The sequence below is a fragment of the Algibacter ulvanivorans genome, assembly GCF_048381495.1.
GTDB lineage: Bacteria > Bacteroidota > Bacteroidia > Flavobacteriales > Flavobacteriaceae > Algibacter_B > Algibacter_B ulvanivorans.
On record NZ_JBLWGD010000006.1, the window covers coordinates 57672 to 173014 of the forward strand.

At 32.4% G+C, this 115343-nt stretch carries 93 protein-coding genes and 2 tRNA genes (2 of these 95 cut by a window edge); 35 read left to right on the top strand and 60 right to left on the bottom strand.

Annotated elements, in window-relative coordinates:
* A protein-coding gene (gene leuB, locus ACNG5D_RS13875) for a 3-isopropylmalate dehydrogenase (RefSeq protein ID WP_418184128.1) crosses the window boundary here: on the top strand, positions 1–106 show its final stretch. It extends 1013 nt beyond the left edge of the window; only the last 106 of its 1119 coding nucleotides appear in the window; its start codon lies off the left edge, out of view; it ends in the stop codon at positions 104–106.
* A gap of 555 nt (positions 107–661) precedes the next feature.
* On the opposite strand, the gene ACNG5D_RS13880 is transcribed toward leuB, so the two are convergent.
* The 20 genes from ACNG5D_RS13880 to ilvD all read right to left on the bottom strand — a co-directional run bounded on the left by ACNG5D_RS13880 (position 662) and on the right by ilvD (position 24606).
* Positions 662–2095: a sulfatase family protein gene (locus tag ACNG5D_RS13880; protein ID WP_418184129.1), complete on the bottom strand. Its 1434-nt coding sequence runs from the start codon at positions 2093–2095 to the stop codon at positions 662–664.
* A 14-nt stretch (positions 2096–2109) separates the two neighbouring features.
* Entirely contained in the window at positions 2110–3489 is a 1380-nt protein-coding gene (locus ACNG5D_RS13885; RefSeq protein ID WP_418184130.1) for a sulfatase, read from the bottom strand.
* 303 nt (positions 3490–3792) lie between these two features.
* Positions 3793–5067 (bottom strand): argininosuccinate lyase, encoded by a 1275-nt coding sequence (gene argH / locus ACNG5D_RS13890; RefSeq protein ID WP_418184131.1) that lies wholly within the window; start codon positions 5065–5067, stop codon positions 3793–3795.
* Between the two features lie 49 nt (positions 5068–5116).
* The gene (locus tag ACNG5D_RS13895; RefSeq protein ID WP_418184132.1) at positions 5117–6184 is read right to left on the bottom strand and encodes a M20 family metallo-hydrolase; all 1068 of its coding nucleotides are present in this window, start codon (positions 6182–6184) and stop codon (positions 5117–5119) included.
* A 3-nt stretch (positions 6185–6187) separates the two neighbouring features.
* Positions 6188–6964: an acetylglutamate kinase gene (argB, locus tag ACNG5D_RS13900; protein ID WP_418184133.1), complete on the bottom strand. Its 777-nt coding sequence runs from the start codon at positions 6962–6964 to the stop codon at positions 6188–6190.
* 72 nt (positions 6965–7036) lie between these two features.
* The gene (locus ACNG5D_RS13905; RefSeq protein WP_418184134.1) at positions 7037–7975 is read right to left on the bottom strand and encodes an N-acetylornithine carbamoyltransferase; all 939 of its coding nucleotides are present in this window, start codon (positions 7973–7975) and stop codon (positions 7037–7039) included.
* A gap of 5 nt (positions 7976–7980) precedes the next feature.
* Positions 7981–8745, bottom strand: a complete 765-nt coding sequence (proB, locus tag ACNG5D_RS13910; protein ID WP_418184135.1) for a glutamate 5-kinase — start codon at positions 8743–8745, stop codon at positions 7981–7983.
* 2 nt (positions 8746–8747) lie between these two features.
* On the bottom strand, positions 8748–9941 hold the full coding sequence (locus ACNG5D_RS13915; RefSeq protein ID WP_418184136.1) for a glutamate-5-semialdehyde dehydrogenase: 1194 nt from the start codon (positions 9939–9941) through the stop codon (positions 8748–8750).
* A gap of 1 nt (position 9942) precedes the next feature.
* A complete protein-coding gene (locus ACNG5D_RS13920) occupies positions 9943–11091 on the bottom strand; it encodes an aspartate aminotransferase family protein (RefSeq protein WP_418184137.1) in 1149 nt (382 codons plus the stop codon).
* Between the two features lies 1 nt (position 11092).
* Positions 11093–11887 (bottom strand): pyrroline-5-carboxylate reductase, encoded by a 795-nt coding sequence (gene proC, locus ACNG5D_RS13925; protein ID WP_418184138.1) that lies wholly within the window; start codon positions 11885–11887, stop codon positions 11093–11095.
* 115 nt (positions 11888–12002) lie between these two features.
* Positions 12003–12980 (bottom strand): N-acetyl-gamma-glutamyl-phosphate reductase, encoded by a 978-nt coding sequence (gene argC, locus ACNG5D_RS13930; protein ID WP_418184139.1) that lies wholly within the window; start codon positions 12978–12980, stop codon positions 12003–12005.
* 3 nt (positions 12981–12983) lie between these two features.
* Complete coding sequence (locus ACNG5D_RS13935; RefSeq protein ID WP_418184140.1) at positions 12984–14159, bottom strand: argininosuccinate synthase; 1176 nt, start codon at positions 14157–14159, stop codon at positions 12984–12986.
* Positions 14160–14200: 41 nt separating this feature from the next.
* Positions 14201–14821 (bottom strand): GNAT family N-acetyltransferase, encoded by a 621-nt coding sequence (locus tag ACNG5D_RS13940; RefSeq protein WP_418184141.1) that lies wholly within the window; start codon positions 14819–14821, stop codon positions 14201–14203.
* Positions 14822–15377: 556 nt separating this feature from the next.
* Entirely contained in the window at positions 15378–15884 is a 507-nt protein-coding gene (gene azu / locus ACNG5D_RS13945; RefSeq protein ID WP_418184142.1) for an azurin, read from the bottom strand.
* A 40-nt stretch (positions 15885–15924) separates the two neighbouring features.
* Entirely contained in the window at positions 15925–17517 is a 1593-nt protein-coding gene (locus ACNG5D_RS13950) for an NADP-dependent glyceraldehyde-3-phosphate dehydrogenase (protein WP_418184143.1), read from the bottom strand.
* 187 nt (positions 17518–17704) lie between these two features.
* Positions 17705–18970 (bottom strand): threonine ammonia-lyase IlvA, encoded by a 1266-nt coding sequence (gene ilvA / locus ACNG5D_RS13955; protein ID WP_418184144.1) that lies wholly within the window; start codon positions 18968–18970, stop codon positions 17705–17707.
* Positions 18971–19097: 127 nt separating this feature from the next.
* Positions 19098–20573, bottom strand: a complete 1476-nt coding sequence (gene ilvC, locus ACNG5D_RS13960; protein WP_418184145.1) for a ketol-acid reductoisomerase — start codon at positions 20571–20573, stop codon at positions 19098–19100.
* 17 nt (positions 20574–20590) lie between these two features.
* On the bottom strand, positions 20591–21124 hold the full coding sequence (ilvN, locus tag ACNG5D_RS13965; protein WP_418184146.1) for an acetolactate synthase small subunit: 534 nt from the start codon (positions 21122–21124) through the stop codon (positions 20591–20593).
* 12 nt (positions 21125–21136) lie between these two features.
* Positions 21137–22870, bottom strand: coding sequence for a biosynthetic-type acetolactate synthase large subunit (gene ilvB / locus ACNG5D_RS13970; protein WP_418184147.1), 1734 nt, complete (start codon positions 22868–22870; stop codon positions 21137–21139).
* A 53-nt stretch (positions 22871–22923) separates the two neighbouring features.
* The gene (gene ilvD / locus ACNG5D_RS13975; protein WP_418184148.1) at positions 22924–24606 is read right to left on the bottom strand and encodes a dihydroxy-acid dehydratase; all 1683 of its coding nucleotides are present in this window, start codon (positions 24604–24606) and stop codon (positions 22924–22926) included.
* A 676-nt stretch (positions 24607–25282) separates the two neighbouring features.
* Here ilvD and metK point away from each other — a divergent pair.
* From metK to ACNG5D_RS13990, 3 genes are all read left to right on the top strand, one after another.
* Entirely contained in the window at positions 25283–26536 is a 1254-nt protein-coding gene (metK, locus tag ACNG5D_RS13980) for a methionine adenosyltransferase (protein ID WP_418184149.1), read from the top strand.
* Between the two features lie 169 nt (positions 26537–26705).
* Entirely contained in the window at positions 26706–27644 is a 939-nt protein-coding gene (locus tag ACNG5D_RS13985; protein ID WP_418184150.1) for a HamA C-terminal domain-containing protein, read from the top strand.
* On the top strand, positions 27641–29821 hold the full coding sequence (locus ACNG5D_RS13990) for a DEAD/DEAH box helicase (RefSeq protein WP_418184151.1): 2181 nt from the start codon (positions 27641–27643) through the stop codon (positions 29819–29821). Before ACNG5D_RS13985 ends, ACNG5D_RS13990 begins: the two co-directional genes overlap by 4 nt.
* Before the next feature lie 197 nt (positions 29822–30018).
* Here ACNG5D_RS13990 and ACNG5D_RS13995 read toward each other — a convergent pair whose 3' ends face one another.
* Both ACNG5D_RS13995 and ACNG5D_RS14000 read right to left on the bottom strand, forming a co-directional pair.
* Complete coding sequence (locus ACNG5D_RS13995) at positions 30019–32526, bottom strand: DUF5686 family protein (protein ID WP_418184152.1); 2508 nt, start codon at positions 32524–32526, stop codon at positions 30019–30021.
* A gap of 62 nt (positions 32527–32588) precedes the next feature.
* Positions 32589–33566, bottom strand: a complete 978-nt coding sequence (locus tag ACNG5D_RS14000; protein ID WP_418184153.1) for a pyruvate dehydrogenase complex E1 component subunit beta — start codon at positions 33564–33566, stop codon at positions 32589–32591.
* A 132-nt stretch (positions 33567–33698) separates the two neighbouring features.
* On the opposite strand from ACNG5D_RS14000, the gene ACNG5D_RS14005 reads away from it, so the two are divergent.
* From ACNG5D_RS14005 to ACNG5D_RS14030, 6 genes are all read left to right on the top strand, one after another.
* Complete coding sequence (locus ACNG5D_RS14005; protein WP_418184154.1) at positions 33699–34802, top strand: T9SS type A sorting domain-containing protein; 1104 nt, start codon at positions 33699–33701, stop codon at positions 34800–34802.
* A 124-nt stretch (positions 34803–34926) separates the two neighbouring features.
* On the top strand, positions 34927–35673 hold the full coding sequence (locus tag ACNG5D_RS14010; RefSeq protein ID WP_418184155.1) for an electron transfer flavoprotein subunit beta/FixA family protein: 747 nt from the start codon (positions 34927–34929) through the stop codon (positions 35671–35673).
* Between the two features lie 103 nt (positions 35674–35776).
* Entirely contained in the window at positions 35777–36736 is a 960-nt protein-coding gene (locus ACNG5D_RS14015; RefSeq protein ID WP_418184156.1) for an electron transfer flavoprotein subunit alpha/FixB family protein, read from the top strand.
* Between the two features lie 105 nt (positions 36737–36841).
* Complete coding sequence (locus ACNG5D_RS14020) at positions 36842–37462, top strand: bifunctional nuclease family protein (protein WP_418184157.1); 621 nt, start codon at positions 36842–36844, stop codon at positions 37460–37462.
* A gap of 14 nt (positions 37463–37476) precedes the next feature.
* Positions 37477–39006, top strand: coding sequence for a NupC/NupG family nucleoside CNT transporter (locus tag ACNG5D_RS14025; RefSeq protein WP_418184158.1), 1530 nt, complete (start codon positions 37477–37479; stop codon positions 39004–39006).
* A 196-nt stretch (positions 39007–39202) separates the two neighbouring features.
* A complete protein-coding gene (locus ACNG5D_RS14030) occupies positions 39203–40027 on the top strand; it encodes a thymidylate synthase (RefSeq protein WP_418184159.1) in 825 nt (274 codons plus the stop codon).
* Positions 40028–40234: 207 nt separating this feature from the next.
* Here ACNG5D_RS14030 and ACNG5D_RS14035 read toward each other — a convergent pair whose 3' ends face one another.
* Positions 40235–40531, bottom strand: a complete 297-nt coding sequence (locus tag ACNG5D_RS14035; RefSeq protein ID WP_418184160.1) for an isoamylase early set domain-containing protein — start codon at positions 40529–40531, stop codon at positions 40235–40237.
* A 315-nt stretch (positions 40532–40846) separates the two neighbouring features.
* On the opposite strand from ACNG5D_RS14035, the gene ACNG5D_RS14040 reads away from it, so the two are divergent.
* From ACNG5D_RS14040 to lspA, 4 genes are all read left to right on the top strand, one after another.
* Positions 40847–41770: a dihydrofolate reductase gene (locus ACNG5D_RS14040; protein ID WP_418184161.1), complete on the top strand. Its 924-nt coding sequence runs from the start codon at positions 40847–40849 to the stop codon at positions 41768–41770.
* A gap of 66 nt (positions 41771–41836) precedes the next feature.
* Positions 41837–43393 carry an NAD(P)/FAD-dependent oxidoreductase gene (locus tag ACNG5D_RS14045; protein ID WP_418184162.1) on the top strand — a complete coding sequence of 519 codons (1557 nt, stop codon included), beginning with the start codon at positions 41837–41839 and terminating at the stop codon, positions 43391–43393.
* Between the two features lie 44 nt (positions 43394–43437).
* The gene (gene fabD, locus ACNG5D_RS14050; protein WP_418184163.1) at positions 43438–44331 is read left to right on the top strand and encodes an ACP S-malonyltransferase; all 894 of its coding nucleotides are present in this window, start codon (positions 43438–43440) and stop codon (positions 44329–44331) included.
* Positions 44332–44838: a signal peptidase II gene (lspA, locus tag ACNG5D_RS14055; RefSeq protein WP_418184164.1), complete on the top strand. Its 507-nt coding sequence runs from the start codon at positions 44332–44334 to the stop codon at positions 44836–44838. It begins immediately after the preceding gene.
* Between the two features lie 72 nt (positions 44839–44910).
* On the opposite strand, the gene ACNG5D_RS14060 is transcribed toward lspA, so the two are convergent.
* The 7 genes from ACNG5D_RS14060 to ACNG5D_RS14090 all read right to left on the bottom strand — a co-directional run bounded on the left by ACNG5D_RS14060 (position 44911) and on the right by ACNG5D_RS14090 (position 54852).
* The gene (locus tag ACNG5D_RS14060; protein ID WP_418184165.1) at positions 44911–45408 is read right to left on the bottom strand and encodes a lipid-binding protein; all 498 of its coding nucleotides are present in this window, start codon (positions 45406–45408) and stop codon (positions 44911–44913) included.
* A gap of 19 nt (positions 45409–45427) precedes the next feature.
* Positions 45428–46075, bottom strand: coding sequence for an immunoglobulin-like domain-containing protein (locus ACNG5D_RS14065; RefSeq protein ID WP_418184166.1), 648 nt, complete (start codon positions 46073–46075; stop codon positions 45428–45430).
* Between the two features lie 27 nt (positions 46076–46102).
* Positions 46103–47560 (bottom strand): SusD/RagB family nutrient-binding outer membrane lipoprotein, encoded by a 1458-nt coding sequence (locus tag ACNG5D_RS14070; RefSeq protein ID WP_418184167.1) that lies wholly within the window; start codon positions 47558–47560, stop codon positions 46103–46105.
* An 18-nt stretch (positions 47561–47578) separates the two neighbouring features.
* On the bottom strand, positions 47579–50737 hold the full coding sequence (locus tag ACNG5D_RS14075) for a SusC/RagA family TonB-linked outer membrane protein (RefSeq protein WP_418184168.1): 3159 nt from the start codon (positions 50735–50737) through the stop codon (positions 47579–47581).
* 256 nt (positions 50738–50993) lie between these two features.
* The gene (locus tag ACNG5D_RS14080; RefSeq protein WP_418184169.1) at positions 50994–52502 is read right to left on the bottom strand and encodes a helix-turn-helix domain-containing protein; all 1509 of its coding nucleotides are present in this window, start codon (positions 52500–52502) and stop codon (positions 50994–50996) included.
* Positions 52503–52700: 198 nt separating this feature from the next.
* On the bottom strand, positions 52701–53726 hold the full coding sequence (gene galE, locus ACNG5D_RS14085; protein ID WP_418184170.1) for a UDP-glucose 4-epimerase GalE: 1026 nt from the start codon (positions 53724–53726) through the stop codon (positions 52701–52703).
* On the bottom strand, positions 53719–54852 hold the full coding sequence (locus ACNG5D_RS14090) for a DegT/DnrJ/EryC1/StrS family aminotransferase (protein WP_418184171.1): 1134 nt from the start codon (positions 54850–54852) through the stop codon (positions 53719–53721). The genes galE and ACNG5D_RS14090 overlap by 8 nt, the downstream gene beginning before the upstream one ends.
* A 158-nt stretch (positions 54853–55010) precedes the next feature.
* On the opposite strand from ACNG5D_RS14090, the gene ACNG5D_RS14095 reads away from it, so the two are divergent.
* The 3 genes from ACNG5D_RS14095 (at position 55011) to ACNG5D_RS14105 (ending at position 58228) form a co-directional block, all read left to right on the top strand.
* Complete coding sequence (locus ACNG5D_RS14095) at positions 55011–56246, top strand: 3-deoxy-D-manno-octulosonic acid transferase (RefSeq protein WP_418184172.1); 1236 nt, start codon at positions 55011–55013, stop codon at positions 56244–56246.
* Between the two features lie 97 nt (positions 56247–56343).
* A complete protein-coding gene (locus ACNG5D_RS14100; RefSeq protein ID WP_418184173.1) occupies positions 56344–56688 on the top strand; it encodes a hypothetical protein in 345 nt (114 codons plus the stop codon).
* Positions 56689–57013: 325 nt separating this feature from the next.
* The gene (locus tag ACNG5D_RS14105; protein ID WP_418184174.1) at positions 57014–58228 is read left to right on the top strand and encodes a phage integrase SAM-like domain-containing protein; all 1215 of its coding nucleotides are present in this window, start codon (positions 57014–57016) and stop codon (positions 58226–58228) included.
* 14 nt (positions 58229–58242) lie between these two features.
* Here the strand turns inward: ACNG5D_RS14105 and ACNG5D_RS14110 are convergent, their stop codons facing one another.
* Together ACNG5D_RS14110 and ACNG5D_RS14115 are read right to left on the bottom strand one after the other, a co-directional pair.
* Positions 58243–59136 (bottom strand): nucleotidyl transferase AbiEii/AbiGii toxin family protein, encoded by an 894-nt coding sequence (locus ACNG5D_RS14110; protein ID WP_418184175.1) that lies wholly within the window; start codon positions 59134–59136, stop codon positions 58243–58245.
* Positions 59129–59893: a type IV toxin-antitoxin system AbiEi family antitoxin domain-containing protein gene (locus tag ACNG5D_RS14115; RefSeq protein WP_418184176.1), complete on the bottom strand. Its 765-nt coding sequence runs from the start codon at positions 59891–59893 to the stop codon at positions 59129–59131. The genes ACNG5D_RS14110 and ACNG5D_RS14115 overlap by 8 nt, the downstream gene beginning before the upstream one ends.
* Before the next feature lie 90 nt (positions 59894–59983).
* On the opposite strand from ACNG5D_RS14115, the gene ACNG5D_RS14120 reads away from it, so the two are divergent.
* A complete protein-coding gene (locus ACNG5D_RS14120) occupies positions 59984–60115 on the top strand; it encodes a hypothetical protein (protein WP_418184177.1) in 132 nt (43 codons plus the stop codon).
* A gap of 46 nt (positions 60116–60161) precedes the next feature.
* On the opposite strand, the gene ACNG5D_RS14125 is transcribed toward ACNG5D_RS14120, so the two are convergent.
* The 18 genes from ACNG5D_RS14125 to mutS all read right to left on the bottom strand — a co-directional run bounded on the left by ACNG5D_RS14125 (position 60162) and on the right by mutS (position 85321).
* Positions 60162–61196 (bottom strand): glycoside hydrolase family 53 protein, encoded by a 1035-nt coding sequence (locus ACNG5D_RS14125; protein ID WP_418184178.1) that lies wholly within the window; start codon positions 61194–61196, stop codon positions 60162–60164.
* A gap of 42 nt (positions 61197–61238) precedes the next feature.
* Positions 61239–63701, bottom strand: coding sequence for a DUF4982 domain-containing protein (locus ACNG5D_RS14130; protein ID WP_418184179.1), 2463 nt, complete (start codon positions 63699–63701; stop codon positions 61239–61241).
* 17 nt (positions 63702–63718) lie between these two features.
* Positions 63719–64858 (bottom strand): glycoside hydrolase family 53 protein, encoded by a 1140-nt coding sequence (locus tag ACNG5D_RS14135; RefSeq protein ID WP_418184180.1) that lies wholly within the window; start codon positions 64856–64858, stop codon positions 63719–63721.
* Positions 64859–64862: 4 nt separating this feature from the next.
* Positions 64863–66524 carry a glycosyl hydrolase 53 family protein gene (locus ACNG5D_RS14140; RefSeq protein WP_418184181.1) on the bottom strand — a complete coding sequence of 554 codons (1662 nt, stop codon included), beginning with the start codon at positions 66522–66524 and terminating at the stop codon, positions 64863–64865.
* A 154-nt stretch (positions 66525–66678) separates the two neighbouring features.
* Positions 66679–67344: a T9SS type A sorting domain-containing protein gene (locus ACNG5D_RS14145; protein ID WP_418184182.1), complete on the bottom strand. Its 666-nt coding sequence runs from the start codon at positions 67342–67344 to the stop codon at positions 66679–66681.
* A gap of 94 nt (positions 67345–67438) precedes the next feature.
* Positions 67439–68596, bottom strand: coding sequence for a SusE domain-containing protein (locus ACNG5D_RS14150; protein WP_418184183.1), 1158 nt, complete (start codon positions 68594–68596; stop codon positions 67439–67441).
* A 41-nt stretch (positions 68597–68637) separates the two neighbouring features.
* Positions 68638–70242, bottom strand: coding sequence for a RagB/SusD family nutrient uptake outer membrane protein (locus tag ACNG5D_RS14155; RefSeq protein ID WP_418184184.1), 1605 nt, complete (start codon positions 70240–70242; stop codon positions 68638–68640).
* Positions 70243–70250: 8 nt separating this feature from the next.
* Positions 70251–73217: a SusC/RagA family TonB-linked outer membrane protein gene (locus tag ACNG5D_RS14160; RefSeq protein WP_418184185.1), complete on the bottom strand. Its 2967-nt coding sequence runs from the start codon at positions 73215–73217 to the stop codon at positions 70251–70253.
* 188 nt (positions 73218–73405) lie between these two features.
* Positions 73406–77440 (bottom strand): hybrid sensor histidine kinase/response regulator transcription factor, encoded by a 4035-nt coding sequence (locus ACNG5D_RS14165; RefSeq protein WP_418184186.1) that lies wholly within the window; start codon positions 77438–77440, stop codon positions 73406–73408.
* 208 nt (positions 77441–77648) lie between these two features.
* Complete coding sequence (locus tag ACNG5D_RS14170) at positions 77649–77963, bottom strand: DUF6730 family protein (RefSeq protein ID WP_418184187.1); 315 nt, start codon at positions 77961–77963, stop codon at positions 77649–77651.
* A 16-nt stretch (positions 77964–77979) separates the two neighbouring features.
* A complete protein-coding gene (locus tag ACNG5D_RS14175; RefSeq protein ID WP_418184188.1) occupies positions 77980–78837 on the bottom strand; it encodes a relaxase/mobilization nuclease domain-containing protein in 858 nt (285 codons plus the stop codon).
* Positions 78834–79349 carry a mobilization protein MbpA gene (gene mbpA / locus ACNG5D_RS14180; RefSeq protein WP_418184189.1) on the bottom strand — a complete coding sequence of 172 codons (516 nt, stop codon included), beginning with the start codon at positions 79347–79349 and terminating at the stop codon, positions 78834–78836. Before mbpA ends, ACNG5D_RS14175 begins: the two co-directional genes overlap by 4 nt.
* Positions 79327–80187 carry a toprim domain-containing protein gene (locus ACNG5D_RS14185; RefSeq protein ID WP_418184190.1) on the bottom strand — a complete coding sequence of 287 codons (861 nt, stop codon included), beginning with the start codon at positions 80185–80187 and terminating at the stop codon, positions 79327–79329. The genes mbpA and ACNG5D_RS14185 overlap by 23 nt, the downstream gene beginning before the upstream one ends.
* Before the next feature lie 208 nt (positions 80188–80395).
* Positions 80396–81601: a primase-helicase family protein gene (locus ACNG5D_RS14190; protein ID WP_418184191.1), complete on the bottom strand. Its 1206-nt coding sequence runs from the start codon at positions 81599–81601 to the stop codon at positions 80396–80398.
* A gap of 28 nt (positions 81602–81629) precedes the next feature.
* Positions 81630–81917: a helix-turn-helix domain-containing protein gene (locus ACNG5D_RS14195; protein WP_418184192.1), complete on the bottom strand. Its 288-nt coding sequence runs from the start codon at positions 81915–81917 to the stop codon at positions 81630–81632.
* 511 nt (positions 81918–82428) lie between these two features.
* A tRNA-Leu gene (locus tag ACNG5D_RS14200) sits at positions 82429–82512 on the bottom strand.
* Between the two features lie 26 nt (positions 82513–82538).
* Positions 82539–82610, bottom strand: a tRNA-Gly gene (locus ACNG5D_RS14205).
* 98 nt (positions 82611–82708) lie between these two features.
* Positions 82709–85321 (bottom strand): DNA mismatch repair protein MutS, encoded by a 2613-nt coding sequence (gene mutS, locus ACNG5D_RS14210; protein ID WP_418184193.1) that lies wholly within the window; start codon positions 85319–85321, stop codon positions 82709–82711.
* A gap of 164 nt (positions 85322–85485) precedes the next feature.
* Between mutS and ACNG5D_RS14215 the strand changes: the two genes are divergently transcribed.
* Positions 85486–86028, top strand: coding sequence for an RNA methyltransferase (locus ACNG5D_RS14215; RefSeq protein WP_418184194.1), 543 nt, complete (start codon positions 85486–85488; stop codon positions 86026–86028).
* A complete protein-coding gene (locus ACNG5D_RS14220; RefSeq protein ID WP_418184195.1) occupies positions 86021–86680 on the top strand; it encodes a class I SAM-dependent methyltransferase in 660 nt (219 codons plus the stop codon). The genes ACNG5D_RS14215 and ACNG5D_RS14220 overlap by 8 nt, the downstream gene beginning before the upstream one ends.
* A 2-nt stretch (positions 86681–86682) precedes the next feature.
* Here ACNG5D_RS14220 and folK read toward each other — a convergent pair whose 3' ends face one another.
* Positions 86683–87813 carry a 2-amino-4-hydroxy-6-hydroxymethyldihydropteridine diphosphokinase gene (folK, locus tag ACNG5D_RS14225; protein WP_418184196.1) on the bottom strand — a complete coding sequence of 377 codons (1131 nt, stop codon included), beginning with the start codon at positions 87811–87813 and terminating at the stop codon, positions 86683–86685.
* Between the two features lie 70 nt (positions 87814–87883).
* Between folK and ACNG5D_RS14230 the strand changes: the two genes are divergently transcribed.
* From ACNG5D_RS14230 to rpsU, 4 genes are all read left to right on the top strand, one after another.
* Entirely contained in the window at positions 87884–88588 is a 705-nt protein-coding gene (locus tag ACNG5D_RS14230; RefSeq protein ID WP_418184197.1) for a queuosine precursor transporter, read from the top strand.
* A 108-nt stretch (positions 88589–88696) separates the two neighbouring features.
* Positions 88697–91366, top strand: coding sequence for an AsmA-like C-terminal region-containing protein (locus ACNG5D_RS14235; RefSeq protein WP_418184198.1), 2670 nt, complete (start codon positions 88697–88699; stop codon positions 91364–91366).
* A 273-nt stretch (positions 91367–91639) separates the two neighbouring features.
* On the top strand, positions 91640–92503 hold the full coding sequence (locus tag ACNG5D_RS14240; RefSeq protein WP_418184199.1) for a sigma-70 family RNA polymerase sigma factor: 864 nt from the start codon (positions 91640–91642) through the stop codon (positions 92501–92503).
* Positions 92504–92603: 100 nt separating this feature from the next.
* The gene (gene rpsU / locus ACNG5D_RS14245; protein ID WP_418184200.1) at positions 92604–92798 is read left to right on the top strand and encodes a 30S ribosomal protein S21; all 195 of its coding nucleotides are present in this window, start codon (positions 92604–92606) and stop codon (positions 92796–92798) included.
* A gap of 60 nt (positions 92799–92858) precedes the next feature.
* Here rpsU and ACNG5D_RS14250 read toward each other — a convergent pair whose 3' ends face one another.
* Positions 92859–93653, bottom strand: a complete 795-nt coding sequence (locus ACNG5D_RS14250) for a DUF2797 domain-containing protein (RefSeq protein WP_418184201.1) — start codon at positions 93651–93653, stop codon at positions 92859–92861.
* A gap of 42 nt (positions 93654–93695) precedes the next feature.
* On the opposite strand from ACNG5D_RS14250, the gene ACNG5D_RS14255 reads away from it, so the two are divergent.
* Complete coding sequence (locus ACNG5D_RS14255; RefSeq protein ID WP_418184202.1) at positions 93696–95210, top strand: GH3 auxin-responsive promoter family protein; 1515 nt, start codon at positions 93696–93698, stop codon at positions 95208–95210.
* 271 nt (positions 95211–95481) lie between these two features.
* Here the strand turns inward: ACNG5D_RS14255 and clpX are convergent, their stop codons facing one another.
* From clpX to ACNG5D_RS14285, 6 genes are all read right to left on the bottom strand, one after another.
* Positions 95482–96714, bottom strand: coding sequence for an ATP-dependent Clp protease ATP-binding subunit ClpX (gene clpX / locus ACNG5D_RS14260; RefSeq protein ID WP_418184203.1), 1233 nt, complete (start codon positions 96712–96714; stop codon positions 95482–95484).
* 72 nt (positions 96715–96786) lie between these two features.
* A complete protein-coding gene (gene clpP, locus ACNG5D_RS14265) occupies positions 96787–97461 on the bottom strand; it encodes an ATP-dependent Clp endopeptidase proteolytic subunit ClpP (protein WP_418184204.1) in 675 nt (224 codons plus the stop codon).
* 143 nt (positions 97462–97604) lie between these two features.
* The gene (gene tig / locus ACNG5D_RS14270; protein ID WP_418184205.1) at positions 97605–98933 is read right to left on the bottom strand and encodes a trigger factor; all 1329 of its coding nucleotides are present in this window, start codon (positions 98931–98933) and stop codon (positions 97605–97607) included.
* 143 nt (positions 98934–99076) lie between these two features.
* On the bottom strand, positions 99077–99424 hold the full coding sequence (locus ACNG5D_RS14275) for a phage holin family protein (RefSeq protein ID WP_418184206.1): 348 nt from the start codon (positions 99422–99424) through the stop codon (positions 99077–99079).
* A gap of 15 nt (positions 99425–99439) precedes the next feature.
* On the bottom strand, positions 99440–100207 hold the full coding sequence (locus ACNG5D_RS14280; protein ID WP_418184207.1) for an alpha/beta fold hydrolase: 768 nt from the start codon (positions 100205–100207) through the stop codon (positions 99440–99442).
* Positions 100207–100920, bottom strand: a complete 714-nt coding sequence (locus tag ACNG5D_RS14285) for a pyridoxine 5'-phosphate synthase (RefSeq protein WP_418184208.1) — start codon at positions 100918–100920, stop codon at positions 100207–100209. Before ACNG5D_RS14285 ends, ACNG5D_RS14280 begins: the two co-directional genes overlap by 1 nt.
* Before the next feature lie 138 nt (positions 100921–101058).
* On the opposite strand from ACNG5D_RS14285, the gene ACNG5D_RS14290 reads away from it, so the two are divergent.
* From ACNG5D_RS14290 to murI, 8 genes are all read left to right on the top strand, one after another.
* Positions 101059–101718 carry a CBS domain-containing protein gene (locus ACNG5D_RS14290; RefSeq protein WP_418184209.1) on the top strand — a complete coding sequence of 220 codons (660 nt, stop codon included), beginning with the start codon at positions 101059–101061 and terminating at the stop codon, positions 101716–101718.
* Between the two features lie 9 nt (positions 101719–101727).
* Positions 101728–102615, top strand: coding sequence for an NAD kinase (locus ACNG5D_RS14295; protein ID WP_418184210.1), 888 nt, complete (start codon positions 101728–101730; stop codon positions 102613–102615).
* A gap of 167 nt (positions 102616–102782) precedes the next feature.
* A complete protein-coding gene (gene porG / locus ACNG5D_RS14300) occupies positions 102783–103469 on the top strand; it encodes a type IX secretion system protein PorG (protein WP_418184211.1) in 687 nt (228 codons plus the stop codon).
* A gap of 1 nt (position 103470) precedes the next feature.
* Complete coding sequence (locus ACNG5D_RS14305) at positions 103471–104211, top strand: isoprenyl transferase (protein WP_418184212.1); 741 nt, start codon at positions 103471–103473, stop codon at positions 104209–104211.
* Positions 104144–106825 (top strand): outer membrane protein assembly factor BamA, encoded by a 2682-nt coding sequence (bamA, locus tag ACNG5D_RS14310; RefSeq protein WP_418184213.1) that lies wholly within the window; start codon positions 104144–104146, stop codon positions 106823–106825. Before ACNG5D_RS14305 ends, bamA begins: the two co-directional genes overlap by 68 nt.
* A gap of 213 nt (positions 106826–107038) precedes the next feature.
* A complete protein-coding gene (locus ACNG5D_RS14315; RefSeq protein ID WP_418184214.1) occupies positions 107039–107989 on the top strand; it encodes an OmpH/Skp family outer membrane protein in 951 nt (316 codons plus the stop codon).
* A gap of 31 nt (positions 107990–108020) precedes the next feature.
* Positions 108021–108521, top strand: a complete 501-nt coding sequence (locus tag ACNG5D_RS14320) for an OmpH/Skp family outer membrane protein (protein ID WP_418184215.1) — start codon at positions 108021–108023, stop codon at positions 108519–108521.
* Between the two features lie 113 nt (positions 108522–108634).
* A complete protein-coding gene (murI, locus tag ACNG5D_RS14325) occupies positions 108635–109414 on the top strand; it encodes a glutamate racemase (protein WP_418184216.1) in 780 nt (259 codons plus the stop codon).
* Between the two features lie 29 nt (positions 109415–109443).
* On the opposite strand, the gene ACNG5D_RS14330 is transcribed toward murI, so the two are convergent.
* Entirely contained in the window at positions 109444–109959 is a 516-nt protein-coding gene (locus ACNG5D_RS14330; RefSeq protein ID WP_418184217.1) for a gamma carbonic anhydrase family protein, read from the bottom strand.
* A 66-nt stretch (positions 109960–110025) separates the two neighbouring features.
* Complete coding sequence (locus ACNG5D_RS14335; protein WP_418184218.1) at positions 110026–111033, bottom strand: PorP/SprF family type IX secretion system membrane protein; 1008 nt, start codon at positions 111031–111033, stop codon at positions 110026–110028.
* 175 nt (positions 111034–111208) lie between these two features.
* On the opposite strand from ACNG5D_RS14335, the gene ACNG5D_RS14340 reads away from it, so the two are divergent.
* Positions 111209–112111: a NifU family protein gene (locus ACNG5D_RS14340; protein WP_418184219.1), complete on the top strand. Its 903-nt coding sequence runs from the start codon at positions 111209–111211 to the stop codon at positions 112109–112111.
* A 354-nt stretch (positions 112112–112465) separates the two neighbouring features.
* On the top strand, positions 112466–115343 hold the 5' portion of the coding sequence (locus tag ACNG5D_RS14345) for a hybrid sensor histidine kinase/response regulator transcription factor (protein WP_418184220.1). 1286 nt of this gene lie beyond the right edge of the window; the window shows 2878 of its 4164 coding nt (coding positions 1–2878); the start codon lies at positions 112466–112468; the stop codon falls past the right edge of the window.

Here is a 115343-nt window from a genome sequence, read left to right on the forward strand (position 1 = left end):
AAGCACTACTAAAGTAGGCGATTTTATAGAAGATTTTATACAAAATCCAGACGAAACCAATCTAAACTTTACAAATATACATTTAGGGCAATCCACAATCATTTAATTATTTGAGTTAGTCACCAAAAATTTCATTCAGGATAAGTCCTTAAAAGCGCATCTAACTAATGCGCTTTTTTAATGTATAAATTTTATATTTTGGGCGTTACCCTAAAAGGGTCGGGCTATTCGTTACAAGTCCTCGCACCTCCTTCGTCGGGCTCTGGGCTTTACACTGCTATCCCTAACGCAGAAATTGAGGTTCGTTTAACGGTAAATTGTATGAGTAGTGGCAGATTGCGTGGTAGATTCCTGTCAAACCGCATGCAGTTTGAGCGGGTTACAAACCTTGATATTTACCACATTACCTGCCATTACTTATACAAAATGTTGCCTGCTGTTATTAATTTGCCCAGATAATCGGTTTTTATTATCCTTAAGTATTTTCTTTGAGCGTTGTGGTTGTTAACAAGAATGTATGATCTTTCAAATTCTTACGAAGACTCTCTTTTAAACATTAACGTTGCCAACACGATAGATCGAAATAAACATTCTGTTGATATATTGCTAGTAAAAAAGGCTGAATAGCCGTAAGGCATAAGTAGTACTTACTTATTAATAATTAGTAATCCAATATCAGGTAATCTTCTTTTTTAAGTGTATTTTGAAGGCGGTCGGGAACGGGCAAATTTTTCCTTGGCTGATCTAAAAGAAATTTTTTTGTCCAAATAAGTGGCATATATCCAGGTTCGCCAGTTAATATATCGCCTTGTTCCTTCATCCATTTTTTTAATTCAGAAGCCAGTTCTTGTTTTATGGAAAGATGGGCTTCATCTTGTGCTAAATTGTTCTGCTCAAAAGGGTCGTTAATAATATCGTACAACTCCTCGTAAGGTTTACTTTTGTACTTATTGGCTCCTATGGTAATAAAGGCATTTACATACTCATTATCGCCCATATTTTGTTCGGATACTTCTACTGCGTTAAAATTACGAATGTATTTATACCGGTTACTACGGATCATGCGTGCAGGAAATACAGATGCGGCAAGAATCCCTTGATTGGTCTGTACACCATAAACATACTCATGTATTTCAGCATTTTTATCTTTTAACACAGGGAAAATACTCTTTCCATCCATATCGGAAATTGCTTCTCCACCTGCCATTTCAATAAAAGTAGGGACTACATCTGTGTAATGTACCAAAGCTTTACTACGAGTACCCGGCTTTATCACTTTTGGCCAACGTGCAACAAAAGGTACATTCAATCCACGGTCGTATACCGTAAATTTGCCCGACACCCCATGATCGGCACTATAAATAAATAAGGTGTTGTCATCCAACTCCTCGTCGACATACTGAAGCACCTTTGCCAAGTGAATATTGTCTTCTTCCACACTTCTGTAATAGCCACTCATTCTCTTAAGTGCAACAGGATCGTTTATCTTATCCTCGTTAAACGGATAAAATTGCAAACTATCGGCTGGTTTAGCAGGCACGTCAAAATATTCTGCGTGAGGATAATACGAAGTAATAAACATACAAAATGGCTTCTCGCTATTCTTGAAATAAGCTTGAATGCTATCAAATGGAATATCTTTACGCGGGCCTCGGCCTTTTATCGAATGCCACTCTTTATCCCATTCGTACACCGATGCGGGTTGCACATGACTTTTGCCTGCAAGGATCACCTCATAACCTAAATCTCCCAAATAAGTAGTAACAGATTTAATATCGGGTTTTGTTCTAAAATGATTGAGGAAACATCCATTTTTACAAGGATAACTACCTGTGTAAAGTTGCGAACGGCTAGGGGCACAGATAGACTGAGCCGTAAAGGCGTTCTCAAATGTCATACCTTCACGCGACAGGCGATCAACAGCAGGCGTGTTTATCTTTTCATTACCATAACAACCATAATCATATACATCCTGGTCGTCGGCTAAATAAAAAATGATATTGGGTTTTGTTGCTTGTTTTTCTGGACTACGTACACAGCAACTCATCAACAACAAAAGGAATAATAATATGCTTGTTTTAAATAGGTTCTTCATTATTGCATTATTTATTATTTGTAACTATTTGCAAGATTCATCTTCTTGTCTAGGGTGCTTCGTAATTCTTTGAGCTTTTCGGTATAATCCGGGTCTGAAGCAAGGTTTGTGTTTTCTCCCGGATCAATTTCGAGATTGTACAGCATCTCTTCACCGTTTTCGTACAATGAATAATTGAATTTCTGCGTAATAACAGCGTCAGCCACTTTAAAACGTGCATAAACTGCCTCCTTAGTTGTTTCATTGGGATTATCAAGTACGGATGCAAAACTTTCCCCCATCACATAATCGGGCGGGGACAAGTCGGCCAAATCACAAAGCGTTGGATATATATCGACACTTTCAATTAAGGCTTGCGTTTGTTTGCCCCTTACTTTACCTGGCACCTTTACCAGCAACGGTATTTGAAGTGCATTGTGCATCGTATTATGTTTTCCCCAAAATTCGTGCTCGCCCAAATGCCAACCATGGTCGCCCCAAAGCACCACAATGGTATTCTCGGCTAGCCCCAGCGTTTCAAGTTCACTAATCACATCACCAACCAATTGATCTACATAGCTTACACATGCATAATAGCCATGGCGCATCATCTTATGGAATTCATCGGTTCCCGGGGTATATTCACCCCAGTCGTAGGTTTTAAATTCTCCACTTCCTCTTAACAACTTAGGAGCATTCTTGGGACGGTAACGATTATCGGCTAGGTCAATAGAATCCCTATCGTATAAATCCCAATATTTTTTTGGCGCATAAAAAGGCATGTGAGGACGAAAAAAACCACAAGCCATAAAGAAAGGTTCTTGGGATTCTTTAAAACGACGCAAGTCATTAATAGTTTTTTGTGCAATCTTAAAATCGGGATATACACTATCGGGAATTTCGGGCGCTTCGTAAATACGACCATTCCCTGATTTCTTGATTACTTTGCTAGAAGCAGGGTCGAAACTAACCCTATGCGACATATTGGGCATCCAAGGAGAGTTACTCCAACTTTTGTCTTTAGTATCTTTGTTATGATGAAACACTTTTCCATTAGAAATACAAGTATAACCAGCATCCCGAAAAACTCCAGGTAAAGTCTTCGCGTTAGGGACTTCTTTTTCGGCTTTCGCCAAATAATCGATAAAACGAGTTTTGGTAGGCAAAATACCAGTTAGCAAACTGGCTCTTGAGGCACCACAAACTGGGACATTACAATAGGCACGTTTAAATACGATACCTTCTTTGGCTAATTGATCTATATTTGGTGACTTAACCTGTGGAGCACCATAGCAACCTAGCTCTGTCCTTAAATCATCGATAGCTATAAAAAGTACATTTGGATGTTTTTCTTGTGCTTTACAGCTAAATAGTAGCCACACTGCAAAAAACACTAAGTAATTTGTCTTGTTCATTATTAAAATATTGATAAAGAATATACGACTTATCTTTACATTTAATTATTATTGTTTTGTTCTTGTAACCCACACTCTATACCTGTTCTATTAATTTGATATCATGTTTCAAAGCAGTTATAATCCATTATTTATATCACTAGCAGAAAAGTCCAATTAGTCTTTTATGTCTTATAATTCGTTCAGTCCTCAATTTTTAATGGCAGGCAATGCTTCGTGGATATGAAAACGTTTTAATGTTTTATATCCGACGTTAAACGAAGGTAGCTGAAAATTTTTACAAAATCAAGTTTTATAAAACCACTATTCAGGAAACTTAGCTCGAATTTTATCTAAGCTTAAGTTATGTATACTCCCAACGTGTGTATGGTGTTTCGAGGTATCTGGAACATAAGTACCATCTTGAACCTGACCACCTATTTTCTGGTAAGCCTCTCTAAAACTTTGCCCTTCAACCACTAAAGTATTAATATTATCAACAGTAAATAAATACTTATACTTATCGTCATGAATATCAATATCTTTCACAATTATTTGCTGTATGGAGTAATTAAAAATATCTAAAATATTTTTAAGTTCTTCAAAAGCTGCTATCATGTTTTCTTTTAATAACTGGAAATCTCTGTGGTAACCACTTGGCAAATTATTAGTTATTAAAATCATTTCAGTTTGTAAGGCTTGTATTTTATTACATTTACCTCTAATTAACTCAAAAACATCAGGGTTTTTTTTATGCGGCATAATACTGCTTCCTGTAGTTAACTCATCTGGAAAAGAAATAAAATTAAAATTCTGGCTCATATATAAACATGTATCCATAGCAAAACGCGATAACGTGTTTGCCAAACTTCCTAAAGCTGCAGCAATAGTACGCTCATTTTTTCCACGTCCCATTTGTGCTGCCACAACGTTGTACTTTAAAGTAGAAAAACCCATTTCTTTAGTTGTTAACTCTCTATCTATAGGAAACGAACTACCGTAGCCAGCCGCCGATCCCAACGGATTTTGATCTACAGTTTTAATGGCAGCATTTATTAAAAACACGTCGTCAATCATTAATTCGGCATAGGCAGAAAACCATAACCCGAAAGATGATGGCATTGCCACTTGCAAATGTGTATATCCTGGCAACACACTATCTTTATAGGTATTAGCCAACCCTAAAAGCGTATTAAAAAGCGTTTTAGTTTTAGTTTTTATTAAGCCTAAATTTTCTTTGTAATATAAGTGGCAGGCCACTAAAACTTGATCGTTTCTTGATCTTGCTGTGTGTATTTTTTTTCCAACGTCGCCAAGGCTTTTTGTTAATTCAAATTCTATTTTAGAGTGCACATCTTCAAACTGCTCATCAATAATAAAAGTGCCGTTTTCAATTTGCTCTTCTAAAACTTTTAACCCGCTTAACAAATCCACTAATTCTTCAACCGAAATAATGCCAATTTTTTGAAGCATTTTTGCATGTGCCTTAGATGCTATTACATCGTACTTTGCTATATGAATATCAATTTCTCTATCGTTTCCTACAGTAAATTGTTCTATTTTTTTATCGATTGATATGCCTTTGTCCCAGAGTTTCATTTCTTAAAATGTTTATTTGTTTACCTACTGTTTTTTTGGTTTTTGTTACTTAAACGATTACTCGCTTTAACAGTTCTACATAAATTTGTATACCTTCTTCAATTTCATTTACATAAATAAATTCGTTTGCCGAATGCGAACGTGTACTATCTCCTGGCCCTAATTTTAAACTTGGGCAAGAGAGTACCGCTTGGTCTGATAGTGTTGGCGATCCATAAGTGTTTCGTCCCATTGCCATTCCTGCCTTAACTAAATCATGCTCTACAGGAATAGATGATGAGTTTAACCGCAAACTACGAGGTGTTATTCTTGTAACAGGTGCGTTTTTTTGTAAATACTCTGCAATTTCGGCATTACTATATGCATCGTTTACTCGAACATCTATTACCAAATCTACGTGTGCCGGTACTACATTGTGCTGTTTTCCTGCATTAATTTGGGTTACAGTTAGCTTTACATCGCCTAAAGCTTCAGTACTTTTATCGAACTTTACATCTTTAAACCATTGCAATGCTTCAATAGTATTATAGATAGAATTATTATTATTTGGATGTGCCGCATGACTTGGTGTGCCTTCTATTACCGCATCAAAAACAACTAAGCCTTTTTCGGCAATTGCCAAATTCATTAAAGTTGGTTCGCCTACAATGGCTACATCTACTTTTGGAATTATAGGCAACATACTATTTAGCCCATTAGGCCCGCTACTCTCTTCTTCTGCTGAAGCAACAATTACTAAATTATATTTTAAATTTTCATGATTATAATAATGGGTAAACGTAGCTATTAAAGATACTAAACAGCCGCCAGCATCATTACTACCTAAGCCGTATAATTTACCATCTTCAATATGAGCGTTTAATGGATTTTTAGTGTAAGCCGAATTAGGTTTTACCGTATCGTGATGCGAGTTTAATAAAAGTGTTGGTTTACTTTCATCAAAATATTTATTAATTGCCCAAACGTTATTTTTGGTACGTTTAAAATCGATATTATGAGTTTTAAACCAATTTTCAATATGCGTAGCTGTTCTATCTTCTTCGGAAGAAAAAGATTGTGTTTCTATAAGTGTTTTTAAAAGCGTAATAGCATTTGAAGTTAATTTTTCTAGCTCCATAATTTACAATGTAATTTTAGTGAAATTATCATTTTCTTTTGTTAACATTGACGTGTTACCCATATTTATATTACTAACGCCTCCGCGAAGCGCATCAAAACAATTTTCTAGTTTAGGAAGCATACCATCTGCAATAATACCTTGAGTTAACAACTCTTGATAAATTTTAGAATCTATATGTTTTACAACAGAATTTTTATCGTTTATATCTTTTAAAACGCCGTTAAGCTCAAAACAATAATAAATAGAGGTGTCGTATAGATGGCTCATTGCAACTGCAACTTGCGAGGTAATGGTATCTGCATTGGTGTTTAATAACTGCCCATTTCCATCGTGTGTTATGGCACAAAAAACAGGTGTAAAATTGGCTTGTATTAGTTTATTTATCGAGTTATAACCTACCTCTTTTACATCGCCTACAAACCCAAAATCTATATCTTTTACTGGTCTTTTATCCGATTTAATGGCGTTAATATCTGCGCCTGTTAACCCAATAGCATTGGTTTTATTAGCTTGCAATTTTGCTACTACATTTTTATTTACCAAGCCACCGTAAACCATGGTTATAACCTCTAAGGTTTGGGCATCTGTAATACGCCTGCCATTTACCATTTGAGATTGTATACCTAATTTTGATGCCATGTAAGTGGCGCGTTTACCTCCGCCATGTACCAAAATTTTTTTCCCTTCTAAATTAGAAAATAATTTTAGAAATGTATTTAATGACGTGTCATCTTCAATGATATTACCTCCTATTTTTACTACGGATAGTTTTTCCATTTTTTAACTGTTAAACCTTAGCTTTTTTTAGCTTTTAGCAATAAACTGCCAATAGCTATAAACTAAACCCAATTATAAGTTTTCTAATATTTTTTTAAGTACCAATTGCGCGGCATAAGTTCTATTATTAGCCTGTTTAATAACTAAAGAACTGTCTGAATCTAAAACCTCATCTTCAACCACTACGTTTCTTCTAACTGGTAAACAATGCATAAACTTTGCCTTACCAATTTTAGCTTTTGTTATCATCCAATTAGGATCTGTATTATTTACTTTCCCATAATCTTCATAAGAACTCCAGTTTTTTGTATATACAAAATCGGCATCTTTAAACGCTTCTTCTTGGTTGTTATAAATTGGAGTATTGCCCGTAATTTCAGGGTTTAAATTATATCCTTCTGGATTTGTAATTACAAACTCGACATTCATTTTTTGCATGGCTTGAACAAAACTATTGGCAACAGCATGCGGCAACGCTTTAATATGCGGTGCCCAGCTTAAAACCACTTTAGGTTTTTTAACTTTAGCATGTTCTGAAATTGTAATTGCATCTGTTAATCCTTGTAGCGGATGCCCAGTTGCACTTTCCATATTTACTATAGGCACAGAAGCATATTTTTTAAATGCATTTAACACCTGTTCGCTATTATCCTTTTCTTTATCTGTTAATGTAGGGAATGCCCTAACTGCAATAATATTACAGTATTGAGATACAACAGCTGCAGCTTCTTTTATATGCTCGGCAGTAGTTCCGTTCATAACTGTCCCGTCACCAAACTCAATACCCCAAGCATCGCCAGAAACATTCATCACAATAGGATCCATTCCTAAATTTAATGCTGCTTTTTGTGTACTTAATCGTGTACGTAAGCTAGAATTAAAAAATAATAAACCTAAGGTTTTATTTTTTCCTAGTGTTTTATATTCAAGCGGATTTGCCTTTAATTGTTTAGCTTCTTCAATCCAATGGTTTATATTATCTATATCGTTTATGGATGTATAATTCTTCATTTAATTTATCTTATTTTGGTAAACGGCACCTTATTCTCCATAGCATTTACTATAAAATTATCTTCTAAACCGTTTACAATCCATGTTTCTATGTTTGCCTTTTTTGCTACAGATGCAGCTTCAATTTTAGATTTCATACCTCCGCTACCATGCGTTGATTTTGAATTTACAACCTGTTTTTCTAAGGTTTCTAAATTTTTGACCGTTTCAATTGTTTTAGGCGATTTATTTTCAATGGAATTTTTGGTGTAAATTCCATTGGTATTGGTTGCTATTATAAACAAATCGACATTTAAAAGCGATGCGGTTAGGGCTCCTAATTTATCGTTATCGCCAAACTTAATCTCATCGGTAGCAACCGTATCATTTTCATTAATAATAGGGATATAATTATTATTAACTAAAACATTTATTGTGTTTACAATATTGGTTTTACTTTCTTTTTTTTCGAAATCTGAATACGATAATAAACATTGAGAACTTAACAGGCCATACTCTCTAAAAATTTCTTGATAAATTCTTATTAAATGCGGCTGCCCAATAGATGCTAAGGCTTGTTTTACAAACACTTCTTTTTGCTTACTTTCTAGCTTTACAAATTGTTTTGCAACTGCAATGGCACCAGAACTTACAATAATAAACTCGTGCGTATCTTTAAGTTTTGCAATTTGGTTTGCTATATCCTCAATTTTACCTCTAGAAATATTATTGGTTTCTTTGGTTAGCGTATTAGAACCTAATTTAAGTAATATGCGTTTCTTTTTTTGCATGTTTATCTTATTTGTCCGCTTCCGTGAACATACCATTTATTTGTTACCAAATGCTGTAAACCTATTGGCCCGCGTTGGTGTAATTTATCTGTACTAATAGCTAATTCGCCCCCTAAACCTAATTGCCCACCATCTGTAAATCGGGTTGATGCGTTGTGATATACTGCTGCGGTATCTACATTTTCCATAAATAATTTTGCGGCATCGTTATTACTTGTAATTATTGATGAAGAATGCCCGCCAGAATACTTATTTATCATGGCGATTGTTTCTTCATTCGAACCAATTTCTCCAACAACAATTTTATAATCTAAAAACTCTTCGTACCAAATATCTTCAGACTTAAAAGCTGAAACATCATCAAAATGACACGTATTAGAATCTCCTAAAATAGAAATCTTAGACGCTTTTAATCTTGAAATTAATAGTTTTATAAACGCCTCTTTATTAGGAAGGTTTTTGTCAACCAACACCTTATCAACCGCATTGCAGGCCGATATTTTAGATTTCCCGTTCATAATTACATCCAAGGCAACATCGACATCAGCATCTTTATGAACATACACAAAATTGTTTCCACGTCCGCTAATAATTACTGGACAGGTTGCGTGTTGTTTTACAAATGCAATTAAACGTTCGCCACCACGAGGCACAATTAAATCTACTTTTTGTGTTGGTTTTTCTAAAAAGACTTGCGTTTCTGTTCTGTTAAATTTTAAATACTCAACCCAATCGGTAGAAGCACCAAATTCTTTTAAAGCTTCGTGCCACAACTCAACAATTTTTAAATTAGAGCGTAACGATTCTTTACCACCCTTTAGTAAAATTTTATTGCCCGATTTAAATGCAATTCCGGCTGCTTCAACAGTAACATCTGGCCTAGACTCGTAAATAATCATTACTGTACCAAACGATGCTGTTTTGTTATAAATTTGCATACCATTTTCATGTTTAAAGCTAAAACGCTCTACGCCTACAGGATCGTCTTGAGAGGCTAAATGCGTTACAGATTTAATCATTTCATCAACTTTAGAGTTGTCTACTTTTAAGCGATCAAACATTGAAATATCATCGCCGCTATAAGCCTCTAAATCTGTTTTATTAATATCAATAATGGCTTGACGTTCGCGTTCTAAAAGCGTCGCCATTTTTAGCAATACTGCGTTTCTTGTTTTTATAGATAGTAATGTATTCATGTTATGCTACAGGTGTTTCAACTTCATTCAATGCTTCAATTAAGGCTTCAAAAAACATATTAATATGTTCTTTTCTAACCGTTAATGGCGGTAATATTCTTAGTAATTTGTTGTTAGATGCACCTCCAGTAAAAATATGATGATTGTATATTAGTTTTTTTCTTAATTCGCCTACTTCAAAATCGAATTCTAGACCTAACATTAACCCACGGCCTTTAATTTTTTTTATCTGCGGAATAGTTTTTGCAATTTTTAAAAAGTATTCGGACATAGTGTTAGTATTATCAATAAGTTTCTGCTCTTCTATAACATTTAAAACCGATAACCCAGCCGCACACGCTAAATGATTACCTCCAAAAGTGGTTCCTAACATTCCAAATTTAGCTTCAATTTCTGGATGAATTAAAATTCCACCAATAGGAAAACCATTACCCATCCCTTTTGCTATAGCAATAATATCTGGCTCAACATTATAATGCTGATAGGCGAAAAATTTACCCGAACGCCCGTAACCCGACTGCACCTCGTCTGCAATAAACATAGTATTATTGGCTTTACAAAGGGCATTAACTTGCTCGAAAAAATCGCTAGAAGCCTGATCCAACCCGCCAACACCTTGAATAAATTCTATAATAACAGCACAAACATCGCCTTTTTCTAATTCGGCTTTAACACCATCAATATCATTTAAATCAAGAATAGTTACTTGCTGTTGCGCATTAATTGGAGCAATAATGTTTTTATTATCTGTAGCAGCAACAGCTGCCGATGTACGACCATGAAATCCATTTTTAAAAGCAACAACTCTAGACTTTCCTGTTTTAAACGAAGCTAATTTTAAAGCATTTTCGTTAGCCTCGGCTCCCGAATTACATAAAAACAACTCATAATCTTTACATCCCGAAAGCAATTCTAATTTATCTGCCAATTCTTTTTGTAAAGGGTTTTGTATGGCGTTTGAATAAAAACCAAGTTTAGAAACTTGCTCTGATACAGCATTAACATATTTAGGGTGCGCATGCCCAATAGAAATTACTGCGTGCCCTCCATATAAATCTAAATATTCGGTTCCTTTTTCGTCATAAACATATACACCTTTTCCTGAAGTTGGTGTTACATTATACAACGGGTATACATTAAATAATGGCATTTTACGTGGTTTTTATTTGGTTAATTTTTTCAAACGAAGCTGTTATTCCTTTAATAAGCGACGAGCTTAAACCTTGGTGTTCCATTTCGTTTAAACCCTCTATAGTACATCCGCTAGGTGTTGTTACACGGTCTATTTCTTCTTCTGGATGTTTACCCGATTCTTTCAATAAAGTGGCAGCCCCAAAACAGGTTTGCATAGCCAATTCATGCGCTTCATGAGCCTCGAAACCTAACTGAATAGCCCCTTGTGTTGTAGCACGAATTAAACGCATCCAAAATGCAATACCACTAGCACAAATTACAGTAGCCGCTTGCAATTGCTCTTCTGGAATTTCCATGGTGCGCCCCATACTATTAAAAATAGTTTTAGCTACACTCACTTTTTCCTTACCTTTTTGGTTGGCCGAAATACACGTCATAGATTGCCCTACCGAGGCCGCTGTATTTGGCATAGATCGGATAATAAAATTATCTTCACCAACAATAGCTTCTATTCTAGAAATTGCAAAACCAGTAATTACCGAAATTATTACATGGTTTTCATGCAACAACGGTTTAACCACTTTCAATACGGCTTCAAAATGTCTTGGCTGAACTGCGAAAATTAAAACATCGGCATTTTTAACCGCCAAAGCATTATCTGAAGTTAATTTAACATTCTTATAAGCTTCAAACCCTTTAATAGATTCGATATGTCTTTTTGTTAAATATAACGATGTTAAAGTATTTGTAGACACCAGCCCATTTGCTATAGACTGCCCTAAACTTCCTGCTCCAATAATTGCTACTCTCATAATATTTTATTTTTTTGGCGTTACCACAAGGGTCGGGCTTTACGTTACAAGTCCTCGCACTTCCTTTGTCAGGCTGTGGGCTTTTCTCTGCAATCCCTAACGCGCTACTGTTCTCCTAAAAATAGGTTGCTTTTAACCCTAATCCTGTTGTTTCTTTTAAACCAAACATTAAATTCATGTTTTGAATTGCTTGACCAGAAGCACCTTTTAATAAATTATCAATAATACTTGTAATTAATAACTTTCCATTATGTTTATGTACATGCACCAAACACTTATTTGTGTTTACTACCTGTTTCATGTGTAAAAAATCGTCTGATACAAATGTAAATTTAGCTTCTTTATAAAACGACTTATAGATGCTTTTTGCTTTTTCAACCGTTCCTTCAAAATCTGTATAAATAGTTGCAAAAATGCCTCTTGAAAAATTACCCCTATTTGGCATAAAAATAATTTCTGATGAAAAATTATTTTGTAATTGGTTTACAGATTGATTAATTTCTCCTAAATGCTGGTGTGTAAATGGTTTATAATATGAAAAATTATTATCTCTCCACGTATAATGTGTTGTAGCAGACAACGATGTTCCGGCACCTGTAGCTCCTGTAACCGCATTAATATGCACATCTTTATTTATCAATCTGGCATTAGCCAATGGCAATAAGCCTAACTGAATTGCTGTTGCAAAGCACCCTGGATTTGCTATATAATTTGCATTTACAATAGCTTCTTTATTTAATTCTGGTAAACCATAAACAAAGGTTTTGCCTTTAAATGTTTTATCGGCTTCCAGTCTAAAATCGTTTCCTAAATCGATAATTTTAGTGTTATCAGAAAACGTATTAGCTTCTAAAAACTTAACCGAATTTCCGTGTCCTAAACATAAAAACAACACATCTACGTTTGGGTTTACAGTATCAGTAAATTTCAAATCTAAACTTCCAACTAAATCTTGGTGCACCTTGCTAATATTGTTTCCTGCGTTACTTGTACTAAACACAAAATCAATTTCAGTTTCAGGATGATTAATTAATAATCTAATTAACTCACCAGCTGTATATCCAGCACCACCTATAATTCCAACCTTAATCATAACTTAAGAATTTACTTGTCTGTATATTTTATTTTGATTGCCTATAATTTTAATAAATCCTTTAGCATCATCTGCCGTCCAAGCTTTATTTTCTTCGCCATACGTACTAAACTTACTAGACATTAAATCGTGTTTAGAAACAATACCATCTAAAGAAAAATGATAAGGTTTTAAAGTAACCACAACATTACCAGAAACCATTTTTTGTGAGCTTTGTAAAAAGGCTTCGGTATCTCGCATTACAGGGTCTAAATATTGTCCTTCATGTAAATGCATACCGTAAAAACTAGACAAATACTCTTTGTGTTGTAATTGCCATTTGGTTAAAGTATGCTTTTCTAATAAATGATGCGCTTTTACGGTAATTAAAGCCGCTGCAGCTTCAAAACCAACACGCCCTTTTGTACCAACTATAGTATCGCCAACATGAATATCTCTACCTATAGCATAAGCCGATGCTATGTTATTTAAGTTTTCAATATTTACTTCTGGAGCGTTTTCTTGTCCGTTTAAGGCCACAAACTCGCCATTTTTAAAAGTAAGGGTTACTTTTTCTTCGCCATTTTTTTGTAATTGAGATGGGTAAGCCTCACTTGGTAAAGGTTTTTCAGACTCCAAAGTTTCAACACCACCCACACTTGTGCCCCAAAGCCCTTTATTAACCGAGTATTTAGATTTCTCCCAAGGCATATCAATACCTTCAGATTTTAAATAATCTATTTCTTCTTGTCTGGTTAGTTTTTGGTCTCTAATTGGTGTAATAATTTTAATTCCGGGTGCTAAGGTTTGAAAAATCATATCGAAACGTACTTGGTCGTTACCTGCCCCTGTGCTACCATGAGCTATATATTCGGCACCAATACTTTTTGCGTACTCTATAATTTCAATAGCTTGAATTATACGCTCTGCACTTACAGAAAGCGGATATGTACTATTTTTTAAAACATTTCCAAATATTAAATACTTTACTACTTTTTGGTAAAATGTAGCAACGGCATCAATATTTTTATATGTAGTAACCCCCATTTTATAAGCATTACTTTCAATATTATTAATTTCTTCTTTAGTGAAACCACCTGTGTTTACACTTACTGCGTGTACATCGTATTGCTTTGATAAACTAACTGCACAATACGAAGTATCTAATCCGCCACTATAAGCTATTACTAATTTTTTCATTTTTTGAAAATTATTTTTTATTCCCTAGTCTTAGGGAATTTCTATTTTTTGTTTTTATCTTTTTTAAGAAACAATGCTTCTTTTATTCTTTTAAGCCTTTGAAACGTTTTTTCTTTTATAGGCTTTACATTATCCTTTTTTGCATTAGGATCGTATAACATACCTGTACACAAACACATTTTTCTGTTAGTTCGTGTTAACACATCGTAATTTTTACAAGTTTGGCAACCATCCCAAAAGGTTTGGTCGTCTGTTAATTCTGAAAACGCAACAGGTTTATAGCCTAAATCGCTATTCATTTTCATAACTGCCGACCCTGTGGTTATACTAAATATTTTAGCGTTTGGAAATTTCTCTTTAGAATGTGCAAAAACTTTATGTTTAATTTGTTTAGCAAGCCCTTCTCCTCTATAATCTGGATGTACAATTAAACCCGAGTTTGCTACAAATTTACCATGCCCCCATTTTTCTATATAACAAAACCCTGCAAATTTATTGCCATCTATTGCAATTACTGCATTGCCATTTTCCATTTTTGTAGCTATATATTCGGGAGTTCTTCTCGCTATACCTGTACCTCTAATTGCTGCTGACTCTGCTATTGTTTCGCAAATTATTTCTGCAAATTTAATATGTGACTTATCGGCTATAACAACCTTCATTTCCTTTATTATTAATTGTAAATTATTCTTTATTTTCTTTAAAGCAGAACTGGACTCACCTAGTTCTAAAAATTATTGCATACCCTTACGGGCGACGAAGAAATTTACAGCGCATAATAGGACTATTGTTAATTATTAAATTAACTTTATTTTGAAATACTATGGGATTTTTTTTGAACACTTTTGAAAAATTAAAATAACGTTTGGTTTTTACTAATATTGAAGCAATTAGAAACGGCGGATATTGCGCAATGGCAACCCGGGTGTAGAACGACGTATTTTATTTTTTAAATTTTTCACTTTGTAAAACTAAAATTTATTTTTAATAAAGCCTCGCTTATACTGTTCTTTTTAAGAAAAATTATTGATATCTCTTTTTTTTTATGGTTTTACTTTAAATTATTCAAATTCATGCTTTTAATACTTGTTTTTATGAATATTATATTATGAGTTTAACGCCTAATTTTATATTGATTATGTTTACATAATATGAATAAATAAAAAAGGACGACTCTAAAACTGAATCGTCCTTTTTTTTATCTTAATAATAAAATTACTATTCTACTATAAACTCTCCTTTCATTAAAGCATAATGCCCAGGAAAACTACATAAAAATTGATATGTACCTACTTTTGGAGCATCAAACTCTATTACTGCTGTTTCTCCACCACCTAGCATTTTGGTATGTGCTATTACATTGTTAGTGTTTTTAGGTATATAACTATTATCACTTGCTGATGCTGCTAGATTACCAAATGCCGTTAAATTAACACCTTGTTTAAGCAAAACAAAATTATGCCCCATAACATTTTTACCCATTTTACCAATGTGCTTTAAAGTAACTTTTACCTTTTTACCTGCTTTAACACGAATTACTTTCTTGTTAAATTGCATAGCATCGTTACCTGTTATTACAATATTGTTTGGGTTGCTTTCAACTTGTTTTGAGGTTTCTGGTTTGTTTTCGTAACTAAATCCTTTATTTTTCTTTTCTGTTTTTTCTCCGCAAGCTATTAAAAAGATGGAAAAAACAATTAAAACTGTAATTTTTATTACTTTCATAAGTCAATATTAATTTTCAATAAAATTAACCTATTTCAATTTATAAAATATAATCTGTACTAATAAAGTTTGATGTTTTCTTTTCTAATAATTCCTCAAGAATAGCATTATTATACTCGTTATCTTTTGATGCTACAAAAGTTCTAATAGAAAAAGAACGTAAAGCATCATGAACACTTAAAGTTCCAAATGCAGAATCTTTTCGACCTGTAAACGGATATACATCTGGCCCACGTTGGCAAGAACTATTAAGGTTTACACGACAAACAAGGTTTACTAATGTATCGATTAAAGGAGATAATGTGTGTATGTTTTTACCAAATAAACTTACTTGTTGCCCGTAATTAGACTCTGCCATATCATCCAGAGGCTCTTCGATATCTGAAAATGAGACAATAGGTATAACTGGTCCAAACTGTTCTTCTTTAAACACACGCATATTTTTAGTTACTGGATATAAAACAGCTGGAAAAATAAAATTACTGGTAGTTTCTCCTCCTTTTTTGTTTAATACGTTAGCTCCTTTTTCTTTAGCATCATCAATTAATTCTTGTATGTAGGCTGGTTTGTCTTCTTCTGGAAGCGGTGTTAACTTTACATCTTTTTCCCAAGGGTTACCAAATTTTAATTGATCTACTTTAAAGGCAAACCTTCTATTAAATTCCTCGACAACAGACTCATGAACATACAACACTTTAAGTGCTGTACAACGTTGCCCATTAAAGGATAGTGTTCCGGCTATACATTCTTCTACAGCCAAATCTAAATCGGCATCTGGTAAAACAATAGCCGGGTTTTTAGCTTCTAAGCCTAAAACCATTCTAAGTCTATTTCCTTTTGGGTGCTGCGCCTGTAAAGCATTAGCCGATTTACTATTTCCTATTAAGGCTAAAACATCAATCTTACCAGATTGCATAATTGGCGTAGCCAAAACTCGCCCACGCCCATAAACAATATTTACAACGCCTTCTGGAAAACTGCTTTGAAAAGCTTCTAATAAAGGCGATATTAACAAAACACCTAATTTTGCGGGCTTAAATATTACAGGATTTCCCATAATTAATGCCGGAATTAACAAGGTAAACGTTTCGTTTAAAGGGTAGTTATAAGGCCCTAAACATAAAACAACTCCTAATGGCCCTCGGCGAATGTGTGCATATACCCCAGAATTTTTTTCAAACTTGGCAGAGTTTCTATCTATTTGTTTGTAAGCTTCAATAGTATCATAAATATAATCGACTGTTCTATCAAATTCTTTTTCCGAATCTGGAAGATTTTTACCTATTTCCCACATTAATAGTTTTACAACTTCCTCTCGTTTGGTTTTCATTTGCTCTACAAAAGTTTCCATACAAGCAATTCTATCGCCAACTTTCATTGTAGGCCATAAACCTTTACCATTATCGTAAGCTTGAGTAGCAGAATGAAGCGCCTCTAGAGCTTGCTTTTCTCCTAATTGCGGAATGGTTCCTAAAAGTGTTTGCGCATAATTTGAAGTAGAAGATATGGTTGAATATACCTCGGCAGTATCGCCTTCCCATTTTTTTAATTGACCATTTACAAGATATGTTTTTTGGTGTAAAAGTGTGTCTATTTTGTATGTATCTGGAATTTCTACAAAAGATTGTTTCATGAGATTCTATTTGTTTTATTTTAAAAGATAACTGTTAGATTTAGTTATCTATTTTAAAGTTTAACAACTAAGAGTCTTAAACTTTAAAAGTTTCTTTTACCTACATCAAAATAAACAAAAAATCTGCTAATTTTCATTCTGAAAATCAAATAAATACGATATTTACTACGCAAACGATTTCGAAACTCTAAACCAAAAACTGAAACAAATCGGGCTTATTATTTAAATAATCTCCGTAAAAATTTCGCTGTTTCATTTTAGTTATCAATGGCTCTAAATCTGAAGCCGATTTTAATTGCACTCCAACCACAGCAGATCCATTTTCACGATTGGTTTTTTTTGCATATTGAAAATAGGTAATATCATCATTTTCACCTAATATATCGACCACAAATTCTTTTAATGCTCCAGCGCGTTGCGGAAAATTTATAATAAAATAGTGTTTTAAATTGGCATATAATAATGCGCGTTCTTTAATTTCGGCCGTTCTAGTAATATCGTTATTACTTCCGCTTACAACACATACCACATTTTTTCCTTTAATTTTATTGGCATAAAAATCTAAAGCCGAAATACTTAAAGCCCCTGCAGGCTCAACCACAATGGCATCTTTATTATAAAGTTCTAAAATACTTTCGCAAACCTTGCCCTCTGGCACTAAAACTATATCGTCTAAATTTTGTTTACAAATAGTAAAGTTTAAATCGCCAACGCGTTTTACTGCGGCGCCATCAATAAATTTTTCTATAGTATCTAACTCGGTATTTTTGTTATTTTTTATTGAGGTTTTCATAGATGCGGCTCCAGCTGGCTCGACACCTATTATTTTTGTGTTTGGCGATAGGCTTTTAAATACTGTAGATAAACCTGCTGCTAAACCACCACCTCCAATTGCAATAAACACATAATCTACAGGTGTGCTTGATTGTTCTATTATTTCAAGGCCAATTGTAGCTTGTCCTTCAATTACTTTTTTATCGTTAAAAGGATGAATAAATGTTTTTCCTAGTTCGTTACACTCATGCATAGCTGCATGAAAAGAGTCATCAAAAGTATCACCTTCAAGTTTTATTTCTATAAAATCTTCACCAAACATTTTTACTTGTTCTACTTTTTGGTTTGGTGTTGGTGCTGGCATATAAATAGTCCCTTTAATTTTTAACAATTTACAAGACAAAGCAACACCTTGCGCATGATTACCTGCGCTTGCGCATACCACACCAGACTGAGACTCCTCTTTTGTTAACGAGCTAATTTTATTGTAAGCTCCTCTAATTTTATAGGAACGTACTTGTTGTAAATCTTCTCGCTTTAAAAAAACATTAGCGCCAAAATGTTTTGAATACCTTAAACTATGGCTTAAAGGTGTTACGGTTGAAACTTTGCTAATGGTTTTAGCTGCCGCATTTACATTATTTATACTAGGAAAATATGCTGATTCCTCCTTATTCATTTTTTACAATTTTATGTTTATGCTAATTACATAATTCACTTTTTTTATAATAAAAAACCTGCCTAAATGGTATAACATCCGACAGGTTTTTTTTTGAAAATATAGTTTAGTTTAGTTGTGCTTGTTACTATACTATTGGCTTCATAGCCGTCATTGAACCTCTTAAAAACTCTCCAATTTTTTCAACCGGATGATTTCTTAAAGCTGCATTTACTTCAATAAGTTTTGCATTATCAACACCTTTACCATTACTTGCTGCATAAGGTTTCCCTATAACATCGGTTTTAATATTTTTCATAAAGTCTGTTAATAAAGGCTTACATGCATGATCGAATAGGTAACATCCGTACTCTGCAGTATCAGATATTACAGAGTTCATTTCATATAATTTACGTCTTGCAATAGTGTTTGCAATAAGAGGTGTTTCGTGTAAAGATTCGTAGTATGCAGAAGCATCTATAATTCCAGAATCTGTCATGGCCTCGAAAGCTAACTCTACACCTGCTCTAACCATAGCTACCATTAACACTCCGTTATCGTAATATTCTTGCTCAGATATTTCTACATCTCCAGCTGGTGTTTTTTCAAAATTAGTTTCGGCTGTGGCAGCTCTCCAAGTTAACAAATCTTTATCATCGTTAGCCCAATCGGCCATCATTCCTGCAGAAAAACGTCCTTCAATAATATCGTCCATATGCTTTTGAAATAACGGACGCATGATATCTTTTAATTCTTCAGACAATTCGAATGCTTTAATTTTTGCAGGATTAGACAATCGATCCATCATGTTGGTTACACCACCATATTTAAGACCTTCTGTAATAGTTTCCCAACCATATTGAATTAATTTTGAAGCATATCCTGCATCAATACCCTCTTCAACCATTTTATCGAAACAAAGAATAGAACCTGTTTGTAATAAACCGCATAAAATAGTTTGCTCGCCCATTAAGTCTGACTTTACCTCTGCAATAAAAGACGATGCTAATACACCCGCTTTATCGCCTCCAGTTGCTACAGCATACGCTTTTGCTTGCGCCCAACCTTTTCCTTCTGGGTCGTTTTCTTCGTGTACAGCAATTAATGTAGGTACACCAAACCCTCTTTTATACTCTTCTCTAACTTCGGTACCTGGGCATTTTGGTGCCACCATAATTACGGTAAGATCTTCACGAATTTGTGTTCCTTCTTCTACAATATTAAAACCATGAGAATATGATAAAGTAGCGCCTTTTTTCATTAAAGGCATTACAGCTTTAACCACATTTGTATGTTGCTTATCTGGTGTTAAATTTAACACTAAATCTGCTGTTGGAATTAACTCTTGGTAGGTACCAACTGTAAATCCGTTTTCGGTTGCATTAACAAAAGACTGACGCTTTTCTGCTATGGCTGCATCACGTAATGCATAAGAGATGTCTAAACCAGAATCTCTCATGTTTAACCCTTGGTTTAACCCTTGAGCTCCACACCCAACAACTACTATTTTTTTTCCTTTTAATGCGGTTACTCCATCTGTAAACTCTGAAGCATCCATAAATCTACACTTCGATAATTGATCTAATTTATCTCTTAAAGATAGTGTGTTAAAATAATTTCCCATTTTATATTTAATTGTTATTATTGGTTATCGAATGCTGTAAGCAATTCGGTTATTTTCATTTCATCTTTTGTAACTGCAATACGGCCAGAACGCACAAATTGCATAATTCCAAACACGTTTAAATCGCGTCTTATAGACTCTATTTCGTTTCTTCTACCAGACTTTTCTAGTACAAAAAACTCTTTATTTACAGTTACTATTCTGGCATGACTTTCTTTTATAATATTTTGAATTTGAGGCTCATTAAACAACAAATCCGACTTTATTTTAAACATACAAGACTCTGTAAAAATAGTTTCATCTTCTGTATGGTAATATGCTTTTATTGTTTCAATTTGTTTTTCTATTTGTTTAACAATTTTACGTGCCGTATCCTCGCAAATATTTACAACGATTACAAAACGATTTACGCCATCAATTTCAGACTGCGATGTTGTTAAACTTTCAATATTTATATGTCTTCGCTGAAATATAGCTGAAATACGATTTAGTAAACCGATATTATTTTCGGTATAAACCGATATTGTGAATGATTTTATATCTTGTTTCATATCTCTATAATCTTAACTTAATCTTACATCTGAAACCGATGCTCCTGATGGAATCATTGGAAAAACATTATCTTCTTTCTCGACACAAACCTCAAGGAAATATGATTCTTTTGAAGCCATCATTTCTTTTACAGCTTCTGCTAATTCTTCTCGTTTTGTTACTTTTTTAGCTTTAATATAATACCCTTCTGCGATAGCAACAAAGTTAGGATTTGTCATTTCGGTTGATGCATAGCGTTTATCGAAAAATAGTTGTTGCCATTGACGTACCATACCTAAAAACTCATTGTTTAAGACAACAATTTTTACGGCTGCTTTTTGTTGAAAAATGGTGCCCAACTCTTGTATATTCATTTGATATCCTCCATCGCCAATAATAGCTACCACTTCGCGTTCTGGCGCTGCCATTTTAGCGCCAATAGCTGCTGGTAATGCAAAGCCCATAGTACCTAAACCGCCCGATGTAATATTACTTTTAGACACATTAAAATCGGCATAACGGCAAGCAATCATTTGGTGCTGTCCAACATCTGAAACTATGGCTGCTTTACCTTCGCTTTCTATGTTAATTTGCTTTAACACTTCGCCCATTGTAAGACCTTCTTTTGTTGGATTAATATCGTTATTTATAACTTTATCAAACTCTACAGCATATAAGTCTTTAAACTCCTGTAACCAAGATTCATGCGAGTTATTATTTAATGCGTCTAGAAGCATAGCTAAGCTTTCTTTAGAGTCTCCTAAAACAGGCACATCTACTTTAACATTTTTATTAATTTCTGCAGGATCTATATCAAAATGAATAATTTTAGCTTGCTTAGCATAAGCATCTAAGCGCCCAGTTACACGATCATCAAAACGCATACCAATAGCAATTAGCACATCACACTCATTAGTTAATTTATTAGGTGCATAATTACCGTGCATCCCAACCATACCAATATTTAAAGGGTGCGAAGTTGGTATTGCCGATGCTCCAAGAATGGTCCACGCCGATGGAATTCCTGCTTTTTCTATTACGGCTTTAAGCTCTGCTTCGGCCTTTCCTAAAATAACGCCTTGTCCCCAAACTATCATTGGTTTTTTTGCGTTATTAATTAATTCTGCGGCAGCATTAATAGATTCTTGATTTGTTTTTGGTACCGGTTTGTAACTCCTTACACCTTCACATTTTTTGTATATAAAATCCAGCTCCGATACTTGAGCATCTTTAGTAATATCGACTAAAACAGGTCCTGGTCTGCCACTTTTTGCAATATAAAATGCTTTAGCTATAGCCTCTGGAATATCCTCGGCTTTAGTTACTTGACAATTCCATTTGGTAACAGGCGTAGAAATACCAACAATATCTGTTTCTTGAAATGCATCGCTACCTAATAAGGACGAAAACACTTGTCCTGTAATGCAAACCATTGGTGTTGAATCTATTTGCGCATCTGCAATTCCTGTAATTAAATTTGTAGCTCCAGGTCCTGAAGTTGCCATAGCTACACCAACTTTTCCTGATATTCTGGCATATCCTTGCGCAGCATGTGCAGCCCCTTGCTCATGGCGTGTTAATACATGGTGTATTTTACCTTGATACTTATACAACTCGTCGTAAACAGGCATAATAGCTCCACCTGGGTATCCGTATAGAATATCGACACCTTCTGCGATTAAGCTTCTTACTACAGCTTCACTTCCTGTTATACGTTCTGTTTTTTCTACCACTTCTTGTGTATTATTAATTGTTTGTGTTTTCATAATTCTCGGTATTTTGAGATTTTCGCTTTCGCGGAAATGAAAAATGCTATATTTTACGCATCAGTTACACAGCCTTTTGAAGCTGAAGCTACTGATTTTGCATACTTATACAATATTCCTTTTTTGTGTTTAAGTTCTGGAGCAACCCATTGCGCCTTTCTTTCAGCTAACTCTTCATCTGAAATTAAAACATTAATAGAGTTATCTTCTGCACTAATTTTAATTTTATCGCCTGTTTTAAGTAATCCTATAGCTCCTCCTGTTTGAGCTTCTGGTGTAATATGCCCTACCACAAAGCCATGAGTTCCGCCAGAAAAACGTCCATCTGTAATTAACGCTACAGATTTTCCTAAACCTGCTCCCATAATTAATGAGGTTGGCTTTAACATTTCTGGCATACCTGGGCCACCTTTTGGACCAACATAGCGAATAACGACGACATCTCCTTTTTCTACTTCGCCATTTGAAATTCCTGTGTTTGCTGCTTGCTCTCCATCATATACTACCGCTTTGCCTTCAAACAACAAACCTTCGTTTCCTGATATTTTTGCTACAGCGCCTTCTGTTGCTAAGTTTCCATACAGAATTTGTAAGTTTCCTGATGATTTTAAGGCTTTATCTTTGGGGTAAACTACATCTTGATTGTCTTCAAAAGTAAGTGCTTCAACATTAGCTAAATTTTCTGCCAATGTTTTTCCTGTTACTGTTAAACAATCGCCATGTAAATAACCATTATCTAATAAGTACTTCATAACGGCTGGAGTTCCGCCAACACCATGCACATCTTCCATTAAATATTTCCCAGATGGTTTTAAATCTGCTATTAACGGCGTTCTATCACTTACTCGCTGAAAATCTTCAAGAGTAAAATCAATATCAGCAGCATGAGCTATAGCTAAAAAATGTAAAACTGCATTTGTAGAACCACCCAAGGCGTTTACTAATGCTATTGCATTTTCAATAGATTTTTTTGAAATAATATCTAATGGTTTTAAATCTAATTCTAAAAGATTTTTAATAGCTCGGGCTGTTCTTTCGCTTTCTGATAATTTATTTGGATTTTCTGCTGGAATAGAAGAGTTATAAGGCAATGCAAACCCCATACATTCTATAGCCGAAGCCATCGTGTTTGCTGTATACATACCGCCACAAGCTCCTGCTCCTGGAATAGCACTTTTTATAATATTTCTATATTCTTCTTCATCAATTTCGCCAGCTACTTTTTGTCCTAAAGCTTCGAAAGCAGAAACAATATTTAATTTTCTTCCTTTATATTTTCCTGAAGCAATGGTTCCGCCATACATCATAATAGAAGGACGGTTTAAACGTAACATAGCAATTACTGCTCCTGGCATATTTTTATCGCAGCCTACAACCGATACTAATGCATCGTAACTTTGTGCATTCATAACGGTTTCAATAGAGTCGGCTATAATATCTCGAGATGCTAATGAGTAATTCATTCCTGAGGTTCCCATAGAAATACCATCGCTAACACCAATAGTATTAAAACCTAAACCAACCATATTAGCTATTTTACATTCAATTTTCACCTCGGCAGCCAAACCATTTAAATGCATATTACAAGGATTACCATCGTAACCTGTACTTGCAATACCTACTTGAGGCTTGTTCATATCTTCATCGGTCAATCCAACAGCATATAACATGGCTTGCGAAGCTGGTTGCGACTCATCTTGCGTTAATCTTTTACTATGTTTATTAAGTTCTTTCATATTTAATGCAAACAATTTTACGTTTTGCTATGTTTCTATTTTATATTCTTACTTATTTAAGGTTTTTAATAAAAATTACACAATTCACCTTAATTAAGGTTTCGAAATTAATTTATTAGCTTATTATATTATTTAATCTTTACTTTTTTAGGTTAAACTCACAATCACAAATATTTACACAAACCATTAACAATGAGTTATTTAAGTCAATATTTTTATGATGTTCAATTCATAAAATTTTACACTTATTTTTTTATTTAGATTTAGAAATTTTAAAAATTGAAATATTCTGCGAAATCTAAAAAAATAGCATAAAAAAAACCTTCCGTTTTACAGGAAGGTTTTTTTAAAATTTATTTTTATTAAATACCCCTCCTTACCGCAGTAAAATAATTACAACGACAATAATAGAAATGATATTTAAAATTTGTTTTTTCATCTTGATCGTTACAAATATTTATAATTTAAATTTAACAACCAACTAATTATCGAAAAAAAGAAAAATAGATGCGCATATTCTATTATTTTTTTACTTTTGCAAAACAAATGACAGAGGAAAGATTTGACTGATTGCAACCTCTTTACATGAAACTAGATTTTAATGTAAATAAAAATGCTAAAGGCAGTGTAAACTTCCTTCGACGTTCTCGTCAAATCTTACCGTAAAATAAAAAATATGGCATATTTATTCACTTCAGAAAGTGTTTCTGAAGGACACCCAGACAAAGTAGCAGACCAAATTAGTGATGCTTTAATTGATAATTTTTTAGCTTTTGATACAGCATCGAAAGTAGCTTGCGAAACCCTTGTAACAACTGGACAAGTTATTCTTGCTGGCGAAGTAAAATCGACCACATACTTAGATGTACAAAAAATAGCTAGAGATACCATTAACAAAATTGGCTATACCAAAGGCGAATACATGTTTGATGGTAATTCTTGCGGAGTTTTATCGGCAATACACGAACAATCTAAAGAAATTAACCAAGGTGTAGATCGTGGTAGCAAAGAAGAACAGGGCGCAGGAGACCAAGGTATGATGTTTGGTTATGCAACCAACGAAACCGAAAATTTTATGCCACTTGCTCTTGATTTATCGCATAGAATTTTATTGGAACTTGCCGAATTACGTCGTGAAAATAAAGATATTTTATATTTAAGACCAGACTCTAAAAGCCAAGTTACCATTGAGTATAGCGATGACAATATACCACAACGCATTGATGCTATTGTAGTGTCTACACAGCATGACGAGTTTGATGCAGATGATGCTATGCTTGCTAAAATTAGAAAAGATATTATTGAAATTTTAATACCTCGTGTAATTGCCAAACTTCCTGAATCTATCCAAAAATTATTTAATGATGATATTACATACCATATAAACCCAACAGGCAAGTTTGTAATAGGCGGACCTCACGGAGATACTGGCTTAACGGGTCGTAAAATTATTGTAGATACTTATGGCGGAAAAGGTGCCCACGGTGGTGGTGCTTTTTCTGGAAAAGACCCAAGTAAAGTAGACAGAAGTGCTGCTTACGCTACAAGACATATAGCAAAAAATCTAGTCGCAGCAGGTGTTGCAGACGAAATTTTAGTACAAGTAAGTTACGCTATTGGCGTGGTTGAACCTATGGGGATTTTTATTGACACTTACGGCACTTGCCCTTTTAATTTAACTGATGGAGAAATTGCCGAAAAAGTTTCTGAAATTTTTGATATGCGACCATTTGCTATTGAAGAACGTTTAAAACTGCGCGCTCCAATATATAGCGAAACAGCTGCTTACGGGCACATGGGACGTAAAAACGAAACCGTAACAAAAACCTTTTCTCAACCTAATGGCGAAACTACAACACTAGATGTAGAGCTATTTACTTGGGAAAAACTAGACTATGTCGATAAAGTAAAAACAGCTTTTGGGTTGTAATAAAACCTTATACTTTTTAATTAATTTAAAAGACCACTTAAAAGTGGTCTTTTTTTTGCTTTTACATTGTTGACTTTGTAAAAAATTTCAACTAACTTCGTTTAACAATCGATAAAGTGCATTAAAACGGAACTTTATCTTTCTATTGGGTAACATTAAAAAAAAACTTATGAGTACACCATTTAACTCAGAAAAAATAATTACTCATAAAATAAATGATACTGAATTAAGTACTTTTTTAGTAGGTTTTGATATTGATGATAATGGAGATTCAAAATACCGAATCAAACCTTTAATTAATAAGCTTTCTGATGTAATCTATGAATTTGCTTTTGGATTTCACGATGGAGAAGAAACATCAAACAATGAAATCTTAAGTAAGCTAACCGAAGCTGCTCAATCAATTTATAAAATTGATGCTTTTCAAAAAGTAAAAGATATTTACAATAATGATGGTTCAATTACTGATGATATCAAAGACAAATATTTGAGAAGAGGTGAATTTGGAGAATTAATTTTACACTTATTACTTAGGGACTTTCATAACACAATCCCTCTTCTATCTAAAATATATTTTAAAGATTCTTTTGGAGCAACAGTTCACGGATTTGATGCTGTTCATATAGAACCGAATACAAAAACTTTATGGCTAGGAGAATCAAAATTGTATAAAGATGGGAAAGCAGGAATTAAGGCTTTAATACAAGATATTGATGAGCATTTTCAAAGCGATTATTTAAACAATGAGTTTTTGATTGTCTCAAAAAAACTAAAACATTTCGATAATATACCTGAAAAAGATTATTGGCTAAATCTAATGAGTAAATCAACAAAATTGATAGACCAATTAGACTCTATAAACATTCCTCTATTATGTACTTATGATTCTGATTTATTTACTAACCATTCTGACGAAAACAATCAAGCTTTCATCAATGAATATTTAGCTGAAATGAAAGAGTTAAAGCAATATTTTGATGACAACAACAATCATCCGTTAAAAACAAAATTGAACATAATTTTAGTTTTGTTTCCAGTTCAAAACAAGGTTGAATTAGTCAAAGGTTTACATAATAAACTTTCATTACTTCAAAAATTAGGAGAATGATAGAAGAATTACTTTTAGACATAGATAACGCAGAAGTTTTTGACTTTGAAAGCACTTTTTCACTATACAAAAGAGTTTCAGAAATTATTATTGAAAACGAAGTTATTGCACAAAGATTGATTGTTAATATTTTAGATAACAAAGAAAAATTTGACCAATCATTAAATATTGTTCTAACAGATTTAATTGAAGCTGTTGGATTCTACCCATATATTTCTAAAGAAAACTTAAAGCTAGACTCTACCGATTCACTTATTAGACAAGTTTATCATCATTCAGAGAATTTAGATAAATATCTTCACGAAGACCAAAGACACCTTTTATCACTTTTAAATTCAGATAAAAATGTAATTGTTAGTGCTCCAACAAGTTTTGGAAAAAGTTTATTAATAGAAGAATTTGTTGCTTCAAATAAATTTAGAAACATTATAATTATACAGCCTACTTTGGCTTTACTTGATGAAACTAGACGAAAGCTTAAAAAGTATGATGAATACTATAAATTAATTGTCAGAACATCTCAAGAATCTTCAACTGAAAAAGGAAATATTTATTTATTTACGGCTGAAAGAGTTAATGAATACAAAGAGTTCCCTCACGTAGATTTTATAATTATTGATGAGTTTTACAAACTAAGTTCAAAAAGAGATGATGAAAGAGCTGATTCTTTAAACAATGCACTTCATTACATTTTAAAAACATTTAGTAGTAAGTTTTATTTATTAGGACCAAATATAGATGGAATCTCAGAAGGTTTTGAAGAAAAATATAACGCAATATTTTACAAAACTAAGTCATCACTTGTAGATGTTAAAACAATTGACATTTATACTGAACATAAAGAGAAATTTGATAAGCCAAGAAAATTCAAAGAATACAAAGAAAATATTTTATTCGATTTACTAATTGATAATCAAAATCAACAGTCTATAATATATTGTTCATCTCCTTCAAGAGTAAGGTATTTATCTAGTAAATTCTGCTCATATTTATTAAGCAAAATTGAAAATTCAACAAATGTAAAACTTGATATTGTTGAATGGATAAATGAAAATATTTCAAAAGATTGGAGTTTAATAAAACTGTTACAAAACAGAATTGGAATTCACGATGGTGCTTTACAAAAACACATAACAACATCTGTAATTGACTATTTTAACAAAGGAGATTTAAATTATCTTTTTTGTACAACAACAATTATTGAAGGAGTAAATACAAGTGCCAAAAACATTATTTTCTTTGATAAGACAAAAGGAAGTAGAACACCTATTGATTTTTTTGATTATTCTAATATTAAAGGGCGAGCAGGTCGTTTAATGATTCATTATACAGGGACAATTTTCAACTTCAATCCTGTTCCTCCTAACAAACAAGTAATTGTTGACATACCATTTTTTGAACAAAACCCAATATCAAATGAAGTTCTGATAAATTTAGATGAGAATGAAATAAAAGATACCAATTCGGAACAATACAAAGCAATAAAAGACATTCCGAATGAAGAAAAAGAAGTAATAAAAAGCAATGGTGTACAAGTCTTTGGTCAAAGAAATATTATTAAAACTTTAAGAAATGATATTAATAATAAATATCATTTAATAGCCTGGAGTAATTACCCTACAAAAGAACAATTGTCCTATGTATTAGGATTAGCTTGGAATAATCTATTGAAACCAACAGAAACAGTTCGTCCAATGACATTAAATGGTTTAATTACTGTTACGCAAATTTATGGCTATAATCAAAGTATATGGAATTTAGTAAATAACACATTTGCATATTTAAAGACACTTAAACACAACCAAGATAAAGATGATTTAGAAATAATGGATGAAGCCATTAGACAAAGCTTCCAAACTCTAAAACATTGGTTTGAATACAAAGTTCCAAAATGGTTATCCGTAATTGATTCACTACAGAATTTCGTTTGCTTAGAAAACGGTTTGCGCTCTGGGAGTTATAGTTATTTTTCTAATTTAATAGAAAATGATTTTCTAAGAGAAAACCTGACAATTCTATCAGAGTTTGGAATTCCAAGTTCCGCAATTAGAAAGTTAGAGAAATTAATCCCCTCAAATATGCCACAAGATGATGTGATAAAATCCATTCGAGAAAATAAACTTTATGAAAATTCTAGTTTTATTGAATATGAAAGGAATAAACTAAAGGAAACGTAGCCTAACAAGGTATAAAAATAATAAGGGTTAAGTGCCAAACCCGAAGTTGGTGCATATTAATAAAGTCCGCCAAATTTACAATTTGACGGTTAAAAGAAAAATAACGGTAAAATTGTAAATTTGGCTAAGTGCTAAACTGAAAGTAAGCGCGTTTTTTAATCCCTTACTATCCTTGCATCAACCGTTAAACGAACTTCCTAAAAATAAAACCCAAAACTTCCTGTAACACCAAATTTTCTAGCATCAGGATACAGCTCGTTATCTTTATAATTACCTCTAAAGTTAAAGTCTATTCTAAACACTTTAAAAATATTACCAATGCCTAAACTATACTCGTAATACGGCTCGTTTGACGGCGCCACTAACTGAATATTATTGGGGTTACTTGGCACATGGTTTAATGCTACGTTATCATCAGTTATACTTCCCATTACACCACGCACACTAACAATTTCTCTTAAATTAAATTTTCGTAAAAAAGGAATTCTAGAAAATAATCGGCCGTTAAAATTATGTTCAAAATGAAATGAGGCATAAGTATCGGACACAAACTCGTAAAAGTCAAGCTGAGAAAAGGTATTATAAATTGAAAAGTAAGATTGATTTCCTGGAATTACACTTAATAACCCTAATGGTACTTCTCCAAAAGTTTTACCAGCCTCGATAGTGGTATTTAATCTTCCAAAACCTCCCATTTGCCATGGTTGCGTGTATGAAAACTGCACTTTTGTATAATCGAAATCGCTATTAAATATACTTTTATCGCCTCGCGTAACTTGTGCAAAAATGCGAGAGTAATAATCGTTAGCTATTCTGCGTTCTACCCCAAAACCTGTCATTTTACGACCTGGAAAATAAGATACCGATAAGTTGGTTTCAAACTGCTTTATTTCAGACTCGACACCTGTTGGGGTGTTATAGTCTAGACTAAAGGTTGGCGATGCCGACTCTAAAGTTCTATAATTTCCGCCCAATCTAAAAATAACGTTGCGCCATGGCTCGGCCTCTATAGCCAAGCTGGTTAAATTAATGCTTGTAAGCTTATCGTTTGCACTTGTTCCTACCACAGATGACGATGCTAAACTCCTCCCCAAAACATCGGTACTTGTTGTTAAACTCGCGCCTATTTGTTCTACATCGCGCCTATTACCTCCAGAAATAATTAAACGGCTTTTTTTGTCTAGTAACCACTTACCAGATATTCCATATTTAAATTTATCGTCTTTAAAACCATAGGCCAAAAACCCTTCTAATCGCCATAAATCGTTTGGTCCAAAATATGTTCGTCCGCCCGTTCTTAAACGTAAACCTTCAACCTCATTAAATCCAAAGGTTGAGAAAACGGGGCCGTAATCTAATGGCAATTCATTAAACTCGATATAACCTGAGGCTAAAATACTGCCTAGATTATACAGGCGCTTAAACTTTTTAACTGTTTTTAAGGTATCTAGCATTTTGTAAACACCTTTTTCATCTTTATTTAATGCTTCTAACCTATTGTTTTCCCAAAACTTATCGTCTCGGTGATATATATCTTTATCGTAATTATAAACTTCGGCTTCATAGAATTTTTTATCCTTTTCTACATCAAACTTATAGTTGTTGTATAGTGTAGTTCGTTTTCCGTATACACCACGAGACTTTTCCTTTTTATTAAAAGCAAAATCGGACAACATATAATCTCTAGTTACAAGAAACAGAGAGTCGTTTAACACCTCAAATTCTTGCTCTATATAAATCTCTTTTACCCAATTTATGTTTGCACTTTTCGAGGCTTGAAGGTTAATTTCTTTAATAGCATAAGTGGTATCTGCCACCCAAAAATCGCCTTTAAAAGTTAGTTCGTTTTTACGCCGTGGGTAATAAATAATATTGTAACACCATTTATTATCTATAAATGAGCTATCTGCCAATACATAATTATAGGTGCTAATTCCTGTTTTAGATAGCGGACTTACAAAGCTTTTATCGAAAAATTTCATATAATTATCGTAAACACTAAAATCGGAATACAAATCGTCTATAAAATCGATAATGATTTGATTATCACTAAAACCAGAATTTTTATTACCTAATAAATCTTCTTTGGTTTTGTTAATAACATTATCGCCGTATACTTTTGAAACGGCTTCGTTTATAAAAATAGGTAAATATGTTTTTCCTGTTACGTTTGATGTGTCGACCTCATTAAAAACAAACTCCATACCTCTAAACAATTTACTTTTAATAAGTGCGCTGTCTATAGTATTTAAATCGAATTCGACTTTCTCGTATTTATCGTATTCGTATTGTTTAAATTGCTTTAAACCGTTGCTTCGTTTATGCGCCCAAATTTTACGTAGTAAATCTATGGCCGGATTATTTTTTTTAGACTGTTTGCCCGACACAATAACAACAGTATTTAATTTGGCCGCTTCTTCTTTTAGAATAAATTTTAAATTGTAGTTTACTTTTTTATCTAAAGGTATGTTTAGTGTTTCGTAACCAATAAACGAAACGGTTAATGCGCTCCAAGTTTCGTCAGATTCTAAATAGAATTTTCCATTTTCATTAGTTATAGTGCCTTCCGTAGAGCCTTTAAATACAACATTTGCAAAAGATACAGGTTCGTTAAACTCATCATACACAAAACCACTTACTTTGGTTTGCGAAAATGCAGTATAAATTCCGAGGAAAAAAAGGGTAATAGTTAATCTTATATTCATAATACAAAAAACTTCATCAACAATCGTGCTAATGAAGTTTATATAACGTAAAAAAAATTATTTTATTTGTAAAGTACTTTTTTTACAGCTTTAATAACATCTTCATGGTTTGGCAACCACTCTGCTAACAAGGTAGGAGAATAAGGTGCTGGAGTATCGGCTGTATTTATTCTTTGAATTGGCGCATCTAAATAATCAAATGCTTCGCTTTGTACTAAATAAGTAATTTCGGTAGCTACATTTCCAAAAGGCCATGCTTCTTCTAAAATTACTAATCTGTTTGTTTTCTTTACAGACTCTACAATGGCTTTTCTATCCATAGGGCGTACTGTACGTAAATCGATAATCTCACACGATATACCTTCTTTCTCTAATTCGTCTGCAGCTTTATATGCTTCTTTAATAATTTTACCGAAAGATACTATAGTTACGTCTGTACCAACACGCTTTGTTTCGGCAACACCTAAAGGCAAAATGTATTCGCCTTCTGGCACTTCACCTTTATCACCATACATTTGCTCGCTTTCCATAAAAATTACTGGATCGTCATCACGTATAGCGGCTTTTAATAAACCTTTAGCATCATACGGGTTAGATGGCACAACAACTTTTAAACCAGGCGTGTTTGCAAACCAATTTTCGAAAGCTTGCGAGTGCGTTGCTCCTAATTGACCAGCAGAAGCTGTAGGGCCACGAAATACAATTGGACATTTAAACTGCCCACCAGACATTTGCCTAATTTTAGCAGCGTTATTTATAATTTGATCAATCCCTACTAAAGAGAAATTAAAAGTCATGTATTCTACAATTGGCCTATTACCCGTCATGGTAGAACCAATAGCAATACCAGCAAAACCTAGCTCGGCAATTGGCGTATCTATAACACGTTTTGCACCAAACTCATCTAGCATGCCTTTTGATGCTTTATAAGCACCATTATACTCTGCAACTTCCTCGCCCATTAAATATACGCTTTCGTCTCGGCGCATTTCTTCGCTCATTGCTTCGCAAATGGCTTCTCTAAATTGAATTGTCTTCATTGAATCTATTTTTTAATCGAAAACAAAAATAGAAATTATTCATAATAATATGATTATAATTTTAATGTAAAAACCAATGCATGCTTAAAAATTTCATTACTTTTAATAAATATTCACTTTATATTGAAAACTATGAAGAAATACTACCTTTTATTGTCATTCTTATTTAGTAGCTTTATATGTTTTTCTCAAAACCCTATTTTGTGCGAAGGCATTACTGCTTATTTAAAATTTGAAAGTGAAGCATATGTACCTACAGTAGCAGAAAACGAAAACGGAACCGTTACACTTGTTTTTTCTGAAGATTATATAACCAACATTTTTGCAAAATACAACATATATAAAATAAAACATGTATTCGCATCTAGCACCTATGAGGAACTCCAAAATATTTATGAAGTAAATTTCAACTCGCGAGATTTAATTATTGATGTTACAGAAAACATTCCAAATACTATTCTTCATTTTCAACAATATCCTGAAAGCATAAATATTGCTACTATTCCAGAACATATAATCTCTGCACTTAATGGGTATAGTTTTAATTTTACCAAATATAATTCTATAGATGAAAGCAACTATGGCTCACCAATGCAAGATGTGCCAGATAATTTTAATTTAAAAATTTCTTTTAATTATAATGCCAGTAAAGACGTTATTTATGTTAAAAGCGATAATATTACACCTTGCGGTAACGAATTTTTAATTGGTTTATATGGTGTAAATAAATCGGGAGTTTCAAATGAATTTGAAGGTTTTCAACTTTGGGAGACCATTTCAATAACCAATGGAGCTTCTAATTATTCGCAACCATGCCATGCTATTGAATCTTCATTATACTATGCATTAGGCTTTTGTTCTGGACCAGATTTTTCCTTTACCTCAAAAATAGAAATTGACAATAGCAACGAAACTAGTAAAATAACATTAAGACGAGGCACTCCTATTTTTGGTGAAGAGCTTATTGAATTATCGCAAGAATCACTATCATTAAAAAACAATAGTTTTAAGCATATAAACCTAATAACATCTAGAAAAAGTTCGTATCTTAAGTTTTCTAATTTAAATAACTCAAAATATTTTGTAGAAATATACTCTGTTTTAGGCGAAAAAATAATTAACAAAACTAGATTTAAAGAAAACGCAATACATTTAAATACGCTTAAAAGTGGCTTATACATTATTAAACTATCTAATCCTAACAACGAGTACAAAACCTTTAAACTCATTAAATAAAGCAACTTACACAAAAAAATTACTATTATTTTTAAAATTTATTATGCACGCATAGTAAATATTCAGAATTTTATATTTAACTTCGTAAACTGAAAAAAATAAGACATTTAAATACATAAAAATCATGAAAATATTAGTGTGTATAAGTCACGTACCAGACACCACATCTAAAATTAATTTTAGTGACAACGATACTAAATTTGATACTAGTGGTGTACAATTTGTTATAAACCCAAATGATGAATTTGGTTTAACAAGAGCTATGTGGTTTAAAGAAAAACAAGGTGCATCTGTTGCTGTAGTTAATGTTGGCGGTCCAGAAACCGAGCCTACTTTAAGAAAAGCCTTAGCTATTGGCGCAGACGAAGCCATACGTGTAAACACCGCTGCTACAGACGGGTTTTCGGTAGCTAAACAATTAGCAAATGTTATTAAAACAGGCGGCTACGACTTAGTAATTGCAGGTCGAGAATCTATAGATTACAATGGCGGTATGGTACCTGGCATGATTGCCGGATTAATAAATGCCAATTTTGTAAACAACTGTATTGGTTTAGAAATAGACGGTACTTCTGCAACTGCTACAAGAGAGATTGATGGCGGTAAGGAAACCGTATTAACCGCATTACCTTTAGTTTTAGGAGGTCAAAAAGGACTCGTTGAAGAAAGTGATTTACGCATACCAAACATGAGAGGTATTATGATGGCTCGTAAAAAACCTTTAAATGTTGTTGAACCTGTTGATACAAATGCTGAAACAGCTTCGGTTTCGTTTGAAAAACCATCTCCAAAAGGCGCCGTTACATTAGTTGCTCCAGATAATTTAGATGAATTAGTAAGCTTGCTTCACAATGAAGCTAAAGTGATTTAATTATAAACTAAAATAACCCAAACTTATTTTGGGTCACTTTAAAAGTTTACAGAACAATTAATAAAGTTTTCGCAAGTATGAAAACGAAAAAAAAGAATAAATTATGTCAGTTTTAGTATATACAGAATCAGAACAAGGGGCTTTTAAAAAGGCCGCTTTCGAGGTAGCTTCTTATGCAAAAGCGGTTGCCAATCAATTAGGTACTACAGTTACAGCCGTAGCCATAAACGTTAACGACACTTCTAGTTTAAGTAGTTATGGTGTCGATAAAGTTTTAAACATAACAAACGCTCAGCTTGATAGTTTTAATGCCAATGCTTACGCATCTGCCATTAAGCAAGCCGCAGAAAAAGAAGATGCAAAAGTTGTTGTTGTAAGCTCTACCGCAGACAGCAAATACTTAGCACCACTATTAGCCGTTGGATTAAATGCAGGCTATGCTTCAAACGTTGTTGCAGCACCATCAAGCACAAGTCCGTTTACTGTAAAACGATCTGCTTTTACAAATAAAGCTTTCGAAAACACACAAATTAACACCGAAGTAAAAATTGTTGGAGTTTCTAATAATGCATTTGGTTTAGTAGAAAATACAGGTAATGCTTCAGCAGAAGCGTTTTCGCCTTCAATTCCAGAATTAGGTGTTACAGTACAATCAGTAGATAAAGCTTCAGATAAAGTATCTATTGCAGATGCAGAAATTGTTGTTTCGGCCGGTCGTGGTTTAAAAGGCCCAGAAAACTGGGGTATGGTAGAAGACCTTGCCGAAGTTTTAGGCGCAGCTACAGCTTGCTCTAAACCTGTATCAGATTTAGGATGGAGACCGCATAGCGAGCACGTTGGGCAAACAGGAAAACCTGTAGCATCTAACTTATATATTGCAATTGGTATTTCTGGAGCCATCCAACATTTAGCTGGTATAAATGCATCAAAAGTAAAAGTTGTAATTAACACAGACCCAGAAGCACCTTTCTTTAAAGCTGCAGATTATGGTGTTGTTGGAGATGCTTTTGAAGTGGTTCCGCAACTTATAGAAAAACTAAAAGTATTCAAAGCACAGCAATAATTTTGTGTAGTACTTAAGAACTGCTTAAATTAGCACTTTAACTTAATATGCCTTGCGCAGTTGGTTAATTCCTAATTTAAGCAGTTCTTTGCGTTTTTATAAATTATGAGTTTAGTAAGATTAAATATAAAAGGCATTTCCTATAGCCAAACACAAAATGGCGCGTATGCCTTAATTTTAAATGAAGTAGATGGCGACCGTAAACTTCCAATTGTTATTGGTGCTTTTGAAGCCCAATCAATAGCCATTGCTTTAGAAAAAGAAATAAGTCCGCCAAGACCATTAACCCATGATTTATTTAAAAACTTTGCCGATAGATTTGATGTTGTTGTTAAACAAGTTATTATACATAAATTAGTTGACGGCGTATTTTACTCAAGCTTAATTTGCGAACGCGATAAAATTGAAGAAATTATAGATGCCAGAACTAGCGATGCCATTGCTTTAGCCCTCCGTTTTCAAGCACCTATATTTACATATAAAAACATACTTGATAAAGCTGGAATTTATTTAAAAGTAAACCCTAAAAAAGAGGAAGAAGACGAGCCTCAAGATAGTATTTTAATGGATGAACTTGTTGCCAACGAATTAGAACCTAACGAACCTCGAGAAAATTTTAAAGGAAAAACCTTAGAAGAACTTAAAAACATGCTTGAAGAAGCTGTTGTAAACGAGGATTATGAAAAGGCTGCACATATTCGTGATGAAATCTCTAAACGAGAATAACCTTATTTTTTATTATGAAAAACCTGTTTTTGCTAGTTATTGCTATATTTTTATGTTTTACATCTACAACTATAGCACAAGATTTAAATAAAACAGCTAAAATTGATGGCATTGAAACTGTTACCCAAACAGAAACTATTTTAGTTGATTCTACAAACATTAATTTTACTGAAACTGTAAAAACAGTTAACACAACACCTACTCACACAAAACAAAACCAAAATGTTGTTATACCAAGCCAAGGCTTCTCTATAAATAGTTTATGGCGCGGTATTATTGGTATGATAACTTTAGTTTTTGTAGCCTTTCTTTTTAGTAGTAACCGAAAAGCTATTAATTGGAAAATTGTAGGTATTGGGCTAGCGTTTCAGCTATTAATAGCCATTGGTGTTTTAAAAGTTGAACTAATTAAAACCATATTTGAGTTTATAGGCGGTTTATTTGTTAGCGTTTTAGACTTTACACGGGCAGGTAGCAAATTCCTTTTTGAAGGTTTAGTTGTAGACATGGATACCTTTGGGTTTATTTTTGCATTCCAAGTATTACCTACTATTATATTTTTCTCTGCACTTACTTCGGTTTTATTTTATCTAGGCATTATACAAAAAGTAGTAAAAGCTATGGCTTGGCTGCTCTCAAAAGCCTTAAAAATATCTGGAGCTGAAAGCTTAAGCGTAGCCGGAAATATATTTTTAGGACAAACAGAAGCCCCCTTATTAATTAAGGCTTATTTAGAAAAAATGAACAAGTCTGAAATGCTTCTAGTTATGATTGGTGGCATGGCAACCGTTGCAGGAGCTGTACTTGCTGCATATATTGGCTTTCTTGGCGGAGACGACCCAACTTTAAGGTTGTTTTATGCAAAACACCTACTAGCAGCTTCTGTTATGGCTGCACCAGGGGCTATTGTAATTTCTAAAATTTTATACCCGCAAACCGAAAATGTTAATACAGACGTGTCGGTTTCGCAAGAAAAAATAGGCGCAAATTTTTTAGATGCTATCGCTAACGGAACAACCGAAGGTTTAAAGCTTGCCGTAAACGTTGGTGCCATGCTTTTAGTATTTGTTGCTTTTATTGCTATGTTTAATGGTATTTTAGGCTGGATTGGAGATGTAACTTCTATAAACGGCTGGATAGCAACCAACACAACTTATGATAATTTATCGTTAGAACTTATTTTAGGATATGCATTTGCACCTTTAATGTGGCTTATTGGTGTTGCTAAAGAAGATATGGCTTTAATGGGGCAACTTTTAGGAATAAAACTAGCAGCTAGCGAGTTTATAGGCTACATCCAATTAAGAGATTTAAAAGACGTATCAAACGCCATTCATTTAAATTACGAAAAATCTATTATTATGGCAACCTATATGCTTTGCGGGTTTGCTAATTTTGCTTCAATTGGTATTCAAATAGGAGGCATTGGCTCTTTAGCACCAGGACAACGCAAAACACTTTCTAAATTTGGCATGAAAGCATTAATTGGAGGTACTATTGCCTCGTTAATTTCGGCTACTATTGCAGGAATGATAATTGGCTAATAAATACTTAACTGTAAACTATTTATTTTTTTTATATAGTAGCTTCTGGTTAATAACTTTTTAATATTATCTATTAGCAAATAAAAACTTGTTACCATCATTTTTTTAATTTTGCTGTAATAAATGATTATTACCTTATCGTAATCCAAATAACTTATTAATTAATAGATTTCTGTATTCTTTCAGAAAAATGCTTATGAAACAATATCACGACCTAGTAAAACACGTTTTAGAAAACGGTAACGAAAAAGGAGATCGAACAGGTACAGGAACTAAAAGTGTTTTTGGATACCAAATGCGTTTTAATTTAAGCGATGGTTTCCCTATGGTAACAACCAAAAAACTGCATTTAAAATCTATTATTTACGAATTGCTTTGGTTTTTAAAAGGCGATACAAACATAAAATACCTTACTGAAAATGGTGTACGTATTTGGAACGAATGGGCAGATGAAAATGGCAACTTAGGCCCTGTTTATGGGCACCAATGGCGTAACTGGAATAATGATGAAATAGACCAAATAAAAGAAGTTATTAACGCCCTAAAAAACAACCCAAATAGTAGACGCATGTTAGTTTCTGCATGGAATCCTTCGGTACTTCCAGACACATCAAAAAGTTTTAGTGAAAATGTAGCTAATGGCAAAGCTGCATTACCACCTTGCCATGCTTTTTTTCAATTTTACGTAGCTAATGGTAAACTGTCTTGCCAATTATACCAACGTAGTGCAGATATTTTTTTAGGTGTGCCTTTTAATATTGCTTCTTATGCTTTATTTACTATGATGATGGCACAAGTATGTGGCTATGAAGCTGGCGAATTTATTCATACTTTTGGCGATGCTCATATTTACAGCAACCATTTTGAGCAATTAGAGTTGCAACTTTCTAGAGATATTCGCCCGTTACCAAAAATGATACTTAATCCTGAAATTAAAGATATTTTTGATTTTGATTTTAATGATTTTACTTTGGTAGACTACAACCCGCATCCTCATATAAAAGGTGCTGTAGCTATATAAAACCATATATTTTTAATTAAAGTAAAACCATAGCCTAGCAGCTATTAAAGTTAAAATTCTATAGCCAAAGAAAGCGCGAAGATTTGTAACACACATTTATGGTTATAAATTCTTCAATTGAGTCGTCCTAAAATAGGTTGATAGATTTTTTTAAAATAAAAAAGCACCTCTAAACGAAGTGCTTTTTTATTTAGTATTTGTCAATAATTACAGATTTAACACTCCATTTTCTGCACCAGCATAATCATTCCAAGCATAAGCATCGGCAGCATCGTCGTTTATGTAAACACCATCAACAACATATTTAAACTCGTATGAGCTTCCTGCCTCTAAATCTACAGTACCTTTAAAGGTTCCGTTTTTTAATTTTTTTAGTGGTGCTTTTTTAGTGTTCCAATCGTTAAAAGATCCTACAACCGATACTTTTTTAGCATCTTCTGCAGGTACAGAAAAAGTAACTTTACAAACTGGTTTACTCTTTAAAAATTGTTTTTTAATAGCCATAGTTATATAATTTAATATTTTATTTAAAATCTAAATAATACTACAAATTTATAAACAAAATAAAACACGCAACTATTTAATACTCTTTAGTTTTAAAAATTATCAATTTAACAATATGTTTTTAACAAAAAGATAAAGTAAACAATAAATAGGCATGTAAATTATAATATTAACAACATAAAATTAGCGTTTCATACTGATTATCAGCATATTTTAAAACAATCTCATTTTTACTAAGTAATATTTATTAAGTATTTTAAAAAGCTAAATATAATTGCTAAAAAGAATTAACTTTACACACATTATATTACTAATATGTTCGGAAAAAAGAAAACCATACCTCAAATAGACAAAGACCAATTAGAACTTATAGAAAATGCGCAAAAACGTATTAAACAAAAAAAACGTTTATATATTCATTTCGTAATTTTTTTAATTGGAGCTATTTTTTTAATTCTTGCAAATACCGTTTTAGGTATTGGTAAAGATTTTAAACTTTTTGGTATTAATTGGTTTGTATTTGCTATTTTAATTTGGTTGTTTTTATTTATTTATCACCTTTTTAATGTATTTATTACTCATAAATTTATGGGTAAAGCTTGGGAAAAACAACAATTAGAAAAACTTGTTGCCAAACAACAACAACGTATTGATAAATTAAAAGCTGGCTTTATTAAAGAAGAAACTTTAATAGCTAAAAGTGAAGTTTTTAACCAAACCCAAACTAAACCACAAAAAACAGCTAAAACATCTAACCTTACTATTATTGTGGCCGCAGCCGAAAACGATGCCATTGGATTAGGTAACAAGTTAATTTGGCATTTAAGCAATGATTTAAAACGTTTTAAATCGTTAACAAACGGACATCATATCATTATGGGACGTAAAACTTTTGAAAGCTTCCCGAAGCCTTTACCAAATAGAACTCATGTTGTAATTACACGCCAAAAAGATTACAAAGCCCCAGAAGGTGTCATTATTGTACATAGTCTTGAAGACGCTATTGATGCTTCTAAAAACGATACCCAACCTTTTATTATTGGTGGCGGCCAAATTTACAAACAAGCTATGAGTATTGCCGATAAAATAGAACTAACTCGCGTACATGAAAATTTTGATGCCGACACATTTTTTCCGAAAATTGATAATACCCTTTGGAAAGAAACAGCTAATACATTTCATAAAAAAGATGATACGCATAAACATGAATTTTCGTTTATAACTTATGAAAGAAAGTAAGTTTCACTAAAAACTTTCTGTATATATTTAATTCGCTACTGTTTCAAATTTCAGTAATTTCGCCTTATGGTAAAAGAAATTCAGCTACGCATTACTTTAAAAGAAGAAGAAATTAATAACATTCTTGTTTTAAAATCTGCTATAAAATTAGATATTGACAAAGAAGATATTACTGGTGTTAAAATCCTTAGAAAATCTATTGATGCCAGAAAACCTAAAATAATATTTAACTACAAGGTTGCTGTTTATATACGTGAAGCTTTACCAAAAGACTCGGCATACACGTTTAATTATAAAGATGTTTCAAACGCAAATCCTATACACATTATTGGGTTTGGTCCAGCAGGTATGTATGCAGCCTTACGTTGTATAGAACTTGGTTTTAAACCTATTGTTTTAGAACGTGGTAAAAATGTAAAAGACCGTCGTAGAGATTTAAAGGCTATAAATCAAGATCATTTTGTAAACGAAGATTCTAACTATTGCTTTGGCGAAGGCGGAGCAGGCACTTATAGCGATGGCAAACTTTACACAAGAAGCTTAAAACGAGGTGATGTACGTAGAATTTTCGAAAATCTAGTTTATCATGGGGCAACCAATCAAATTTTAGTTGATGCGCACCCACATATTGGCACTAATAAACTACCAAAAGTGGTTCAAAATATTCGCGAAACCATTATAAAATATGGAGGCGAAGTACATTTTGAAACCCGAGTTACAGATTTTGTAATAAAAGAAGATAAAATTAAAGCCATTCAACTGCAAAACGGAAACGAACTTACAGTACAAGAAGTTATTTTAGCAACGGGCCATTCTGCTAGAGATATTTTTTATTTATTAAATAAAAGGCATATTGCTATCGAAGCTAAATCGTTTGCCATGGGTGTTCGAGTAGAACATCCGCAGCATATTATAGACGCTATTCAATACCATTGTACTGGCAAGCGCCATGAATTATTACCCGCTGCATCTTATGGCCTAGTCAAACAGGTTAGAGACCGTGGTGTATACTCTTTCTGTATGTGTCCAGGAGGTTTTATTGTCCCTGCCGCCACAGCAAATGGAGAGGTTGTAGTTAATGGCATGTCGCCTTCAAAACGAAATAACTTATACGCCAATTCTGGAATTGTTGTAGAAATTAATATAAATACAGATTTACCAAAATACGAACAATTTGGCCCCTTAAAAGGTTTAGAATACCAAAAAAATCTAGAACGTTTAGCATTTACTGCAGGCGGAAGAAGCCAAGTAGCTCCTGCCCAAAGATTAACCGATTTTGTTGAAGGCCAACTTTCAAATACATTAAATACTACATCGTACCAACCAGGCTTAAAATCGGCTCCTTTGCACTCACTACTGCCAAAATTTATTGGCGGCAGATTACGAAAAGGGTTTGAGGCCTTTGGAAGAAAAATGAAAGGTTACTATACCGAAGAAGCTAATATTGTTGGTGTAGAGTCTAGAACCTCATCGCCAGTATCCATACCTAGAAACGAACACCTAAAACATCCGCAAATATCTAACTTATATCCTTGTGGCGAAGGAGGTGGCTATGCTGGAGGCATAGTATCGGCTGCTATGGATGGCGAACGTTGTGCCGAAGCCGCAACCAATAGCTTATAGTTATATTTTTATTCTTATTTTTGCCACACTTAAAACGAATTAATATGAACGCATATATATTTCCTGGTCAAGGTGCCCAATTTTCGGGAATGGGTCTTGATCTTTATGAAAACTCACCTTTAGCACAAGATTTATTTGAACAAGCTAACGATATTTTAGGTTTTAATATCACAGACACTATGTTTGAAGGCTCTGCCGAAGATTTAAAAGAAACCAAAGTAACACAGCCAGCCATATTTTTACATTCTGTAATTTTGGCAAAAACATTAGGAAATAGCTTTAAACCAGATATGGTTGCAGGGCATTCTTTAGGAGAATTTTCTGCACTAGTAGCCAATGGAGCATTAAATTTTGAAGATGGATTAAAACTAGTATCTCAACGTGCTTTAGCCATGCAAAAAGCTTGCGAATTACAACCTAGCACGATGGCAGCAGTATTAGGTCTTGAAGATGATATTGTAGAAAAAGTTTGTGCAATAACCGAAGGAGTTGTAGTTGCTGCAAACTATAACTGCCCAGGGCAATTAGTAATTTCTGGCGAGGTTGAAGCTATAAACAGAGCATGCGAAACATTGAAAGAAGAAGGCGCACGTCGTGCTTTAGTTTTACCTGTTGGTGGTGCATTTCACTCACCATTAATGGAACCCGCTAGAGAAGAATTAGCTGCCGCCATAGAAAACACAACATTTAGCAAACCAAATTGCCCAATTTATCAAAATGTAACTGCAAATGCTGTAATTAACCAAGAAGCAATAAAAGCAAACCTTATTTCGCAATTAACTGCGCCTGTAAAATGGACACAATCTGTACAACAAATGATTGCAGATGGCGCTACACTATTTACCGAAGTTGGTCCTGGTAAAGTTTTACAAGGTCTAGTAAAAAAGATTAATAGAGCTTCTGAAACGGCTTCTGCAACTTTTGATACTAATAGTTAAATGAAACTAACTAAGCGCTCTATTTACATTATTTTAGTTATTGTTTTAACTATAGCTATCGATCAAATCTCTAAAGTTGCAGTAAGAGAACATATAACTTTAAGAACCGAATTTAATCCTGGCGATCGTATTTCGTTAATTGGTGATGCTTTTATTTTAATGCATGTTGAAAATACCGGTGCATTTCTTGGTATGGGTAGCGAATTAAATGAAACGCTTAGAATTATATTACTACTAATTTTACCAATTCTTGTTTTAGGTTTTGTATTACGTTATGTTTTTAAAGACAAAAATCTAGATAATTGGTCGCTCTTTGCTTTTGCAAGTATTATTGGTGGTGGAATTGCTAATGTTTTTGACAGAATAGTATTTGGAAAAGTTACCGATTTCTTATTTATTGATTTAGGAAGTATTTTTAGAACCGGTATTTTTAACCTTGCAGATTTATCGGTTACTACAGGTATGCTTATTCTAGTATTTATAACATTTAAAAAGAAGAAAGCTTAATTATATAAATAAAAAACTCGAAGGTAAAAAGTACCTTCGAGTTTTAAAGCTAAAAATAATTAATCCTTAATTTTAATGTTCGTCTTCTAAAAATCCTGTACGTTTATATCCTTCAATATGGTACACAGAACCTGGATCGTCTGAGAACTCAATATCAAACGAAATTAAATCTGCAACTTCATTAGTATCGCTACTTACAGTTCCGTCTTTAACTATAGATCCGTTGGTAATAGTTACTGTTATTTCATAATCATCAACTTTACTTGCTAAATCTGTTCCAGAAAATGTTAAAGCCGATAAATTTACAGGCACAGCAGAGTTAAAAGCCCAAATGTGTTCATGATCAAACATTTGTATTTCAGTTCCGTTATCGGCTGCCGTATTCGATGTTGTTATCACTTCATAATCAACCACCATATTTCCGTCTAAAAAAGTCTGTACATACCAATCGCCAGACATTTCTACTACCGAAGATTTTTTAATCGTTACATCTTCATAACCTTCCTCATTACAAGAAACAAATACAGTAACAAGCATTATTACTGCTATATAATTAAATATTTTTTTCATAATTTTTCTATTTTATTAATTAGTCTTTAATGAAGTTACGTGAAAAAATTCCGCAACAAGCAATGAAGGTATTTAAAGAGATATCTTTGCCCCCTACTAAATCGCCATTAGAACCAGCAACGTCTGTTGGGTCTGCAACAATATCACCAAAACGACTTGATTGCCTAGGAATAACCACCTCTGTTCCAGAAACATGAGCTATTAATGCATTAATCTTATTGGTTGGTAAAATATCGTCGGCTTGATAAAAACCATCGGCCACCTTAGTTAGTGTCATAACATGCGCCGCGTTTGTATCTCTAGTATAACTACCGCTTAAATCGGCACTTGCTATTGCCGCAGGATCGTCAGCTACTATTACATATCTAAAAGATGTACCATCAAAACCATCAACATTTGTTGCAGAATAATCTAGTCTGTAAAGGCCAACTTGATCTGTATTTACAGTACCTGTTGTGGTTAATGGTAACTCACTATCGCCTGCTAAGGCTTTAACACCAGTATCAGTATAAGCTACACCTTTTTGAACTAAAAGATATTGACCACCTTCTAATTCGAAAGTTGGGAAGTAAGTTATTTCTGATGGAATTGGGTTTTCTTCGCTACATGACACAAAACATGCTAATGAGAATACCAATACCATTATTTTTATAAATTTATTTTTCATTATTTTAATATTTTAAGTTTAAACTCATTATTTCTGATCCCACCATACTTTTTCGGTAATGGATGTTTTTTGAGTGATATTTGGATTCTTAGATGTTTCTGTATCTGGATAAAATATTGTATTTGGTGTTTGGTCGCCAGTTAATACAGAACCAACAGATACTACAAGGTTTCCATTAGGGTAATTTTGATTACCAAATGTTACTGTTTCTGGATATTGAGTTCTGTTAGATTCGAAAAAACCTTCAATGTTATTAACATAGGCTAAAGACACCCATTTTTGAATCATAACTTGTCTTACTGCTGTTTCAATATCTGTAGAAGCTACATACTCGTAATTACCTCCTGTACCTGTAAAAGTTGCTGCTATTCCTGCATCTAAACCATAGGTTAAAAAAGAGTTTGCTACTCCTGCATCGTATTTTGCTTTGGCTCCTGCTCCATTAGAATATCTAATTAAGGCTTCAGCTTGTAAAAAGTTACTTTCAGATACGGTTAATAAATAAACTGGTGTTGTAGCTGTTACATTAGGTCTTGAAAAATCCGAAGCTACTTCTGAAGCATAACTACCACGATCTCCTTGGTCTATACCTCTATAAATACCACTTGAATTTGTTCTGTAAATAGCAGCCTCTCTAGGATCGGCATGAGCTTCTAAAAACTGAAGAAGTGAGTTACTAGCTATATTATTTACATCTCCTAAATGATCGATTTGAACATCGTAAAATGGATTTGCTTTATTCTCGGCACTTTCATAAAGTGCAAATTTAGCATCTGAAGTAATAAAATTATCTTGCGAAAGTAATGCATTTACAGCTGAAGCATTGGCTTGACTTGTATAAGACATTCTCATATAAAGCTTTAACTTTAAAGTATTTGCAAACTTTATCCAATCTTCCATATTTGCATTGTAAATAGCATCTTGCGCGCCTACATTAGAATCTACAGGATTATTGTTATACTTGCCTAAAGCTGCATTAATTTCATCAATTAAACCAGTATAAATATCGCCACCAAAATCTACATTAGGTGTTATGTTTCCTGAACCTAATAACGCTTCAGAATAAGGGATATCTCCATATAAATCTGTTAATACTTGAAATGTATAAGCACGAATTAAGGAAGCTATTAAGTAAGAACCTGTATCGCCTTCTTCATCAGACTTATCTAAAACATAGTTTAAGTCATTTAAGCAACCTGCCCATAACTCATTCCATAATCTATCTGAAAAATCAATATTCATGTTATAAGTATCGATATTTAAATATTGACTTGCACTTGGTGGTTGTGTATGGTATTGTGCTAAAAAACCACCTAAATTGGCTAATTGCCCACCCATTCCAGTAGCTAATGAACCTTGAGCTGCTGTTAGCACAAAACTTTTATCGACATTTACTGGCGTATTTGGGTTATCGTTAATGTCTAATTTCTCCTCACAAGATGTTATGAGTACTAAGAAAAAAAGAGCTGTTAGTATATTTTTCATATTAATATTTTTTATTTGTTAAAACTTTGCTTTTAAAGCAACGCCAATACTTCTTGTACTTGGGCTTGCACTAAATTCTCCAAACTGACTGTTTAAATCTGTTCCGAATGTAGATACCTCAGGGTCTATATATTGGTTTGATTCTGGGGTGAACAATAATAAGTTTCTACCTATTACAGTTAATGACAGCGATTGGAATGGTGTTTTGCCTATAATTTTTTCAGGGAAATTATACCCTAAAGTAACTTCACGTAACTTTACAAAAGATTTATCAATTACATCGCCTCTTTCATTAGCAGAAGCACGATAATAATCATCCCAATGCTCTGTATCTATTGCTGTAGTGTTTTCTTCGTAAGTTATATTACCAGCTCCGTCGTCAATTCTAACTACCGATCCTGGAATTATATATGGATTTCTATCATTAATCGTTGTTGTTATAGAGTTACCTGTAAAACGTGTATTACTTGCGGTACGGCTAAACATTAAACCACCTTGTCTTACATCTATAGAGAAACCTAAAGAAAATCCTTTGTACGAGAAATTGTTTGTTATACCTAATGTATAATCGTATTGCGTATCGCCATAAACTTCTTTAACAGGCGATGCAATTGGCACACCATTAGCATCTACAACAATATTTCCGTTTGGATCTGTTAATGGTACACTACCTTCAATTAGAGCTAAAGGCTCGCCTTCTCTAGCTACTAAACTAATAGTGCTTAAACCACCTAAGGCTATTTGAGGTACACGATCGTCAAGTTCTTCTAAAATGGCGTCGTTTGTAGAATAATTTAATGCTACATCCCAGTTAAAGCCATCGTAATTTCTAAACACGCTAAGATTTAATAAGGCTTCAATACCTTTATTAGAAATAGTACCAATATTAGCTGTTTGAGTTGTATAACCAGAAGTTGATGCTAAAGGTAAGCTTAAAATCTGGTCTTCAACAGTTGCATCGTAATAAGTAAAATCTAAACTTATACGGTTTTTAAGGAATGATAATTCGGTACCAATTTCAAACTCTTTTCTTCTTTCTGGTCTTAAATCTGGATTTCCAGCTCTGTTTCCTACTTCAAAAGCATTTAAACCACCAACAGGGAAATCTAAATCTCTAAATCCTTGATTATCTGTTTCGCCTAAAATATTTACAGGGTTAATTTGATATGGTGCTGTATCTACACCTGTTTCACCATAACCCACTCTTAGTTTACCATAACTTAGTACGTTTTTAATTTCTGGAAACGTATTTGTTATAATCCACGATGCATTAGCGCCACCGTATAGTACCGATCTGTTTTCTTGTGGAAGTGTTGAATACCAATCGTTTCTTGCATTAGCTGTTAAATACAATTCATCTTTATAAGCCAATGTTGTTGAATTTAAAAAACCATAAAGTCTTCGTTTTGAAACTGCTGAAGCTGCCGTTATTGGGCTAGCAGAATTTGAAAGCGAATAATACCCTGGTATATCTTGAGATGTTACAGAAGCAGCTGAAGTTAATGTTGTTCTATCATTATAATTAAAACCAAATGAAGAAGTTAAATTAAAATTAGAGCTTAAATCGAAATCTAGATTATAAAGAATATCGTGATTAACCTGTTTTACAAAGCTTTGGTTTTCGCCATATGCTCCTGGTTGCTCTGTTGTTGTACCATCGTTAGGTGTTCCTGGAGCTGCATCGATAATAGCGTTCCAAACTTTAGTATAATCTGAATATTGGTCGATACCTAATCTGTATGTAAGGCTAGACCAATCATTAATATCTGCAGTTATATTAAAAGATCCGTAAACACGCTCTTTAGTGTATTTTGCACCATCTTCATTTAAAGTGAAATATGGATTTGTAACACCAAATGGCGTATAATAGTTATCTACTGTATTAAAAGGATCGTTTTTGTAGTCTTTAAACTCCGTGATATCTATATCGTTAGGAATTTGCATTAAGTTATTAATAACACTTCGGCCTTGTCCTCCTTGAATACCTAATCCACTTGTGCTTACATAGTTTAAAGTACCTCCAAATGTTAAGAAATCCATTTTAGAATTAAATGTAACCGTTACGGTATTTCTCTCATTAGAATCGTTAGACGTTGGAAAGATACCATCGGCCGTAGCGTTACTAAATGAAATTCTACCTGAAGTATTACCAGAACCTCCCGAAACAGCAACATTAGTTAAATAAGATTGCCCTATATCGAAAAAGTTTCTCCATTGGTCTTTTTGGAAAGTATAAGGTTTAATTTTTTGCGCATTATTAACAATATTACCCCAAGGCAATACTTCGTTATTAAAACGCGGCCCCCAAGATCCATTTTCTCCTAAATAGTGTTGTCCATCCCAACCTTGACCAAATGTACTTTGGTATTTAGGTGCTCTTAAAAGATCTGAAAATGTAGCTGTTGTAGAGAAATCGATACTTAACTTATCTGTAGAACCTTGTTTAGTTGTTATAATAACAACACCATTGGCTGCTCTAGACCCGTAAAGCGCTGTACTTGACGCACCTTTTAAAATAGAAATAGACTCTATATTATCTGGGTTTATATCGCCTGCTCCATTACCAAAATCGTAAGAACCATCTAAACTATCTTCGAAGGCAGAACCATTATTAATAGGTACACCATCTACAATATATAGCGGTTGATTGCTACCACCAATAGTACTAAAACCTCTAATAATAATTCCAGAAGAAGCTCCAGGATCTGTACTTGCACTAGATATAACTACACCAGCAACTTTACCTTTTATAGCATCAGCTATATTGGTTTGCGATCCTTCATTTAATTTTTCTGAATCGATACTGGTAACAGCAGAACCTAAAGATGCTTTCTCTCTTTTAATTCCTAAGGCTGTAACTACTACTTCTTGTAGTGCTTGGGCGTCTTCACTTAATTTCACATCGATTGTTGAGGAAGAACCAACAACGACTTCTTGTGTGGCGTATCCAACATAGCTAATAACAAGTGTACTACCTTGATTTGCTTCAATTGAATATTGCCCATCAAAATCTGTTGAGGCACCAGAATTTGTGCCTTTAACTAAAACTGTAGCTCCTGGTAGTGGCAGTCCACTATTGTCAGTTACTGTTCCAGAAATAGTCTTTGCTTGTGCAAACGAAAATTGCACAGTTAATACCATTAATAGTATTAACAATCTACTAAACTTTTTTTTCATTGTGTATTATATTTGAGTTAGTCTATGCAGATTGAAAAAAGGAGGCAGCAAAGATTTTTTAAGTGACTAATTCAAAAAATTATACTTTACTTTTTTTGAAAAAAAGTTTAGAGGATTCTAAAGTAAGTAAAGTCCTTGTACTACCTACCTTTAACAATTGCAATTTCAAAAAAAGTTATAATACCAATGATTTAGGGCAAATCTTATAATAGTTTACCCTTTCCGTAGATAGTTTACTTACTATTTACCTTATAAGTCAATTTTTTATTTTTGTTTGAATAAAACCAGAGGGTGTAAGTTTAGTTTCCTTCTTAAAAGCTTTATTAAAAGTTACCTTATTGTTATAACCAACTTCGTAAGCAATGTCTATAATATTTAAATTTCCATGCGTATCGGTTGTTAATAGGCGTTGAGCTTCTTCTATTCTGAATTTATTTATAAGTTCGAAAAAATTCATTTTAAAATGCTCGTTAATTATTTGAGAAGTATTATGTCTTGTTGTATTTAATTTTTGTGCTAATATCTCTAGATTTATATTGCTTTGTTTATACACTTTTTCGTCTACTAAAAGTTTTATCAAGTTTTCTTTCAATTCATTTGAAAGTGCATTGGTTAAACCAGATTTTTGATACTTTTCGGGAAATATATGCTTTACAATGGGCACAAATTCGTTTTTAAATACACTTGGCTGCACATAAGCCATAAAACATATATATATAACCATAACAGACATTGCTGTTATTTGCGTATACGTTAAAAAGACCGAAGCAAAATTAAAAATACCACTCGCTGTTAAACCATAAATTATATAACTAATTACATAAGCTACATGAATAATATATATATTTTTTTTCCAATTTATAGACTGGGGTTTATTAGTGTTTAGTAGCGATTCAACTTGTTTATTACCATATTCCATTTTCCATATAAGTAAGGCGTAAATTGCTAGAGATAAAACTTTACTTAAAAAAATTACATATAAATTAATATCGAAGGCATCATTTAAACCTAACATAATTCTAATTTTATCTGAACCAGATTGCATATACATGGGAAGCAAATAGATAATGAGAAGTGCATTAGGTAAAAAGTGTAATAAATCTTTAGTTCTAAAAACATAGTTCTTAGCAACACTTTTAAAATAAAAATACAGCAAAGGCCCGTATGAAAGTGCAGGAATAGAAGCCATTAAATACGTATGCGGAAAATCGTATTGTAAATTAGAAATATACAATACATACTCTAAAAGAAACAACGAGTGTACTGCTACAAACCCGCTTATAAAAACCCTACTTTGCTTTTTTGTAGTTTTAGAAAAATTAATAATTATAGTAAAAAAGAAGCCTATTAATGCTACATAAAAAAATAAAAAAACTAAAAAGTTAAATTTTTGAAGATACTTATCCTTTAACACTTGATACGCTTCAGAATATGCTATATAAGTATAAGCTCCATCGTTTAAAATTGAAAAATCTAACGTATTGGATATATATTTTTCTGTATACAAAAGCGCATCTTCAGGCTGATCTAAATCTGCATTTAAAATGGCTAATTGCCTGAAGATTTCGATAGAATCTTTTGGGTTTTCTTTAACAGCATCTTCATAAAGCACAAGTAACTCAAGCTGAGTCATATCTTTATTAATATTTTTCTCCTTAATTAAACTATCTATTTGAATAGTTTGACTATAGCAAGAAAAAGTATACTGCCCGCTTATAAACATAAACAGACATATAAGAATTAATATTCTTAAATAACTAAGCATTAATTGTTAATTTTTATTGTTGAGTTATGTTAAATCTAACATAAAATGAATTTAAGCATTAACTGTTCTATTAGTCTTAAAACTTTCTTAAAAAAGTAAAACCCGATAATAATTTACCTTTTTTTAAACACTAATTCGTATTTTATAAAACAAAAAAAGGTTGCTAATTAGCAACCTTTTTAAACTTTTAAGCTTTAATTAATTATTAGCTCTAACTTTTTGTTCCCATTTCCATGCCGATCGCATGGCATCATCTAGGGTTAATTTAGTTTTCCAGCCAAGTTCATTATTAGCTTTATCTGTATCAGCATAGGCAGAAATTATATCACCCTCTCGTCTTCCTACAATTTTATAATTTAATTTTTTACCTGAAACTTTTTCAAAAGATTTAACAACCTCTAAAACCGAACTTCCTTTTCCTGTGCCTAAATTAAAAGTCTCATAATTTGCTTTATTTTTGTTTTGCAATAAACGCTCTAAAGCAATAACATGTGCTTTTGCAAGATCTACTACATGTATATAATCGCGAATACAAGTACCGTCTGGTGTTGGGTAATCATCACCAAAAACGGATAATTCATTACGTAAACCTATTCCTGTTTGTGTAATAAAAGGCACTAAATTTTGCGGAACACCTATTGGTAGCTCTCCAATTTCTGTAGATTCGTGTGCACCTACAGGGTTAAAATAACGCAAAGCTATAGCTTTTATGTTTGGTGTTACTTTACATGTATCGCTTATTATTTCTTCTCCAATTTGCTTTGTGTTTCCATATGGAGACTCGGCCTGTTTAACTGGTGCATTTTCTGTAATTGGCAATTCATCTGCTTGTCCGTAAACTGTGCATGAAGAGCTAAAAATAAATCCTACCGATGGCAATTTTTTTAATTCCTTTAACAGGTAAACCAAAGTAGAAATATTGTTTTCATAATACAACAATGGTTCTTGAACACTCTCGCCTACGGCTTTACTTGCAGCAAAATGAATAACACCTTTTACATCGTTATGCTTATTAAAAAAAGCTTCTACGCCATTTCTATCTTTTAAATCTAACTTTTCAAAAATTGGGGTTTGCCCTGTAATAGCTGTAATTCCATCTAAAACTTTCTCAGATGAATTTGACAAATCATCAATAATAACAACTTGATAACCCGCACTCTGCAATTCTACAGCGGTATGAGAGCCAATAAACCCAAGCCCGCCTGTTACTAATATTTTATCCATTTATAAATTTTATAATTGTTGATGTTATAAATTCAATTTGCTCGTCGTCCAATTCTGTATGCATTGGCAAAGAAATTACATTTTTTACTAATTGGTTTGTAACTTCAAAATCAGATTCGAGATACCTGTCATCTAAATAAGCTTTTTGCTTATGCAAAGGTATTGGGTAGTATACACCACACGGAATATTTTTTTCATTTAAGTGCTTTACTAAAGCATCTCTATCAATTCCATTTATTTGTAATGTGTATTGATGAAAAACATGACTGGACTTACTACTATTTCTATAAGGAGTTACAATATTAGCAATGTTTTTAAAGGCATTATCATATTTATTTGCTGCATCTATCCTACTGCTATTATATGTATCTAAATTAGGCAGTTTTGCATTTAAAACTGCTGCCTGTATACTATCTAATCTAGAATTTACACCTACAACATCATGATGATAACGCTCGTACATTCCATGGTTTACAATACCTCTAATAATATGTGCTAATTCATCATTGTTAGTAAAAATAGCACCTCCATCACCATAGCATCCTAAATTTTTTGATGGAAAAAAAGATGTTGCTCCCACATGACCTATCGTGCCTGCTTTAATTTTACTTCCGTCACTATATTGGTAATCTGCCCCAATGGCTTGTGCATTATCTTCTATTACATACAAGTTGTACTCTTTTGCAATTTCCATTATAGCTTCCATATTAGCACATTGTCCAAATAAATGAACAGGCACTATAGCTTTGGTTTTAGGTGTTATTGCTTTTTTTACAGCGTCTATGTTTATGTTAAAATCGTCTTGATTAACATCTACTAAAACAGGTGTTAATTGTAAAAGCGCAATAACCTCTACAGTAGCCGCAAAAGTAAAATCGGCAGTTATTACCTCATCTCCGGGCTTTAAACCTAAACCCATCATGGCTATTTGTAAAGCATCTGTACCATTAGCACAAGGAATAACGTGTTTTACTCCTAAATATGTTTCTAAATTTTTTTGAAATTTATGAACCTCTGGACCATTTACAAATGCTGTATTTTCTATTACGTCTTGGATAGATGTATTAACAGCGTCTTTAATCCCTGCATATTGACCTTTAAGATCAACCATTTGAATTTTCTTCATGTAAAAAAAATTATAGCCTTATTATATTTAAACAAAATAATGACTAATTTTTATGAACCCTTTTTTAGGGTTAAATCTATACAAAATTACAAAATTGATAGACGTTAACCAATGTATTTACTTTAAAGAAATGTATTTTAGCAATAAAAGAAATAATATTGCATTTTATTTACAACTTAGGAATTCACGTAGCTAGCTTAGTCTTAAAATTTGGCGCACTATTTAATAGTAAACTAAAAAAAGGTGTTATTGGTAGAAAAAACACTTTTAAGGCTTTAAAAAATAGCATTGCTAAAAACGATAAAACGCTTTGGTTTCATTGCGCTTCGTTGGGTGAGTACGAACAAGGGCTTCCTGTTTTTACAGAGTTAAGGAAACATTATAAAAAACATAAAATTATACTTAGTTTTTTTTCTCCCTCTGGTTACACTATTAAAAAAAACACGCCTATTGCCAATACTGTAGTTTACTTGCCATTAGACACAAAAACGAACGCGAAACATTTTATAGATATTGTAAATCCAGAACTTACCGTTTTTGTTAAATACGATATTTGGCCAAACTTTTTAAATGAATTAAAACACAAAAAATTAAAGGCCATATTAATTTCTGCTGCATTTAGAAAAGAGCAATCTTATTTTAAATTTTATGGTAAACCATTAAAAGAAGCACTTTTTGCTTTTAATCATATTTTCACTCAAAACGAAGCCTCTAAAAAGTTATTAAAACAAATTAATTACCACACAATAACAGTTACAGGAGATACTCGTTTCGATAGAGTGTACAACCAATTAAATGCAGATAACACATTACCTTTTATTGAAACTTTTAAAAACAATAACCTTTGCATTGTTGCTGGTAGCACATGGCCAGAAGACGAAGCTTTATTTATAAATTTTATAAATTCTCAAACCACAAAAAACATAAAATTTATTATTGCGCCTCATGATATTAAGCAAGATAGAATTAAAAAAATGCAATCTCAAATTAATTCTAAGTCTATATTATTCTCTGAAAAGGAAAATACAGATTTGACCAATTACCAAGTATTTATTATTGATACTATTGGCATTCTTTCAAAAATTTATAATTATGCCGAAATTGCTTATGTGGGAGGCGCTTTAGGCAAAACTGGTTTACATAACACGTTAGAACCTGCTGTTTTTGGCATTCCAATTATAATAGGTAACAACCATAGTAAATATCCTGAAGCTAAAAATTTTATTGACAATGGAGGTATGTTCTCTATTTCCAACCAAAAAGAGTTTAATAATATTTTAAATACACTAATAAAAAATCCAACCAAGCGAAAAGAAACTGGCAATAATAATATTTCTTTTATCAAAAAAAATAAAGGGGCTGTAATCCAAATACTAGATTATTTACGTATATAATGTGTTTCTATTAAGAATTATTCAGTAATTATTAATATTTAACAAAAAGTCATTAAATTAGACATCTAATTAATTGTTAACACTAAAACAAAAACCAATGAAAAAATTATTATTAAGTTCTATCTTATTAGTAGCATTAAGTTTAAGCTTTACTTCTTGTAGAGACACAAAAAAAAGTGAATCTGTAGAAGATGCTATTGAAAACGCTGCCGATGCGGCTGAAGAAGCAGTTGAAAATGCTGCTGAAGCAACTGGTGACGCTGTAGATTCTGCTGTTGATGCTGCAAAAGATGCTGCTGATGCGGCTGGCGAAGCTGTAGATAATGCAGTTGATGCGGCTGGTGAAGCAGTAGATAACGCTGCTGAAAAAGCTAGCGAAGCTGCTGATAATGCTGCCGATGCCGTAAAGAAAGAAGCTGAAAAATTAAAAACTGGTCACTAATAACTAAATTAGTTTTTACAAATTATAATATAAAACCACCCGTTTAGGTGGTTTTTTTATGGTTTAAATTTATAGCATAAAAAAAGCCTTATCAAATAGATAAGGCTTTAGTACTGAAGACGGGACTTGAACCCGTACGTCCTAATGGACATTGGATTTTAAGTCCAATCATATTTAACTCAAATAACATCAAACTAACTCATATTCAATTGATTAACAGTAATTTAATTTTTTATGATATCATTTAAAATCAAGCAAAATCAATATTTGCTGTACCTATGTTGTACCTAAAATGATTATCTTTAAAATCTAAAGTATCAAAAAAATGACTTCAAATGCAAAAATTGTTCTTCGAAAGAAGCCAAATAAAAATGGTCTATACCCTTTGGCAATTAGAATTTCAAAAAATAGGCGTTCCAACTATCATTACATCGGTCATTATATAGAATTAGAATATTGGGATGAGAAAAATATTCGTGTTAGAAAATCACATCCAAATGCAGCGAACCTTAATAATCTGTTGGTAAAAAAATTATCTGAAGCGAATAAGATGCTTATGGACTTACAAGCTGAAAAACAAGATTTATCAGCAAATCGTATTAAGGACAAATTATACAAAGACTCAAATAGCTCAAGCTTTTCTGAAATTGCAAAAGCTTTTTTAGATGAACTTGAAGCCAATAAAAAATTGGCTCGATATTACGCAGATAAGGTGAGAGTAAATCATGTGTTGAATTTTTCAAAATCGAATCAGCTTTCCTTTCAAGAAATTGATGAACAGTTTTTAAGGAATTTTAAAACTTATTTAAAAACCAAACATGGTTTATCAGAAAGGTCAATAGTAAATAACCTTGTTGTCATAAGAACTATATATAACAGAGCTATCAAATTAGGGGTTGTCGATAGAAAATTATACCCTTTTGGGTCGGGTGGAATTCAAATTAAATTTCCTGAAAGTCAAAAAACTGGATTAAATAAAGAAGAGCTTATTGCTTTAGAAAGTGTCAATGGTTTAACTGAAAATGAAATTCATGCAAGAAATATTTGGCTTTTCAGTTTCTATTTTGCTGGCATACGAGTTGCTGATGTACTCAAAATTAAGTGGTCTGATATTTCGGATAATAGACTTAACTATCGTATGGATAAAAATTCAAAATTATTGTCATTGAAGATTCCTGAGAAAGCTTTTGCAATTTTAGAACAGTACTCGAGTAATAAACAGGACGATAACGATTTTATTTTTCCAGAGATGAAAATGGTTAACCTGAAAGTTTCGAAGGATGTCTTTAGAAAAATTAACGCTGCTACAACAATGTTAAACAAGTATTTAGCAAGGGTTGCTGAAAAGGCTAAAATAAAAAAGAAAATTACCATGCACATTGCTCGCCATAGCTTTGGTAATATATCTGAAGATAAAATTTCTATTAAAATGCTTCAAAAATTATATCGACATTCATCAATAACAACTACTATTAATTATCAAGCAAATTTTATTCATAAAGATGCCGATGATGCTTTGGACAAAGTGGTTAATTTTTAATAGAATCTTAAGTGTTATTTAAACAGGTTTTCTAAAGCAGCATAATATGCTTTGAACTTTTTTAAATTTCCAGTCTTAAGTTTATTAAGGTTTTTCAATTTCCATTGTACAGCTGGAAATCGTTCAAAATCATAGATACTCCAGTCTGGTGTCAAGTTACTAAAGTCTAGTAGAAATCTCTTGTCTTTAACTGTTAAATTTTGATGTATTGTATCAATCAACTTTGCTCTAGTTCTCTCAAAATCTTCATATGTAAATGACTCAGAACTCATACCATCAAACTGATTGTCCATTACTTCACGCTGGTCAATTAAGTTAGGTTGCAACATTTCATTTAATGGACGCTTGCTACTTAACAGAAGTAGCATAAATCCTTTTTTAATATCATTTGTAAAACCTTCGTTTTTTAATAAATTTTTTATATCAAATAAATCTCTTGGGTGTTGACGATCTAGTGCAGCACAAATTTTACCCCCATATAGTTGTCCTATAGAAACTACGGAAATTGCACAATAGGCATTAAACTCTTCTTGAGCTTTATCACATAATGGTAACTCGACAAGTCCATCTAGTATACCTCTGTTTATTTGACTTACTTCCAATTTTATTTGTGCCTTTGCTGTAGTAATTTGTAACTTTAAAACCTTTTCCTTTAAAGTTATCACTGACTTAGGCAAAATTTTATCAAGAGTCATTTTTATGTTATCAAGAGCCGCAACAATTTTTTGAAGAGAAATATCCCTATCCTCTATTGGAATGTAGGTTAAATCAATATCGACAGACAATCTTGGCATATCTCGAATAAACAAATTAATGGCAGTACCTCCGTGTAGCGCAAAACATTTTTCTTTTGCCACCTCTGGCAATACTTGTAATAACAAGGAGACTTGACTTTTATAACTACTCATATTCTGCTAGTGCTTTAGGAACAGTTATTTTATATTTAGCGATGTAAACACCATCTTTAACTAGAGAACGTTTCCCTTTTCCCATATCTATTTTTTCTACATCTATGTATTTGAACCAATCGTGTTGTGATTTTTCCGCCATATATAAAAACAGTCTTTTTACTTTTATAGAACTGCATTTTTCTAAAAGATCTTGAACTTGTTTTGGTCTAAGATTATTAAGACCTTCCATTATTTCATAGCACTCAATAAGTTTTTGTTTTTTTGGTGTCAGATATAAGCATTCTAATAGAGCTCTTATAGAATTAGATATTTGTAAACTAAAGCTGCCTATCTCTAAAGATAGTAATCCCTCTTTTGAAGGAAGAAAAGAAGAACTAAAGTAATTTACTTTTATACTCCAATCGTACTTAGAAAACCAAGTAGGGAGTTTTTCTTTACTACCTCCAAACAATGTGATTTGCCGAGTCGATAACTCTAAGTAATGTGTTTTCCCTAGTAAAGACAATGCTGTTTTGCCACCTATATGAACACTCGATTCAGCCTGTTTCTGTAATGCATATATAGCACCTTCATAGTTTGGCTGTTCTCCAACACGCATCCAAGCCCCCGTTCCTATGGAATAAAGCCAATTACTTTTCTTGTAGCGATTTAACAACTGTGTAGAAAACCCATTTTCTGTTAACCACGAGCTTAGGAAGACAACTCCAGAAGGTTGAGAATTAAGCAAACGGTTTATTTTTTGTTCTTTTTCCAAACTAATAGTTTCTGTTTTCGACTTTTATTAAACTATGAAAATAAAATTTAGGTTTAAAATATTTCAAATATACAAACTATTAGTTTGTATATGAGACTTTTTTTAAACAAACATATACTGAATGATTTAGCATGTCCTTACCTAGATCAAACCAATTTAAATAATATTGAAGAAGTTTCTGTAAGAGTGAAATCTATAACTAGAAATTTAAATCAATTTTAACTACGAAAAAACTCAACAAGATTAGAAAACTATTCCCTATTGTTGATTAATGCCTCAAATACTTATCAAAAACATTTATTACTGGCATTACATTTCCTTTTTCATCAAAAAATGTTCGTGTTTCAAAGCCTCTTTTTGGTGCTGCAGGTTCCCACCAAAATATACCTACCCCTCTTCCGTTAGGAACATTTAAAATTATATTATTAACTTCTTCTAAGAATTCTTTTTGTCCTTCCGGTGTTTCTGGAAATGGCGCAAGTTTATTTATATATTCTTTCGGACTGTAATTATAAGCAGCTTCAACAACTATAATTTCTTTTTTATACTCATTGGCGGCGAAATTTAAACAATCTCGCAAATCAAGTAAACTACCGTGCCACCAAGGATAATATGATTGTCCGATAACATCATATTCTATTTGGTAACTATTCAATTTATCAAAAAAATATTTTGTAAAATTCTTATCTCCACCTTTATCAATATGAACCATTATTTTAGGGCAAACATTATTTCCACAACTGGCATAAACCCCATTAATACCAGACTGAAGCAAGGCTGCGAAGCTGTCCCAATTTTCTGGTAATTTACCAACAGGCCATAACATTCCATTACTGATTTCATTTCCTACTTGTACCAAATCAGGAGAAACTCCGGCTTCTCGAAATGCAATCATTGTAGTGCGAGTATAATCAAATATTGCATCTACTAGTTCTTGTTGGGTTTTTCCTTCCCAAGCTTTTGGAATAGGCTGTTGTTGAGGATCTGCCCAGGAATCGGAATAATGATAATCTAATAAAAATTTGAAACCTTGCTGCTTTGCTTCTTTTGCCATTTTAATGGTGTAATCTAAATTATTTGGCAATGCTGTTGGAGTATGAAATAATCGCAAACGAATCCAATTATAACCATGCTCTTTAAATATTTGGATACCAGATTTTGTTTGTCCGTTTTCTTTAAAAGTAAAACTATTGTCTTCTGCTTCTTTCATAAAAGACAAGTCTGCTCCAACAATATAATCTTGCGCATTTAATGATTTACTTATTATAAAAAGACAGATAATACTAAATATAATCTTCTTCATAATTAAATATGTTTTGGATTTTTAATTTTTTGATTTGACAGATTAATGCGTTGAGCTCAACTTTAAGTTTCCGCTTTTTAACCCATTGCCTACAACAGATAATTCGATATTACCTGACTGATTTGTAGATTGAACCAACACAACTAATTTTCCGCTAAATAATTTCATGGTTGGTAAATGAAATAATTCTAATGAAGTGGCATCGCCATTGCACGCTGCTCTGTAAGTTCCTGCTCCTTTTACCTCGAATTTTAGCTGATTTGTTGCCGTTGGGCATGGTGTGCCATACTTATCCACCACAGAAACCTCAACAAAAGACAAGTCTTTGCCGTTAGCTTGAATCGTTTTTCTATCTGGATTAAGTACTATCTTATAGGGTTTTCCTGCAGTATGTATTTCCCTTTCTGAAACAGATTTTCCTTCTTTATTAAAAGCAACAACCTTTAAGGTTCCAGGTTCATATTTAACATCCATCCACATTAAACGGTATCTATTTTGAGGAGTGGATTTATTCTTTTTTTGAATCCCCATACTCTTTCCATTTACAAAAAGTTCTGCACTATCATAGTTTGTATACACAAAAACCGGGGTAGTTTCTCCTTCGCGTCCTTTCCAATTCCAATGAGGTAAAATGTGTAGGGTTTCATCTTTTGTGTTCCATCTACTTCTGTACAAGTAAAAACGATCTTTTGGAAGTCCAGCTAAATCTGAAATTCCAAAATAAGAACTTCGTGAAGGCCAACTTTCATCATAAGGTGTTGGTTCGCCCAAATAGTCAAACCCTGTCCACACAAACTCACCAATTACCCAATGTTTATCGTCCTGTAAAACAAAATCTTCATCAGGAATATTAGACCAACTGCAAGCTTCTAAATCATAAGAAGATGATTGAAAGTCATCATACTGTTTCATTTTTGCTTCCACTACTGGGAATTTATAAATACCTCGGGAACTTACCGTGGAAGCGGTTTCAGAACCTAAAATAAATCCTTGCGGAAATTTCTCATATGCTTCTTCATATAAATGTACTCGATAATTAAGCCCTGGCACATCTAGTAGCGATCCAAAACCAGACTCCATAGTAGCTTTTACTTGATCCATACCTACTGTAACAGGCCTTGTAGGATCTTCTCTATGAAAAATATCTTGAAGCCATTTTGCGCGTTTCACTCCTCCTGCTCCCCATTGATCTGGCACTTCGTTCCCTGAACTCCACATAACAATTGAAGGATGGTTTCTTGTTGCCCGAACCAAATTCACTATATCTCTTTCAGCATATTCCTCAAAAAATCGATTATAACCATTTTCCACTTTCGGTTTTGCCCATTCATCAAAACTTTCAGCTAAAAACATGAAACCCATTTCATCACATAACTCAAGTTGTTCTAAAGACGGCATATTATGTGAACTTCTAATGGCATCACACCCCATATCTTTCAATATGGTTAATTGTCTGCGTAATGCGGCTTTGTTTATTGCGGTTCCTAAAGGGCCTAAATCATGATGTAAGCAAACACCTTTAAACTTTCTAATTTCCCCGTTTAAACTAAAACCTTTATTGGCTTCATATTTAATTTCTCTTATTCCAAAACGTTGTGTTATTTCATCTTTTAAAACATTATTTTCATACAATTGCATTTTTGCTGTGTATAAATAAGGTGTTTCTGGGCTCCATAGTTTTGGGTTTTTAACTTCTATATTTTGAGTAAACTGATTTTCAAAAGAGGTATTAGATTTTAGGGATGCAATTTCATTATTACTAGAATCTACTATTTTTGTTAAAATTGAAATGTTATCTCCTGTTACTTCAGATTTAATGTTTACAGTTGCTAAATCTTTGGCAATTGAAGGGGTTGTAATACATGTGCCCCATTGATTAAAATGCGCATTATTAGTAACAATAACGCTTACGTTACGGTATAAACCAGCTCCTGGATACCAACGAGAAGAATATTCTTTATTTGATAATTTTACAGCTAGTACATTTTCACTATCAATCAATAAATCATTCGTTATATCAAAATAAAAATAACTGTAACCATAACCCCATTCTCCAATTTTTTTCCCGTTTAAATAGACTTGAGGTTCTGACATAGCACCTTCAAAAAGAATGATGGCTTTTTTACCTTGTCCAAATTCAGAAATGGTAAATGTTTTTCTATACCAACCCGTTCCTACATGAGGTAGTGAACCTGTCCTGCCTGTTTTCTCAGTAGCGACTTTTTCGCCATTTTGAACAATTGCAATATTTTGTTTATCTATTTCTTTATCAAAAGGACCATAAATAGCCCAATCATGAGGAACACTAACGGTTTCCCAAGTTGTATCATCATAGTTTATTTCAAAAGCATTTTTGAAATCTCCTTTTTGAAATTTCCAATCGGAATCCAAAATAGTTACAGTTCTATTTTGTTTATATAATTCGGTTTGTGAACAACTTAAAAACAAAGTAACTATTGCAACGTTCAGAAAATATATCAAGAAGCTATGTTTATTTTTATTCATGTAATTATTTTGGATGGTTAGTTTTTAGAAGCATTATAAAACTGCATTCCTAAAGTTGATTTATTATTGAAATCGAATAAAGTAGCGTTATCCCAATGAGAACCTTGAGCCCATAACGTACTGCAATTTGTAGATACCCAAGAAGGTTCCCAATAGATTAAACCTTCTCCTCCTGCTTCTTCTATTTTAGCTTTTAGAGTTTTTAAGTAATCTAACTGACCTTGTTGTGATGCTGGATAACCATCAATTAAAGCACTTTCATTTAAAATATTATTTGCTGAATCATTATTATCTAATACAAAAGGATAAGCGGTCTCAACAATCATTAATCTTTTTTTATAGGTCTCTATTAAAGTTTTTAAAGGCGTTGTAACATTATTAAGCTTATAATCTGACCATAATGGATAATAAGACAAACCTATCCAATCGTAGTCTGTAACTCCTGCATCTGTGGCTTGCTTAAACCACCATAAACCATTTTCTGGTTGAGCAATGTGCAGCATGACTTCAATATTTACATTTTCTTTTACAGAAATATCTCTTACAGCTTTTATGCCTTTATTTATTAAAAAGGCATTCCTTTGCCAATTCATACTTGCATTTTCGCCTTCTTTTTGTAAAATCATGCGGTTTATTTCGTTTCCTACTTGTACCATATCTGGAAGCAAATTTGAATTGGCTAAATTGTTTAAAGTTATATAAGTGTAGGCATATAAAAGGTCACCTAATTTTTCGGTATTACTTATTTGAGAAAGCCATGCAGCTGGAATTTCTTGTTTACCAGGGTCTGCCCAAGTATCAGAGTAATGAAAATCTAATAAAACACTAAGTCCTTGAGCTTTCGCTCTTGCAATTGTTTTTTTAACATCTTTATAGTTTGAGTAGTTTGTCCACGTTGGATTATTCCACAAACGTACTCTAACTAAATTGGCTCCTTCTTCTTTGAAGATTACATAAGGGTCTTTTTGAACCCCTGATTTATCTTGATAAACGGCTCCACAATCTTCCATTTCATTTGTATAGGACAAATCTGCTCCGTAGTAAAAAGATGTTTTTTTTTCTGTTTGCTCAATTTCCTCTGTAACATCATTGTTGTTTTGACATGATAAAACATTAAAAAGTATTACAGCAAATAACATATTTACATAAAAATTCATTTTCTTATTTTTTAATAATTCTATATTGTTCTTTAGTATTGGTCTGAAACAAATAAATGCCATTTGGTAAATCTGAAACATTAACAGATTTGTAGTTCTCTATATTTTTAATAACTTTTAATTTTCGCCCTAAATAATCATAAATGGTAATTACATTTATATTTCTATCTTTTATTGCTAATGTTAATTTGTTTGAAATTGGATTTGGATATAATTTTAGACCCCTAACCTTTTTATTATCTAGAATTTCATCATTGGTGCTTAATGTTGCATAATCAATAAAAGCGTCCATTGCTATGGATGGACTACCATCACTATTCCAAGCTCCTTTAGAATATGATTTCCAATTAAGATGAGCTATTGGTTCCCAATATAGCACACCTAATCCGCCAGCTTCCCTGGTTTTTTCAAGCATGTATATTAAAAACTGATGCGCAACATCTGGTGTACTTGAACTAAAACCTACTTCAGATATTATAACGTCTTTACCATATCTTGATTTCATGTCTAGCATGTTTAAATACGTATCATCTACCAAACCTAGCCAGTTACTTGAATCTGGATATAGAGACATTCCTATAATATCAAATTGAGCACCACTATTAACTAAACCCCCAATATTCCATTTAAACAAGTTATTATCATTACCATCAGAAATATGAACAATCGTTTTAATAGTGCTATTAAAAGTTTTTACGGCATTATTACCTGCTGTTATAAATTTTGCGTAATTAACAAAACCAGAACTAGATGATTTACCAGTTGGCCAGAGCATTCCATCACTAGTTTCATTACCTATTTGCACCCATTTAGGAGCTATATTTTCTGCTTGGAGCGCAGTAAGAATATCAGTAGTATGATTATATACAGCTGTTTCTAATTCTGAAACAGAAAAACTTGTCCATGCTGCAGGTTTAGTTTGATTACCAGGATCTGCCCAAAAATCGCTATAATGTATACTAATCATAATATCCATTCCTTCTGCCTTGGCAAGTTTGGCTTTAGTTACCATATCAGGAATATCACACCATCCGTTTGCTCCAGAAGTATCAGGGTCTACCCAAACTCTTAACCTTACTGTGTTTATTTGATATTCTTTTAGTAATGGCATTAAGCTTTTTGTATTGCCGCTACCATCTTTCCAAATGTATCCAGAGTCTTCCATTTCAGACATCCAACTAACATCTACCCCTTTAGAGATAACATCCGCTCTTGGAGTAATTCCACTGGTGTCTTGTAATATTGTTATTGGCGTATCCCACCATCCAGACCAAGCATTTTCTGTCCAGCCACCGCTAGCATATAAAATAGTTTTAACTTGATAATAAAGTCCGCCTTCCAAATTAGCTGATAACGTATTGCTACTTCCTATAAATAAATTTACAGAACCCACAATATTTGCTCCCGATGCTTGATTCTCTAATGTGATATCTGTAATGGTACTTTGGTATGCATTATCACTATCCAGTAACTCTAACCCTATATAAATATGATTCCCCGTAGAACCTGTTTCACTTGTGTACTTATAATTAATTGTTAAAACATTGCCCGTTAAAGGGTTTACTTCTATTGGGTTTGAGTTAAATGAAGTGATTTCTATTGATTGTGAAAATAACATTATTGGAATAAAGCTTAAAAAACTAAAAAGAGTTAAAATTTTATGCATGTTAAATTATTTTGAACTGTTATGTTTAAAAAATTTTAGAGAGTATCTCTTATATTCATTTAATCAATCCTCTTAGAAAAGCATGCTTACTATAAATTTGAAATGATAAAATTATATTAGTAAACATACATTTTACTTCATTTTAAATAGGTCTTTATTGTTTCAAAAATTTAATTGGTTTTAAATTATCTATTTGTAAAAAATATAAACCTTTGGATAAACCTGAAACATTAATTAACTGTAGACTTTCTGATTTACTTTTTTTAGCTACAACTTTCCCTAAAACGTTAGTGATTATATACGATTTGTTTTGCAAAGCAGCATTAGTAGATTTAATATTTAATTCATCCAAAACTGGATTTGGGTAAACAGAAATCGTAGCATTATTAAAATCTTCAACGGCAAGTGGTGCTCCCACTAAAGTCATTGTTGGATAATCCCCTGCTAGCCAGCCTGCCCAAGCCTCCATATTAAGTTCTGTTTTAAGCTCATAATACTGACCACCTGATAAATCGGCACTTGGTACAGTGCTTGCTGGTACTGCTATAGTTGCTGAGGTTGCTATATCTGTTCCACTAGTTCCAACAGGATTAATAGTAGTTTCAGCTATTGAAGCGACCCAACTACCGTCAGAATTTTTTAATTCCAATCCAATATAAATAATATCATTTGCATTTGTTGTACTATAACTGATATTGATTGTGAGATCATTATCTACTTGACTAGGATCAGGATCAACCGAGGTTACGCTAATTGATTGTGCAATTCCATTAAATGAAATAGATGTAAATAAAAATAAATAAAGTAATTGTGTTTTCATAATATGATTGTATTTATTGTTAATAAAGAATTTACTATTCAATTAGAAGGAGGAATTACGTTTTGTTTATTCCTCCTTCTAAGATAGAGTAATACTAATTTAATGTGATGGTTTTGTTAACTGCATCAACAGTTAAAGTGTAAGTACCTGGAGTTCCTATGAAGTTAAAGTTGGCATCATCACTACCATCATTTTCAAAATTAGCATCTATAGTATAACTCTCATCATCGTAGTAAGCATAATTGTTATTCGTATCCCAGACATTAAATGTTTGAAAAAATCTAAAAATATCATTTGACAACGTTATTGAAGCAGACCAAATATCAGGTGCTGATTCGACGAATTCTACTGTATCGTCATTAAACCCCCATCCTCCAGGAACAGCCCCTCCAACTGCCCAAAGCGAACCTGAAGATGTCACGACAATTGTTTTTTCTATATTATTAATAGTAATCGTATAAATTCCTGATTCACCTACGAATACAAAATTGTCATCTCCATCATCTACAGCTTCTAAATTTACATCAATTGCATATCCTTCACCTATATAATAATTGTAACCTAATCCTGAAGTCCAAACTCCAGATTCTTCAAAAAATCTAAAATTCGTTCCATTTGTAAATCTGAATTTTCTTTGAAGAATATCATTTTGACAAAATACTTCTCCATCAGGAGAAAAATTCCAACCAATATCTGTAAGTGCTTCACCTACAGCAAAAATTGAAGGACATGCATCGCTCTCTGTAATAGTTTCAATCCAATTAATATTTACTGATTGAATATCGGAAAACATCTCCTCTGTGTTTGATCCTCCCGTACCAAGATAAGCGCGCAACCTAAAGTATATTTGCCCTGTATTATTTGGTAAATCTGAACCTGGTTGTGTAGTAGCAGGATCATCGTCTAAGCCCAATTGTTTTGCAAAACCTAACAATTGACTTACAAGTATTGGTAGATTAGTCTCATTTGTGCTACCAACTTCTTCAAATGAAGCAAAGGTTGCATCTATTGAACCTTGAAGCTCATAGGTGATGTTAGTTTCTGTTCCAAAATCTGCTTCCCCCCAAATAAATCTGTCTGCAATGTTATCTTCTATAGCTTCAGATAATAAATATTCTGAGGCAAATGTGTTTATAAAAGAAATTCCATCACCGCTGGGTGCTGCAACAAAAATAGGAGCTTCGTTATCATCGCAACTATTTAAGTTTATAACTGCTAATACTATTATTAATCTGTATACAATATTTTTCATTTTTTAATATTTTTTAATATTTGTTTTTTATTTCAGCTTTCTTAGTAACCATCGTTTTGAGTTAGATTTGGATTAGAACCCAAACTCGCTGTAGGAATTGGAAATACATCTCTATTAGTGCTTATTGGAATGCCATTGGGAGCATTTCCTTTCCAAGACCAGTTATACGAACCGCCAGAATATTTACCAAATCTTACAAGATCTTGTCTTCTATGAGCTTCCCAATAAAGTTCTACTAAACGCTCATTTAAAATTAAATCTAAATCTAGTTCTCCCGCAGATACCATTATAGGATTATTTGCCCTAGTTCTTAGCGCATTAACATGCCCAACGGCTTCAGATATTGTACCACCACCACCTCTTAAATGAGCTTCTGCATACATTAAATAAACATCTGCTAATCTGAACATTGGGAAATCTGTATCTACAATTTCTCTTGCACTTCCTAAAGCACCTTCAGAAGTTCTGTTAGACCATTTAGCAACAATATAACCTGTACCGTTATTCGATATATTTGTAATATCAATAGGTCTATCTCCAATTATAAGTGTGTTTCTATCATCATTGGCATACTGTCCATTCAACATTATTTCTGAAAATTGACGTGTAACTCGTAAAGCTCCTCCCCAGCCTCCAGCACCCACGCCAAAGTCTTCGCCATTTTGCTCTAAAGATCCCACTTGGCCGTTAATAGATACTGTTGTAGGTCCATAATTTTGGGTAACTACACCATCTGATAACACAGGAAAAATAATTTCTTGTCTGGCTGCTCCTTGATGATTGTCTGCCATAAAGGTGTTCAAGTAATTAGGTGTTAAAATGAATCCTCCATTAATAATTTGTTCGCAATAATTTAAACAATCGCTATATCTGTTTTCATTTATATAAACTTCTGCATTTAAATATATTTTTGCTAAAACCATCCACGCAGCAGCTTTATCTGCTCTTGCATAATCATTTTGAAGTGGGTCTGGTAATTCTGGAATAATATCAAGCAATTCAGACTCAATAAGTGTAAATAATTCGGGTCTGGCGTATTGCGGTGCCTGATAGGCTCCAACGGGATCATTTTCTGTTACGTAAGGAGCTTTTCCAAAAAGATCCATCATATGGTAATAAGACAACGCTCTTAAAAATCTTGCTTCCGCCCTATAGTCTTGAATATTATTTCTTAATTCTCCTGATACACCTCGGGAATCTAAAACAGCATTTGATGTTTGCCTTAAATACTCATTTGCAAACGCGATGGAAGTCATTGTTCTACCAAACATGCCTCGTAAAATAACGTTATCGGCTGTCCAAGTTGAGCGATTCATATCACGAATGCCATCATCATTTTCCCAAGACCATATGGCCTCATCTGAGGTAACTACTTGTAGGTTCCATAACCCACGCCCATATTGGCTTGTTCCGGGATCTAAACCTTGAATGTTAGAATTAGCAGCTCCATCAGTACCTGTTAAACTTAAATTAGAATATACCCCCGCTAAACCTTGCAGATAAGCCTCTGGATTGGCATAAAAATCTTCAGCAGTAAATGTATTAGGGTCTTCGGGCGATACATTTAACTCACTTTCACAACTTACAATTAGCAAAAAACCAATTATAGCTAAGTTTATTTTTAAATTCATTATTTTTTTCATCATTTAATTTTTTAAAATCTAAAGTTCGCACCAATAGTGTAGGTTCTTGGTCTTGGATAAATAGTATTGTCAATGCCCTGTTCAAAAACTTCAGGATCTAAACCAGAGTAATTTGTAATTACAAATACGTTTTGCACACTTGCTGATATTCTAAAAGAAGAATTTTCACTAAAAAGTTTATTAAAAGTATGCCCAAGTGTTACGTTATCCATTCTTAAAAAAGAACCATTTTCTACATAATAATCTGAGCGTATCACATCTTCAGTTGCATTAAAACCACTATCCAAAACCGAGGTAGTTAAATTTCCAGCAACAGAATTGTTTTGTAGTAAATTATATTGGGCTCTTATGGAGTTTACATTATTATATATATAATTTCCTATACTAGCTCTTAAGTTGAATGAAAGGTCAAAATTCTTATATGACATATTAGAAAGAAATCCCATAGTAACATCTGGAGTGCCTTTCCTGTAGAGATAACGATCTTCTGGTGTTATTTGATTATCTCCATTTAAATCGGAATAAGCACCTTCTATTGGTTGCCCATTAGCATTATAAACTTGCTTATACACATAGAAAGAAAACGGGTTAAATCCTACACGTCTTAATTGAATATTTCCACCTGTACCACCACCTATTCCTCCTGTTTCCTGATCCGCATCTAATGCTAATTTTTCCATTTGGATTTTAATAAGTGTAGCATTAAAATTTACATTCCAATTAAATTTCTCTTTTTTTATTATATCTCCATTTATAGTAAATTCTAAACCTTTTGTACTAAAATCTCCTACGTTTTGAAATCCTGCGTTACTAAAATTAGAACCATCTGAAATAGATGTGTTTGCCAATAAATCTGTAGATTCTTTATAAAATGCTTCAATAGAACCTGTAAACCTATCCTCTAATAAACCAAAATCAAACCCTGCATTATAGGTAGTAGTTTCTTCCCATTTTAATCCTTCATTTCTAAATTGCGCAATGCCTATAGGTATAATTTGATTTCCAAATTGATACTGAGACGCTGGTAAACCTCTTGCATATCGTGAAAAGTATAAATCTGAATTGTCTCTTCCTATATCTTGTTGACCTGTAATACCCCAACCTAACCTCAGTTTTAAAGTTGATACTGCTTTGGCTTCAGGAAAGAAATCTTCGTTAATTTTCCACGCAAAAGCCGCAGCAGGAAAATTTCCCCAGCGGTTTGCTTCACTAAACCTAGAGGTACCATCCCGTCTGTATGAAAGCGTTAATAAATATTTGTTTGAAAAATCGAAATTAGCTCTTCCAAAATAGCCTATAAGCACCAAATCTGGATCTATATTAAGAACAGGCTCTGAAGCTTCGGTATTGTCTAGCAATTCATTAGTGTTAAACTGATTGCTGTCAAATTTTTGAAACGAATATCCTGCGGTAACATCAATATCAAATGCTCCAATTTCTTTTACATAGGCTAAATACCCGTCAAACAATACGTTTTTTTGATAATTAGTATAATTAGAATCTGAACCTACAATACTGCCATCCACTTGAGTTAATGGATTTTTTGAAGACACCTTTACAGAACCTTCTACACTTTGTTCGTCATAGCCTATATTTACAACTGCAGAGAGTTCTGGCAAGAAGTGGAAATTGTAATCGAACTTTATATTCCCATAAACTCTTCTAACATCACTAATACTTCTTGTTTGCAGAAGATTTGCAACAGGGTTAAATGGTGCTAATGGAATTAAATCATTTTCATTAATGATGCCATCATTATTATCGTTATAATATTGAAAAAAACCGCCAAAAGGCGAATTTTCATCATACACAGGTTGTGTCGGATCAAATGTTATGGCGTTTCCTTCTTCTCCTGCTGCAAACCTGTTTTTTTCAAGCGTTCCGTTAGCATTTAAACTCACTTTTAAATGGTTGTCAAAAAATGTGGGATTTAAACTTATTGAGCCTGTATTTCTTTCAAACTTTGACGTTAACCTTAACCCTTCCTGAATAGTTCTTCCAAGAGATAACCTCGCAGGAAGCTTATCAAAAAGCGACCCTTGAATAGAAAGGTTCAAATTAGATGTGATACCTGTTCTATAAATTTCTTTTTGCCAATCGGTATTAGCATTTCCTAATAACGGTAGCAGATCTGGATTTTGTTCTGCAACAACACCTCTTAATGCATCTGCTGAAAAAACATCAACAGTATTAGGTAATGTATTGATACCCATTTGGGTATCTAAATTTACTCTGAAATTTTTGCTACCACGTTTTGTAGTAATAATAATAACACCGTTTGATGCACGCGAACCATAGATGGCTGTAGCTGATGCATCTTTTAAAACAGTAAACGAATCTATGTCATTCGGATTAATGGTACTTAAAACAGACCGTGACCCACCAATAGTGTTATTATCTATCGGCAATCCATCTATAACAATAAGTGGATCGTTTGACGCATCTAAGGATGCACCACCACGTATTCTAATGGTAGAACCTGCTCCAGGATCACCACCGGTATTAACAGTTAATCCTGCAACACGACCATTTAAAAGGTTTTCTGGTGTAACAATGTTTCCTTTATTGAAATCTTTAGATGTTACAGATGTAATGGAGCCTGTGGCATCTTTTACTGTAGTTGTACCATAACCAATAATTACAACTTCATTTAATTTTTCGGTATCTTCTTTTAATGATACATTGATTACCGATGTTGTTACAATAACTTCAATAGGCTCGTATCCTAAAAAGGAAAACACCAAAACATCATCCGTGTCTGCTTGAATTTGATAATTACCATCAAAATCTGTAACTGCGCCCTTGTTTGTGTTTTTAACAATTATGTTTACTCCAGGAATTGGTATGCCTCCATTTTCTTCAGTAACAATTCCAGAAACGGTTAATTGTTGCGCAAACGACGTACCTGAAAAACATATAAAAAATAGCAGTTTTAATACCATAAAACGGTTTGTTTTTTCTCGAAAGAAATTCATCATAAATAATTTAGTTTAAGTTAATTTAGATAAGCCGTGTAGTTGGAATGCTGTCCAATACCAGTTTAAATATTTGTGTAAAACTATTAAGAATGACTACTTGAGTAGGGGGGATGAATTCGTTTATGAGAGGCGAAGAATTCGTTTTTCTATGAATATTATAAATTCAAGACAATAAAAAATAGAATTTATTACTTTTTAGATAATAATTCTGAAGGATTCATATTGAACTTTTGCTTAAACAATTTACTGAAATATTTTCTATCTGAATAACCTACTTTAAAACAAGCATCGGTAACAGAATAGCCTAAATCTTCAATTAAATGTCTAGCAATTGCCAATCTATATTCCCTAATAAATTCAACATAAGACAGCCCCGTTAATGCTTTAATTTTTTTGTACATCACGGAATGACTCATACCAATTGACTTTGATATGTCTTCCGCTTTAAAATTATTAGTTTCTAAATTGGCTTCAATACTTTTATATAGTTTTTCTAGAAATATTTGATCTGTTGAACTTATGGCTAATTCCTCTGGCGTTAGCATATTTTCATTTCTGAATTTTTCTCGGAGTAATTTTCTGCTGTTTAGCAAATTATTAATTCTCGTTTTTAGCAATGCCTCATTATATGGTTTGTTTATATAGGCATCTGCACCCGTTTCAAAACCTTCCAACCTATTTTTTACAGAGGTTCTTGCCGTTAAAATTATAATAGGGATATGACTGGTTAATGCATCAGACTTTAGCTTTTTTGTAAATTCAATACCATCCATAATAGGCATCATCACATCACTTATGATTAAATCTGGAAAATCTGTGGCGGCCTTTTTTAAACCTTCTTCTCCATTATAAGCCTGAACAATGTGGTACTCATTGTTCAAGATTGTTTGTAAGGATTCTTGAATGTCAATATTATCTTCAACAATTAAAATCGTTTGTTTTTCGGCTTTATCTTTTTTTACTTTTTGTTTTAAATGCTTAATGACTCTGGTATCTTCATTATTTAGAATTTCTGTTTCTTGAATTTCTAAATCTGAAAAATGATCTTTAGATTTTAATAACTGTACCTCAAAAATACTTCCTTTATTTTTTTCACTTGTAACAACTATTTTTCCTTTATGAAGTTCTATTATTTCTTTTGTAATGGCTAACCCAAGTCCGAAACCAGATTTTTCATCAGATTCCGCATTTTCAACTTGGTAGAACCTATTGAATATTTTTGAAATATGTGATTGCGACATGCCAACACCATTATCCTTAACTACTATACAAACAGTATCAGCATTATTTTGAATTTCTAAATTGATATCGCCTTCATTTTTAGTGAATTTAAAAGCATTGGTCAAAAGGTTATAAATAACCTTTTCCAGTTGGTTTTTATCAAACCACAAATCAATTTTAGGTTTTTCAGAATGAAATTTATAATGAATATTTCTATCGGAAGCAATTTCTGAAAAGGATAAAAATATTTCTTTACAAAAGGAAACTACCTCGCCTTCGGTTATTTTTAAACTGATTTCATTGGTTTCAAATTTCCTGATATCCAAAAGTTCATTTACCAATTGCAACAATAAATTACTGTTTTTTCGAATGGTATGTGCTGACTTTATTTGTTTACTTTCAAGAAGTTCACCTTTATCAAATAATCTGTTTATAGAACTTAAAATTAAAGTTACAGGGGTTCTAATTTCGTGGGATATGTTGGTAAAAAACTGTTGCTTAAGGTTGTATAATTCGGTGTCTTTTTCATGGGTCAACTTCTCAAATGCCAAATTGGATTTCATGCGTTCCCAAGCCAAAGTGTATTTATTAGATAAATAAAATAGGAGTAACAATACAAGCCCATAAAATAAAAAAGCCCACCATTTTAACCAAAAAGGTTTTAAAATATGTATATCTATAGATGTGTATGCATTACCCCAAGTACTGCTAGCCACTTTACTTTTAACTTTAAAGATGTAATTTCCTGGGGACAAATTTGTGTAGGTCGCTGTTCTGTCTTTTCCAATATACCGCCATTCTTCATCAAAATTTTCCATTTTTATAGCATATTCACAAGTATTTGAAAATGGAAACTGAAGGGCTGAAAATTCAAAAGTTAATACATCTTGATTGTGCTTGAGAGTGATGCCATCTTCATAAACGATATTCTTTTTTAAAATTTCATGTTCTCCTATTTTAACTTCTTTATTAAATAATTTAAAATTTGTTATTTTAACTTTTGGTTGAATGTCATTAATTTTTACTGTTTTAGGGTTTACCTTAACAACATCATTAATGCCTCCGAAATAGAGTAGTCCTTGTTCATCTTTAAAAATGGAATTAATATGGAATTCTCCAGAAAGATCGGGGAAAGAATTAAATGTATTGGTTTGATAGTTATAATTTAAAATGCCCTGTTTTGTGCTGAACCAAATGGTTTGATAGTCATCTTCAATAATTCCGGTAATTGTTTGGTATCTAATATCATCTTCAGTTTCAAAACGTTCAATTTGATTGGTTTTTAAATTCATTCGATTAATACCTTCTCCAGAGGTTCCAATCCATAAATAGTCTTTAGAATCTTTAAATATTGAAAAAATATTATTACTACTTAGTGAGTTTGTATTGGACTCATTATAGGTATAAAACGTAAATACCTTTTTTTTAATATCAAAAAAATTTAATCCTCCTCCAAAAGTGGCAATCCACATGTTTTCTCCATCCTTTACTAAGTCAATAATATTATCATTGTTAACTGTATTGGTTTTGTCCTCACTTTCACGGTAACTAATAAAATTTTCTGTTTTCGTATCAAGATAATTTAAACCACCTCCCCAAGTGGCAATCCATAAATTATTGTGTTCGTCTTCTATTATATCACGTACATCATCATAACTAATAGATTCATCATTTTTAAATTCGTGCCTGTAATGGGTAAATTTATCCCGTTGTTCATTAAATTTGATAAGTCCATTTGCAAAGGTTCCTAACCAAATGTTGCCATCCTTTGTTTCTATAATTTTTTGAATGTACTTCCCTTTTATTGTTGAGGGTTTTTGTTTTTCATTATAATATTTAACCTTGTCAAACTCTACATCATAAACTGTTAAACCATTTCCATCTAGACCAAAATAAAGCTTTTTATTGTTTTTATAGATTGATAAAACAGGTGAAGGATTTACTCCAACAATATCACTAAACAAAATTTCATTTGTGTTTTTTTTGTCAACAATACTAATACCATTCCATGCGGTTCCTATCCAAATATTATAGTCACCATCATCCATAATATCGTAAATAGCATTTCCAGAAAGTGACGATTCTAATTGTGAGTTATATAAATAGTTATGAACTATGGGGTTCTTCCCATTGGGATACTGAATTTCGAAAACACCATTTCCATCTGTTCCTATCCACAAATTGTCTTTACTATCCTTTTTGATGGAACGGACAATATTTACGTCTTGTTTAAAAGCTAAATTTTCTTTAAAAAAATTCGAAAATTTCAATGTAGTTATATCAACTAACAGTAGGCCACTTCCATTGGTCCCTATTAAGATTTTATCTGGGTTTAAATCTGAAATGGCATATATAAAATCTGAGATTTGGGTTTGCTCTGGAGTCATTTGTTGAAATCTTTCTTCTACAATGTCAAAAATGAATAACCCATTTCCAAAAGTACCAATCCATAAATTTCCATTTTTATCTTCGTATATACTAGTTACATTATTGCTTTTTTTTGATTGACCAATATTTAATTCATTAGTAAACGAAATAAAGGTGTTGGTATCTGTATTTAATTTACACAAACCCTTTTCTGTTCCCAACCAAATCTGCCCTTTAGAATCTTCAATAACAGTAGTTACATGGCTAGATAACATGTTTTCAGTTGACTTAAACACTTCAAATGTGTCATTCATGGCATTATAATAATTTAAGCCACCACCCAGAGTTGTAATCCAAAGTCTTTTTTTACTATCAATTAATAAATCGGATATATCATTTGAGGTAAGATTACTGTTCTTTTTATTGTAAACTTTCACATCTAAACCATCGTACCGGTTCAGACCATTTTTTGTGCCAATCCAAATAAACCCATCCTTTTCTTTTACAATACTGGTAATTCGACCATTGGATAAACCAGACGATTGGTTGATTTTTTTAAATACAGATTGTGCTTGACTAAGACAAAGATTTATACCTAAAAAAAATACTATGAAGAAATTCAAAAATGCTTTCAAAGCTAGGCTGTATCTATATTAATTATCTAAAAATATTTCTACTGAGTTATATAAATCTCAAAATCTAAGCACTTAATATTCTGTGATGTATCTGGATTTGTTATATGACAATAAACCACTTTATAGTTGTATTTCCAAAATAAATATGAAGTTGTTTACAATACTTTTTTAGGTTAAATAATTCTATAATACTAAGTAAAACACAATTTTAGTTCAAATAAATATAAGAGACCGATGTTATGCTTAGTAAAATAGCTACAATAAAAACCACCACCGCCCAAGTTGGATAAATTTTTGCTTGCTTTATTTTGTTTTCAAAACGGTTTTCAAAACCTTCAATAGTATTTTTATGTTCTTCCATTTGCTGCTGATGTGTTTCAATAATAGATTTATACGCTTTTAAGTCCATCTTAATTTTTGTATCCTTTAAATGCCCATTGATTTTCTCAAGTTTATCTACACCATTTTTAAAATCGTTGATTTCATTTACTAGTAATGCTGTTAGTTCTTCAAGTTTTGTCATGATTGTTATGTTTAATTTAATATCCTATTCCTTTATCGATAACTCTTTTAATAATGAACTTGGTAATCTTTAAAGCTAAGTTAGGTGTCAGGTCAACTATTTTACCAGCTAGTTTGATACTTACATTATTTTCTTTCAATATGCTTGCTCCATTTATACCAGACAATTGTTTTCCAATATTCCCAAGCGACATGTTGCGATGCACTTCACTACCTTTTAAATTATATCCATCAAATTCAAATCGAAATCCCTGTAATTTCTTTTGATTGTTAATGGTTGGAATCACTTTAACACCATTAGTTCCCATCACTTTTAAATAGTCATCAAAGCTCTTTGGTTTAAATTGTTTCATACTAAGATCGTGTCTTCTTTTAATTTCTGTTCGTACTTCTTTTAGATTAAACGCCTTTTCAAATTGCACTTGCTTTACGGTGGTCAAGCCTATGCTTTCAGCCACTTTTTCTGCCGTTAACTGACTGCGTTTTCCAATAAAACTATCGTTATAGGCAACGCCTTTGAAATCAATCCGATTGACATATAAATGAATATGCTTGTGGTCTTTATCCTGGTGTACAAAAGCTATGGCTTGTCGTTCTCCAAGCTTCATCTCATGCATAAAACGTTTTGTTATGGCTTGTAGCTCGTTTTTATCCAATCGTTTACCATCTTCTATCGTTGGGCTTATTACAAATGATAAGGTGTTTTTTGTACAATGGTAGTTTTGGTCTTGGAGCATTTTAAACTCGTTGGTGATTTCATTCGGTGAATCTCCATGTAGAAATTCCTTTAAAATAATCTCGGCATCTTTTTCTTGATTCCACCCATAGGACATGGATGCTCTGGTATGTGATATACTTTTCCCCTTACCAATCATTTTTGAAATTTTTTGAGGTGTGCTTTTATTTCATTCGCTAAGTCATAAACTGTTTCAGTAAGTTTAGGATTTCGCTTTTTGTACATGTTACCGATCGACTTAAAGTTGTTGTGGTATTTAATCAGCATTTTATAAAGCTCGATATGTTCGTCCGTAAAACGTTCTGTAATTTCTTTTTCAAACAGACTGCGTCTTATATATTCACTCAGGGTTAATCCGCTCCTTTTTGCTTTCACTTTTAATAGCTTCTTTTCGTAAACGGAACATCGAAACTTAACGAGGTCACCCTTCCCCTTAAACACTCGTTTTTCTTTGCGACCAAGGGGAGTAAACAAGAATGTGTCCACAGACACACATCTTGAATTCCTACCCAAGACCATTTTCGTTTCAGATGAAGTCTGTTCTAAATCCAATTCCACACTATCCGAACTAGTTATTACATCGGTAGGAATCTCTACATACTGCTCCTTTTTATCTTTTGATTTAAAATTAAATGCCTTCTCTATTTTCATGACTCAGTAAATCGTTTAAATCATTATAATTTTTATAGCTTGAACTTTTGTCAATTACATGTTTGTACTTTTCCATTAAATATTGCGTTGCCTTTTGTCCAGCGGAATCGTTATCCAAATAGAGATGAACTATGACGTATTTGGAAATGTGTTTTTCAATATCATTTATAAAACTGATGGAGTTTAAAACAAGGATATCTGAAGTGCTCAACAAAACTTCATCCATTATTGCAAGCGATAACAAATCAAACATGCCTTCCAAAATGATTACTTGCTTGTTATTATTCTGGATATAGGTATAAGATTTTGGGCTGCTACTATTTTTAAAAATCTTATTCCGTAATTCCCAACCCCCTTTATTGTTCTTTAACCCAATGGCGAAAAATTCAGATGCTTTATACTGGTACCAAACCTCTTTACAATAGGTATTTGCAATGGTTAGGGAAATACCTCTGGAGTTTAAATATTGAATTAAAGCAGGGTGTGTTATATCTTGAACTTTAATAATATTAATCCCTCTATCATTATTGATTGAAACCGGTTGTTTTTTAAATGAATTATTTACAATGCCAACATTCAAAAATTCCAAAGTTTCTTGAATGGAACACTTCAAAATCTTGCAAACTAAATCGATCACGTTCCCTCCAATACCTTCGCCGTGGTCGTACCATCGGTTTTTGGTTATAGAGACTTTAAAAGAGGCTTGGGTTTCTGACCTGAAAGGACTTAGAAACCAAGCTTCTTTTTCCGTTGACTTTTTGGGAAAATGTCCTAATTTTTCTAGTGCCTTCACAATAGAAAAATTACGGGCTGTTTCACAATTTATTTTTCTTTTCATAAGCCAATGTGTGTTTGAGTGTTTTTTTGATATTTTGATGATTTCACTTGTAAAACCCTATAAATACTACGATTGATTAGTCATCAATTTTTCATCATTTCATCATTCTTGATTTTTAATAGCCTTATCCTGTCATCATTATATTTTTTGATGACAAAATGATGAATAAATGATGACGGCTTTAGCCCCAGTAAATACAGTGGTTTCTTCAACCTGTCATCGTATCATCAAAATTTTTAGTTAAAAATGATTTTTGTATCGTAAAATACCTCCCTTTGGCGTCCAATAGATTGATATCGCCATCCGTCCAGACCACAAATTTCTGATAGCTATTAGAGTTGTCCTGGTTGATTAATTTCCAATCTCTTTTCAGTAATCGTCGTAATTGTGTTAAATCTGTTTTTACTCGGGTTTTATTAAGTGCCAGTAATGCATCCATGGGACATAGATGCACCTCGTTTAAATCGAATTTTTCAATAACACTCAACAGAATACTTGCCAGTTCCTTTTCTACTCGGTTACGGTTGTTCTGGACAAGTTTTATTAGTGCTTTGGTTTTTATTTGCTGTGGGGTAAACCACATTCGGGTTAAGTGCTTTGATGCTAGTTCTCTTTGTATCAAATAGTTCATAAAGGCAGGGATTTCTTTAATCAAGTTCTCCAGAAACTGTGTATTCTCCTTTTCTAGCACAGGTACTTTTATAACCCAGAATCGAGTTTCGTTCGCATCAATCTTAATAAAGCTATCTTCGTTATTGCTGCATAGAATAAACTTTCCAAAGAATTCGACTTCCCGTTTATCCTTACCTTTTGCTTCCAACTTATTAATATTAGTGGTGCTCAGATATTTTATGCGCTCTGTGAGTTCTTCTTTATTGAACAGGACCTCATCGATACAGATTAATAGCTTATTTGCCCAATCTGCATTGAATTGACTGCTAAAGCTGTCATTGGTCAAATAGGTCAGGTTGTTTTCAAAGATCTCCTTGAGCCATTTTAAGAAGGTGCTCTTTCCTGTAGAGCGTTCTTTGGACACTAAGCATAGAATGGGCAAAACTTGAATGGGTTTTAGATATAATAATTGAAGATAGTCTAAGCCTAATTCGTAGTGTTTTCCAAAAATGTGTTTTACGAATTTTAAGGAATTCGAAATACCGCCTTCCTTTGGTAATTTTCCCAATGGCGAATAGATATTGTAAAAGCCAAGGTGTTCTTGTTTGAAGTTTATATGGTTAGGCATACAGGTAAAACCATCATATTTAGGAATCTTGCTTAAATGATCCTTACCATGGTCTTGCTTTATAGTCTCCATATTCCAATGGACTAAGATGTCATTAAAATGACCAGCTATTGTCGGGGCTTTAACCTGTTTGTAATAGGACGTACCAACACGTATATAGGGTGTTTTTTTCATGTGAATTGTTTTTTAAATGAAGATTGTCCTATTGTGCTTTATGACGCATGGTATATGCTAAAGCTTCCGCTTCTATATCGTGTTTTGACTTTCGTTTGTTTTGGAGTAACCATTCTACAAGTTTGGCTTTCTCAAAGAAGAGCATTTTTCCGTTGGGTTTGGAGTGTGGGATTCTACCTGAAGCCGTTAGTTTATAAAGGTAGCTTCTGGATATACCTGTATAATCGCAGGCTTCGTCAAAGGTCAATACTTCTTTATGACCTACTAACAGTTTTTCTAAACGATCCAATCGTTCAAGAATTAATAAATTGTCCATTTTTATTGTTTTTAGATTTATAAAATGAACAAAAGCGCTTTTGTTTTCCCTTATGGGATGATTGAAATAAAAGTAAAAAATGCAGCTAGTGAAAGAAGAAAAAAAATCAAATAGTTATTCACATATAATTGATAAACAATAAATTAAACTAAAACACATCAACATTAATGAAAAAATAAAGACAAAAATTTCAGTTGATATCATTAGATGTTAAATGATATTATTTTCTATATTGAAATAATTTAGCATTACGAGTAGCATTACAAGTTATTAACAATAAAAACTGAAGAAGTTATGGAAATAAATATTTGAAAACGCAGATTTAGATTTTGCTTTTATTTAAAATGAAGTACAGTAATATCAAAGTTGACTAACTAGTATTAATAGGTTTTATCATCAAATGGTATCAATTCATATTAATTAATATGACTCTTTATAAAACATTGAAATGTTGTACCTATGTTGTACCTGAATAAAAAAAGCCTTTACAAGAAATCTTGTAAAGGCTTTGTACTGAAGGCGGGACTTGAACCCGCACGACCTAATGGTCATTGGATTTTAAGTCCAACGTGTCTACCAATTCCACCACTTCAGCATTGGTATATTTTAAGAAAGTTTCAGAGCGAAAGACGGGATTTGAACCCGCGACCCCCACCTTGGCAAGGTGGTGCTCTACCCCTGAGCTACTTTCGCAGTCATTTTAATGAACTTGCAATATTGCTATTGCGGATGCAAATTTAAAATATTTCTAGGAACTGCAAAGCCTTTTTGTAAAATAAATTAAAAAAAATTTAAGCTTGCTTTTTTTTTACCAACATACGTTTTATTTCATTTAATTTCATAAGCGCTTCAACTGGCGTAAGTGTGTCAATATCAGTATGTAAAATTTCTTCTTTAATATTTTCTAATAAAGGGTCGTCTAGATTAAAAAAACTTAGCTGCATTTCATCTTTTATAGATTTTACTTTATCTGTAAGCTCTTCGCTTGAATGAGAATGCTCTAATTTCTTCAAAATTTTATTTGCTCTATATAAAACTTGCTGTGGCATTCCTGCCATTTTAGCTACATGAATACCAAAACTATGTGCGCTGCCGCCTTCTACAAGTTTTCTTAAAAATAATACATTATCTTCTAGCTCTTTTACTGAAACATTAAAGTTCTTTATACGTTTAAAAGTTTCGCTCATTTCATTAAGCTCATGGTAATGTGTTGCAAACAACGTTTTAGGCTTTGTTGGGTGTTCGTGTAAATATTCGCTTATAGCCCAAGCTATAGAAATACCATCATAGGTGCTTGTGCCTCTTCCTATTTCATCAAGTAAAACCAAACTTCTATTAGATATGTTATTTAATATAGATGCTGTTTCATTCATCTCGACCATAAAGGTAGACTCACCCATAGAAATGTTATCGCTAGCCCCTACTCTAGTAAAAATTTTATCGACCAATCCTATTCGAGCTTCCTTTGCAGGCACAAAACTTCCTATTTGAGCCAACAAAACGATTAATGCTGTTTGCCTTAAAATGGCCGACTTACCAGACATATTTGGCCCTGTAATCATAATAATTTGTTGGTCGGCTCTATCTAAAAACACATTATTAGCTATATATGCATCTCCAATAGGCAACTGTTTTTCTATTACAGGGTGTCTACCATCTTTTATATCTAAATCGTAAGAATTATCGAGTGTTGGATAAACATAATTATTGTCTTTTGCTAACTGCGCAAACCCACACAAGCAATCTATTTGCCCAACTAAATAAGCGTTTTGTTGTACTGGCTTTATATATTGATTCATCCAGGAAACTAATTCGGTAAACAATTGCTGCTCGATAGCTTGAATTCTATCTTCGGCACCTAAAATTTTGGCTTCGTATTCTTTTAACTCTTCGGTTATATAACGTTCTGCGCTTACTAATGTTTGTTTACGTATCCACTCTTGCGGAACTTTATCTTTATGTGTGTTTCTAACTTCTATATAATACCCAAACACATTATTTGATGCTATTTTAAGCGATGTAATACCCGTACGCTCACTTTCGCGCTCTAACATTTTGTCTAGATAATCTTTACCTGATTTTGATAGGTTTCTTAATTCATCTAATTCTGAAGAAAAACCAGTAGCAATACTGTTTCCTTTTAAAACATTTACTGGGGCATCTTCACTTAAAGTTTCCTTTATTTTTTCTCGTAAAACATTACAGCTTTGAAGCGTATCGCCTATTATTCTTAATGCTTCATTATCGCAATTTGAAGCCAACGATTTTATTGGAACAATAGCTTCTAAAGAGTTTTTAAGTTGAATAACTTCTTTTGGATTTACTTTACCTGTTGCTATTTTTGAAATTAATCGCTCTAAATCTCCAATATGCTTAATATGATTTTGAATTTTTTGAAGCACATCATCCTTTTTAGTTAAAAAATTTACAACTTCGTGTCGTTGTTTAATTTTATCAACATGCTTTAATGGTAATGCCAACCAACGTTTTAACAACCTACCTCCCATTGGTGATATGGTTTTATCTATAACGTTTAAAAGTGTTACGGCGTTATTGTTTGTTGAGTTATAAAGCTCTAAATTTCTAATGGTAAACCTATCCATCCAAACATAATCATCTTCGGCAATTCTAGATATAGAGGTAATATGTTGCAGTTTATGGTGTTGTGTTTCTCCTAAATAATGCAGAATAGATCCTGATGCTATTACGCCTTCATACAAATCTTCTACACCAAAGCCTTTTAAGGTTTTTGTATTAAAATGTTTTATTAAAGTTTCGTAAGCATAATCTGTTTGATAAACCCAATCTTCTAAATAAAAGGTATGAAAGTCTTCACCAAAAGTTTCATTAAACAAATTGCGCTTTTGCTTAGATACCAAAACTTCGCTTGGATTAAAATTTTGAAGCAATTTATCAATATACTCAGCATTACCTTGCGAGGTTAAAAACTCGCCTGTAGAAATATCTAAAAACGAAATACCTATTTGCTTTTTATCAAAATACACAGAACACAAAAAGTTATTAGATTTAGATACTAACACCTCATCGTTTAAAGCTACACCTGGAGTTACTAATTCTGTAACACCACGTTTTACAATGGTTTTTGTTTGTTTTGGGTCTTCTAACTGATCGCAAATAGCCACACGCTCTCCAGCTTTTACTAATTTTGGCAAATATGTATTTAAAGAATGATGAGGAAAGCCAGCTAACTCGGTTTCACTTTCGCTACCGGCTCCTCTTTTGGTTAAAATAATCCCCAAAATTCCTGCTGCTTTTACGGCATCGTTTCCAAAGGTTTCATAAAAATCGCCAACTCGAAACAATAGCAATGCATCTGGGTACTTTGCTTTTATTGCGTTATACTGTTTCATTAACGGCGTTACTTTTTTTGTTTTTTTAGCCAATTGGAATGTTATTTTTAAATGTTATTTTTGACAAAATTGTAGCATGCAATGTACTATTAATTTCAAGTGTTTTGAAGTTGATTTTATAGAAGTTATCTACAATTGTATAGAGATTTCAACAAAAAAGAAGTTTCCAAATTTCGTGGAAACAAAAAATACCTTAAATGAGAAAATTAAAAAACAGCGAGTTAGATAGGCTTAGTGTTAATGCTTTTAAACAAGCCAAAAAAACACCCATAATTATTGTGCTAGATAATATTAGAAGTTTAAACAATATTGGCTCTGTTTTTAGAACTAGTGATGCTTTTCTAATTGAAAAAATTTACCTCTGTGGTATTACAGCTACGCCGCCCAATAAAGACATCCATAAAACCGCCTTAGGAAGTACAGATACTGTTAACTGGGAATATATTGAAAACACAATTGACATTATAGAAAAACTAAAATCTGAAAGCGTAACAATTTGCGCTGTTGAACAGGCCGAAAACTCGACCATGCTTAACAACTTTAAAGTTAAAACAAATACCAAATACGCGCTTGTTTTTGGTAACGAAGTAAAAGGCGTTTCGCAAAATGTAGTAAACAATAGCGATGTTGTTATTGAGATACCTCAATTTGGCACCAAACACTCTTTAAATATTTCTGTAAGTTGTGGTGTTGTGGTTTGGGATGTTTTTAGCAAACTTAAAAACCATACTATTGGCTAAAAAAAATAAACAACCTTGGCCAACAAAAGATGTTATGAATCAAATTTATGACATGAAGCTTTGGGGCGGAAAAAACACAACCTTTTATTCTGGTTTTGGATCGCACAATTTGGATATTATAACACCATATTTAGAACAAGTAATTCAATTTTTAAACTCGCACGAAAAGCCGTTAACGGTGTGCGATTTAGGTTGTGGCGATTTTAACATCGGCAAACACTTAACTAAACACACAAAACAATATTACGCCATAGATATTGTTGAAAAACTTATTAATAGAAACAAAAAACTATATAACCAAAACAACTTAAAGTTTTACTGCTTAGATATTTCAAAAGATAAATTACCTAGTGCAGATTGCATTATTCTTAGGCAAGTGCTACAACACTTATCTAACAATGAAATTAAAAACATAATAAAACAAATGGCTGTTTACAAATACATAATATTAACCGAGCATATACCAACAGGAGTATTTACAGCTAATAAAGACATTATTTCTGGCCAGGGTATTAGGCTAAAACAAAATAGCGGTGTAAACCTATTAACACCTCCTTTTAACTTAAAAATTAAAGACAAAAAAACAATTAACGAATATACTTTAGAGAATAATAAAGGAAAAATTTCAACTATTCTGTATACTGTTTTTTAATGTTACACTTCAGAAATTTCTCCTAAAAGCCACAAATAATCTTCTCTGTTTTCAACAAAATCTTTATCAGACACATCAATAATTTTTACATTAAAATCTTTTTGTGTTTTTAAAAAATCTAAATAACCTGCATTAATTTTCTCAAGATAATCATTAGCTATATTTTGCTCGTAATCGCGCCCTCGTTTTTTTATATTTTGCTGTAACCTTTCGGTGTTTTGGTATAAATAAATATATAATTCTGGCTTAGCCATATCTTTATACATTAAATAAAATAGTTTTCTGTATAACTTAAACTCGTCTCCATTTAATGTTATTTTCGAAAAAATTAGCGATTTAAAAACATCGTAATCACTAACTATAAAATCTTTAAACAAATCTAGTTGCGCTAAATCATCAGATATTTGCTGGTAACGGTCGGCTAAAAAAGACATTTCTAAAGTAAAAGCATACCGCGATGCATCCTCATAAAATTTTGGCAAAAACGGATTGTCTGCAAAACGCTCTAAAATTAATTTTGCATTAAAATCGAGTGCCATTTTAGTAGCTAAACTTGTTTTTCCGGCTCCTATATTCCCTTCAATAGCTATAAAATTAAATCTAGAAAAATTGTATTGTTTGCTAGGCTTTTTTAACCAAATATTAATTGGTTCTAGTACAGAATTATCTTCACATTCGGCTAACAAAACAGATACTTCTTTATTCAATACAGGGTGGCTTACTTTTGAAGCAATATCGTTAAGTGGCATTAAAACAAACTTACGTTTACTCATTTCTGGATGAGGCAATTGTAAGGTTTCGGTATTAATAATATTGTTTTCTGCAAAAACTATATCCAAATCTATAGTTCTAGCTTCGTAAGTATTTGTTTTTGTTCTGTTTCTTCCTAAAGTTGTTTCTATTTTAAGCAACATTTCTAAAACCTTTTGGGGTTCTAAAAAGCTTTCTAAAACCAAACAACAATTTAAAAAATCGGCGCTTTCAAAACCAAAAGCAGGCGACTTATAAACCTTCGAAATTAGCTTAACATTACCAACTTGCACATACATAGCATCAATAGCTAACTGTAAGTTTTTAAACTTATCGCCTTTGTTGCTTCCTAAAGCTATATGATATATTTTGGGTTTCATCATGAAAAAGCAAAATAACTAAAACAATTTTTAAAACTTTATATTTACAGAACCTATTTATTCACAATTATTAATGACAATAAAAAACAAACTTGCTGCACAACGTATTTATTTCCTTCTAGGCGGCTTATTTATTACTTCGTTAGTCGTATCTAACTTAATTTTTCAAAAATTTTTTTATTGGTATCCCTTCAATATTGAAATATTTGGCAGTAAACTTTTCGAAATATCGGTTGGTATTTTACCATACCCAATTACCTTTTTAATTACCGATTTAATAAGTGAAATTTATGGCAAGAAACGCGCTAACGATGTGGTTAAAATTGGAATTTTCGCCTCTGTTTTTTCATTATTAATCATCCTTATTGCCGATGCTGTTCCTGCTACTTCATGGTCTTACGTTAAAGACAATACATTTAAAACCGTTTTTGGAAACTCTATAATTGCAGTTTTTGCTAGCATGCTAACCTATTTATTTGCTCAGTTTGTAGATATACAAGTTTACCATTTCTGGAAACAACTAACGCAAGGTAAGCACCTTTGGTTACGAAACAATTTTTCTACATGGTTTTCTCAATTTGTAGACACGTTTACTATTGTTTTTTTACTTTGCTGCTTTGGCATAATTGACTGGATAAACTTTAAAGGACTTCTGGTAAGTGGTTTTTTATTTAAAGTTTTAATTGCCCTTATAGATACTCCATTTTTATATTTAGGCGTGTATTTGTTTAGAAAACGATTTAACCTAAAACTTAATGAAGAAATAAACTTATTGTAATTAATATGCTTTAATATTATTAGTGTTTAGGTTAAATTTTTATTAAACTTTTTAATTACTTAAACCTAAATTTAATCTCTCTCGTATATTTATATAAAACCTTTTTTTATGAAAAAAGCCTTTAAAATTATTGGCATTACATTACTTATAATAGTTGCGCTTTTAATAGCAATTCCGTTTGCATTTCAAGGACAAATAAAAGATATAGTAAAGCAGTTTATAAACGACAACCTTAATGCGCAAGTAGAATTTAGCGATGTTTCTTTAAGCCTTATAAAAAGTTTTCCGCAAGCACATGTTAATGTAAACAACTTAGTTATTACTAATTTTGAACCCTTTAACAACGAAACCTTTGCTACGGTTAAAGATGTTTCGTTTACTATGAATATTACCGAAATTTTTAAAACCACCAAAGAAGCCCCAATTGTAGTTAACTCTATTACTGTTGATGAAGCTCTTTTAACTTTAAAAACCGATAAATTTGGAAACAACAACTACGATATTACAAAAGAAGATACCAACAAAAACACCTCGACAGAAACCGAAACGAGTAGTTTTTCATTTAGTATTGAAGACTACCAAATAAAAAATAGCGCTCTTACTTATATTGATGATGTTTCAAAAACACTAATTCATGTTACCGAATTAAATCATGAAGGTCATGGTACATTTTCAACCGAAATCTCAGAGCTAGATACCAGTAGTGAAGCCAATGTTAGTTTTACATTGGATAGCACAAATTACTTAAGCAGTAACCCTATTAAACTAAACGCATTAATTGCCCTAGATTTAAAAAATAACAAATACTCCTTTAAAGAAAACAAAGGATACATAAACGATTTACCAATAGAGTTTCAAGGTTATGTACAACAGTTAGATAATGGCCAAGACATTAATATATCGTTCGAAAATCCAGGCTCAGATTTTAAAAACTTTTTGGCAGTAATACCAAAAGTTTATTCAAAAAACATTGAAAATGTAAAAACTACAGGACATTTTAAAATAAAAGGACTTATTAAAGGATTAAGCACAGACGAAACCATTCCTAATTTAGATATTAGTTTAACATCAAACAACGCCTCTTTTCAATATCCAGACTTACCAAAAGGCGTAAAAAACATAGCTATAAATACAGAAATAAAGAATACTACTGGGCAAGTTAACGATACTTATATCGATATAAAAACATTAAACTTTAAAATTGATGACGATGTTTTTAAATCATCAGCCACTATTAAAAACATTACAAAAAACATACTTATTAATGCCCATATAGATGGTGTATTAAACCTAGGCAATATAACTAAAGCTTACCCAATAGAGCTAGACCATACATTAACAGGCATATTAAAAGCAAAACTAAATACAACTTTTGATATGAACGCGATAGAAACCAATACATACACCCGAATAAAAAACAACGGTTCGGCTAGTATTTCCAATTTTGTATTCTCATCTCAAGATATTGTAAACCCTATTCATATCTCTCAAGCAGATATAGAATTTAATCCAACAGCTGTTTCACTTAATAATTTTAAGGCTAAAACTGGCCAAAGCGATTTAAATGCCACAGGAACAATAAACAATTTACTTGGCTTTTTATTAAGCGACAATACACTAAAAGGAAACTTTAATGTAACATCTAACCTTTTTAAGGTAAGCGATTTTATGACTGAAGATGAAACCGCTCCAACCGAAAACAAAACCACAAGCGATACCGAATCTTTAAAAATCCCAGCATTTTTAGACTGCACTATAAATGCAAACGCAAAAACTGTAGTTTACGATAATATTAACCTAAAAAACGTAACAGGAAAACTTACTATTAAAGACCAACAAGCCACCTTACAAGACATGAAATCTAGCATTTTTAATGGAGGCTTATCCATATCTGGCGATATATCGACAAAAGAAACTACGCCTACATTTAATTTAAATTTAGGAGCTCATAATTTTGACATTTCAGAGTCGTTTAAAGGCTTAGAGTTACTTCAAAATTTAGCCCCAATAGCAAAACTATTACAAGGAAAACTAAATACAAATATTAATTTATCAGGAAAGCTTAACAAAGAGTTCTTACCAGATTTAAGCAGTATTTCTGGCGATGCTCTTGCCGAATTATTAGCAACAAGAATAAACGCTAACCAAAGTCAATTAATAACAAAACTTGATGGCGCTTTAAACTTTATAGATTTTAACAAACTAAACTTAAAAGACTTAAAAACCAAGCTGGCGTTTGCCAACGGAAAAGTAAGTGTAAAACCATTCGATTTAAAATATCAAGATATTAGCATTAGTATTTCTGGCTCACATGGTTTCGATCAAACCATAGATTATAATGCCGTATTTAATGTACCAGCAAAATATTTAGGCAGCGACATTAATAGATTAATTGGTAAAATAAACGATAACCAAGTTAATAACATAACAATTCCTGTTACAGCTAATATTGGCGGAAACTTTACAAACCCAAGTGTTAAAACCGATTTAAGTAGTGGTATTTCTAACCTTACAAAACAACTCGTAGAAATTGAAAAACAAAAACTACTAAACCAAGGTAAAGACAAAGTAAAAAACCTAATTGGAGATGTAATAGGCAGCAATAAAACCAAAACAGACTCGGCTAAACAACAACAAAATAACACCATTAAAAATGTTTTAGGTGGTATTATAGAAAATAACAAAACTACCGATACAACTAAAACAAAAACAAAAGATGCCGTTAAAAACGCATTAAGCAACCTACTTAGAAAAAAAGAAAAAGATACGGTTAACTAATATAACAGTATAAGGCTTTACATTACAACCTTTAACAGATATAAAGCAAAAGTCTTTTTTAAATACAAACTAAATAGCTTACTTAAATTTGCTAGAACTTTTAACACCCTATTTAAAACTATTAAACACAAATAAGCTTGTTTTTTAAAAAAACTGCTATTTTCATTCAATTTTAGCCTATTTTAACTCATTTTTAAACTAAAACAGTCGTTTTTTTGGTTTTTTCAACTTTTTTGCTATATTATAAATTACGTTTAATCTTAAATGAAATACATGAGGCAATTAAAAATCACAAAACAAGTTACAAACAGAGCATCTAAATCGTTAGACAAATATCTTCAAGATATTAGCAAAATACCTTTAATTACTGCCGAAGAAGAGGTTAACTTAGCCCAACGCATAAAAAAAGGCGATCAAAAAGCTCTAGATACACTTACAAAAGCCAACTTAAGGTTTGTGGTTTCGGTTTCAAAACAATATCAAAATCAAGGTTTAACACTACCCGACTTAATAAACGAAGGCAATGCTGGATTAGTAAAAGCCGCAAAACGTTTTGATGAAACTAGAGGCTTCAAATTTATATCGTATGCCGTTTGGTGGATTAGACAGTCCATACTATCGGCATTAGCCGAGCAATCTCGTATTGTAAGATTACCTTTAAATAAAATTGGATCTATAAGCAAAATAAATAAGGCCTATTCGCATTTAGAACAAGCACACGAAAGACCTCCTAGCGCTCATGAAATTGCTAAAACACTCGATTTATCGGTTAATGACGTAAAGCAATCTATGAAAATTTCTGGCAGACACCTATCTATGGATGCCCCTTTTAAAGAAGGAGAAACATCAAACCTTTACGATGTTGTACAAGGTGAAGAATCTCCAAGACCCGATGCTGAATTAATGAAAAATTCGCTAACTGTTGAAGTTAATCGTGCGTTAGATACTTTATCTGAAAAAGAAGCTGAAGTTATTAGGCATTATTTTGGTATTAGTGTAAAATCGCCTAAAAGCCTTCAAGAAATTGGTGATGCATTTGGGTTAACCCGAGAGCGAGTTCGTCAAATACGAGAAAAAGGCATTCGTAAACTACGACACACATCAAAAAACAAAGTTTTAAAAACATATTTAGGTTAAATTTAAAAAACAAAGTTTCTATTTATTAGGTTTTTATATATAAAAGCTGCAAATTTGCAAACCATTTTAGATTTTAAGAAAAAGTACAAAATAAAAGCATATGTTAAAAATTATAGTTAAAGATGGTGAAAACATCGAAAGAGCACTAAAACGCTACAAAAGAAAGCATAGAAACATAAAAGTAATGCAAAACTTAAGAGATGGTCAATTTTTTACAAAACCTTCTGTAAAAAGACGTCGCGAAGTTCAAAAAGCAGCTTACATCCAAAGTTTAAGAGACCAAGAAGATATTTAATCTTTTACGCTTTTTTAAAACATATAAAAATCCTCTTTACACATGTGCAAAGAGGATTTTTTAATTTATAGCTATATTAACTACCAAACCTTCATTAGCTCTAACATTAAAAACGGTTTGATCTTCAAAAATTAAATACTGCCCTTTTATACCAACTAATTTACCAGTATACAATTGAGATTTTTTAATATTTAAACTTTTTGGTTTCTCTGGGTACTTATTAACAGGAAAATTAATATTAGTTTCTTTATTATTTTCAATAAAATAAACCTTAACATCATCGGGAATATGAACTTTTATACGTTCGCGCCATTCTACTAAATTTTCGTCTTCAATATCATTTTTTAGCATTTTACGCCAATTGGTTTTATCTGCCACATAATCTTTTAAAGCGACTTCTGTAATACCTGCTAAATATCTATTTGGAACTTCTACAATTTCTATGGCCTCATGTGCCCCCTGATCTATCCAACGAGTTGGCACTTGACTTTTTCGTGTTACACCCACTTTTACGTTACTTGAATTTGCTAAATATACAATATGCGGTTGGAGCTGGGCTTTTTTCTCATATTCTAAATCTCGATCTTCAATTCCTAAATGTGCGGTACTTAATTCTGGGCGCATAATCCAATCGCCTGCTCTAGCCGTATCATAAAAACATTGTTTATCAAAGCCTTGCCTAAAAATAGGTTTATCTAATCCGCAATTTAAGCATTGGTATTTAACAAATTGAATGGTTATTGTTTTATCTAATAGTTGATTCATATTTATAAAATCGTTTTCAAAAACTAAATAGTATTGAATAGGACTTTCAAACTCGGTTGCCATTTTTGTTAAAACACCTTGGTAGGTCATAAAAAAAAGTATTATTTTTAAAAAAATAAAGATAGAATAAATATGCCAATTCCCTTAGTTAATTCTATTGCATCCTGGTTTTTAAAAAAACGATTTCATCAAATTGAATTGTTTTTAAAATACCCTAACGAAGTGCAAAACGAACTCTTATTAAGCTTATTAGATTTTGCAAAATATACTGAAATTGGCAAACAATACGATTTTGCTTCAATAAAAAATTACGAAACTTTTGCCGAGCGTGTTCCTATTAAAAATTATGATGGCTGGCAAGATGTTATTGAGCGCTCCAGACAAGGCGAAAATAATATATTTTGGCCAACGCCTATAAAATGGTTTGCAAAATCGAGTGGTACAACAAGATCAAAAAGTAAATTTATACCGGTAAGTGAAGAATCGCTTGAAGATTGCCACTATGCAGCAAGTAAAGATTTGCTGTGTATGTACCTAAATAACAATGAAAACTCGCAACTTTTTAATGGTAAAAGCTTGCGCTTAGGTGGAAGCAAAGAGCTTTATAAAGAAAACGGAACAGCCTTTGGAGATTTATCGGCTATACTCATTGACAATATGCCTTTTTGGGCAGAGTTTAGCAGTACGCCAAGTAGCAAAGTATCTTTAATGAGCGATTGGGAACACAAAATGCAAGCCATTGTTAACGAAACTATTAATGAGAATGTTACCAGCTTAGCGGGTGTTCCGTCTTGGATGTTAGTTTTACTCAATAATGTTTTAGAAACCACAGCAAAAAAAAGCCTGCATGATGTTTGGCCAAATTTAGAAGTTTATTTTCATGGCGGTGTAAGTTTTACGCCTTATAAAGACCAGTATAAAAAAATACTACCCAAAAAGAGCTTTAAATATTATGAAATTTATAATGCTTCAGAAGGTTTCTTTGCTATTCAAGACCAAAATAACTCTTCCGAATTATTACTTATGCTTGACTATGGGATTTTTTACGAATTTATTCCTATGGATGTGTATGCCACTGCTAATGAAAAAGCCATTCCGCTTAGCGAAGTTAAATTAAATGTAAATTATGCTGTAATCATTACAACCAATGCTGGACTTTGGCGTTATAAAATTGGTGATACCGTTAGGTTTACTTCTTTAAATCCTTACAGAATAAAAATTTCTGGACGTACCAAACACCATATAAATGTATTTGGTGAAGAATTAATTATTGAAAATGCTGAAAGCGCACTAAAAAAAGTTTGTAAACGTACCAAAGCTGAAATAGTAGACTTTACTGCTGCGCCTATTTTTATGCAAGGGAAAGAAAAAGGAGCTCATGAGTGGCTTATAGAATTTAAAACGCCACCAAAAGACATTGACTATTTTAACGAATTGTTTGATAATGCTTTAAAAGCTTTAAATTCTGATTATGAAGCAAAACGCTACAACAACATTACACTAAATAAACCAAAAATTAACATAGCTAGACAACAATTATTTCATGATTGGTTAAAACAAAATGACAAATTAGGCGGACAACATAAAATACCGCGCCTATCAAACACCAGAGATTATATTGACGATTTATTAAAATTAAACGCTTAGCCAAAAACTATTTTTACAAACAAATTACATCGATTAAAAACAGCTCTATCGATAAGATGTAACCTTTAAAGTTTTTTAAACGAGTATTTCGTCTTATAGTCTAAAAGGTGCTAAAACACTTTTGTCTTACTATATATTAAGTATACTTTTACTCCAGTTTTAAAAAAAACATATACACTTTATATATAGAATATTCATTTATTAATTAATTTTCCTTAAATATAAAAACCACGCTAATTAGCGTGGTTTTTATGTATTATTTATAAATTTTTTACGAAACTGCCTTTAATTTCTTTAAAGTAGTTTTAGTTAATTTCTCTTCTGCATAGGCTTTAGTAACGTTTAATTTTTTCTCGTTACTACTTGGAAGCTCAAACATGGCATCGGTTAAAATTTCTTCACATAAAGAACGTAAACCTCTAGCACCTAACTTATACTCGATAGCCTTATTAACAATAAACCCTAAAGCGCCATCGGTTATAGAAAAATCTATTTCATCCATTTCGAACAGCTTTTTATATTGCTTGATAATGGCATTTTTAGGCTCGGTTAAAATAGCTCTTAAAGTATCTGCATCTAACGGATCCATATAAGTTAATACTGGTAAACGCCCTATAATTTCTGGTATTAAACCAAAGTCTTTTAAATCTTTAGGTATAATATATTGTAGTAAATGATTTTGATCTACAACATCATCAGACATGGAAGCGCTATAACCAACAGCTTGCATATTTAATCGTTTAGAAATTACACGCTCAATACCATCAAACGCTCCTCCTGCTATAAATAAAATATTTTCTGTATTTACTTCAATAAATTTTTGGTCTGGATGTTTACGTCCGCCTTTCGGTGGAACATTAACAACTGTACCTTCTAAAAGTTTTAATAAGGCTTGCTGAACACCTTCACCAGATACATCGCGTGTTATTGATGGGTTATCGCTTTTGCGAGCAATTTTATCAATTTCATCAATAAAAACAATGCCTTTTTCTGCCTTTTCTAGGTTATAATCGGCTGCTTGTAATAAGCGTGTTAAAATACTTTCTACATCTTCACCAACATAACCTGCTTCGGTTAAAACTGTAGCATCAACAATGGCTAATGGTACATTTAACATTTTAGCAACTGTTTTTGCCATTAATGTTTTACCTGTACCGGTTTGACCAACCATAATGATATTACTTTTTTGAATATCGATATCGTCTTTTGATGGAGGTTGTAACAATCTTTTATAATGATTATATACAGCAACAGACATTACCTTTTTAGTGGCGCCTTGCCCAATAATATACTCATCTAGAAATTCTTTTATTTGCTGTGGTTTACGAAGTTTTAACTCCGCAGATAAATCACTACTATCACTTTGTTTAGATTCTTCTAATACAATACCATGCGCTTGCTCTATACATCTGTCGCATATGTGAGCGTCTAACCCTGCTATTAACAAGTTTGTTTCGGGCTTTTTACGACCACAAAACGAGCATTCTAATTCTTCCTTTGCCATTAATCATATCTATTTTTTGGGAACATGCTATTATAAATCCCTGTAAAACAATTCTTTAAAATTACGAATAATTTATTTACGAGCCAAAATCTCGTCAATCATTCCATACTCTTTAGCTTTATCGGCTTTCATCCAATAATCTCTATCACTATCTTGATATACTTTATCGTAATCCTGGCCAGAATGCTTGCTTATAATTTTATAAAGCTCTTCTTTTAAAATCAGGATTTCTCTAGCTGTAATTTCTATATCGCTAGCTTGACCTTGGGCTCCGCCTAAGGGTTGATGAATCATAACTCGAGAGTGAGTTAACCCGCTACGCTTTCCTTTTTCGCCAGCGCATAATAAAACCGCTCCCATTGATGCAGCCATACCTGTACAAATTGTAGCTACATCTGGTTTTATAAACTGCATGGTATCGTATATACCTAAACCTGCATAAACACTTCCTCCTGGTGAATTGATGTAAATTTGAATATCTTTATTTGCATCTGTACTTTCTAAAAATAAAAGTTGTGCTTGTACAATATTTGCTACTTGATCGTTAATTCCGGTACCTAAAAAAATGATTCTATCCATCATTAAACGAGAAAACACGTCAAATACAGCAATATTCATTTGTCGTTCTTCAATAATGTTTGGGGTTAGGTTTGTTGGGTACATACTGCTTATAATTTTATTGTAATATGTACTGCTAATACCTTGATCTTTTATCGCGAATTTTTCAAACTCTTTTGCGTAATCCATAATCTTTTTCTGTATTTTTTTAATTAAACTCCTGACTTACACAGAAATGAGTTTATATATGTTAAATTTAAAATTATTTTTTTAATAAAAAAGCGCTTAAACCCATAGATTTAAGCGCTTAAATATAAGCAATTTTAATTTATTTATTTGTCGCCGTAAACTTCTTTAACAAAGTTTTCGTAACTTAATTCTTTAACTTTAAGATTTGCTTTTTCTTTATAAACTTCTAGTAATTTTTGGCTTACTAATTGTTCTGAGATTCTGCGTGCTTCATCTTGGTTTCCTAAAACTCGTGCTGCAATATCGTCAAGCTCTTTATCTGAAGGATTCATTTGACCAAATTGTGCCATTTGTGCTTTAATCATTTCTCTGGCATGATTTTTAATATCATCCATAGTAACTTGAATATTGTTATCTTCAATTAACTTACCTTCAATTAATTGGTAACGTAAGCTTTTTTCAGATTTTTCGTATTCTTCTTTAGCTTGTACAGCATCCATTTCTTTTTCGCCTGCAGTTTGCATCCATTTTGTTAAGAATTCTGCTGGTAAATCGAATTTTGTATTTTCTACTAAGTATTCAGTAACATCGTTTAGCAGCTTTTGGTCTGCTTGCTGAACGAATTGTTTTTCTGCATCTTCCTTAATTTTGTCTTTTAATTCTGTTACCGATGTTACAGTTTTAGGACCAAATACTTTATCAAATAATTCTTGATCTAAATCTGCTAACTGGCGCTCGTTAATTTCAGAAATTGTAAAATTCACTTCAATATCTAATCCATGAACATCATCATGGCTTAGCTTTAATGCGTGCATTAGTTCATGCTCATCATTAAAAAGGCCTTTAGTTTTTAATGTTATTACATCGCCAACTTTAGCCCCTACAAACTGTTTTGCTGTTGCTTTTCCTTTAAATTTATCTAAAGTAAGTGTTACTGTATTGTCAATTTCTTTTTCTTCGTTTGTATAAGCTCCTGTAATTTCGCTGTCTTTTTCAACGGTTTCTTGAGGCACTAATTTTCCGTATTGCTTTTGGATACGCTCTACTTGCTCATCAATCATTTTATCATCTGCAACAATATTGTATTGCGTAATTGCTTTTTTACTCTTTAATTCTACATCGAATTCTGGAGCTAGACCTAATTCGAATTCGAAAGAAAATTTATCGGCATCCCAATCAATATCATCTTGTGGTTTTGGTAATGGTTGCCCAAGTACGTCTAACTTTTCTTCTGTTAAATACTTGTTTAAAGCATCTTGTAAAAGCTTGTTTACCTCATCAACTAATACAGCTTTTCCGTATTGCTTTTTTACCATTCCCATTGGCACATGACCTTTTCTAAAACCAGGAATATTTGCTGTTTTACGGTAATCTGTTAAGATTTTTTCAACTTTATCGCTATAATCTTCTTTAGCGATATCTACTTTTACTACAGCATTTAATGCATCAACGTTTTCTCTTGTAATATTCATTTTAAACGATATAAAGCCTTAAATCAGGCATTTAACAATAAAAGGTTCTTTTAAAAACCTATAATTTTTTGCTACCAAAATTGGGATGCAAAAATAGTATATTTTTACATCCTAGCAAAGTTTTTAATTGCTTGATTTTTAAGCTATTTTTTATCGGTTTTTAAGAAGGATTGTAAAAGCGATTGAAGTATGGACAATAAAATGCTAAAAAGAATAGCCCACCAAATGCTAGCCACAGAAAAACCGTCTATAAATTTATCTGCCAAAAGAATTATTAGCCCGTTAATTACTAGTAAAAACAAACCTAGTGTTATTATGGTTACTGGCAATGTTAAAATAACTAAAAGCGGTTTTACTAATAGGTTTAAAATTGAAAGCACAAGTGCAACTACAATAGCTGTTACATAACTATCTACTTGTACTCCTGTTAATATATTTGCTAGTGCAAAAACTGCTATAGCATTTAATAAAAGTTTTAAAATTAATTTCATAGTTTTATATTTTAACTAAGAAGTTACAAAATTAATTACAGCTTTAAAAAAATCTTTAGGGTTTTCGGCATGCAACCAATGTCCTGCGTTAGATATAGTGGTAATTTCTGCTTTTGGAAAATGGTTTTTTATTATACTCTCATCGCCAACACCTATATACTCTGAGCGATCTCCGCGTAAAAACAAGGTGTTTTTTTCGTACCTTGAATAGCTTGGTAAGGATTCGCCTACCTCGCTAACTTCATTTTTTAAAACCTCTAAATTTATTCGTAAACCCAACTGGCCCTTTTCTACCCAATATAGGTTTTTTAATAAAAACATGCGTGTTCCTGTATCTGATACATACTTGCTTAATACTTTATCGGCTTCACTTCTGCTTTTAATTGTGCTAAAATCTAGATTGCTTAAACCCTCTAAAATAGCATCATGGTGTATGGGGTAAAATCGTGGAGAAATATCGGCAACTATTAATTTAGAAACTAACTCTGGATATTCAGAAGCAAACAGCATGGCTGTTTTACCGCCCATGGAATGCCCCAACAAAACAATATTAGTTAAGTTATATTCATTACAATATTTCTTTAAATCTTTAGCTAATGCTTCGTAATTAAACTCGTTATCATGAAAACTTCTGCCATGGTTTCGTTGGTCTACTAAATGCACTTGATAACCCTGCTCGCTAAATTGATTGCCTAGTGTTTTCCAGTTATCGCTCATTCCTAAAAACCCATGTAAAATAACAAAGGGCTTTCCTGTTCCAATAATATTTGAATGTAAAACCATTATTTTAATTTATGTAAATACATTTGAATAACATTCTCTATTCCTAAATACAAGCTTTCTGCTATTAATGCATGACCTATTGAAACTTCCAACAAATTAGGTATATTATCTTTAAAATATTTTATATTATCTAAAGATAAATCGTGCCCAGCATTAATACCCAAACCTAAATTGCTTGCTAATATGGCACTTTCTTTATAAATATTAATAGCCTCTTTATTGCCTATACCGTATTGATGCGCAAAAGCTTCGGTATAAAGCTCTATTCTGTCTGTTCCGGTGGCTTTTGCTCCTTCTATTTGCTCTAAAACAGGGTCGACAAAAATGGATGTTCTAATGCCGTTGTTTTTAAACTCTTTAATCACATCAACCAAAAAATCTTTATTTTTTATAGTGTCCCAACCAGCATTACTGGTAATAGCATCAACAGCATCGGGCACTAAAGTAACTTGTGTTGGTTTAACCTCTAGAACTAAATTAACAAAAGACTCAATGGGGTTTCCCTCTATATTATATTCTGTATAAACCTCAGGTTTTAAATCTCGAGCATCTTGGTAACGAATGTGTCTTTCGTCTGGTCTTGGATGTATAGTAACACCTTCTGCCCCAAAGCGCTGCACATCTTTAGCAAATTGTACAACATTTGGCACATCGCCACCCCTAGAATTTCTTAATGTTGCAATTTTATTTATATTAACACTTAACTTTGTCATCTTATAAATTTTATAAAAACGTTTACTTGCAAATTATCTTAATGCTGTAAAACCTTGAATTATTTCTACAAAAATACAAAGTAGAACAAGCTTTGATACTATTTTTTTGATTAATTTGCAGTTCTATTTACAGATGCTATGAAACTTTCAGAATTTATTATAAACGACATAAAACCATTAGAGAATTCAAGTAAAATAAGTGATTTACAAGAATTATTTAACCAACTTACTTTCTCCCATATTCCTGTTAAAGATAACAACGGAAATTATTTAGGCTGTTTTTCTGAAACCGATGCTCATTGCTTTGATAGTGACAAACCTACAAGTGAGTATTTATATGCTTTAGAAGATTTTTATGTTAGAAACAACACAGTATGGCTAGATGTTCTAGAGGCTTTTTCTATAAATTCTGCCAATATCATGCCTGTTTTAAACGAACAAAACAAATACTTAGGGTATTATGAGCTTAATGATATTATTAGCTTATTTAGCGAATCGCCTTTTTTCTCTGAAGCTGGTGGCATTTTAGTTATTGAAAAAAGTATTAACGATTATTCGTTTAGCGAGATTAGCCAAATTGTAGAATCTAACGATGGTAAACTTTTAGGTGCATTCATTTCTAAAATGAATACAGACTTAGTACAGGTAACTTTAAAAATAGGCAATACAGGGCTTAATGAGGTTATTCAAACTTTTCGTCGTTACAGTTACAATATCGTTTCTGGGCACGAGGAAGACAGCTATATTGAAAGCTTAAAAGAACGCTCTGATTATTTAAACAAATACCTAAACATGTAATTCTAAGCTATGAAAGTTGCCATTTTTGGACGATATTATAATGTTACAACACCAAAATCTGTTGAAACCCTTTTTAATTACCTTGAAAACCAAGGCATTGAAGCTTATATTGAAACCGAGTTTTATAAACTTATAAATAAAGAGCCCCATAACATAAAAGGTTTTAATAAGTTTAAAACATTTTCTGAACTCGATACTACTTTTGATTTTCTAGTAAGTATTGGTGGCGATGGTACTATATTAAGAGCCACCATGTTTGTTAAAGACTTAGGAATTCCTATTATAGGTATTAATACTGGCAGACTAGGTTTTCTAGCAACCATTCAAGTTCATGCCATTGAAAAAGCCATACAAGATATTATTGACGACAAATACAGAATTTCAGAACGCAGTATCTTAACTGTAGAAACCGCTTCTAAAAACAAAGACATAGAAGCCATGAATTTTGCATTAAACGAAATTACCGTAAGCCGTAAAAACACAACGGCTATGATTACTATAGACACTTACTTAGACGACGAGTTTTTAAACTCCTATTGGAGCGATGGTTTAATAGTATCGACCCCAACAGGATCTACCGGATACTCTCTTAGTTGTGGAGGCCCCGTAATAACACCAGGCGCCAATAGTTTTGTTTTAACACCTATTGCCCCGCACAATTTAAGCGCACGCCCATTAGTAATTCCAGACTCTACCGAAATACATCTTAGAGTAAATGGAAGAGAAAAACAACATTTAATATCGTTAGACTCTAGAATAGCAACTTTAGATAATGGCACACTTATTAAAATAAAAAAAGCCAACTTTAAAATTAAAATGATAGATCTTTTAAACGAAAGTTTTTTAGACACTCTAAGAAAAAAATTACTTTGGGGAGAAGATAAACGCAATAAATAAACCCTTAACATGTAATTTAACCCACTTCCAACCAACCTCATTAAACCAAACACTCAAAACAAGTAACAACAATAATTTAAAAGATTTTCTGTTTTAAACCAATACAATCGAGTTCAAATTACATTTGACTAATCTTATTTATTATATTTGCAAACTTTTGAATATTTATGAGGCATTTAATCATATTGACATTAAGCATTTTAAGCATCCAATTAGGTAGTGCTCAAATTAACGAAATTGGCGTTTTTTTAGGAGGCAGTAATTTTATTGGAGATGTAGGCGCAACAGATTATATTAAGCCTAACCAACTAGCTATAGGCGGTATTTACAAATGGAACAGAAGTAAAAGACACTCTTACAGAGCCTCAATAATTTTTAGTGAATTAGAAGGTATAGATACTGATTCTCACGATCCAAGACGAATTCAAAGAGGATACGAATTTTCAAGTAAAATTACCGAACTCTCATTAGGTATGGAGTTTACTTTTTTTGATTTCAACCTACACTCTGGCGAAAAACTAGGAACACCTTACTTATATTCTGGCATTAGCGCAGCGTACCACGACAACTATTATTTTGCAAACAATGTGCAAACACCAGAAGATACCAGTAGTTGGGCCTTTGGTATTCCTATGGCTTTAGGTTTTAAAACTAATTTCATGGAAAACTTTATATTAGGGGTCGAAATAGGTGCTCGCTACACATTTTCAGACGAGCTAGATGGAAGCATGCCTGATGCTGCTGAGTTACAACAATTCAGATTTGGAAATATAAATAATAACGATTGGTATATGTTTTCAGGAATAACACTTACCTATACATTTGGAGAAAACCCTTGTTATTGCGTAGAATAAAATGGATTTAAAAAACCGCATACTAAAAAAAACACTACCAAAGCATATTGCTATTATTATGGATGGCAATGGACGCTGGGCAAAACAACAAGGTATGCTTAGAGCTTTTGGTCATGAAAATGGTACTAAATCGGTAAGAGAAAGTGTTGAAACCTGTGCCGAACTTGGTATTAAAAACCTAACACTTTATGCTTTTTCAACCGAAAACTGGAACAGACCAAAACTAGAAGTGCAAACCTTAATGAAACTACTAGTATCTTCATTAAAAAAAGAAATTAAAACACTTCAAGACAATAACATTAAGCTATCTGCTATTGGCACGCTAAATACCTTACCTAAAAAAGTACATAACGAACTTTTTCAAGTAATAGAAAGCACCAAAAACAACACAAGAATGACTTTAACCCTTGCACTTAGCTATGGTTCAAGAGAAGAAATCATAAACACTGTTAAAGAAATTAGCATTAAAGTTAAAAATAATATAATTTCGCCCGAAAATATTGATGAATCAATTATAAATGAGCATCTTTACACGCAAAATTTACCAGATGTAGATTTGCTTATTAGAACAAGTGGGGAGCAACGCATAAGTAACTTTTTATTATGGCAAATTGCGTATGCCGAATTATATTTCACAAGCGTATTGTGGCCAGATTTTACAAAGCAACATTTGTATGAAGCGATTATTGAATATCAAAAAAGAGAACGACGATTTGGGAAAACAAGTGAACAACTTAGTTAAAAAGTTATCTACACTAACATATTTAAAGTACTGCTTAACTGTAACAATTTTTATCAGTTGCTTTAATATAAATGCACAAAATGTAAATATTAACAAAAGTGAAAAATACACTTTAGGAGAAATTACAGTTGCAGGAAACACATCTTTTAGCGAACAAACCATTATAACCTATTCTGGATTAAGAAAAGGCAAAGACATAACCATTCCTGGCGAAGACATTGGTAACGCTATAAAAAAACTTTGGAATTCTAAATTATTTAGCGACATAGAAGTATATGTTACTAAAATTGAAGGTAATGTAGCCTATTTACAAATAAAACTATCTGACCTACCACAATTAAACGAACTAAAAATTAATGGTGTTAAAAAAGGTAAAAAAGAAGGTATTATTAAAGACAATAAGCTAAAAAAAGGAACTAAGGTTACCGAAAACCTAATTACAACCACCAAAAATTTCCTTGAAAAAAAATATAAAAAAGATGGATTTTTAAACACCAAAGTACACATAAACACAATTGAGGTTAAAGACTCTATAGAAACCTCAAGAGTAAATATGGTGCTTAATGTTGATAAAGGCGAAAAAGTAAAAATTAAAGACATAACCTTTAGTGGTAACGAAATTTTAAGTGACAAAAAACTTAGAAAAAGTATGAAAGGCACTAAAAAAATTAATCGCCTTAGAATATTAAAACGCTCAAAATTTATAGATTCGGCCTATCAAGCAGATTTAGGGCATGTTATAGACACCTATAAAGAAAATGGATATAGAGATGCTAGAATTTTAGCAGACAGCATTATCTATAACGATGATAAAACCATCTCGTTACATATAGATGTAAAAGAAGGTGAACCATATACCTTTGGAGACATAAAATTTATTGGAAACACCGTTTATACAAACGAGCAACTAAGCAGGCTTTTACGCATTAGAAAAGGAGATACTTATAATGGTATTTTATTACAAGAACGTATTGCAGACGACACCAAACCAGATGCTCAAGACATAACAAACCAATACCAAAATAATGGCTACCTGTTTTCTAGCATAAACCCAGTAGAAGTAAGTGCAGATAACAATGTTATTGATATTGAAGTAAGAATATCTGAAGGTAAACCCGCATATTTTAATTCGGTTTCTGTAATTGGTAACGACAAAACAAACGACCATGTAATTTACAGAGAGCTACGTACAAGACCAGGGCAACTATATAGTAAAGCCAATGTGGTTCGTACGGTTAGGGAACTAGGCCAATTAGGCTTCTTTGATGCTCAAGAAATATCACCAAATTTTAACAATCCAAACCCTGTTGAAGGAACCATAGACATGGAATACTCTGTTAAAGAAACCGGTTCAAGTCAAATAGAACTTCAAGGTGGTTACGGTGGTGGCGGATTTATTGGAACGCTTGGTCTATCCTTTAACAACTTTTCAATAAAAGACATATTTAAAAAAGAAGCTTACAAACCTATTCCAATGGGAGATGGTCAAAAACTTGCATTACGTTTACAAGCCAGTCGTTTTTATCAAACCTATAGTTTCTCATTTTCCGAACCTTGGTTAGGCGGTAAACGTCCTGTACAATTTTCTACATCTTTATCGCACACTAAACAGTTTTTATACAATTATCAAACAGGTAATGCAGATAAAAGTAAAAGTTTTAATATTACAGGTATAACTTTTGGTTTAGCTAAACGTTTATCTGTACCCGATGATTATTTTACATTATCGCAAGCTATTAGCTACCAACGATACGACTTAAATAATTACAACACAGGCTTATTTACCTTTGGTAATGGTTTTTCAAACAACCTATCTTATACATTTGGACTTAGTAGAAACAACACAAGTGTAGATCCTATATACCCAACCGGAGGCTCAAATTTTGGAATTACTGCCAAATTTTCATTACCCTACTCATTATTTAACAATGTAGACTACGAAAAACTTGCAGAAGATTACGATGCAGCTTTAGAACAACGAGCAAATGCAACAAGCACAACAGACCGTGAGTATATAGAAGCCAACGAAGCAATTACAGAAATAGACCAAAAAAGATACAACTGGTTAGAATTCTATAAAGTTAAATTCTCGGGCGAATGGTACGCACAACTAGCTAAAGACCTAGTTTTAAGACCAAAAATAGAATTTGGCTTTTTAGGAGCCTACAACAATAATAGAGGTGTTATACCATTTGAGCGTTTTTATTTAGGAGGTGATGGTTTAGGTAATTTCTCTTTAGATGGCAGAGAAGTTATTCAATTACGTGGATACCCTAACCAATCGCTTACACATTTAGACGAATCAACAGGTAGTGCTTCGCAAGATGGATCTAGCATTTACAATAAATTTTCTTTAGAACTTCGTTATCCAATCACATTAAAAGCATCAGCAAAAATTTATGCCTTAGGCTTTTTAGAAGGTGGAGTATCAGCTGATACCTTTAGAGATTTCAACCCATTTAACCTAAAGCGTTCTGCTGGTTTAGGTATTCGTATTTTCATGCCAGCATTTGGTTTATTAGGTATTGATTTTGGACATGGTTTCGACCCACTACCAGGCCAAACAGTTAAAAACGGATGGGAAACACATTTCATAATTGGGCAACAGTTTTAAGCATAAAAAATACTTTGGCACGATATTTTCTAATAATACATTGATGATTTGCAAAAGAATTGAAATTTTTAAGATTAAAATTCGTTAATTTTGAAGATACAATTCTAAAAGGCAGAAAAAAATCATCTGTCATTTTAGAATTTATAAGCCATAAATTATAAAATATTAAAACAGATGCGAAATAACGTTCTTTTTTTACTGACATTAGTACTTATGCTAAGCTTTTATGCTAACGCCCAACGTGGTGTAAGAATTGCTTATATTGATACCGAATATATTCTAGAAAATGTACCTGAATATCAAGAAGCAACAGCCCAGCTAGAAGATAAAGCTCAAAAATGGAAAAATGAGATACAATCTAAGTTAACAGCTGTAGCACAAAAACGAAAAGATTTAAGTAACGAAAAAGCACTTTTAACCAAAGAGCTTATTGACGAACGCGAAGAAGACATCACTTTTGAAGAAAATGAAATTCTAGACTATCAACAAAAAAGGTTTGGACCAAATGGCGATTTATTTATTCAAAAAAAACAATTAATGCAACCTATACAAGATCAAATATTCGCTGCCGTTCAAGATATGGCTCAAGGCAGAAAATACGATTTTATATTTGATAAATCATCAGATGCTGTTATGCTATTTTCTGCAAAGCAATTTGATGTAAGCGAGCAAGTATTAAGAAGCATAACCAGAACCTCTAAGCGTAAACAAGCCAATTCTAAAGCGGAACGAAAAGCTGCCGAAAATGAAGAACTAATTCCTGAAATAAACGAAGAATTAGAAGAAAGAGAAAAAGCATTAGAACAAAAAAAGGCAGCCAGAGAAAGTGCCGTTGAAAAACGAAGACAAGAAATTTTAGCAGCACGCGAAGCTAAGAAAAAAGAAGCCGAAGCAAGACGCCAAAAAGTTTTAGAAGACAGAGAAAAAGCTAAACAAGCTAAATTAGACGCAAGAAACAAAACAACAAAAACCGAGGAAACTAAAACAGAAAGCGACACTAAGGTTAAAGAGACAGAAACAAAAACTAGAGCACAACTAATTGAAGAAAACAGACAAAAAAAATTAGCAGAACGAGAAGCTAGAAAAAAAGCACTAGAAGAAAGAAAAAAGAAAATTTTAGAAGAACGCCAAAAGGCAAAAGACAGTATAAACAATAACAAATAATAATTTATAACACACTTAATACTATTTAAAAATGAAACAAATTAAAACTCTCCTATTAGCAACTGTATTATGTATTGCAGCAGTAAGCTTTACACAAGCACAAACTAAAGTTGCGCATATAAACACACAGGAATTAATTGCAGCTATGCCAGCAGCTAAAACAGCACAGGCAGAAATTGAAGCTTTAGGTAAAACATACCAAACAGACATTCAAGCTTCTATTACAGAATACCAAAATACAGTAAAACAATACGAGGCCGAAGCTGCAACAAAAACAGATGAAGAAAACCAAAAAAGAGGTTTAGAGCTTCAAGAAAAGCAACAACGTATTCAACAATTTAGAGCAGATGCTCAAAAAGATTTAGCTAACAAAGAAGCTGAATTATTTAAGCCAATACAAGAAGCAGCTATGAAAGCAATTAACGAAGTTGCAAAAGCACAAGGTTACCAATATGTTTTAGATAGAGCTAGCTTAATTGTAGCCGACGGAAAAGATATTTTAGCCGATGTTAAAAAACAATTAGGTATCTAATTTAAATTAACATTAAAAAACATTTAAAAGCTGTCTTTTTAAAAAGACAGCTTTTTTATTTTTACTACATTTAGTATTAAATTATAATTATAGCTTAAATCTTATTATTTTAAATGAATAAACAACCTATTGGCATTTTTGATTCTGGTGTTGGAGGCACATCTATCTGGAAAGAAATTAATACCCTTTTACCCTTTGAAAACACAATTTACTTAGCCGATAGTGCCAATGCTCCTTATGGGCCAAAAGGCAAACATGCAATTATAGATTTAAGTATAAAAAACACAGACTTTTTACTACGTAAAAACTGTAAGCTAATTGTTGTAGCTTGCAATACAGCCACAACAAATGCTATTGATTATTTAAGATCAAACTACGATATTCCGCTTATAGGTATAGAGCCAGCAATAAAACCTGCCGCTCTACAAACCAAAACAAATGCCGTTGGTATATTAGCCACTAAAGGCACATTAAGTAGCGAGTTGTTTTCAAAAACATCAACATTATTTGCAAATCATATAAAAGTCGTTGAACAAATTGGCGATGGCATTGTAGAACTTATAGAAAATGGCAAGCTACAATCTAACGAGATGAAATTACTTTTAAAAAAGTACTTATCGCCCATGATAATAGCTAATATCGATTATTTAGTTTTAGGTTGCACGCATTACCCTTACTTAATACCAATGCTAACAGAACTTTTACCTAAACATGTTAAAATTATAGATTCTGGCGAGGCAGTAGCTAGACAAACAAAAGCTATTTTAGAAAAACACGACATAATAAATACTCAAAATTCAAAAGGAAAGTATAAGTTTATTACTAACAATAATCCAGAAGTTATGGCTTCTCTTTTAGGTGAAGAGTATACTATTGAGCATTTAAATTTCTAAATAAATCTGAAAATTAAGGCGCAATCATTCTATTCTTTAAACCAGCTTGAATATTTAATATAAGCATTCGAAATTCTATTAATCTCACCTAAAACGTGAGCTTCGCTTACATTTTTCACTTTTTTGGCAGGCACACCAGCATAAATACTTCCAGACTCGATAATGGTGTTTTGAGTTATTACTGCTCCTGCAGCAATAATACTATTACTTTCTACCACACAACCATCCATAATAATGCTACCCATGCCAACTAATACATTATCATGAATAGTACACCCATGCACCAAAGCATTATGCCCAATAGACACATTATTACCTATAGTTGTTCCTGCTTTTTGGTAAGTACCATGAATTACAGCACCATCTTGAATATTAACTTTATTTCCTATTTTAATAAAATTCACATCACCCCTAACTACAGCACTAAACCAAACACTACATTGGGTACCCATAGTAACTTCGCCTACTATAGTTGCATTTTCTGCGATAAAACAATCTTCAGGTATTTGTGGTGAGTTACCCCGTACAGGTTTTATTAATGGCATAATTTAGTATTTAAAATTCTGCAACATTTACTTTATATTTAGTATGCCATACTATTTAGGCTAAAATTAATTTACAGCTGGGCAATTACAAGTATACTTTTCGCGTTTACAAGCAAAATTATAACCAAGCGTTAATTGATGAAAACCACCACTAGTAAAAACTATAGGATTAGTTTGGTAAGTGTACGTATAAGCAAACATAAAATCGTTATAATTAACCCCTAATATTCCTGTAATTTGATTTAGTTTTTGGCTATTAACAGACGTTCCATTTAAATACTGTGCACCATCCAAACTCTGTCTATAAGAAGCGCCTCCCCATAATTTACCAAACTCCATTTGTTTATAAACCTTACCATTAACATCAATGCTAGATTCTTTTGTTAAATCTCTATATTGAAACATTAACGAAGGCTCATAACTCCACTCACTACCAAATTTACTAAACACACTACCTACAGAAACCAAATAACGTCTTAAATTACTTGTTATTTCTAAATCCTTATTAACTCCAGAGTTTTTTAAAAGATTTTTTACTGTAGCATGCGCATAAAAATCAAGGTAATGATATGAGAATCCTAAATCTACATTAAAATTAGTTTCATTTTGCACAATACCATCAATAGCAGGATCTGGAACTGGAGAACCATCTAAAAAAGTAGTTTCATCCAATTGGTATTGAATAAATCCAGCACTTAATCCAAAAGATAACATATTTAAATCGGATTCACTTCTAGAAAACATTAAATGATGCGCATAAGTTAAATATCCACCTTTTTGAGAATGATACCCGTTTTTATCAGCATATAATATACCTCCAACAGCAGATTGAGATTCGCCAATTCTACCATTCATGCTAAGTGTAACAAGCTTTGGGGCATCATCTTGCCCAAACCATTGCTGCCTTGCTGTTAATCTAATTTTAGAACAATTAGCAATTCCAGCCATAGAAGGATGAATTAAGTAGTAATTATCAGTTAAATAATCGGTATATATTGGCAATCCCTCTTGCGATGTAGCTATATTAGAAAACATAACTGTAATAGCCACTAAAATGATATTTTTTAATTTCATAAACTTTATTACCAAGTAGGTTTGGTTTTATACAAACGTCTTGATTCTTAAAAAATTACACATAAAAAAGATAAAATTCGCCTTTATCTTAACAGCCTTTTTAAACAGGCAACAAAACTCAAATATATGGATATCTAAAGTTTTCTTTTAGTATTTTTGTAAAAAATTAGCTGAAATGAACACTTTCAAGGTTTCCGTGCAGGAAACATCCAATAACTCTATAGTAAAATTTGAAGTAAATCAATTTATAACCAAACACCAAAGTTTTGAGTTTAATAATATTGATGAAGCCAAAAACTCTCCATTAGCACAACAACTATTTTATTTACCATTTGTAAAAAAAGTATATATATCTGGAAATTTTATAGCTGTAGAACGTTACAACATTGTAGAATGGAGCGATGTACAAGACGAAGTATCAGAACAAATTGAAACCTATTTAAATGATGGAGGCGTTGTTGTTGAAGCATCTGCAACTGCTAAAAAAATAGCGGTTACAGTATATGCCGAAAGTACGCCAAACCCATCTGTAATGAAATTTGTTTCTAACAAAAAAATTGTTGCTGCTCTTTTTGAGTTTACTTCAATTGATGAAGCCAAACTCTCTCCATTAGCTACAGAATTGTTTCACTTTCCGTTTGTAAAAAGTGTATTTCTTGATGAAAACTATGTATCTATTACAAAATACGATGTTGCAGAATGGCAAGATATTACCATACAGCTTCGCGAGTTTATTAAAGACTATATTGAAAAAGGAAAAGAAATTGTAAAATCCGAAGCTTTAGAAACACTTCAAAAAACAACAAAACAAATAGATAGTAATTTTGAAGCTCTAGACGATGTTTCAAAACAAATTGTAAATATATTAGAAGAATATGTAAAACCTGCTGTTGCTAGCGATGGTGGTAATATTCAATTTATTTCTTACAATTCGGCAGAAAAAAATGTAAGTGTTATGCTTCAAGGTGCCTGTAGTGGTTGCCCATCATCTACTTACACATTAAAAAGTGGAATTGAAAACATGCTTAAAGAAATGCTACCCGGAAAAGTTGAAACTGTTGAAGCTATTAATGGTTAAATACTGCAACAAAAAACATATATAGGACAACAAGTGTATTAACGCCGTTATAAAACCTTATAACGGTTAATAACTTATAAACGCAAACCTAAAATAATAAATCAGGCTTAAAATATGATTGATATTATTTCGTTGCAATATATGTTACAAACTATGCTTTAAATTTTACAACAACTATTTCTTTTTAAGTATAATTTTATAATTAAGTTATTTTATATATTTAATGATAAATAATAAAGTAACAGATTAGAACAAGAGTACTTAATATCAACAACTCTTTACCGCTAAAAGGAATAGAGCCTTCCAATTTAAACTGAAAAATTGTTTTTAAATCAATTCTTAAATAAGAAAAGTATGAAATATGCACAAATGTGTATTATTCTATTTTTTTTGTGTTTAAAGCTTAGTGCTCAAAACGCAATAAAAAAGTTTGATTTTACAAACATTAATAAAGGGAAATCAAATGTTGCAGTTACCACCATTATTCAAGACCATTATGGATTTGTATGGCTTGGAACCGCTGGTGTTGGACTAAGTAGATTTGATGGAATTGACTACGTAAGCTACAAACACTCTTTAAAAGACTCTACATCTATAAGTAGTAGCCTTGTTTATAGTTCCTACTTAGATAAAGAGAATAAATTATGGTTTGGTACAGAAGAAGGGCTAAACTTATACAATAGAAATTTAGATCAATTTACAAGAATACCTATTTATAATGAAAGTACTGGGCAAAAAGAAAATTTAGCCATTAGAAGTATATGCGGAGACAATAAAAACAACCTATTTATTGGAACCTATGGAGAAGGATTATACAAACTAAACCTTAAAACATTACAGGTCGTTAAAATATTAAATTCCTCTAATTTAGAAAACTCATTCATTTCAATATTCGATTTAAAATGTAATAATGAAGGTAGAGTATTTGCAGGAACTAATGTAGGTTTATTAGAATATAACTATATAAGCCAAGAGCTTATTTATGCTAAGATAAACAATAGTACTAAATCTATAAAAACACCTATACAATCGCTATTAATAGATCACAAAAATATATGGATAGGAACCGAAACAAAGGGCTTAACATGCTTAAAGTTTAGAAACTCAGATTCTATTGGATACAGAGTCGTTAATTCTAAAATTACTAATAAAAGGATTTTTTCTATTGTTAAGCTTGGCGATGGTACAATTTTGTGCGGTACCGAAAATGATGGGCTAATACACGTTAATACCAACGGAAATATTATTAACACCTATTTATACAATAAAGAAGACGAAAATAGTCTGTTATCCAACTCCATCTGGTCTTTATTTCGGGATAAAGATGATCGTATTTGGCTTGGATATTACAATAGCGGTTTAGGTATTTATGATAATTTATATGACAAATTTAACCACATTAAAAGCATAAAAAACAATAAAAATTCACTTTCAAACCCTTCGGTTACTGGTTTAAATAAAGACAAAAATGGCAATTTATGGATTTGTCTGGACGGCGGAGGTGTTGATATATATAATACTAATACACAAAAGTTTACACATATAAACACAAAAAGCACTAGTATATATTCTGGGTTAACTAGCGATTATATTGAGTGCATGTTTGTGGATAGCAAAAATAATATTTGGCTAGGTAGTTGGAGTGATGGTTTATTTGTTTTACCAAATGGCTCTAAAAAATTTATAAATTATAATATTGAAAACACTAATGGAAACTTAGCATCAAATACTATTTTAAGCATAACTGAAGATAATGAAGGAACCATCTGGATAGGAACATTTTACAAAGGTCTTCACTCCTTTAACCCCAAAAATAAAACAATAAAAAGGCATAACTCTAAACCGTTTTTAGAAAATAATTTAGACGAGATTGATGTTAGAAAGGTTCTGGTAGATTCTAGACAAAACATTTGGGTTGGCACCACTAGCGGCTTATTTAAAGTAATAAAGGACGATGCAAACCATTTTTATATCGTATCTTTTAAAGATGAAATGGCTAAAAAATTTAACAATCATGTAACGTCTAATCATATACTAACACTTTACGAATCTTTAAACAAGCAAAAAATATGGATAGGCACAAGAGGTGCCGGTCTTTGTGAATATGATTATAATAAAGACACCTTTACTTGGTACAACAATCAAAATGGCTTTACAGGCGAAAACATAATAGGAATAACACAAAGTAGTAACGGCAACCTATGGATTAGCAGTAATTCTGGCCTATACAAATACGATACAGAAACTTCAAAATTTACAAATTTCACTTATAACGATGGCTTATTGTCAAATGATTATAATATTAATGCTGCATTTAAAGATCAAGGAGGAAATTTATATTTTGGAAATTACCAAGGTGTAGATTACTTTAACCCCAATAAAATTAAAATAAATACAACTTTACCTTCAGTATATCTTACAGATTTTAAGTTATTCAATAAAAAAGTTTTCCCTAATAAAGAAAAAGGGCCTTTAAACAAAGTAATATCTGAAACTAAAGAGATAGAATTAACACACAAGCAATCTGTCTTCACTATAGAATTTACGGCCATTAATTTTACAAGACCAGAAAAAAATGAATTTGCATACTATCTCGAAGGCTTAGAAGACTCTTGGAATTTTGTTGGCAATACACGAAATGCAACTTATACAAACTTAGATAACGGGATCTATACCTTTAAACTTAAAGCAGCTAATAATGATGGGGTTTGGAATGAAAATCCAATAAGTTTAAAAATAACCATACTCCCACCTTGGTGGAAAACAAACTGGGCCATATTGTGCTATATCCTATTGTTTCTGCTAGTTATACTCTTCTTAAGAAAAACCAGTCAAGAACGCATAAAAGAAAAGCAATTAATAGCTTACGAAAGAGAAACAAGAAAACAAAAAGAAGCTTTAAACGAGAAAAAATTTCAATTTTTCACTAATATTTCTCATGAATTTAGAACACCATTAACACTTATTATAAACCCTCTTGAAGATATTTTAAGAAGCAACAATTTAAATATACCCGAAATTGTAAAAACAAAACTTAAAACAGTTCATAAAAACACAGATAGATTACACAGATTAATAAACGAGCTTTTAGACTTTAGAAAACTAGAACTCGATAAAGTTAGAGTTAAGGCAAGTAGAATAAATCTAGTACAATTTATTAAAAACGTTGTAAGCCATTTTAAAGAAGAAGTATTAGCCAAACAAATATACCTATCGGTAGATACAGAATTAC

What these genes read in the sequence shown, in the direction of transcription:
- ACNG5D_RS14110 (WP_418184175.1), bottom strand. Translation starts at nt 59,136, where the DNA reads ATGAGTAGTTATAAAAGTCAAGTCTCCTTGTTATTACAAGTATTGCCA.
- ACNG5D_RS14150 (WP_418184183.1), bottom strand. Translation starts at nt 68,596, where the DNA reads ATGAAAAATATTGTATACAGATTAATAATAGTATTAGCAGTTATAAAC.
- ACNG5D_RS13885 (WP_418184130.1), bottom strand. Translation starts at nt 3,489, where the DNA reads ATGAACAAGACAAATTACTTAGTGTTTTTTGCAGTGTGGCTACTATTT.
- ACNG5D_RS14100 (WP_418184173.1), top strand. Translation starts at nt 56,344, where the DNA reads ATGAAAAAATTATTATTAAGTTCTATCTTATTAGTAGCATTAAGTTTA.
- ACNG5D_RS13990 (WP_418184151.1), top strand. Translation starts at nt 27,641, where the DNA reads ATGATAGAAGAATTACTTTTAGACATAGATAACGCAGAAGTTTTTGAC.
- ilvN (WP_418184146.1), bottom strand. Translation starts at nt 21,124, where the DNA reads ATGAAACAAGATATAAAATCATTCACAATATCGGTTTATACCGAAAAT.
- ACNG5D_RS13905 (WP_418184134.1), bottom strand. Translation starts at nt 7,975, where the DNA reads ATGAAGAATTATACATCCATAAACGATATAGATAATATAAACCATTGG.
- ACNG5D_RS13950 (WP_418184143.1), bottom strand. Translation starts at nt 17,517, where the DNA reads ATGAAACAATCTTTTGTAGAAATTCCAGATACATACAAAATAGACACA.
- ACNG5D_RS14015 (WP_418184156.1), top strand. Translation starts at nt 35,777, where the DNA reads ATGTCAGTTTTAGTATATACAGAATCAGAACAAGGGGCTTTTAAAAAG.
- ACNG5D_RS14305 (WP_418184212.1), top strand. Translation starts at nt 103,471, where the DNA reads ATGGATTTAAAAAACCGCATACTAAAAAAAACACTACCAAAGCATATT.
- ACNG5D_RS14155 (WP_418184184.1), bottom strand. Translation starts at nt 70,242, where the DNA reads ATGATGAAAAAAATAATGAATTTAAAAATAAACTTAGCTATAATTGGT.
- proB (WP_418184135.1), bottom strand. Translation starts at nt 8,745, where the DNA reads ATGCAAAAAAAGAAACGCATATTACTTAAATTAGGTTCTAATACGCTA.
- ACNG5D_RS14025 (WP_418184158.1), top strand. Translation starts at nt 37,477, where the DNA reads ATGAAAAACCTGTTTTTGCTAGTTATTGCTATATTTTTATGTTTTACA.
- argH (WP_418184131.1), bottom strand. Translation starts at nt 5,067, where the DNA reads ATGAAACTCTGGGACAAAGGCATATCAATCGATAAAAAAATAGAACAA.
- azu (WP_418184142.1), bottom strand. Translation starts at nt 15,884, where the DNA reads ATGAAAGTAATAAAAATTACAGTTTTAATTGTTTTTTCCATCTTTTTA.
- ACNG5D_RS14070 (WP_418184167.1), bottom strand. Translation starts at nt 47,560, where the DNA reads ATGAAAAATATACTAACAGCTCTTTTTTTCTTAGTACTCATAACATCT.
- ACNG5D_RS14060 (WP_418184165.1), bottom strand. Translation starts at nt 45,408, where the DNA reads ATGAAAAAAATATTTAATTATATAGCAGTAATAATGCTTGTTACTGTA.
- ACNG5D_RS14125 (WP_418184178.1), bottom strand. Translation starts at nt 61,196, where the DNA reads ATGAAGAAGATTATATTTAGTATTATCTGTCTTTTTATAATAAGTAAA.
- galE (WP_418184170.1), bottom strand. Translation starts at nt 53,726, where the DNA reads ATGGATAAAATATTAGTAACAGGCGGGCTTGGGTTTATTGGCTCTCAT.
- ACNG5D_RS14195 (WP_418184192.1), bottom strand. Translation starts at nt 81,917, where the DNA reads ATGGACAATTTATTAATTCTTGAACGATTGGATCGTTTAGAAAAACTG.
- ACNG5D_RS14250 (WP_418184201.1), bottom strand. Translation starts at nt 93,653, where the DNA reads ATGACCTACCAAGGTGTTTTAACAAAAATGGCAACCGAGTTTGAAAGT.
- ACNG5D_RS14290 (WP_418184209.1), top strand. Translation starts at nt 101,059, where the DNA reads ATGAAACTTTCAGAATTTATTATAAACGACATAAAACCATTAGAGAAT.
- tig (WP_418184205.1), bottom strand. Translation starts at nt 98,933, where the DNA reads ATGAATATTACAAGAGAAAACGTTGATGCATTAAATGCTGTAGTAAAA.
- ACNG5D_RS14075 (WP_418184168.1), bottom strand. Translation starts at nt 50,737, where the DNA reads ATGAAAAAAAAGTTTAGTAGATTGTTAATACTATTAATGGTATTAACT.
- ACNG5D_RS14120 (WP_418184177.1), top strand. Translation starts at nt 59,984, where the DNA reads ATGAGACTTTTTTTAAACAAACATATACTGAATGATTTAGCATGTCCT.
- folK (WP_418184196.1), bottom strand. Translation starts at nt 87,813, where the DNA reads ATGATGAAACCCAAAATATATCATATAGCTTTAGGAAGCAACAAAGGC.
- proC (WP_418184138.1), bottom strand. Translation starts at nt 11,887, where the DNA reads ATGAGAGTAGCAATTATTGGAGCAGGAAGTTTAGGGCAGTCTATAGCA.
- ACNG5D_RS13985 (WP_418184150.1), top strand. Translation starts at nt 26,706, where the DNA reads ATGAGTACACCATTTAACTCAGAAAAAATAATTACTCATAAAATAAAT.
- ilvD (WP_418184148.1), bottom strand. Translation starts at nt 24,606, where the DNA reads ATGAAAGAACTTAATAAACATAGTAAAAGATTAACGCAAGATGAGTCG.
- ACNG5D_RS14170 (WP_418184187.1), bottom strand. Translation starts at nt 77,963, where the DNA reads ATGACAAAACTTGAAGAACTAACAGCATTACTAGTAAATGAAATCAAC.
- ACNG5D_RS14255 (WP_418184202.1), top strand. Translation starts at nt 93,696, where the DNA reads ATGCCAATTCCCTTAGTTAATTCTATTGCATCCTGGTTTTTAAAAAAA.
- ACNG5D_RS14175 (WP_418184188.1), bottom strand. Translation starts at nt 78,837, where the DNA reads ATGATTGGTAAGGGGAAAAGTATATCACATACCAGAGCATCCATGTCC.
- ACNG5D_RS14135 (WP_418184180.1), bottom strand. Translation starts at nt 64,858, where the DNA reads ATGAATTTTTATGTAAATATGTTATTTGCTGTAATACTTTTTAATGTT.
- ACNG5D_RS14080 (WP_418184169.1), bottom strand. Translation starts at nt 52,502, where the DNA reads ATGCTTAGTTATTTAAGAATATTAATTCTTATATGTCTGTTTATGTTT.
- lspA (WP_418184164.1), top strand. Translation starts at nt 44,332, where the DNA reads ATGAAACTAACTAAGCGCTCTATTTACATTATTTTAGTTATTGTTTTA.
- ACNG5D_RS14130 (WP_418184179.1), bottom strand. Translation starts at nt 63,701, where the DNA reads ATGAATAAAAATAAACATAGCTTCTTGATATATTTTCTGAACGTTGCA.
- ACNG5D_RS14145 (WP_418184182.1), bottom strand. Translation starts at nt 67,344, where the DNA reads ATGAAAACACAATTACTTTATTTATTTTTATTTACATCTATTTCATTT.
- ACNG5D_RS14020 (WP_418184157.1), top strand. Translation starts at nt 36,842, where the DNA reads ATGAGTTTAGTAAGATTAAATATAAAAGGCATTTCCTATAGCCAAACA.
- ACNG5D_RS14140 (WP_418184181.1), bottom strand. Translation starts at nt 66,524, where the DNA reads ATGCATAAAATTTTAACTCTTTTTAGTTTTTTAAGCTTTATTCCAATA.
- ACNG5D_RS13995 (WP_418184152.1), bottom strand. Translation starts at nt 32,526, where the DNA reads ATGAATATAAGATTAACTATTACCCTTTTTTTCCTCGGAATTTATACT.
- ACNG5D_RS14185 (WP_418184190.1), bottom strand. Translation starts at nt 80,187, where the DNA reads ATGAAAAGAAAAATAAATTGTGAAACAGCCCGTAATTTTTCTATTGTG.
- ACNG5D_RS14065 (WP_418184166.1), bottom strand. Translation starts at nt 46,075, where the DNA reads ATGAAAAATAAATTTATAAAAATAATGGTATTGGTATTCTCATTAGCA.
- ACNG5D_RS14005 (WP_418184154.1), top strand. Translation starts at nt 33,699, where the DNA reads ATGAAGAAATACTACCTTTTATTGTCATTCTTATTTAGTAGCTTTATA.
- ACNG5D_RS14045 (WP_418184162.1), top strand. Translation starts at nt 41,837, where the DNA reads ATGGTAAAAGAAATTCAGCTACGCATTACTTTAAAAGAAGAAGAAATT.
- ACNG5D_RS14230 (WP_418184197.1), top strand. Translation starts at nt 87,884, where the DNA reads ATGACAATAAAAAACAAACTTGCTGCACAACGTATTTATTTCCTTCTA.
- ACNG5D_RS14235 (WP_418184198.1), top strand. Translation starts at nt 88,697, where the DNA reads ATGAAAAAAGCCTTTAAAATTATTGGCATTACATTACTTATAATAGTT.
- bamA (WP_418184213.1), top strand. Translation starts at nt 104,144, where the DNA reads ATGAAGCGATTATTGAATATCAAAAAAGAGAACGACGATTTGGGAAAA.
- ilvA (WP_418184144.1), bottom strand. Translation starts at nt 18,970, where the DNA reads ATGAATAAGGAGGAATCAGCATATTTTCCTAGTATAAATAATGTAAAT.
- ACNG5D_RS13915 (WP_418184136.1), bottom strand. Translation starts at nt 9,941, where the DNA reads ATGAATACATTACTATCTATAAAAACAAGAAACGCAGTATTGCTAAAA.
- argC (WP_418184139.1), bottom strand. Translation starts at nt 12,980, where the DNA reads ATGATTAAGGTTGGAATTATAGGTGGTGCTGGATATACAGCTGGTGAG.
- ACNG5D_RS14000 (WP_418184153.1), bottom strand. Translation starts at nt 33,566, where the DNA reads ATGAAGACAATTCAATTTAGAGAAGCCATTTGCGAAGCAATGAGCGAA.
- ACNG5D_RS14315 (WP_418184214.1), top strand. Translation starts at nt 107,039, where the DNA reads ATGCTAAGCTTTTATGCTAACGCCCAACGTGGTGTAAGAATTGCTTAT.
- ACNG5D_RS14340 (WP_418184219.1), top strand. Translation starts at nt 111,209, where the DNA reads ATGAACACTTTCAAGGTTTCCGTGCAGGAAACATCCAATAACTCTATA.
- ACNG5D_RS14160 (WP_418184185.1), bottom strand. Translation starts at nt 73,217, where the DNA reads ATGATGAATTTCTTTCGAGAAAAAACAAACCGTTTTATGGTATTAAAA.
- ACNG5D_RS14010 (WP_418184155.1), top strand. Translation starts at nt 34,927, where the DNA reads ATGAAAATATTAGTGTGTATAAGTCACGTACCAGACACCACATCTAAA.
- ACNG5D_RS13895 (WP_418184132.1), bottom strand. Translation starts at nt 6,184, where the DNA reads ATGGAGCTAGAAAAATTAACTTCAAATGCTATTACGCTTTTAAAAACA.
- ACNG5D_RS13935 (WP_418184140.1), bottom strand. Translation starts at nt 14,159, where the DNA reads ATGAAAAAATTAGTAATAGCTTATAGTGGCGGATTAGATACTTCGTAT.
- clpX (WP_418184203.1), bottom strand. Translation starts at nt 96,714, where the DNA reads ATGGCAAAGGAAGAATTAGAATGCTCGTTTTGTGGTCGTAAAAAGCCC.
- ACNG5D_RS14190 (WP_418184191.1), bottom strand. Translation starts at nt 81,601, where the DNA reads ATGAAAAAAACACCCTATATACGTGTTGGTACGTCCTATTACAAACAG.
- ACNG5D_RS14040 (WP_418184161.1), top strand. Translation starts at nt 40,847, where the DNA reads ATGTTCGGAAAAAAGAAAACCATACCTCAAATAGACAAAGACCAATTA.
- ACNG5D_RS14275 (WP_418184206.1), bottom strand. Translation starts at nt 99,424, where the DNA reads ATGAAATTAATTTTAAAACTTTTATTAAATGCTATAGCAGTTTTTGCA.
- ACNG5D_RS13920 (WP_418184137.1), bottom strand. Translation starts at nt 11,091, where the DNA reads ATGCCATTATTTAATGTATACCCGTTGTATAATGTAACACCAACTTCA.
- ACNG5D_RS14240 (WP_418184199.1), top strand. Translation starts at nt 91,640, where the DNA reads ATGAGGCAATTAAAAATCACAAAACAAGTTACAAACAGAGCATCTAAA.
- ilvB (WP_418184147.1), bottom strand. Translation starts at nt 22,870, where the DNA reads ATGAAAACACAAACAATTAATAATACACAAGAAGTGGTAGAAAAAACA.
- fabD (WP_418184163.1), top strand. Translation starts at nt 43,438, where the DNA reads ATGAACGCATATATATTTCCTGGTCAAGGTGCCCAATTTTCGGGAATG.
- ACNG5D_RS14105 (WP_418184174.1), top strand. Translation starts at nt 57,014, where the DNA reads ATGACTTCAAATGCAAAAATTGTTCTTCGAAAGAAGCCAAATAAAAAT.
- rpsU (WP_418184200.1), top strand. Translation starts at nt 92,604, where the DNA reads ATGTTAAAAATTATAGTTAAAGATGGTGAAAACATCGAAAGAGCACTA.
- ACNG5D_RS14215 (WP_418184194.1), top strand. Translation starts at nt 85,486, where the DNA reads ATGAGAAAATTAAAAAACAGCGAGTTAGATAGGCTTAGTGTTAATGCT.
- ACNG5D_RS14090 (WP_418184171.1), bottom strand. Translation starts at nt 54,852, where the DNA reads ATGAAGAAAATTCAAATGGTTGATCTTAAAGGTCAATATGCAGGGATT.
- porG (WP_418184211.1), top strand. Translation starts at nt 102,783, where the DNA reads ATGAGGCATTTAATCATATTGACATTAAGCATTTTAAGCATCCAATTA.
- ilvC (WP_418184145.1), bottom strand. Translation starts at nt 20,573, where the DNA reads ATGGGAAATTATTTTAACACACTATCTTTAAGAGATAAATTAGATCAA.
- ACNG5D_RS14030 (WP_418184159.1), top strand. Translation starts at nt 39,203, where the DNA reads ATGAAACAATATCACGACCTAGTAAAACACGTTTTAGAAAACGGTAAC.
- clpP (WP_418184204.1), bottom strand. Translation starts at nt 97,461, where the DNA reads ATGGATTACGCAAAAGAGTTTGAAAAATTCGCGATAAAAGATCAAGGT.
- ACNG5D_RS13940 (WP_418184141.1), bottom strand. Translation starts at nt 14,821, where the DNA reads ATGAAGGTTGTTATAGCCGATAAGTCACATATTAAATTTGCAGAAATA.
- ACNG5D_RS13880 (WP_418184129.1), bottom strand. Translation starts at nt 2,095, where the DNA reads ATGAAGAACCTATTTAAAACAAGCATATTATTATTCCTTTTGTTGTTG.
- mbpA (WP_418184189.1), bottom strand. Translation starts at nt 79,349, where the DNA reads ATGAAAATAGAGAAGGCATTTAATTTTAAATCAAAAGATAAAAAGGAG.
- ACNG5D_RS14295 (WP_418184210.1), top strand. Translation starts at nt 101,728, where the DNA reads ATGAAAGTTGCCATTTTTGGACGATATTATAATGTTACAACACCAAAA.
- ACNG5D_RS14320 (WP_418184215.1), top strand. Translation starts at nt 108,021, where the DNA reads ATGAAACAAATTAAAACTCTCCTATTAGCAACTGTATTATGTATTGCA.
- ACNG5D_RS14035 (WP_418184160.1), bottom strand. Translation starts at nt 40,531, where the DNA reads ATGGCTATTAAAAAACAATTTTTAAAGAGTAAACCAGTTTGTAAAGTT.
- ACNG5D_RS14335 (WP_418184218.1), bottom strand. Translation starts at nt 111,033, where the DNA reads ATGAAATTAAAAAATATCATTTTAGTGGCTATTACAGTTATGTTTTCT.
- murI (WP_418184216.1), top strand. Translation starts at nt 108,635, where the DNA reads ATGAATAAACAACCTATTGGCATTTTTGATTCTGGTGTTGGAGGCACA.
- argB (WP_418184133.1), bottom strand. Translation starts at nt 6,964, where the DNA reads ATGGAAAAACTATCCGTAGTAAAAATAGGAGGTAATATCATTGAAGAT.
- ACNG5D_RS14285 (WP_418184208.1), bottom strand. Translation starts at nt 100,920, where the DNA reads ATGACAAAGTTAAGTGTTAATATAAATAAAATTGCAACATTAAGAAAT.
- metK (WP_418184149.1), top strand. Translation starts at nt 25,283, where the DNA reads ATGGCATATTTATTCACTTCAGAAAGTGTTTCTGAAGGACACCCAGAC.
- ACNG5D_RS14280 (WP_418184207.1), bottom strand. Translation starts at nt 100,207, where the DNA reads ATGGTTTTACATTCAAATATTATTGGAACAGGAAAGCCCTTTGTTATT.
- ACNG5D_RS14330 (WP_418184217.1), bottom strand. Translation starts at nt 109,959, where the DNA reads ATGCCATTAATAAAACCTGTACGGGGTAACTCACCACAAATACCTGAA.